Here is a 115,343-nt window from a genome sequence, read left to right as displayed (position 1 = left end):
AGTTTGAATTAAACAATGAACTTCCTTGGAAACTTTGGAAGCTAAATAAGTTTCGGTGTTCAAAGAGAGCCCTAGGGCTCTCTTTTTTTTGTGAAGAAAATGAATGCCTGAGTTCTAAGTTTGTCCATTCCCTGATAAGTATGAGAATATGCTGTGCTGATCAGGAGGAGGAGAGTTTATGTTTTTGTGGCGAAATACACGGAACTCAATAGAGAAACACAACAGAATGTTGAAGGAGCTTGAGGAGGATCAGATCTATGCAGATGTTCAGATGGCTAAGCAGGAGTGGGAACGGGCTATGAGACAGTTTGAAGATGCGCAGGGGCAGGATGAGATTGATTATGCCATTTATGTATTGGAGGCAGCTGAGCGAAAGTACCAGATTCATTTGAGAAGAGCAAAGCGAGCCAGAGCTAATGATGATGTTGCATCACAGCGAGGATTGAGTATGTAGAGCTGAGATTACATTAAACATGGAGGTGTACTATATGAAGAGTATTATACTGGGGAGCGTACTAGTTGTATCTTTACTGGGACTTATTGTGGTTTTATTCAGAAAGCGGATAGGGTTGTCGGTATTTACGTCATTTGGAATCCATTTGGTGCTTGCTGCAGTAGGGATATACATCGTGAATTATTCCGGCTGGATTATAGGAACCTACATCCCGTTGAACCCTGCAACGATAGGGACAGTGACTGTTTTGGGATTGCCAGGTGTGGGCCTAATATTGGGGTTGAAATTTTCTTTGTTTGGATAGTTGACTCCCAGGATATTTATATGGTACATTATATCTCGTTGCTTTGCTTGCTTGGTTACATGCTTTCGATGAAATGAAGAAGTTCATTATGAGCTTCGAAAAAGAATTTCAAAAAAACACTTGACCAAAACAAACGAAGTATGATATATTATAAAAGTCGCCGCTGAGAGAAAATGGTGACAAAAAAACAAGTTTGATCTTTGAAAACTGAACAACGAGTGAGTAAACATTCTGCTTGCAGAATGAATGTGAAAGTTTGAAACAAGCCTTGGCTTGAATCGACTGGAGCACAAATGAGATTTTTAATCTCGTCAGATTCAAAATGAGCTTATCGCTCTTTTCAATACTTTATTGGAGAGTTTGATCCTGGCTCAGGACGAACGCTGGCGGCATGCCTAATACATGCAAGTCGAGCGGAGTTGATAAGAAGCTTGCTTCTTTGAGACTTAGCGGCGGACGGGTGAGTAACACGTAGGCAACCTGCCCTCAAGTTTGGGACAACTACCGGAAACGGTAGCTAATACCGAATAGTTGTTTTCTTCGCCTGAAGGAAACTGGAAAGACGGAGCAATCTGTCACTTGGGGATGGGCCTGCGGCGCATTAGCTAGTTGGTGGGGTAACGGCTCACCAAGGCGACGATGCGTAGCCGACCTGAGAGGGTGATCGGCCACACTGGGACTGAGACACGGCCCAGACTCCTACGGGAGGCAGCAGTAGGGAATCTTCCGCAATGGGCGAAAGCCTGACGGAGCAATGCCGCGTGAGTGATGAAGGTTTTCGGATCGTAAAGCTCTGTTGCCAGGGAAGAACGCTTGGGAGAGTAACTGCTCTCAAGGTGACGGTACCTGAGAAGAAAGCCCCGGCTAACTACGTGCCAGCAGCCGCGGTAATACGTAGGGGGCAAGCGTTGTCCGGAATTATTGGGCGTAAAGCGCGCGCAGGCGGTCATTTAAGTCTGGTGTTTAATCCCGGGGCTCAACCCCGGATCGCACTGGAAACTGGGTGACTTGAGTGCAGAAGAGGAGAGTGGAATTCCACGTGTAGCGGTGAAATGCGTAGATATGTGGAGGAACACCAGTGGCGAAGGCGACTCTCTGGGCTGTAACTGACGCTGAGGCGCGAAAGCGTGGGGAGCAAACAGGATTAGATACCCTGGTAGTCCACGCCGTAAACGATGAGTGCTAGGTGTTAGGGGTTTCGATACCCTTGGTGCCGAAGTTAACACATTAAGCACTCCGCCTGGGGAGTACGGTCGCAAGACTGAAACTCAAAGGAATTGACGGGGACCCGCACAAGCAGTGGAGTATGTGGTTTAATTCGAAGCAACGCGAAGAACCTTACCAGGTCTTGACATCCCTCTGACCGGTACAGAGATGTACCTTTCCTTCGGGACAGAGGAGACAGGTGGTGCATGGTTGTCGTCAGCTCGTGTCGTGAGATGTTGGGTTAAGTCCCGCAACGAGCGCAACCCTTGATCTTAGTTGCCAGCATTTCGGATGGGCACTCTAAGGTGACTGCCGGTGACAAACCGGAGGAAGGTGGGGATGACGTCAAATCATCATGCCCCTTATGACCTGGGCTACACACGTACTACAATGGCCGGTACAACGGGCTGTGAAGCCGCGAGGTGGAACGAATCCTAAAAAGCCGGTCTCAGTTCGGATTGCAGGCTGCAACTCGCCTGCATGAAGTCGGAATTGCTAGTAATCGCGGATCAGCATGCCGCGGTGAATACGTTCCCGGGTCTTGTACACACCGCCCGTCACACCACGAGAGTTTATAACACCCGAAGTCGGTGGGGTAACCGCAAGGAGCCAGCCGCCGAAGGTGGGATAGATGATTGGGGTGAAGTCGTAACAAGGTAGCCGTATCGGAAGGTGCGGCTGGATCACCTCCTTTCTATGGAGAATCGTTTCCCGCGTGGAAACATTCAAATATGCAGCTTAGCTGCAAACGACTCACTCGTTGCTCAGTTTTGAGAGCTCAAACTCTCAAACGTTTGGTGGCGATAGCGAAGGGGTTCCACACGTTCCCATCCCGAACACGACCGTTAAGCCCTTCAGCGTCAATGGTACTTGGACCGCAGGGTCCTGGGAGAGTAGAACGCCGCCAAGCGTAACCCATTTTGGGTTCAAACAGTATATGTAATGTGGGCCCTTAGCTCAGTTGGTTAGAGCGCACCTCTGATAAGGGTGAGGCCGGTGGTTCGAGTCCACCAGGGCCCACCATCTATACCTTTAAAACTTTATATGGGGCCATAGCTCAGCTGGGAGAGCGCCTGCCTTGCAAGCAGGAGGTCAGCGGTTCGATCCCGCTTGGCTCCACCAAAAATGTTTTACAAGTTTGTTCTTTGAAAACTAGATATCGAAACGAAAGTAAATGCGAATTAGAACATTCCTTTTTAGCTGAACTTGTGTATAACAAGTTTCAATAAAAACGGTAGATTGCTGGAGCGAGTGATCGAAATGGAGCGACTTTTGGATTTGCGCAAGCAAACCAAGCGGAGCGACAGCTCGAACACGAGCGCAATGGTTAAGCTACTAAGAGCACACGGAGGATGCCTAGGCGCTAGGAGCCGATGAAGGACGTGGCGAACAACGAAACTGCCTCGGGGAGCTGTAAGCAAGCTTTGATCCGGGGGTGTCCGAATGGGGAAACCCAGCTGGGGTAATTTCCAGTTACTCACAACTGAATACATAGGTTGTGTAGAGGCATACCAGGGGAACTGAAACATCTAAGTACCCTGAGGAAGAGAAAACAATAGTGATTCCGTCAGTAGCGGCGAGCGAACGCGGAGAAGCCCAAACCAGAGAGCTTGCTCTTTGGGGTTGTGGGACGTCTCACATGGAGTTACAAAGGAACCGGTTAAGCGAAGAGGTCTGGAAAGGCCCGCCAAAGAAGGTAAAAGCCCTGTAATTGAAAGTCTGTTCCCTCCGAGACGGATCCCGAGTAGTGCGGGGCACGTGAAACCCCGTATGAATCCGGCAGGACCATCTGCCAAGGCTAAATACTTCCTAGCGACCGATAGTGAAGCAGTACCGTGAGGGAAAGGTGAAAAGCACCCCGGAAGGGGAGTGAAATAGAACCTGAAACCGTGTGCTTACAAAAAGTCAGAGCCCGTTTTAGGGGTGATGGCGTGCCTTTTGTAGAATGAACCGGCGAGTTACGTTCCCGTGCAAGGTTAAGGTGAAGAGCCGGAGCCGCAGCGAAAGCGAGTCTGAATAGGGCGACATAGTACGTGGACGTAGACCCGAAACCGGGTGATCTACCCCTGTCCAGGGTGAAGGTGCGGTAACACGCACTGGAGGCCCGAACCCACGCACGTTGAAAAGTGCGGGGATGAGGTGGGGGTAGCGGAGAAATTCCAATCGAACTCGGAGATAGCTGGTTCTCCCCGAAATAGCTTTAGGGCTAGCCTCGGAAAACAGAGTCGTGGAGGTAGAGCACTGATTGGGTGCGGGGCCCGCAAGGGTTACCAAGCTCAGTCAAACTCCGAATGCCATAGACTTACTTCCGGGAGTCAGACAGTGAGTGCTAAGATCCATTGTCAAAAGGGAAACAGCCCAGACCATCAGCTAAGGTCCCCAAGTGTGTGTTAAGTGGGAAAGGATGTGGAGTTGCACAGACAACCAGGATGTTGGCTTAGAAGCAGCCACCATTGAAAGAGTGCGTAATAGCTCACTGGTCGAGTGACTCTGCGCCGAAAATGTAACGGGGCTAAACACACCACCGAAGCTATGGCTTGATGCTTGCATCAGGGGTAGGGGAGCGTTGTATAAGGGTTGAAGGTGTACCGTAAGGAGCGCTGGACATTATACAAGTGAGAATGCCGGTATGAGTAACGAAAAGATCAGTGAGAATCTGATCCGCCGAAAGCCTAAGGGTTCCTGAGGAAGGCTCGTCCGCTCAGGGTAAGTCGGGACCTAAGGCGAGGCCGAAAGGCGTAGTCGAAGGACAACAGGTCGAAATTCCTGTACCACCGTAAGCCGTTATGAGCAATGGGGGGACGCAGTAGGGTAGTGACGCGGACTGATGGATGTCCGTCTAAGCAGTAAGGCTGATGTGTAGGCAAATCCGCACATCGTAAGGCTGAGCTGTGATGGGGAGCGAAAATTATAGTAGCGAAGGTCATGATCTCACACTGCCAAGAAAAGCCTCTAGCCAGGTGAAGGTGCCCGTACCGCAAACCGACACAGGTAGGCGAGAAGAGTATTCTAAGGCGCGCGGAAGAACTCTCGTTAAGGAACTCGGCAAAATGACCCCGTAACTTCGGGAGAAGGGGTGCCCCGGTAGTGTGAATAGCACGAGGGGGCCGCAGTGAAAAGGCCCAAGCGACTGTTTAGCAAAAACACAGGTCTGTGCGAAGCCGTAAGGCGAAGTATACGGGCTGACGCCTGCCCGGTGCTGGAAGGTTAAGGGGAGTGGTTAGGGAGCAATCCCGAAGCTGTGAACCGAAGCCCCAGTAAACGGCGGCCGTAACTATAACGGTCCTAAGGTAGCGAAATTCCTTGTCAGGTAAATTCTGACCCGCACGAATGGCGTAACGACTTGGGCGCTGTCTCAACGAGAGATCCGGTGAAATTTTAATACCTGTGAAGATGCAGGTTACCCGCGACAAGACGGAAAGACCCCATGGAGCTTTACTGCAGCTTGATATTGAATTTGGGTACGATCTGTACAGGATAGGTGGGAGCCTTTGAAGCGTGAGCGCCAGCTTGCGTGGAGGCAACGTTGGGATACCACCCTGATCGTATCTAGGTTCTAACCTGGTACCGTAATCCGGTGCGGGGACAGTGTCAGGTGGGCAGTTTGACTGGGGCGGTCGCCTCCTAAAGAGTAACGGAGGCGCCCAAAGGTTCCCTCAGAATGGTTGGAAATCATTCGAAGAGTGCAAAGGCATAAGGGAGCTTGACTGCGAGACCTACAAGTCGAGCAGGGACGAAAGTCGGGCTTAGTGATCCGGTGGTACCGCATGGAAGGGCCATCGCTCAACGGATAAAAGCTACCCTGGGGATAACAGGCTTATCTCCCCCAAGAGTCCACATCGACGGGGAGGTTTGGCACCTCGATGTCGGCTCATCGCATCCTGGGGCTGAAGTAGGTCCCAAGGGTTGGGCTGTTCGCCCATTAAAGCGGTACGCGAGCTGGGTTCAGAACGTCGTGAGACAGTTCGGTCCCTATCTGTCGTGGGCGTAGGAAATTTGAGAGGAGCTGTCCTTAGTACGAGAGGACCGGGATGGACGTACCGCTGGTGTACCAGTTGTTCCGCCAGGAGCACCGCTGGGTAGCTATGTACGGACGGGATAAACGCTGAAAGCATCTAAGCGTGAAGCCCCCCTCAAGATGAGATTTCCCAGTATGTAAGACCCCTTGAAGACGACGAGGTAGATAGGCTGGGGGTGGAAGTGCAGCAATGCATGGAGCTGACCAGTACTAATCGGTCGAGGGCTTATCCAATAGCAAGTGATAATTCACATCTTTCGTTTCGAATCTAGTTTTCAGGGAGCAATCCTTGAATGATGTTGAAGATTGTTATTTGGAGAGATACCCAAGTGGCTATAAGGGGACCCTCTGCTAAGGGGTTAGACTGCGTAAGCGGTGCGAGGGTTCGAATCCCTCTCTCTCCGCCATCTTTACCTAAAGATGGACAAGCAATCAAGACACAATTAATATGGCGGTGTAGCTCAGCTGGCTAGAGCGTACGGTTCATACCCGTAAGGTCGGGGGTTCGATCCCCTCCGCCGCTACCATATTACCCAGGAGGCTTAGCTCAGCTGGGAGAGCATCTGCCTTACAAGCAGAGGGTCGGGGGTTCGATCCCCTCAGCCTCCACCATATACGCCGGTGTAGCTCAACTGGTAGAGCAACTGACTTGTAATCAGTAGGTTGGGGGTTCAAGTCCTCTCGCCGGCACCATTAATGCCTGGAACCGTGGTGTAGTTGGCCTAACATGCCTGCCTGTCACGCAGGAGATCGCGGGTTCGAATCCCGTCGGTTCCGCCATTAATCCTAAAAATTAAATATGGCTCGGTAGCTCAGTCGGTAGAGCAGAGGACTGAAAATCCTCGTGTCGGCGGTTCGATTCCGTCCCGAGCCACCTTTAATCCTTGGAGGATTAGCGAAGTGGCCAAACGCATCAGACTGTAAATCTGCTCCCGTACGGGTTCGGTGGTTCGAATCCATCATCCTCCACCAGTTTTATGAGTCATTAGCTCAGTTGGTAGAGCACCTGACTTTTAATCAGGGTGTCGAAGGTTCGAGCCCTTCATGACTCATCTTTAAGAAAAGAGTGATTAATCATTAATTTGATTATTCGCTCTTTTTTGTTATGTACTTTTAACGGATTATGGATATTTATTAATGCTGTGCAAGATATGATAAACTAATAGAAAACATGCAGAGTGGTGACGTTCATTATATGAAGTTCATACCTGATCTAAAACAGCAAATTGAAGTCATTATAGGCACAACTTTGGACGAATATGAGATTACAATAGAGGAATGGACGCAATCTGTTACGAATCTGGTGGGTCTTCATGAAAATTCAGAGACCTATGGTGATGAAGGTGAGAGTCTGGAGCTATCTGAACAAACTACATCTCCAAGCTCATCCGATGTAATCAGTCTGAATACGGGAGAGCGCATATTTTTTAAGGTTCGGATGAATGAGAAAGAAGAGACCGTGGTATGTTGGGGATGCACTGCAAGATCTATCACTGTGGAGAGACGGAGATTTATTGAGCTTTTGATCCGTTCCAACACAGAATTACCCGAGGAGACACAGCCTGTTGTATATGAGAATGATAGGGAGCAGTATCTAACCGAATTGGGTCTCTGGCTTAGAGAGCAGATCGAAGAACCAACCAAGCAGGAATCTGAAACGGTACCTGATCGCTTTGTGGTGGCTGCAGATTTGAATACTGAGAAAATTCTGTTCTTGCTGCAAGGAGATACGCCGGATGCACATCGTTTACGATCCAAGGAACTCAACAAGTTGCTTGAGAGTTATTTTGGCGAGGAGATTGTATTGATTCCCTTGGGGGATCAAGAGTGGGTTTTCATGGGTGATAAAGAAATTGTTACAGAAGAAGCTGAGGAAGATACAACGGAAGCCAAAAAGGATTCACTGAACGCTTTTTGCCTTGGGTTACATGAACTGGTTGCCAGTGAGTGGGCTGGGGTGTTCCATCTGTCTGCATCCCTGCCGTGCATACCCGCAGAACAATTAGTATCAGTTACAGCGCTTCTTAAAGAAAGTGTGCAATTGGGGAGAGCATTCCATGTTACGCAGCATATTCATCTTCCATGGGATCTGCATCTGGAACGATTGGTAGCGAGTATTCCAGATGAACAACGGATACGATTTATACAGGAAACAGGCAAGGACACGTTAATCTTAAATGATAGTGAGACTCTTGCTACGTTAGAAACCTTTTTTAGCCTGGACTGTAATGTGAGCGAGACAGCCAAACGGCTTTTTATTCATCGTAATACGTTGGTTTATCGTCTGGACAAGATCAAACAAGAGATTGGATACGATGTAAGGCACTTCGAAAGTGCTGTTCTAGTGCAGTTTTTGCTGCTTATGTACAAAGTGACGAAAAAGCATTGATATTTTTGTGCAGTTTGCGAATAGTCAAACCTCATGCAGATAGGGTAATATAAAAATACAAATTGTATTCGATTACAAAATGATCTCTGAGGAGGCAACAATCATGGCTGGAGTACGTTTAGAGCATATTTTCAAAAAATACCCGGGTTCTGATAAAGCAACTGTAGTTGACATTAACCTGGACATTAAAGATAAAGAATTTCTGGTATTGGTAGGTCCGTCCGGTTGTGGTAAATCAACAACACTGCGTATGATCGCAGGCCTTGAGGAAATTTCTGAAGGTAAACTCTATATCGGTGACCGTGTCGTTAATGATGTTGCACCTAAAGACCGCGATATCGCGATGGTATTCCAATCCTATGCCTTGTATCCGCATATGAGCGTATATCAAAACATGGCGTTTGGTTTGAAATTGCGTAAGGTTAAAAAAGACGAGATCGACAAACGTGTACGTGAAGCAGCTAAAATCCTGGATATTGAGCATTTGCTTGAGCGTAAACCTAAGGCATTGTCCGGTGGTCAACGTCAGCGTGTCGCTCTAGGACGTGCGATTGTCCGTGATCCACAAGTCTTCTTGATGGATGAGCCTCTCTCCAACTTGGATGCTAAACTTCGTGGTCAGATGCGTGCGGAAATCACTAAACTGGCTAAACGTTTGGAAACAACAGTTATCTACGTAACGCATGACCAGATCGAAGCAATGACGATGGGTGATCGGATCGTAGTTATGAAGGATGGTATCATCCAACAAGCAGCTTCTCCGGAAGAGTTGTATAACCTGCCGGCTAACCTGTTCGTGGCTGGTTTCATCGGTTCCCCGACAATGAACTTTATCTCGGGTAAATTGGCTGAGCAAGGTGCAAATCTTCACTTCGTAGCTCCAGGCGTGGACGTTGAAATCCCGCAAGGTAAAGCACAAGTGTTGAAATCTAGAGGATACATTGGCAAAGAAGTCATTCTGGGTGTTCGTCCAGAAGACATTCACGAAGAGCCAGTATTCCTGGAAGCATCCCCGAACTCTGTATTCTCTACTCACGTAGATGTAACAGAGAACCTGGGTCACGAAATGCTCCTCTACTTGAGCGGTGTAGGTAACGATACTACAATTGCACGTGTAGATGGACGTTCTAACACTCGTGATGGTTCCACAGTTAAAATGGCTATCGACATGAACAAAGTTCATATCTTTGACAAAGAGACTGAAGTGAACGTACTTCTTCAAGACTAATATTACTGGGATTCATCGGTGACGATGGAATCTGACAGTTAACGCAATTATACATTGTAATGAGAGCCCCTTCCGTTATTGCTGGAAGGGGCTTTTTTTAAAATTAATGAATTCTTTAATATTCAGCGGAGCAAGGATTAACAATCACCTGATAAACAACCGCTAAACCATCCATGTAGTATTCCCAATGGGTGCTCGATCAGAAGCTTTTTTCTTACTAATGGTTGTCGGAGGCTACGATTGCATTCATCCCGGAATTCATTTAAGATTATTTGAAGGTCTGTCTTCATATATCTGAGAGAACCGACTGTTGGAAGGGTATGCATTCTGTACCCCATGTTGTGAATGCGCTAATAATGGAAAGAACTGATACACGAACTGAATTACATAGAGGTACAGCGAATGCTGAAAGGAAGAGACAAATGGCGAAAAAAGTGAAAGTATCCGAATTGGTACAGCAGTTTCAGTTGGAGGTTGTTTCTGGATCTCACGGATTGAAAAGAGTCATTACGGTAGATGACCTGAACCGTCCTGGTCTGGAAATGGCCGGTTATTTTGAATACCATCCTCAAGAACGGGTACAGCTACTTGGAAGAACGGAGTTAGCTTTCTTTGCAATGTTACCCGAGCAAGAGCGGCGTGATCGTATGCAACGTCTTTGTACGGAAGAGACGCCTTGTATCGTTGTAACGCGCGGACTTGAAGTCCCACAAGAGCTGATTGATATCAGTGAAGAACGGGATCTGGCTGTATTGCGCAGTAATATGGCAACAACAATTCTGTCCAGCCGGATTACCGGATTTTTGGAAGGCAAATTAGCACCTACTGCCACGATTCATGGTGTACTTTGTGATGTATACGGGGTTGGTATGTTGATTACAGGTAGTAGCGGTATTGGTAAGAGTGAAACAGCACTTGAACTGGTTAAACGTGGACACCGACTGATTGCCGATGATGCGGTAGAGATCCGCCAAACGTCAGATTTTCAGCTTCATGGTACTGCACCTGAATTGATCCGCCACTTGCTCGAAATTCGAGGTGTCGGTATTATCAACGTCATGACATTATTCGGAGCCGGTGCAGTTCGGAATAACAAACGGATTACCCTGGTTGTACGTCTGGAAGCATGGCAGCAGGATAAACAATACGATCGTCTGGGTCTGGACGAAGAGACTACACGTATCATTGATACCGATGTGCCTCTCGTTACGATTCCTGTTCGTCCGGGGCGGAACTTGGCGGTTATTATTGAAGTAGCCGGAATGAACTATCGTCTGAAACAGATGGGTCTTAATGCTGCACTGCAATTCACGAACAAGCTGACAGCAACCATCTCGGAAGATATGGAAGACATGGATTAAGAAACATTTTATACAAGGAAATGAAGATAAATGGTTGACGTGTACTGCTTCTCTGGAGGCGCAGGGCATGCCAACCATTCGTCATGCGTGTGATTGATCGAATAAATAGGAGTGTGAATGAATGGATACATTATTACTGTTGAACCCGATTGCGTTCTCTATTGGAGCGTTAAAGGTTCACTGGTACGGGCTTATTCTTGGTGCCGCGGCACTTATAGGACTGCTGCTCGTGATCCGGGAGGGCAAACGCTACAATATCCCACAGGAAGTGTTCATGGACATGGTTCTGCTGGGTGTGCCTTCTGCCATCATTGGTGCCCGCATCTACTATGTCGCATTTAAGTGGGAAGATTACAAGGATAATTTCTGGGATGTCTTTAAAATATGGAATGGCGGTATCGCCATCTATGGTGCCCTTATTGGTGCAATCATCTGTGCAGTTATTTTCTTCCGTCGTAAAGGCTATAACTTCTGGCGTATGGCCGATATCTGTGCGCCTGGACTGATTGTTGGACAGATGATCGGACGTTGGGGGAACTTTGTGAATCAGGAAGCCTACGGCGGTCCTGTGGAAGAATCATTTTTGAGAGACAAGCTTCATCTGCCAGACTTTATTGTGAATCAAATGAACGTAGAGGGCGTATTCCATCATCCTGCGTTTTTGTATGAATCAGTATGGAGTCTCGCTGGTCTAATCTTGCTGCTGATTCTGCGTCGTCAGAAATTCCTGCGTTCAGGTGAACTGTTCATGTCCTATTTCATCTGGTACTCTATCGGTCGTTTCTTCATTGAAGCTTTGCGTACGGACAGTCTGGGCTTCCAGGCTCCGCAATGGGTCGCTTCATTAGTGAACGGGCTGTGGTCTCCAATGACTGTGATGGGCTTCGAACAAGGCTATCTTGATCCTGCTTATGGCAACGTAAGAATCTCTCAACTGCTCGCTATTGGTATCATTATTGTTGCTGTTGTATTCATAGTGGTGAGAAGAGTGACAGGTAAAGCCGATGTTCGTTACAGTGATCCGATTGTATCATCCAAAGTAACCTCTGATGATATGGAACATACGGGAACAGATGCAGGCAAAGAGAGCAAAGTAACACCTCCAGCCAAAGATGATCCGAAGCCAGTTGATGATAAAAAGGAGTAATGCAACATGATTGACACGGTATTGTTCGATCTGGACGGAACCATTATTGATACCAATGAGCTGATTATCAGCTCATTCCAGCATGTCATGGGGGGATGGGAGCATTCAGCTCCATGGACACGTGAACAGATCATTCCGCATATGGGTGGCACACTGGAGCAGCAAATGCGTACCTTTTCTGGACAAGAGGAAGTCTCTGAGTACGTGAAAGGTTATCGTGCCTATAATGATATCCATCATGAAGCGATGGTTAGACCTTTTCCACATGTCATTGAGGTAGTAGAGGCGTTGCATCAGGCTGGCATTGTGATGGGTGTGGTCACAACCAAAATTCGTCCATCTACATTAAAGGTGCTGGAACGTTTTGACCTACTGAAATATATGAAGACGATTGTGACCGTGACTGATGTGACGAATCCGAAGCCACATGCTGAGCCTGTGTTGAAAGCAATGACGGAACTGGGTGCAGATCCTGCTAAAACGTTGATGGTTGGTGATAGTCCGGTGGATATCCAATCGGCTCAAAATGCGGGTGCACTCTCGGCGGGGGTTGCATGGTCTCTTAAAGGAGAAACAATCCTGAACGGATATGGCCCCGATCACATGTTGCACGACATGAGAGACTTGTTAGAACTCATCCGTATTGAAACGGGTCGTTCATGAGAAAAGTAACCCGCTATCCGGTAGAGGACCAGAATGCACTTTGGCATATCTACAAGACAGTGAGTCCGTGGAAGGGCATTCGTAATTTTATCTGGATCCAGTTGTCACGGTACTGTCCCATCCTATCAGTGAAGAACTGGATTTATCGCCGAATGCTCGGGATGAAGGTGGGAAAACATACGGCCTTTGGCCTGATGGTGATGGTGGACGTGTTTTTTCCGGAGAAAATAACGGTTGGCGAAAACTCGGTCATCGGTTACAACACAACGATTCTCGCTCATGAGTATCTCATTAAGGAGTACAGGCTCGGTGAGGTGATTATCGGGGAAAATGTACTGATTGGTGCCAATACAACGATTCTGCCTGGGGTAACCATAGGGGATGGAGCGGTTGTAGCTGCTGGAGCAGTCGTACATAAGGATGTTGCTCCGGGTGCTTTTGTTGGTGGCAATCCACTGCGTGACTTATCCCGTGCGGCAGCTTCTACGGAAGAGACTGTCTTTAACACGGATGATTCTTCTCAGGGTAGTGTGCATTAAGTCCACAACGTGATGAAAGAAGATGGGTTGAAGTAAAAAGCTGCTTATGGCAGCTTTTTTCGTATATAAATACCGATGGGGGAGGGTAACGGTGCGAATATAAAACGAGATGCCGATCCAAGGGCAATCAAGCTTCGGTATTGTTGACGGTAGTGCGCATTTCATGTTATCATATCCCATATCCTTTAGTTTATTAGCACTTTACCATGTGAAAGTATTATTGAAGAAATTAAACGTGATAAAGGTTGAACTAAACAATAGTTAAAAGCTTTTGCAGCAATACGTTGATTCAGGGTTACAAGATAGAATGGGGATTTACACTACATAAATCCTGTTGAAATAGCATGAGCACCACTCTTAAATTACTGACTCGGGGTGAATAATACCAATGTCCAAACCAAAAGGATTTGAAAAACCGACCGGATTTCGCGACTATACACCACATGTAGTATCCAAGCTGCGTACGATTGAGCGGAATGTACTGGAATGTATGGAACGCTGGGGTTACCGTCAGATCATCACACCAACGATTGAATATTACGACACGGTAGGTGTAGCCAGCTCTACATCGGATCGCAAATTGTTTAAATTATTGAACAGTCGGGGAACTACGCTGGTGCTCCGATCGGATCTAACGGCTCCGATTGCACGTGTCGTTTCGTCCATGCTCAAAGATGAGCAATTGCCACTGCGTCTGTCCTATCATGCGAACGTATTTCGTTCGATTGAAGAGGAAGCTGGACGCGAGGCGGAGTTCTTCCAGACAGGGGTGGAGCTGGTTGGAGATGACTCACCTGAGGCGGATGCAGAAGTTGTTGCGCTTGCGATTGCCTCTTTGCAGGCAGCGGGCGTGTCTTCTTTTAAAATAGCGATGGGTCATATGGGATTCCTGAACGGATTACTGGAGGAAGTAATCCCAGGTCAAACTGCGGAGCAGGAGCAATTGAAGGAAGGGTTGCTCGGACGTGATTATGTCGGCTATCGCCAGTCCATCGAAGCATTGAACCTGGAACCCAAGTTGAAAGAACAGCTTGAAGCGATCCTGCGTCTGCGCGGTGGCAAGGAAGTCTGCACACATGCGGTAGAGCTAAGTTCAAGCGCTGAAGCAGCACAGTCGATTGCGCATCTGTGTGCAGTATTCGAAGTGTTGGAAGCGTACGGTGTATCCGAACATGTACTGATTGATCTGACGATGATCGGGGATTTCTCCTATTATACGGGCATGACGTTTGAAGGATATGCAGCAGAACTGGGTTCTCCGGTATGCAGCGGCGGGCGGTATGACAATCTGTTACAACAATTCGGGCGTTCGTTGCCAGCAACAGGGTTTGCACTGAAAACCAACCGGATTATTGATGGCGTTCACGGTATTACCATTGAAGAGAAAAAACCGATACTTATCCAATATAGCCCGAAACGTCGGGCCGAGGCACTGACCGAAGCGGCAAGATTACGCAGTCTGGGACAAAATGTAGTGACACTCCTTCTTCCTGAAGACGGGGCTGGAGCAAGTGCTGTATCTACTGGAGCAACAACTGTTCAGGCTGAGCAGGTTATTACTTACGGATCTGAAGAAGGAGGACGCTGAGATGTCGGATATTCTGAAGGTGGCCATGCCGAAGGGCCGAATCTATAAAAAAGCCTCCAAATTGTTCCGTGAAGCGGGGCTGGATATTCCAGAAGACGTGGATGATACACGCAGATTGGTCATTGAAGTACCGGAAGCGGGAATGGAATTCATCATGGCGAAGCCAGTAGATGTTCCAACGTACGTGGAGTACGGTGTTGCTGATATCGGAATTGTTGGTAAAGACGTGTTGCTGGAGGAAAATCGGGATGTGTACGAACTGTTGAATCTGGGAATCGCCCAGTGCCGTATGTCTGTGATTGGACTTCCCGACTGGAAGCCAGGTATTCAGCAACGTGTTGCAACGAAGTACCCGAGGATCGCTTCACAGTATTTCCGGGAGCAGGGGCAGCAGGTTGAGGTGATCAAGCTGAATGGTTCCATTGAGCTTGCGCCCTTAATTGGTCTGGCAGACCGGATCGTCGATCTGGTGGAGACAGGTCAAACGCTACGCGAGAATGGACTCGTGGAGATGACAGAAATTCTGGATATCACCAGTCGTCTTATCGCCAATCGGGTAAGCTATCGGATGAAAAATGCACGGATTCAGGCTTTGTGTGATGCACTTCAGCAGGTTATACCGGCATCCAATGAGATATCGGCAGGAAGCCTTCGGGGATAAATTACTGTAAGCAAGGAATGGGAAATATACAAATGGAATAACCAAAGAATGAAACGATAGAAGTAAGGAACGAGAAAAATGAGAAACAAATCGGCCATATAAGGTAGGCACTACAGGCGATAAGGAGGTTGTACGTATGAAAATTGTACCTGCACGGGAGTTTGATCTGAAGCGTGAAGTGGAGTATGGCACGCCAGAGCAAAATGAAACGGTACGGCGTATTGTCAGCGACATTCGCCGTGAGGGTGATGCGGCACTGCTGCGTTACACGGAGCAGCTGGACCGCACGAAGCTGACGGCCGCGGAATTGCGTGTGCCGCAGGAAGAGCTGCAGGCGGCTTATGCAGCCGTGGAGCCATCCTTTGTGACGGCGATTCGGCAAGCCGCCGCCAACATTCGTGCGTTTCACGAGAAACAGAAACGCAACTCGTGGATGGATTGGCAGCCGGACGGCAGCCTGCTGGGCCAGGTCATCCGACCGCTGAAGCGGGTCGGGGTCTATGTACCTGGCGGTAAAGCAGCGTATCCATCGTCTGTGCTGATGAACGTGATTCCGGCACAGGTGGCAGGCGTGCCGGAGATTGTTCTCGTGACGCCGCCGTCTACCAACGGTGGTGAAGGCATTAACCCGTACATTCTCGTGGCTGCTGCGGAAGCAGGCGTAAGCGAGATGTACCGGGTTGGCGGCGCTCAAGCCATCGCCGCCCTGGCTTACGGCACGGAGAGCATTGCCCCGGTCGACAAGATCTGTGGACCGGGCAATATTTACGTGGCGCTCGCGAAGCGCGAGGTGTACGGTGCGGTCGATATCGACAGCATCGCCGGGCCGAGTGAGATTGTGGTGCTCGCCGATGATACGGCGAATCCGGTGTATGTCGCCGCCGACCTGTTGTCGCAGGCGGAACATGACGAGATGGCATCGGCCATTCTTGTCACGAATTCGGCCGCGCTGGCGGAAGCCGTGCAGGGCGAAGTGCAACGGCAGCTTGAAGTGCTGCCGCGGCGTGATATCGCTACTGCTTCGGTGGAGCAGTATGGCGCGATTATTGTGGTCGATTCCATCGATGAGGGAATCGATGTGGTGAACCGGCTCGCACCGGAGCATCTGGAGATCATGGTGCAGGAGCCGATGGCTTACGCTGGCCGGATTGAGAATGCCGGTGCGATCTTCCTCGGCACGTACAGCTCGGAGCCGGTAGGGGATTATTTTGCCGGACCGAATCATATTATTCCGACCAATGGAACGGCGCGATTCAGTTCGCCAGTGGACGTGGACGATTTTATCAAGAAATCGAGTCTGATCTATTATAGTAAAGAAGCGCTGCTGCAGAATGGAGCGGCTATTATAGAGTTGGCCCGCCATGAGGGTCTTGAAGGTCATGCCCGTGCAATCGCTGTACGGTTAGAACAGGAAGGAAAGGCGGAATCGGACAATGGATAAGCAAAATAATGGTGTGGAATTTGAAAACAAAGGTGCAGTGCGCCAAGCAGAGGTTGACCGCAAAACGAACGAGACCAATATTCAATTGGCCTTTAATGTAGATGGAACAGGACAATCCACGATTGAAACGGATGTACCTTTCCTGAACCATATGTTGGATCTGTTCACGAAGCACGGACAATTCGACCTGAACGTACAGGCCCGTGGAGATATTGACATTGACGATCATCACACGGTTGAAGACATCGGAATTTGTCTGGGACAGACGTTGCGAGAAGCGTTGGGTGACAAACGCGGTATTAAGCGTTACGCCAGTGTTTTTGTACCGATGGACGAGGCACTCGCTCAGGTTATTATTGATGTGAGCAACCGACCTCACTTTGAATACCGTGCAGAATACCCTTCCCAACAGGTAGGCAGTTTCTCCACGGAGCTGGTACATGAATTCCTGTGGAAATTAGCGCTGGAAGCTCGGATTACGTTGCATGTCATTGTGCACTATGGTCAGAATACCCACCACATGATTGAAGCGATCTTTAAGGCATTGGGACGTGCACTGGATGAAGCAACGATGATTGATCCGCGTGTAACGGGTGTGCCTTCCACGAAGGGAGTGCTGTAGACGATGGCGATTGCAATTGTCGATTACGGTATGGGTAACCTGCACAGCGTCGGCAAAGCGGTCGAACGTCTTGGCTACGAAGCGCTGGTCACGGGTGACCGGGAAGAGATTCTTGGCGCAGATGGTGTCATTCTGCCAGGCGTAGGTGCTTTTGGTGATGCGATGGTTCATTTGCGGGAGAGTGGACTGGATACGGTTGTGAAAGAAGCCGCTGCAGGGTCCAAGTCACTGCTCGGTATCTGTCTGGGGATGCAGTTGTTGTTTAGCTCAAGTGAGGAGCATGGCGAACATGAGGGACTGGATATATTGCCAGGTAAAGTGGTGCGTTTTGCACCCGGAGAACTGAAGGTTCCTCATATGGGATGGAACCGTCTGGAATTCCTGCATGCGGAAAACCCGCTGTTTGCGGGACTTGAGGGAGGACACGTCTATTTTGTGCATTCCTATCATGCGCTTACGGACAACAGGGATGATCTGCTGGCGGTAACGGATTACGGACATCCGGTGACAGCCATTGTAGGCAGAGGATCCAACTTCGGCATGCAATTTCACCCGGAGAAAAGCGGAGAGCTTGGCATGAAGCTGCTCGGTAACTTTTTGGCTCTGACAGGAGCGCCTGTACAACGGTAAAACAATTATCTCTTCTTAACTATAGAAAGCGTACAAATCTAATTCATATTCAGGAGGCCTTGTATGTCATCTTTTATCCTATATCCGGCGATTGATATCCGGGACGGCAAATGTGTAAGACTGGTGCAGGGAGATTATAATCAGGAGACCGTGTATAACGATGACCCGGTTCAAGTGGCTCTATCCTGGGAGAAACAAGGCGGTACATATGTGCATCTGGTGGATCTGGATGGTGCCAAAGCAGGTCATCCTGTTAACGATGAACTGATCGGTCGCATTGCCTCAGCTGTGAACGTACCTGTTCAGGTAGGCGGCGGACTTCGTACAGTAGCGGATGTAGAGCGATTGCTGGGTCTGGGTGTTAGCCGGCTGATCATTGGAACAGCGGCTATTGAGGATCGTGCTTTTACAGAGGAAGTACTGGGACGTTACGGCGACAAAGTGGCAATTGGCATCGACGCTCGTAATGGTTACGTGGCAACCCGCGGATGGCTTGAAACATCGGAAGTACAGGCAGAGGTACTCGCGAAGGAATTGGCGGCGTATGGGGCAGAGACGTTTATCTTTACGGATATTTCCCGTGATGGCATGATGCAGGGTCCTAATGTGGAAGCGATTGTGTCTCTAGCCAAGGCAAGCGGACGGACCGTTATTGCTTCCGGTGGTGTGAGTGTAATGGATGATCTGCTTCGTCTGAGTCGTCACGCCGATGATGGTGTTGGTGGAGCGATCGTGGGTAAAGCACTGTATACAGGAAGCATCGATCTGTCTGAAGCTGTACGTGCAGTAAATAAGTAAGGGATACTCGGATAGAGAGGAAGAGGTAGCATGCTGGCAAAAAGAATCATCCCCTGTCTGGACGTGAAGGACGGCCGGGTCGTCAAAGGCGTCAACTTCGTCAATCTCCGCGATGCGGGTGATCCGGTAGAGCTGGCGGCGCTATATGACCGCGAAGGCGCGGATGAATTGGTATTTCTCGATATCTCCGCTTCGGTAGAAGGTCGCGAAACGATGGAAGAAGTCGTGCGGCAGACGGCTGGCGAGATCGCCATTCCCTTTACGGTAGGTGGAGGCATCTCCAAGGTGGAGGACATGAAGCGGATTCTCCGGGCAGGAGCGGACAAAATTGCAGTGAATACAGCCGCGGTGCTTAATCCGCAGTTGATTGCCGATGGTGCACGTCGCTTTGGCTCACAGTGCATCGTGGTAGCGATCGATGCCAAGTATAACGAAGCTTGGGGCGAGTGGGAAGTCTATACACATGGTGGACGGAAACCTTCCGGCATCAAGGCATTGGAATGGGTTAAACAGGCTGAGAGCTTGGGCGCGGGAGAGATTCTGCTGACCAGTATGGACGCGGACGGAACAAAAGACGGTTTCGATCTGAAGCTGACGGCAGCGGTATCGGAATCTGTGCGTATACCAGTCATCGCATCGGGCGGTGCGGGCAAGGAATCTCATTTCTATGATGTATTTACCATAGGCAAAGCGGATGCAGGTCTGGCCGCAACGATTTTCCATTACAAAGAAATCGCCGTACCGGCGTTAAAACAACATTTGAGAGAACAAGGGGTGGAGATCCGTGACTAAAGTGAGCGATGAAATCAAGGAACAGTTGTCCTTGGAACAGGTTGTGGAACACATTCGTTGGAGTGACGGTTTGGTCCCTGCCATCGTGCAGGATGTGGATACTCGGGAAGTTTTGATGATGGCTTATATGAATCGCGAATCTCTGAAGTTGTCGCTGGAATCCGGTGAAACCTGGTTCTGGTCACGCTCGCGTCAAGAGCTGTGGCATAAAGGGGCAACATCTGGTAACGTGCAAACCATTACTTCTCTGAAATATGATTGTGATGGTGATACCTTGTTGGTTGAGGTCAAACCGAACGGTCCTGCTTGCCACACAGGTGCGGTAACTTGTTTCCATAATGAGATCATTGGTTTGCCAGAAAAATCGGCAGACAAGGCTTCGGATGAAGCGAGTGCGGCATCTGCTCCGGCAAGTTCAGGTTCCGAAAGCCGTTTCGAGGTATTGGCCGAACTGGAATCCGTTATTGCAGAGCGTGAACGTGAACGCCCTGAGGGTGCATATACAACCTATTTGTTTGATAAAGGTGTAGACAAAATTTTGAAAAAAATCGGTGAAGAAGCGTCCGAGACGATTATCGCCGCCAAAAATAAAGATAATGACGAGCTTCGCCTGGAAGTCAGTGACCTTATGTATCACCTGCTCGTCCTGTTACAAGAGCGCAAGCTGCCACTGGACGACATTATGTCAGAGCTGAGCCGCCGTCATGAACGGCCTCGCCGCGATTAGGAGGCGAGTTTCGTGCGTATAGACTACCATACACATCATGAGCGGTGTGGACATGCCGTTGGCAAACTGGAAGAGTATGTACAGCGTGGTGTGGAGATCGGACTATCCCAGATTGGATTGTCCGATCACATGCCATTGTTGCATGTCGATCCGGCTCAATATTATCCGGAAATGGCGATGCCTATGGATGAACTGCCGCGTTATGTAGAGGAGTGTTTCTCCCTGAAAGAACGTTACCGTGGGCAGATTGACGTACGTGTTGGTCTGGAAGGTGACTATATTGAAGGCTGGGAAACAGAGATCCGTGCGATCATTGAGCGTTATCCTTGGGATTATGTGATTGGCTCCGTTCATTTCCTCGGGGAATGGGACATTACGGATTTTCGCCAGACCCATCACTGGGAGGGCAAAGACATCCTTGAAGTATATCGTCAGTACTATGATGCCGTGAGTAAAGCAGCTGCGACGGGTCTGTACGACATTATGGGCCATACGGATGTCATTAAACGGTTCGGCTATGTTCCTTCAGAGGAGCAAATAGAAGAACGTATCTCACTGGAGAACGCAGCGCTGCAGGCTATTGCAACAAGTGGCTGCGCCATGGAGCTGAATGCTTCCGGGTTATCGAAGCCTTGCGCCGAGATGTTCCCTAGTCGCAGAATGCTGACGGAGGCCATTCGATTGGGCATTCCATTAACGATGGGTTCTGATGCGCATGATCCACTGAAGCTGGGGGATTATTTGCCTGAAGCTGAAGCACTTTTACATGAGTTGGGCTGTACGGAAGTCGCTGTTTTTGAAGGCCGTCATCGCTCGTTCATTCCTTTAAATGTAGAAGCCAGTGGAGTATAATGAGGGTAGGAAATAACCTTTTAAAGGTAGTTCAAAAAGTCCGCTTTTGATTACGCAGGATGCCTAAAGGCATCATCAGCATCGAATATGGAATTCAGCCGAAATGGGTGGATGCTTACGAAGTATGTTTCCTCTGGAAACATTGTGGTTGCTCACGTAGTTTTCTCCTACGCTCCGCTACTCCATTTCTAGCTTTATCCCATCTTCTCGGTACTGAAAACCGGTCTTTTTGAACAGTTACTTTTAGATAAGGGATTATATAGGGGCTTCAACCCTCGGGAGGGCATTATGCAGCATTCGTTACGTATTTTTTCCGGTTCATCGAACCCTAAGCTGGCAGAACAGGTATGTGACAAGCTGGGTGTACAACTGGGCAAGATCAAGCTGTCCAGGTTCAAGAGCGGAGAAATATACGTTCATTATGAAGAAACGATCCGTAATTGTGATGTGTTTCTGGTACAGTCGTTGTCTCATCCGATCAATGAGCTGTTTGTCGAGCTGTTGGTGATGATTGATGCCGCAAAGAGGGCTTCAGCACGCACTGTGAACATCATTGTTCCGTATTATGGTTATGCGCGTCAAGAGCGCAAATCTGCTCCACGAGAGCCGATCTCGGCCAAGATGGTAGCCGATGTATTAACTACGGCTGGCGCCAATCGCGTGGTAACGATCGACCTGCACGCAGCGGCCATTCAGGGATTCTTCAACATTCCAGTTGATCACATGACATCGCTGGATCTGATTAGTGATTATCTGTTGAGCAAAGGTATTGAGAACCCTGTCGTTGTGTCCCCTGATGCGGGACGAGCATCAATGGCAGAGAAGCTGGCCAATCGTCTGGATTCTCCGTTTGCCATTATGATCAAGAAACGTCCAAGCCATAATGAATCCGTGATTACCCATGTCATTGGTGATGTAGAAGGACGGACACCGATTATTATTGAGGATCTGATCGACACCGGAACGACCATTCTGAATGTTGTGGAAGGGTTGAAGGAACGCGGGTCCAAAAACGTATATGTATGTGCAACTCACGGATTGTTCTCCGATGGAGCAGTAAGTAAGTTGAATCACCCGTCAATTGAAGAGGTGGTCGTTACGGATTCGATCGCACTGCCAGATGACCACCCTGAATGTTTCAAAGTGTTACCTGTTGCACCAATGCTGGCCCGCGCCGTGCGCATTATTGTGGATGGTGGCTCCATGGCCACATTGTTTAAGGATTCTGGCATTTAGTGCATCGAGGATATAACGGTGTGCTGCCAGGTGAGTTGTTCCGTGTCTGAGTTGTTGTCTGCTCAGCACGGTTTTTTTGTTTTGGCTCTACGAATTCAATTCTTGCTTTGCTGCTCCGAGGCTTGTGCTATAATAACATAAAATCAGTTATGATAGCGTTATCATGTAGTGTTCAGTCCTTAAGGCGGGACGGATACTGAACAGTAGAACCACGGCTGAGAACATTGGCATCGTGGAGTGAGGAGTGGGGTCTATTGTCTCGTAATTGGTACTACCGGTTATTGTTCTCATACTTCCCGATTTTTTTTCTTACAGTGACCATACTTATCTTCATCGCGTTTGTTTTCATCAATGATATTTCTAAAGAGGAAACAAAAAAAGCTGACCGGATCTCCTCCAGCTATATGATAGATACGGTGGATCGCACAATCAGGGATATTGAACTGTCCATCCTGGAAACGGTACAGAGTCAGCAGGCATACAGACTCTATTTCAATAACACAACCCAGACCAGCTCGGACACCGTGTATGCAATCGCACAGAGTTTACGGGAGCTTACCAATTCGTCCTCATGGATTCAATCCATCTATCTATACGACAAGCGAAATAAACATGTTGTGACCGTAAGTGGTTCCAGAGAAGCGGAAAGTTTCTTGGATAAGGCATGGATTGACAAGATGGGTACCGGTTCTATTGGTTCAGGCTGGCAGCCGGTCCGGGAATTCGATACGGAGTCTGTTCAACGTACTCCTATTCGCGTATTAACCGTGAACAAGGACATGCCTTTGCCTTTTGGTTCTCAGGGCACACTGGTTATTAATATCAAGATGAGCAGCATTGAACAGAGTGTGGATAGTATGGTTAATGGTCAGCTCTCATTCCTGACGATTACGGATCGGGACGGTAAGGTTGTGTACAATGCACACTCGGACCAGGAGGGCTCGATAGACGGTCAGGAACTGAATAGGCTGTCGCTAGAAAGACTGGGCTGGACCATATCCAGTGGAATTAAGGCCGGCAACTTATTTGGCTGGGTATCTGTCGTGTCTTATGTATGGGTAATCATTGCTATTGTGACTGTCATCTGTGCGATTGTGTATATCGTGTATATTACTCGGCGTAACTATAAACCCATTCAGATCATCATGAACCGGATTGAGTCTCATCAGATTCGGGCGTTTGAATCCTCAGGTGCTCGGACGGATGAGATGAAGATGATTGACGGTGTGCTTGAGAATCTGATTAATCACATGATGGATTATGACAAGAAAAGCAGGGAAAATATACTCATGCAGCGCAGTAAGTTGTTCAATGCCCTATTGCACGGTGAACACATCGAAAATGCAGAAGAGCAATTAACAGAGCTCTCTCCACTGAATGACGTGCATGAATCGTCACGCTTTATCGTTGTTGTTGGAGAGATTAATCGTTATGAGAAGGGGTTCCAGGAGAGGTATACGAGAGGTGAACAAAATACGTTGAAGTTTGCCTTGATGAATGTTTTGCAAGAACTGTCACGTAATACCGGAGTACAATGCTGGACGGAATGGATTAGTGTAGATCAAATTGCAATCCTTTTTGTGTTCAAAGAACAGAGTAATAACAACTTGGACATGTCTGGTCAGATTCGGGTTGTAGCTGAGGAATGCAAATCTTGGGTGGAACAAAATCTACGCATTTCCTTAAGCTTTGGCATTGGACCTATTGCTCAGGGAATCGGTGCGATACGAAGTTCTTATGCGGCAGCAGAAGCGGTAATGCAACGCAAACTATTGATGAACGGAGATGTCGGTCAAGCCGACTGCGGTGAACCACAGCATCCTTTGCTGGATACCTATACTTATCTGCAGATGATTGCTGACTTTGTTAAGCGGTTCCGGATGTCGAGTGGACAGTGGCGGGAACAGTTGGAGGAGATCTTTACCGCATTTGAACAGAACAAATTGCCGGATGACGAGATTCGTTCTCTGATTCAAGCCATGCTACAGATGCTTAGCCGAGAGGTGGCTATGATGTCGGAAGGGCTTCAGGAGGAGCTGTCTGAAGAAAACATCAACAGATGGTTAAGCGCTGTGGAAGAGGCAGAGACGCTTACGGATGTGAAAAGTCTTTTGTTCGATGGTCTGACGGACTTGTTCCGAACGTATGTAGCGGTAACGGAAACCAAGAGTTACAAAGCCATGGTCAACGAAATGAAAAATTATATTGAAGAACAGTTTGCGAATCCTGATCTTTCCTTGAAACATCTGAGCGACCGATTCCAGATTACGGGCAAACATGCGAGTTATTTGTTCAAGACAGAATTCAACATGAAGTTTGTTGATTTTGTTACAGAGCTTCGCATGAAGGAGACGGAGCAGCTTCTGCTCAATACCGATTACTCTTTGCAGGATATTGCCCTGAAAGTTGGGTATGCGAATGGAATTACATTAGGACGTGTATTTAAACGGGTAACGGGCATTACACCAGGAGATTATCGTCGTTTGAAACGAGAACATCAAGAACCCGAAAAGTAACGCAATGATGATCTTATTCTGAGATCTATAGATCAGGATAACACAGGGTGAATTTCATGCAGTCACTTTCCATTAGGAGAGCAGGCTTGCAGAAGTTCGCCCTGTTTTTGTTGAACAGCTCTCTGTTGGGAGAAATTGATGCAACTGTTTTCGCAGGATAACAAGCTAATATTCCTGATTTTCCTTGTTTACGAATATAGGCAGTGTGTGAAAATAGTTTATCCGAATGGAGACAGGCGGTTCCGAGTTATGAGGACTTGAGAGCCATCAAAGCTTAGAGTAGCACCGTTTTGGGAATATAATCAGTCTGCGAAAATAGGCGTAGCATATAAACCATAATCCGTTTGTAAGCGCTTCCGAAAGTGGTTTATTGCAGGGGAGTGGAAAAATGTGAAATACTCTGGGCAAGCTTTAAACATTCACGCAAAGCCAAAGGGGATGACAAAATGACAAGAAAAGCAACCAAAGGGAGTCTGAAGAAATGGATGGGTTTGGCGCTTACGATGGTAATGGGCGTTTCTTTACTTGCGGGATGCTCATCAGCATCAGAAGAATCAGCTGAAGGTGGAACATCAGGCAATGGCGAGCGCGTTACCTTAAAGGTGGAGATTTTCGACCGTGGTAACAGCCCTTCACCGTACACAATTACGAACAACTATCTATCTAAAATGATTCAGGAAAAGTTCGGTGATCCCAACAATATTGATGTACAGTTTGTACCCGTTCAGCGTTCTGAGGAAGTTACCAAGCTGAACGTCCTGATGGCTAGTAATACAGATGTCCCTGATATTGTCTTTGTTTATGACTCAAGCGTGTTTTATCGATATGCCCAACAAGGTGGATTAACTGATGTTGGAGAGTTGATCGATCAGTACGGTCCGAACTTGAAGAAGTTCCTGGGCGAAGATACTTTGAAGTTCGGGCAAGTGGAAGGGCAACAGTTTGCTGTTCCGGGTAAACGTGCTATCACAGGCCGATACAGCTCTTACATTCGTCAGGATTGGCTCGATAAGCTGGGATTGCCAGCACCGAAGACCACAGATGAATTATATACAACTTTGAAAGCGTTCAAGGATAAAGATCCTGGCGGTCTTGGAAGCAAAAACATCCCAATGGGTATGGCGCTTGCACCGGCTCAATTCGAAACGCTCATCTACTCATTCATCAAGCCGGTTAGTGGCGACCTGACTTATGGTCAACGCTATGAATTACCGCTGCATGAAGGATTCAAAGAATCAATGCAGTTCCTGAACAAACTGTACAACGAAGGTTTGATCAGCAAAGATTTCAGTTTAGATGAAGACAAAACACAATTAGGTAAAGACATTCAAAACGGTAATGTAGGTTACTGGTCTGAAGATGTGGATGCCATGTTCTATGGAGATGGCACGCTCGATAATTTGCGTAAAAATGTGAGTGGCAGCGAAGTATTGCCGGTGGATGTATACACTAATCCGAATGCAGACAACAAACATATCAAGTCACGCTACGGAACAAATGGTATGTACATTATGATTCCGAAGAGCAGCAAACGTTCTGTCGAAGCGATCAAATATCTCGACTGGATGGCATCTGACAACAATCTGATTGATATCTACAGTGGTGTGGAAGGCGAGAACTATGATCTGGTAGACGGCATTCCAGTTGTGAAGGAAGATGCATCCCAAGAAGCACAGGATCGTCTGTTCAATGCAGGGGATACAGCAATTATCTCCAACGGTAAAAACATTGGTGATCAAGCAACGAATGAAAAAGCATGGATTCTGGGCTTCCCGCAGAATAATCAGGAGCTCCTGAAACAATCCATTGATATTGCCAACACCGATACAGTGGGACCGATTATTTTCGATAAACCGATTGAAGCAGAGATGAAGTACAGCACAGCGCTCAAAGATAAATTGAACGTCATTATCGTAAAAACAGCGATGGCTAAGCCAGCAGAATTTGATGCGGTGTATGAGAAAGAAATGGCTGATTTCATGTCACTTGGTGGTACAGAACTGAAAAAAGAACTTGAAGAAGCAGTTCAGGCACTTCCTGCAAACTAAGTAGTTCTACACTTCAAGATCAAAGACAGATATGCATGTTACCGTATAACTTTGGAAGGGACGTGTGCCGCCGGCTTGGCGGCACAGCCGTTTCTTAGTTGATAGGAGGAAACCGACTTGACCACCACATACTTGAAGAGATATTGGCAATTGTATGCGCTAATTTCACTGCCCATTATCTACTTTTTAATCTTTCGTTATGGACCGATGTACGGTGTACAGATCGCCTTTAAGGACTTTAACCTGTTCCAGGGAATCAGTGGCAGTGAGTGGATCGGTTTTGATGCGTTTCGTGAAGTGTTTGGAATGCGGGACTTCTACACCACATTGCGCAACACCTTTATGCTGAATTTTCTGGATTTGGTCGTTTCATTTCCAGCTCCTATTATTCTGGCGATCATGCTCTATGAAGTTCGATTCAAATGGTTTAAAAAAATATCTCAGACGATTCTGTACATTCCTCACTTTATCTCATGGGTAATCATCGGGGGAATTGTATACCAATTGTTCGGTAATCAATCCGGTATGGTTAACGGTGTACTGGAGAGCATGGGCTTAAACTCAATACCATTTTTGACAGAAAAGAATCCTTGGCTTGTAACGTATCTGTTCACAGGTGTCTGGCAAAGTGCAGGATGGGGAACCATTCTATATCTGGCCGCATTAACCGGCGTCAACAAGGAATTATTTGAAGCAGCTGAGATCGATGGAGCATCGCGGCTGAAGAGAATCTGGCATATTACGTTGCCGAGTATTAAACCAACCATTGTCACCCTGCTTATTCTTAATCTTGGACATATGGTCAGCATCGGTTTTGATCGGCCTTATATCATTGGTAATACGGCTGTACGTGAATATTCCGATGTACTCAGTACCTTTGTATACAGAGTCGGTCTTGAATCAGGACAATACACGCTGGCAACTGTCGTTGGACTGTTCCAGGCCGTAGTAGGACTTGTATTCGTACTAGGCTCCAACTATATTTCGAAGAAAACAACCGGGGAAGGTATTTTGTAGGTTGTGGTAAACGGAAGAGACGCCAATCGGCTTGTTTGTATAGACCATCAGTAAAGGAGCTGTGCGCATATGAGTGAACGCACCTCAAACCGGATTTTTGATATCGTTAATATCTCCTTTATCACCTTGTTTGTTATATTCTGTCTGGCTCCATTTCTGCACACGATTGCGATATCATTCAGCTCTAACCGTGCGATTACTTCAGGTGAAGTAACCATATTCCCTAAAGAATTCAATTGGGATGCGTATATTCAGGTGTTCTCTGATCAGTCGATGATCTATTCCCTGGGTTACACGACTGTTCTGACCATTGCTACGACTGTCCTGTGTATGATGTTCACACTGGCAGCTGCATACCCGCTAACGAAGAAAAAATTGAAAGGGCGCAAGCTCTTCATGTATGTCATCATCATTACGATGTTCTTCAGTGGCGGAATCATTCCCGAGTATTTGCTCATTCGTGACCTGAACTTGCTTAATTCTGTGTGGGCACTGATTCTGCCTGGACTGGTCAGTCCGTTTAACCTGATTATCCTGATCTCTTTCTTCCGAGGTATTCCTGAAAGCTTGGAAGAATCTGCAGAAATTGACGGTAGCTCACATGTACACACGCTATTCAAAATCATACTGCCATTATCCATGCCAGTACTGGCTACATTAGCTCTTTTCTATGCGGTTGGACGCTGGAATGGGTTCCAGGATTCCCTGATGTATATTAATGATCCGAAGCTGTACCCGCTTCAACTGAAGTTATTCCAAATGGTACAGAACAATATGGTCAGCGAGCTTACTCAGATGGAGGGTGCTAACCGTACGCCATTGACTCCCGAGAGTCTCAAGGCCGCGACCGTTATTTTCGCAACCGTTCCGATTCTGCTCGTCTATCCTTGGCTGCAAAAGTATTTTGTCAGCGGTGCGATGCTTGGTGCGGTAAAAGGTTGAGTCTAAGGCTGGTGTAAAAAGTTTAGCCAGAGGGAGGAGAAGGAAAACAGATGCAGCACATAGATAAGGGAATATATTCGTTCTCCACATGCTGGAATATCCGAAAACATGATGTCGGAGAAAATATGATTCGGGAGATTGCAGATCTCGGCTTTCGCCGGGTGGAGCTAAATTATAATGTAACGAAAGAGATGCTCACGACGATTGAGCCCATGATTGAGCGTGGAGAGATCGGAATTTCTAGTGTCCATAATACCTTTCCACATGACCCTGATCCCGATTATGGTACGGATTCCATCCTGCTCGGCTTCGAAGATGAAGTGAAACGCAAGCGGGCGATCGAATTGCTGGTAGAGTCGGCTGAATATGCCCAGCGTTATGGAGGAGAAGCTGTTGTTGTACACCCCGGAGAGGTACCTTTCCCTGAGGATATCAGCAAAGATCTTGGAAAGATCTATAACGAGGAAGGTCCGGATTCACCGAAGTATCGCAGCAAGTGGGCTGAATTGATGGAGCGGCGGGAAGCCCTCAGTTCGAGGTATGTGGAGAAAATTATCGCCAGTCTGGATGAAGTCTGCAATCGGGCGGCAGCCAAAGGTCTGGATGTCCGTTTTGGCATCGAGACGAGATCCAGACCACAACAGATTCCTACCCTTGCTGAAGCCAAAACCATCATTACGGCCCTCAAAGGGGCCCCGGTTGGCATCTGGTACGATACAGGTCATGCCATCATGATGGATCGAATGGGCCTATATGACAGTGTGGGAGAAATGCAGGGGCTGATGGATGATATCGTAGGGGTGCATATTCATGAGACTCTCGGTCTCTCTGATCACTGGTGCCCGTATGTACACAGTAAGGATATGAATTTCTATGATGCCTATCTGCCGATGATCCGTCGTGCACAAGTGAAGGTGTATGAGTTGAAGTCTGCCTGTACGGCAGAAGAGATTCACGAGAGTCATGACTTGCTTATGAAGAAGCTTGGGGTGACAGAGTAAGCGTGGTAATGTGGGAAACAGTTGGCGTGTTCACAGCGTGTGTTCAACGACTTTTTCCTCAGTGACAAAGACCCGTAAATATGAAGTAAAACAAGCACGTATTTTCTAGCGACTTTAATCGGTATATGGTATATACTGACGAGAAAAAATGAACTCACCTACGGGCGGTGTGAGTATGCTTCCGTTCTGAATTGAAGGCGCTGAAGCAACATACTCCGCACATCGGGAGAATGCATTGGTATGGAGGGACTGCACATGTACAAACAGCTGGTGGAGAGTAATGACAGAGCGGTAGAAAGAGGCATATCCCGGCAGATGCTTGACCCTGAAAGCCGTTATTATGGAGGTACCATCGATCCCTATACAGGTGTTGCCTGGGTCAACCACACAACGGGAACGCCGACGGATATGTGTTACTGGGGGGCTGCGATCTCCAATCCGGACTCCATCTATTATCGGGATGAGGCGTTGTTAGATCGACTGCTGATAGCTACGGAATATGTACTCCGCTTCCAGCATGAAGATGGTTCAATATCTCCGGGTTGGACTAATTACCACTCCCCTCCAGACACTGCATTTGTCGTTGTGGGATATTCACAGTTGTATCAGTTACTTCAGCAACAGGAATGGGAGCCATTGCAACCTGTACTGACCAACATGAGGCTGTTTCTGGAACGCACGATTCCAACGATGCTTACAGGTGGTTGTCATACGCCGAATCATCGCTGGGTGCTATGCGCGGCGCTCGGTTTCTTGCATCAAATCTTTGGTCTGGAGGAAGCTGTGCAGCGCGCAGAGCAGTGGCTGGCAGAAGGCATGGATATTACACCCGATGGGGAGTGGACCGAACGAAGCAACGGAATATACAGCGCAGTTAGCGACATCATGTTAATTCATGCCGCGCGCCTGCTCAATCGTCCTGAACTGCTGGAACCGGTGAGACTTAATCTCCGCATGATGGTGTACCTGGTGCATCCTACAGGTGAGATTGTTACAGATTATTCAGGGCGACAGGATCTGGGCAGTGTTCATGATCTGTCACCCTATTACCTACCGTATGCCATTCTGGCGCGGCTGGATGGTGATCCACTCTTTGCGGGGATGGCAGCCTGGGCGGGAGATACATTGACTGATCCGGGAGTGTGCTCGGTGAATACACTCATTCGGTTAATGCTTGAGCCTGAGCTTCAGCATCCGGATGAGGAACGTGATGCATTACCGAAGCAATACGAAGTTATGCTGAATGAACATTTTGTACGGGGAGACTATCTGGGACAGATGGATTCAGCAGGGCATCACGGACGGATCTCTCACAGTCGGATGCATACGGATTTTGGTGCTCCGGTAGCCCGAATTCGGGATGGTGCTACTAGCGTGACCGTGATGACAGAAGTTCCTTCCTTCTTCGCGCTTCGTCATGGTGAGGTGCGTCTGCTGGCTGTGCAACTGGCTTCATACTTTAATCCGGGTTATGTCCCTATGCAGCACATGACCAGATTATCCGAAGGGTACCGTTTGACTGGTGAGCAGAAGAAAGGCTACTACGGTCCAGTTCCTGCGAATCTGTTACCGGAATCTGCTGCATCAGATATAAGTCCATGGTATTTGCTACCTCATCAGAATCGTCAGCTTACTCATGAGCAGACATTCCGTGTAGGCGCAGAAGTGCAACCAACTGAAAATGGATGGACCATGCATCTATCTGGACAAGAACCGAAGGACATTATGATGCAGCTGTCCTTTGTATTCGGAAGCGAAGGTGAGTTGACCTGTGAGGACGCGGTGGAAACGAGTGAGGGTCACTATTTGTGGAAAGGCGGTACGTTACGCTATACCTGCGGAGAAGACTGGCTGGAGATTACAGGGGGCGAACTTGGGCATCTGGCGGCAACGGTTCGTGAGGCAAAACTGCCGGACAAGTGCAAGGTTGTGCTGGTCAATTTCATGACACCGTTTGATAAAACCATTCATATTTCACTCTCGCCTTCGATGGCGTTGAGTATGGAGTCATAACTTTAGAAGACCGAGCCTGCGGGCTTGGTCTTCTTTTTTTACGAATGATTACGGCGAACCGTTCGTTACATCCCCAATGATGTGCTCAATCCATGGAACTTCATGGATTTTGATATTTCAGGATATGTCTCATACTGTACACTTGAACTATCATTGCAGTTGCTCCAACGCAGTGTCGATGGATTTGGTGAACAGAGGATTATCTTTGGTATTGCTCCAGTAGACGATAAGGGCATTTCCTTTCTCATATAGAAAGGGGAATGTTGTGAAATGGGCATTTTCCATGTGATTATTGAATTCTTTGGTCCCGTTAATGCGATCCTTCTCTGAATTGAAAATATAGAAATGTAAAAATTCAGGGCTATAAGGCTCTTCTTCCACTGGCACTTCAACGGAGTACACCTCAGGCACAACATCATTTAACTTCAAAGGATACCCGGTTATACCAAAGGACACCAAATTCAAGTTTTGAGACTCAAGCGCTGTTACTACTTCATCAAGTGTAAAATGATTTTCATCATTTTTTATATCTGCTGAACATCCATTTAAAGTAAACAAGCAGATTAAGATGAATATAAGTGGTTTAATTTTCGAGATCATCAATATAACAACTCCTTAAAACAATAAATGATGTGCCTATATTTTTATAATTACACACGACATCCCGTGACCGACGAGATTGGACTAATACAATACTGCAAAGAGATCTTGTGGCAAGTGAGTGAGGGAGTCTCTAGGCAAAAAAGGTATCCTTTTAATAAACAACGCTCCAAGGTGATATGTTTCCTGCAAAATGGAATATCACTTTTCTTTTGCATTTTTTTCATAAACGACATGAAACTACATATTGAGAAGTGGGCCTTAAGATGTGGTATACTGAAGAGTATGAATGAAATGCAAAGAGGAGGTGCCTTGGAAGATGAAGGGCAAGCTAGTGCGGGCTGAGGGACACCTTGCCAATATTATACCGATTCACTTGGATGCTTCTTTCTTCTTTGAAAGAGCTGTCCGCTCGCTGGACCGTAATCATGTCGACAAGGCATTAAAATATTTTCGCAAAGCTGTTGAATACGAACCGGAAAATCCGGTAAATCATTGTAATATGGCGGGTATATTATCGGAGAAGGGGGATTACGAAGCCTCCAATGCCATTCTGGCTAACGTGCTGGAAGTGGTAGATCCGTCGATGACGGAATGTTATTTCTATATGGCGAACAATTATGCAAATATGGATCGGTTTGAGGAAGCCGAGCAAGCACTTGTTACCTATCTGGAGGAGGACACCCAGGGTCAGTTCATGACGGAGGCCGAAGAGATGATGGAGCTTCTGTACTATGAGCTGGATCGTCCGACCAAACTGAATCGAATCAAATCACGCAAAGGTGTAGTGGAGCACGATCAGGCACGGGAACTGCTGGAAGAAGGGAAATTTGCACAGGCTGCTGAATTGCTCGAAGGCATGTCATCTGATTATCCTGATTACTTGGCTGCCCGTAACAATCTGGCACTCGCCTACTATTATATGGGTCTGTTTGCCAAAGCAAAAGAGACCATTGCCGAAGTGCTTGAACAGGAACCAGGTAATCTGCATGCACTCTGTAATCTGGCCATTTTCCATCAAAACGAGAACCGGGCCGATCAAGTGCTGCTTCTGATCAAAAAATTGCGGGTCATCGTGCCATTCCAGCACGAACAAGTCTACAAACTCGCGACAACGATGGGAATTCTGGGCCAACATGATACGGCTTATGTTCACTTCCGGCGTTTGCTCAAGGATGAAGAGACAGCTGCTGATCCGGCACTTGCTCATTATGCAGCAGTGGCGGCTTATAATACAGAACGTTATGATGCTGCTGAGCGTCTATGGCATCATGTGTCCAAGCTTGATCCGGGTTCCGAGGTATCCAGGTACTATCTGTCAGGTCTTGAAGCTGTAAAACAAGGCGAGCAAGAACCAGAGAAGCTAAGTTATCACTACCATCTGCCATTCGATGAGCAGTTCAGACAGTGGGAGAACTATGGTAACGGCATACCTGAAGAAATGAAGAATGATCCACTGATTCGTTCATCGTTCTTCTGGGCATTGCGTCATGGTGATCGGGCAACGAAGTTGCAGGTTATTCATGCGCTCGGAATGATCGGTGATTATGAGGTGCAGCAGGCTCTGCAATCCTTCATTGAAGAGCCGGGAGAAGAACAGGATCTGCTTGAGGCAGCACAAACTGTACTGAACGGATTGAAATCGGCTGAACATGAGGATGGGAATACTCAGGTGGTTCGTCCCTTTTCTCCTGTTGCCTTGAAGTCCATTGGGAAGGTTCAATCCACATCAGAACAATCGGACACTGGCTCCACCTCCCATTGGCAGGCTGTTGTTGATCGTGCATTACAGATGTCTGAAGCAAAGGCTGAGTTGCAGCAAGAGATGGAGCGGCTCTGGACGGATTATGTATCCCGTGTACATCCAGAGGTTCCGGGCACGAAGCAGATTGAGGGTTGGGCTGCTGGACTTGAATATTTGGCAGCGAAGAATCATAGTCGTCCCGTTACCTATCAAAGCATTGCTGAGCGGTATGGGATCTCGGCATCAACAGTTAGCAAGTATGCTAAACAGATTCATTCGGTGTGTAACAGCAATCCACCACTTGTATAGAAAGTTGGCCCTCACTCGTTTTCAGAAAGACATCATGAGGTGAAGGATACAACAACCGGGAAAACGGGTAAACTTAACGAATGGGCCTCGTAAATGCCTGTAGGATATCATCTTGGCAAGTTCATCGCTAGTACAACACATTCTCACCTTAATTAAGGAGGCTGTATCTATATGTCTAAATACAGAACGATTGTGATCGGAACGGGACCTGCGGGTCTGACAGCAGCGATATATCTGGCTCGTGCTAATCTGAAACCACTGGTTATCGAAGGTCTTCAGCCGGGTGGTCAATTGACGACGACAACGGAAGTTGAGAATTTCCCCGGTTTCCCGCAAGGTATCATGGGTCCGGAACTGATGGACAACATGCGTAAGCAAGCTGAGCGTTTTGGAGCCGAATTCAAAAATGGTTGGGTGGAAGAAGTGGATTTCAGCAAACCGCCTTTCAAGGTCAAAGTTGGAGGAATCGGTGAACTGGAAGCGGAATCGATCATTATCTCCACAGGTGCATCCGCTCGTTATCTCGGTATTCCAGGTGAGCAGGAAAATGTGGGACGTGGTGTGAGTACATGCGCGACATGTGACGGTTTCTTCTTCCGGGGCAAAAAAATCGTGGTTGTGGGCGGCGGAGACTCTGCGATGGAGGAAGCGAGTTTCCTGACTCGTTTTGCAACAGATGTCACTTTGGTTCACCGTCGGGATGAGTTGCGTGCATCCAAGATTATGCAGGATCGGGCTCGCAGTAATGAGAAGGTGAAGTGGGCGCTGAACCGTACTCCACTCGAAGTCGTACCGGAAGCTATGGGTGTCAAAGGACTGAAGGTGCGCAACAACGAGACGGGGCAGGAAGAGTTGCTCGAAGCAGATGGCGTATTCGTTGCCATTGGTCACACGCCAAATACCGGATTTCTGGGTAATGCGATCACACTGGACGAACATGGCTATGTTGTGGTTAAACCAGGAACGACGGAGACCAATATACCGGGTGTATTTGCCTGTGGTGATGTTCAGGATACGAAGTATCGCCAAGCTATTACGGCTGCAGGATCCGGATGTATGGCTGCGATGGATTGTGAGAAGTTCCTTGAAGGAAGCATTATCCATGATTGGAGCGAAACGTTGGATAAATAAGCATGACATGCGTGAGGTTGGGCATATGCTAGGAATAAGAGACAACGGGAAGTCTCATGTAATGAGAGAAGCCGGAAGGCTTCTCTTTTTTTGAAACTACAGTGGGCATGAGTTCGTATACATATGGGGCATATTAGCTGTGAGGTGAAGATTTTGGGGGAAATGATAAAAGATTGGCTACAGAATGCGACAGTGAGACGATTTTTGATCCTGCTCTTGTTCTGTTTGGTTTTGTTCAGTATGGGGAGTATGCTGCACATGATTCTGCTGTTGTTCCTGGTGACGTATGTCATGAACAGGTTACAGCATTTCATTACAGGTGGTTTGAATCGGTTGTTTCCGATCAATTATAAAGTTGTGGTCATTCTGCTCTATATGATTGTTATCGCAGTAATTGTGCTCGGTATCTCCAGATATTCACCACGGATCGTGGATCAGGTCGTTCAGTTAACGAACGAAATTATGAAATTTTTGGATAGTGCAGACGGAGATAATTTTGCTTCCAAGATTGCGGGTTACCTTCAGTCCTTCGATATCAAAAATTACACCAATGATGCATTGAAATATATTTTCGCTTTGAGCAAATGGTTGGAGTTTATTCTGCTCGTTATCATTCTGAGTCTGTTCTTCTTGTTGCAGAAGCAGGAGATATCCAAGTTCACGTCCAAGTTCAAAACAAGTAAAATTGGATGGTTCTATAATGAAGTAGCTTATCTGGGAGACAAGTTCGTATCTTCTTTTGGTAAAGTCATTGAGGCACAGCTTCTGATTGCGGTGTTCAATACAGTGCTGACCATTCTGGGCTTATGGATTCTGGGTTTCCCATATCTGTTCGCGCTGACCATTCTGGTGTTCCTGCTCAGTCTGGTGCCCGTTGCGGGGGTTATCATCTCACTGGTACCGCTCTGTCTGATTGGGTATCAGATGGGTGGACTGAAATTAAGCATTATTGTGATCATCATGATTATTGTAATTCATGCTTTGGAGACGTACTTCCTGAATCCAAAATTGATGGCGCACAAGACCAAATTGCCAATGTTCTACACCTTTATCGTACTGATTCTGTCACAGCACTTCCTGGGGATCTGGGGACTGATCATTGGTATCCCGATCTTTGTCTTCCTGCTCGATATTCTGGATGTGAACAAGATGGAGAAGACAGAAGAGCCGGTACGTGTGGAGTCGAAGTTGTGACGTATAGCTGAAGAACGGCTGAGTGCAATCCAATTGAACAACTTCGGATACTCTTGAAAAGTAGTGCGCCTTCCATCTGTGGAAGGCGCTTTTGTGTTGGCTGTACCGTCATTCAATGGTTCTCTACGTGAGAATGACTGGGGATTGGTGGAGTGAGATAGGACACCACGTTGAGGGGACGAAGATGATCTTTTATGAATGTAACGAGGGGAGATGCAATATCATGAGTTGAGGCTTCCTCTGCTATGGAGGAAGGAACAAAGCGTGCGTTCATAAATGAAGGTGATGAGATTGTATACGTATTCATAAATGCTATGTGACGTAGTTCACAACCCAGGTGAAGCATGATGTATCTAAGGTCTTATCGTCTTGACCCAGGCGTATCCTTCAATTATAGTTGGTACGTAGGACTTAAACTATTTTAGATAGATAAAGGTGGCTTGCAGCATGTCTGAGAAAATCTACGTTGGGGTCGATCTCGGCGGAACAGCAATCAAGGTCGGTATATGCGATGAACAAGGTCAGCTAATGCATACGTATGAAGGACCGACTGAAGTGGATAAGGGCGTAGACACGGTCATCGCCAACATCGAGAAGTATGTCCGACATATCGTAGCCGAATCACCATACAGTTGGGAACAGCTTGAGGGTGTGGGTGCTGGAGTGGCCGGTTTCACGAATGTACGCGAGGGAATTATCGTTCATGCCCCTAACATCGGATTTCGGAATGTGGCCATTCGTTCGATTCTGGAAGAACGTCTGGGCAAGCCAATCAAAATAGATAACGATGCGAACGTGGCTGCACTGGGTGAAGTATGGGCAGGTGCCGGCAAAGGCGTAGACAATTGTGTATGTTATACGCTCGGTACTGGCGTTGGCGGAGGATTGATCTTGAATGGGAACATCTATCAAGGATTCTCCGGTATGGCGGGAGAGCTCGGTCATATCAGTGTTGTTCCTGATCTGGAGGCCATCAAGTGCGGCTGTGGTAAAATGGGATGTGTAGAAACGGTATCGTCTGCAACGGGTATTATCCGTATGGCTAAGGATGCCGTAGAACGTGGTGATCATACGTCACTGGCACTCGTCGACAAGATTGCAGCCAAGGAAGTATTCGATGCTGCTAAGGCAGGCGATGAAGTAGCACAGCGTATTGTAAACCGTGCAGCATTCTACTTGGGCAAGTCCATGGCGACTGTAGCGGCTGTCATTAACCCGGAGATGTTCATCATTGGTGGCGGTGTGTCCAAAGCGGGCAATTTCTTGTTCGATGAAATACGTACTGTATTTGCTAAGCTGACACCGGAACCGTTGCAAGATGGGGTTCAGATTCTGGAAGCTACACTTGGGAATAATGCAGGTATTGTGGGTGCGGCAGGTCTTCTCTTGCGTTCCTAGTAACCTCGTAACAATATATGAAGACAGCAATATGATAAGGAGGGGACATTTATGCTTGAAGGTGAAGGCTCACCAGGCACAGGCGCCACGCTCATTATCATTACGGGCATGTCCGGGGCAGGCAAAACCATTGCAGTACAAAGCCTGGAGGATCTGGGTTTCTTCTGTGTGGATAATCTGCCACCGGTATTGATTCCGAAATTTGCGGAACTAATTGAACAGTCTAACGGCAAGATTGGTAAGGTTGCATTGGTTATCGATCTGCGCGGGCGTGAATTCTTTACGGCTCTGTCCGAGTCTTTGAACTATATTAAAGATCATTTTACCATTCATTGCGAAATTTTATTCCTGGATGCTACAGATTCTGTACTTGTTCAGCGTTACAAAGAAAGCAGGCGCAGACATCCTCTGGCTCCTGAAGGTATGCCGCTGGACGGCATCCGACTGGAACGCAAGATGTTGGAGGAACTCAAAAACTCCGCTACTCAGGTACTGAATACAAGTACAATGAAGCCTGCCCAACTGAAAGAACGCATCATATCCCGCTTTTCTCATCTGGAAAGCCAAATGCTGTCAGTGAATATAACGTCGTTCGGATTCAAATATGGCATTCCAATTGATGCTGATCTGGTATTTGATGTACGTTTTTTACCGAATCCTCATTATATTGATCATTTACGACCGAATACGGGGCAGAATAGTGATGTGTACGAATATGTTATGAAGTGGCCAGAGACACAGGCGTTTCTGACCAAGCTGCTGGATATGCTGCATTTCCTGATTCCGCAATACCGGAAGGAAGGCAAAAGCCAGGTTATTATTGGAATCGGCTGTACCGGAGGCAAGCATCGTTCGGTAGCGATATCGGAATATTTGGGCAAGATGTTGGGAAGCAGCGAGACAGAAGCTGTCACCGTAAGCCATCGCGACGCTGACCGGGACCGTCATTGAAGAGGGTGAAGGGATGAAAGAGGCCGGACCACGAAGAGAACGTCCGAGAATAGTTGTAATGGGCGGCGGAACCGGATTATCCGTGATGTTACGCGGTTTGAAAGAGAAGCCGCTGGATATCACGGCCATCGTCACGGTAGCAGATGACGGTGGAAGTTCAGGCATCCTGCGCAATGAGCTACAGATGCCGCCTCCGGGCGACATTCGCAACGTGCTTACGGCACTGGCTGATGTAGAACCATTGCTTTCAGATATGTTGAAGTACCGTTTCAATACAGGCGCGGGGCTTGCAGGCCACAGCTTGGGAAATTTGATTTTGGCTGCAATGACGGATATTTCGGGCGACTTTGTGACCGCAGTGCGGGAGCTTAGCCGCGTGTTTGCCGTTCGAGGTGAGGTATTGCCAGCAGCCGGGCAGGCCGTTGTGTTGCATGCCGAGATGGAAGATGGCACAATTATTACAGGTGAGTCCAAAATCCCTGAGGCAGGCGGACGCATCAAACGTGTTTTCCTTGAACCGGATCACGTGGAGCCGTTGCCAGAGGCAGTAGAGGCTATTCGTCAAGCTGACGCCATTCTGATCGGGCCAGGCAGCCTATATACAAGCATTCTTCCCAATCTGCTTGTGCCTAAGCTTGCAGAAGCTGTGGTAGAGGCTGATGCGGTGAAGATGTTTATCTGTAATGTTATGACACAGCCGGGAGAAACGGATAACTATACGGTGAGTGACCACCTTAAGGCGGTACATGAGCATATAGGTCATCAGCTCTTCGACTATGTTATCGTAAATAATGGTGATATTCCGCTGCAAGTGCAGAATAAGTATGCGGAAAAAGGAGCAAAACCGGTTGTACTGGATATGAATGTACTCGAAAGTGCCGGCTATCAGGTGGTTGCAGATACCCTTGTTCTGTTCAAGACTTATCTGCGTCATGATGCCGACAAGTTAAGTCATCATATCTACCAGCTGGTACAAAATTGGATGTTACGGAAGAGGTGAAGTCCCATGTCGTTTGCAGCACAGACCAAAAAAGAGTTAACCATGATCGAGAGCGAACCGTGCTGCGAAAAGGCGGAACTTTCAGCCCTCATCCGTATGCTTGGTGCAGTGCAGTTATCGAATAAAAAAGTGATCTTGGATATTTCGACGGAGAATGCCGCCATTGCAAGACGGGCATACTCTCTGCTTAAAAAGCATTTTCAAGTGCATACGGAATTACTGGTCCGCAAAAAAATGCGGCTGAAAAAGAACAATGTGTATATTGTTCGTATTCCAACTATGGTGCAGGAGATTCTCAAGAGTCTTCATATTGTATCGGAAGGTTTTCTGTTTACACCAGGCATTAATACGGAGTTGTTTCAGCAGAACTGTTGTAAACGGGCCTATCTTCGCGGTGCATTTCTGGCCGGTGGATCGGTTAATAATCCGGAAGGCTCCTCGTACCACCTGGAGATTGCGTCCATGTATGAGGAGCACTGTCAGGCACTCGTTGATCTCGCCAATGAATTTCATCTGAATGCCCGGTGTATAGAACGGAAAAAAGGATTCATCCTATACATTAAGGAAGGCGAGAAAATCATTGAGCTGCTCAGCATCATTGGTGCTCATCAGGCCTTGTTCAAGTTTGAAGATGTACGGATTATGCGAGACATGCGTAACTCCGTTAACCGGATTGTCAATTGTGAGACTGCCAACCTGAATAAAACCATTGGAGCGGCTGTAAGACAGATCGATAATATCCGTTTGTTGCAAAAAGAAGTTGGTCTGGAGTCACTGCCTGAGAAACTTCGCGAGGTGGCGGAGGTTCGACTGGCTCATCCAGATATCAATCTGAAGGAAGTGGGCGAACTCCTTAAAGGTACTGTTAGCAAGTCTGGAGTAAACCATCGGCTTCGTAAAATTGATGAGCTGGCTGAGAAAGTGCGCACAGAACGTTATGGTTAAGACGTCGCAGGGTAAGTAACAAGGTCGGCTGTTTCTACTGAACAGAAACAGTCGGGAAGGTCAGCCGTTAAGGATCTGGGAGAACTTACTTAGGTCATTGGATGCGCTCTGCAAAAGATGAAATAGGGCAAGATAATGTCCTACAAAAGACCCTGAGTTTTTTCTTCTAGTGTCCTGCACGGGTTAATGGTATAATGTTGTATAAATATAATTGTGTATTTAATGTCCAGATTTCATAATAGGGGGTAAGTTTCCATGACAAAGCACCCGGTAGTTGTCCGTTTGAAAACGGGTCTCCATGCCAGACCTGCGGCACTGTTCGTTCAAGAAGCGAATAAGTACTCGTCTGAAGTGTTCGTCGAGAAGGACGACAAAAAAGTTAATGCAAAAAGTATTATGGGGATCATGAGCCTTGCGATTAGCACAGGTACGGAAATCCAGATTAGTGCAGAAGGCGCGGATGCCGAACAGGCTGTAAACGCTTTAGTTAGTCTGGTAAGCAAGGAAGAGCTCGAAAACCAATAAGATATGATCAATCCAATGAAGAAGTCCCGAAAGGGGCTTTTTTGCGTTATTGAGGTATTTGCTATCGTCAAGTGCAACATTATGGAATTTGTCCCGTCTGTTAAGGTATCAAATCGATTAAAGTTTGAGATGTTAACACATAAGGAGGCTATCGTGATGGGTAAACAATGGATGAAACCGTTTGGTGCAGTGCTGGTGGCAAGTACGTTGCTTGTAGGAGGAACCGCTTGGGTTGCGCCAGGGAACTATGCTTATGCTGCAGAGGTTCAAGGCGTACAACAGAATGTGATTAATGTCGTGGGTAAAGGTGAGATTCAGGTGAAGCCTGATATTGCTTATCTGTCCATTGGTGTGAACAGTACTGCAGAGACAGCTGCATCTGCTCAAAAAGCGAATGCTGCCAAAGTTCAAAAAGTATCCAACTTGCTGAAGAATACGTGGAAAATCAGTGCAGACGACATTCAAACCAGTCAGTTCTCTGTACAACCCAACTATACGTATAGCGAAAAAGACGGACAACAAATTAAAGGATACACAGCCCATCATACACTGACAGTCACGTATCGTCAGATGGACAAGATCGGCGAGTTGCTCGATGCTGCTTCAGGGGCAGGTGCCAACAATATTGAGAACGTGCGCTTTACTGTAGAAAATCCGGAAACTTATGAATCTCAAGTGATTGAGAAAGCTGTTGCCAATGCAGATGTAAAAGCTGGCGCCATCGCAAAAGCAGTTAAACGTCAACTGGGTGCTGTTCTTTCCGTAAGCCAAGGCGATGCAAATGTACCTGTGTTCTATGCAAGTGAGTCTTTGATGTCCAAAGCACAAGATACAGCAGGTGGTACGGAGATTGAAACAGGCCAGGTTAAAGTAAGTACAATCCTGAATATTACGTATGAAATGAAATAAACAAGATTGCACCGGGCTATAAGCTCAAGTAACCTTTACAAGTTTCACTTGATGGGTACAACGAAATGATGACAAAGACTTTGTCCTGAGGACAGAGTCTTTTTTTGTTGGAAAAGCATACTTTGATGAAGTTAGATAGAAGTGTACCTTTCTCAAGCAACGTGAAATGTTGTTTGTTGGTATCTTTTTTGTATAGTTGTTCGTGACAAAAAGGTCATATCCCCTTATATTTTCCGCCTGATATTCATCAACATTGTAACTCGAGCTGTAAACCTTTCCGAAATTGGGTTAATTATAATAGAGAGGTGAGCGTATGAGATATGCGATCAGGTCAGGATTACATACGCAATGATACCTAATTGTGAATTCAGAGAGGAGTCTTATATATGACATCATGGAAAAAATGGACAAGTGCGTTGCTTGCAGCAGGAATTATTGTAGGTAGTGGTTCGGTATGGCAGGAGAGTTCGGTACAGGCGGCTTCTGTATCCTCGAAAGTGACAACCCCGGCTGAGGTAACGCTGAAATCGGGAGGGAAAACACTGACTCAAAAAGGACTTCTTCAAGGTGGATCGACTTGGGTCTCGCTGACAGCAGTCAAAGATGTAGCGGGTGGAACGTTGAAATATGATGCTAAAACGAAGTCATATACGGTAACAGCAGCCAACAATGCGATGACCGTTAGCCTGATGGATGAACAACCAAACGTCTATATTAACGGGTATTACCCTCAGGTGGAAGCAAAATTGATTCAGGGTCGATTATATATTCCATTCTCGGCAATGCGAGATTATCTGGGTGTACAGGGGAATTGGGATGGCAAAACCAAAACGTTGACACTCAGCAAGGTGAAACAAAATAGTGTGAAAGTTAAGGCGGCTACAGTTAATGTTACTGTGAAAAATGCTGAAGTAGATGTACAATATCCGCAGGTGAGTGGACTTGCCAGCAAAGAAGCTGAAACGGCAATCAACAAAGTGCTCAAAGATGAAGTGGACACGGCTGTTGCTGCTTTCAAAAAACAAACCACTGAATTTGGCGGGGCAACCGCAAAACGTCCATATGCTTTTGAAACTTCGTATGTCGTGACTTACAATGAGAACGGTGTGCTAGGTTTGATCACTCAACGTTATGAGGACTATGCAGGAGCACATGGCATGACGACTCGTACCGGCCACACCTTTGCACTGGACACAGGCAAGGAACTTACGTTAGATGATGTGCTGCAAAATAACAAAACCATGCGCGAGACGTTGGGTAAAAAAGTGGGCGAGCAACTGAAAGCCCGCGGTGGATACCTGGAAGGTTACAAAGGGTTAAATAAAGACCAGGATTTCTATGTGACACCAACAGGTGCAGTTGTGTTCTTCCAGTTGTATGAATATACAGCTTACGCGGAAGGCTTCCCTGAAATGAAGTTCACTTACAAGGAAATTCTGCCTAAGGGCACGGAACCGTTTAGCAACGTAACATCAGACAAATAAGTTCGCGTAGGGTAACTTTTAAGCAAGAGCACTTATATCACATTCTTCTCATGAAAAATAATAACAAGAATCCCCCGTCATCCTGCTTTGACGGGGGATTCTTGTTTATCCAGGCAACGCACTCCACTAACGGGTGTGATATTTGCCTGTTTAGTTGGAAATAGCACAGGGCGGGCTCACCTATATATCGGTGAAGCCTGCCCTGTGAAGTTACCGCTAGTCTCCAGGCAGCATATTAGATGCCTTGGGAACCCACGTTTTCAATAACTTTATCAATGATACCGTAATCGGCAGCTTCAGCAGCACTCATGAAGTAGTCACGATCTGTATCTTTCTCGATCCGCTCCAGAGGTTGACCTGAACGCTCAGAGATGATGCGGTTCAAGGTATCACGCATTTTCAGGATGCGGCGAGCACGGATTTCGATGTCCGAAGCTTGACCTTGAGCACCACCAAGCGGTTGGTGAATCATGATTTCACTGTTAGGCAACGCAAAACGTTTCCCTTTTGCACCAGCATTCAGCAAGAATGCACCCATGGAAGCCGCCATACCTACACAGATGGTAGATACATCCGGTTTGATGAATTGCATTGTATCGTAAATGGCCATACCGGCTGTAATCGATCCGCCTGGGCTGTTGATGTATAAGTGAATGTCTTTCTCCGGATCTTCCGCAGCCAGGAACAACATCTGTGCCATAATGGCATTAGCCACTACATCATTAACATCGCTACCAAGGAAAATAATACGATCCTTCAGCAATCTGGAGTAGATGTCATAGGCGCGCTCACCCCGGTTGCTCTGTTCAACGACCATTGGAATAAAACTCACGTGAAAAACCTCCTCGGAATGTAAATGTTATTGGTGCTTATATTTAAACTGTTACCGTATTACCCACATAATAAACAATTCCAAACAAAAAGTCAAAGAAAGTCAAACTAACTTGCAAAAAAAAGAAACCTTTCCGGTTTCATTGGTTAAAAGGGTTATGAGCTGTTAAATAAAAGTGGCGCGCCCGCCAAGAATCGAACTTGGATCTCAGGCTTCGGAGGCCTACGTCATATCCATTGGACCACGGGCGCACATTATGTGACAGCAATAATGATTATAGCTCATGAAATATTTAATTGCAAGCAATTCGTGATGTGTATTGGTTTGGATTAACCTAAAAATGATCATGATGAAGAAGAGTGGATAAAGAGTGCATTTAAGTAAATGCTATTAGAGGTTTTGGACATGCCTGATGAAATGTATTCTGAGCGATATGTAGATGGAATTCATTTGTTTCTTCTATATATGGTATGAGTGAGCTAGTCCTTGATCATGGAAGTCTAGGATTGTGAAAATAGGCGCGTACAAACGCTGAATGTGTGTCGAAATAACACGTTGAAACACTTGCATGTCACGTCAGTTTTAGGTAGAATAGACGTGGGACTTAAAAAGTTAACCCGGGACGTTTTAGGGCCACGAAAGAGAGCTTGGAACGAGAACTTGCGGGAGTGGAAAGCATGCGAACGATTTTAGAAGTACAAAAGCAGCTTCTGCCTGATCTCATGGATGTCTTGAAAAAGAGGTATACGATTCTCCAGCAGATCATGTTATCGGATGTGATCGGACGGAGAACGTTAGCTAATTCCATGCAGATGACCGAGCGGGTTCTGAGGGCTGAGACCGATCTGTTAAAGGCTCAGGGACTTATTGAAATTGACAGTGCAGGAATGAAGATCAGCGAGGCAGGGTATGATTTGCTGCAGCAGTTAGAGCCCGTAGCCAAAGAGTTGTTCGGATTATCCGAGCTGGAAGAGCGCATCAAGCAAGCCTACGGTCTGCAAAAGGTAGTTGTGGTTCCTGGTGATTCGGACGTATCTCCATTTGCCAAAAGGGAACTGGGCAGAGCCGGAGCGAAGGCTCTCGGCAATATCATGAGTGACAACGACGTTGTCGCCGTTACTGGCGGATCAACAACGGCCGAAGTCGCAGAGCAACTGACTCCGCCAACATCGCTCAAAGGTGTCTGGTTCGTACCGGCACGCGGTGGACTTGGAGAAAGCCTTGAAATTCAGGCAAATACGATTGCATCCACGATGGCAAAACGGGTAGGTGCGCAATATAAACTCCTGCATGTACCGGATTTGCTTAGTGATCATGCCTATGAATCATTAATCCAGGACCCCAGTGTTCAGGAGATTCTGCAGCTGATTCGAAAATCGCGGATTGTTATTCATGGAATTGGTGATGCCGTGGAGATGGCGACAAGACGTAAACTTGCGACAGAGATCATAGATGAACTTCAGGAGCAAGGAGCCGTTTCTGAATCTTTCGGTTATTACTTTAACGATCAGGGTAAGGTGGTACATACCATGCTTACACTGGGGATGCGACTACAGGATATTGAACGAACCGATGTTGTGATTGGAATCGCAGGTGGCAAAAGCAAAGCTGCTGCTATACATTCCGTGTTGCGATTTGGTCAGGAAGATATTCTGATTATTGATGAGGCTGCTGCCGAAGTCATCGTTGCTGAAATGGAATAAGGTTATACTCTGCAACACAACGAATGTTGTCTTGACGGACTTCACCGTCTGTCTTGAATATATAAGTTTCATAAAAAATTAATCAAAACTTGGGAGGAACTTACTCATGATTAAAGTAGGTATTAACGGTTTTGGACGTATTGGACGCTTGGCATTCCGCCGTATTCAAAATGTAGAGGGCATTGAAGTAGTAGCAATCAACGACTTGACTGACGCTAAAATGCTGGCTCATTTGCTCAAATATGATACAACACAAGGTCGCTTCGATGGCGATGTTGAAGTACACGATGGCTTCTTCAAAGTGAACGGCAAAGAAGTTAAAGTATTGGCTAACCGTAACCCGGAAGAACTTCCTTGGGGCGACCTGGGCGTAGATATCGTTCTGGAATGTACTGGTTTCTTCACAACTAAAGAAGCAGCTGAGAAACACTTGAAAGGTGGAGCTAAGAAAGTTGTTATCTCCGCACCAGCTACTGGCGACATGAAAACCATCGTTTACAATGTAAACCATGAAATCCTCGACGGTACTGAAACTGTAATCTCCGGCGCATCTTGCACAACGAACTGCCTGGCACCTATGGCAAAAACACTGCAAGACAAATTCGGAATCGTTCAAGGTTTGATGACTACAATTCACGCTTACACTGGCGACCAAAACACATTGGATGCTCCACACCCTAAAGGTGACTTCCGTCGTGCTCGCGCAGCAGCTGAAAACATCATCCCTAACACAACGGGTGCTGCTAAAGCAATCGGTCTGGTAATTCCAGAACTGCAAGGCAAATTGGATGGTGCAGCTCAACGTGTACCAGTAGCTACTGGTTCCCTGACTGAGCTCGTAACTGTTCTGGGTAAAAAAGTTACTGCTGAAGAAGTTAACGCAGTAATGAAAGAAGCTTCCGACCCACAAACTTTCGGATACACTGAAGACGAAATCGTATCTTCCGACATCCAAGGTATCACTTTCGGTTCCCTGTTTGATGCAACTCAAACTAAAGTTCTGACTGTTGGCGACCAACAATTGGTTAAAACTGTAGCTTGGTATGACAATGAAATGTCCTACACTGCACAATTGGTTCGCACTTTGGAGCACTTTGCAAAAATGATTAAGTAATATCTGCAATAACATAGAGCGGAAACAGATGCTATATTGTTTCCGCTCTTTATATATCAATATTTTGCAAATTTCTCAAAAACACCAGGATTGACAAGGGGTTTCAGCCCTTGATCGGTCCACCAAATACATGGGTGCGGAGGAAATACAGATGAACAAAAAAAGTGTACGCGATATCGAATTGACAGGAAAACGGGCTTTTGTCCGTGTAGATTTCAATGTGCCGCTCGAAGATGGTAAAATTACAGATGACAAACGTATTCGTGCAACGCTTCCTACAATCAACTTCTTGATTGAAAAAGGCGCTAAAGTCATTTTGGCAAGCCACATGGGTCGTCCTAAAGGCGAAGTGGTTGAGTCTTTGCGTTTGACTCCAGCAGCTGAGCGTTTGTCCGAATTGTTAGGTAAAACAGTTGTTAAAGCTGACGATTCTGTTGGTGACGCTGTTAAAGCTCAAATCGCTGAACTGAACAATGGCGACGTATTGTTGCTTGAAAACGTTCGTTTCCACGCAGGCGAAGAGAAAAATGATCCGGAACTGGCAAAACAATTTGCTGAACTGGCTGACGTTTTCGTTAACGATGCGTTTGGCGCGGCTCACAGAGCACACGCTTCGACTGAAGGAATCGCTCACTTGCTTCCAGCAGTGTCCGGTTTGTTGATGGAAAAAGAACTTGAAGTGTTGGGTAAAGCCATTTCCAACCCTGAGCGTCCTTTCACAGCCATCATTGGCGGATCCAAAGTTAAAGACAAAATCGATGTAATCGACAACCTGCTGAACATTGCAGACAACGTGATCATCGGTGGCGGTCTGACTTACACGTTCCTCAAAGCACAAGGACATGAAATTGGACAGTCCTTGCTGGATGACTCCAAACTTGATGTTGCGCTCGGTTTCATCGAAAAAGCGAAAAAATTGGGCAAAAACTTCTACCTGCCGGTAGATATCGTAGTGTCTGACGATTTCAGCGCAAAAGCAAACACACAAATCGTTGATATCGATGGCATCCCAGCAGATTGGGAAGGAATCGACATCGGTCCTAAAACACGTGAGATCTATGCTGACGTAATCAAAAACTCCAAATTGGTTGTATGGAACGGACCAATGGGCGTATTTGAAATCGAGCCATTCTCCCACGGTACTCGTGCAGTAGCAGAAGCTTGCGCTGAGACAGAAGCTTACACTGTAATTGGTGGCGGTGACTCCGCAGCAGCAGCTGAGAAATTCAAATTGGCTGACAAGATGAACCACATCTCTACAGGTGGCGGTGCATCGCTCGAGTTCATGGAAGGTAAAGTACTTCCAGGCGTAGTGGCATTGAACGACAAGTAAGTTTTAGTAGTCTATAGCATGAAGGAGTTGAAACCCATGAGAACACCGATTATCGCAGGTAACTGGAAAATGTTCAAAACGGTTTCCGAATCCAATGACTTTATTCAGGAAGTTAAAGGAAAAGCGGAAGTTGAAGGCGTGGAAACTGTAATCTGCGCACCGTTTACGAATCTGCCATCCCTGGTAGAAGCCGTTAAAGGCACAAACATCAAAATTGGTGCACAAAATCTTCATTTTGAAGACAATGGTGCATTCACAGGTGAAATCAGCGGTGTAATGCTGAAAGACCTGGGTGTGGATTATGTCATCGTTGGTCACTCGGAGCGCCGTCAATATTTTGCGGAAACCGATGAGACTGTCAATAAAAAGTTACATGCAGCATTCCGTCACGGATTGACTCCAATCTTCTGCCTTGGTGAAACGCTTGAAGAGCGTGAAGCGAACCAAACAAAAGACGTATGCAAAGTGCAAACAGAAGCTGCTTTGGCAGGTCTGTCTGCAGAGCAAGCGGCACAGGTTGTTATCGCTTATGAGCCAATCTGGGCGATTGGTACAGGCAAATCCTCCACTTCCCAAGATGCGAATGAAGTTATTGCTTACATCCGTACATTGGTGAAGGATCTGTACAACGAGACGGTTGCGAATGCAGTTCGTATTCAATACGGCGGCAGTGTTAAACCGGAGAACGTAACAGAATACCTCGGACAAAGCGACATCGACGGCGCTCTTGTTGGCGGTGCCAGCTTGCAGCCGGCTTCGTTCATCGCGCTTGTTGAGGGGGCGAAGTAAGATGACAGCTCCAAAACCTGTAGCACTGATCATCATGGATGGCTTTGGTCTGCGTAACACGGTGGAAGGCAATGCGGTAGCGCAAGCCAAGAAACCGAACTATGACCGTCTCATGAGCCAATTCCCACATACAACCCTGACTGCTTGCGGTGAAGCTGTAGGTTTGCCAGAAGGTCAAATGGGAAATTCCGAGGTAGGTCACCTGAACATTGGTGCCGGCCGGATCGTATACCAGGATTTGACCCGTATCTCCAAATCGATTCGTGACGGCGAGTTCTATGACAATGAAACACTTGTCAAAGCGGTTCGCGAAGCGAAACAAAGCGGTAAAAAGCTTCATCTCTACGGTTTGTTGTCCGATGGCGGCGTACATAGTCACATCGACCACCTGTTTGCCATGCTGGATCTGGCCAAAAAAGAAGGAATGAACGATGTATATATTCATGCCTTCATGGATGGCCGTGATGTTATGCCTGACAGTGGTAAGGACTTCATGCAGAAGCTGATCGCCAAGATTGAAGAAGTTGGTGTGGGACAAATCGCTACGGTACAAGGTCGCTATTACGCGATGGACCGTGACAAACGTTGGGAACGGGTTGAGAAATCATACCGCGCCATCGTTTATGGAGATGGACCGAAATACACTGACCCACTCAAAGCGGTTGAAGAATCGTATGAGAAATCCGTATTTGACGAATTCGTTGAACCAACGGTTATCGTTAAAGCGGATGGTGAGCCGGTAGGTCTGGTTGAGAGCGGTGATTCCGTAATCTTCCTTAACTTCCGTCCTGACCGTGCAATCCAGTTGTCGCAAGTATTCACGAACTCCGATTTCCGCGGTTTTGATCGTGGTCCGAAGTTCCCTGTGGGCTTGCACTTTGTATGCCTGACGTTGTTCAGCGAGACGGTTGAGGGTTATGTGGCTTATGAGCCGAAGAACCTTGACAATACGCTGGGTGAAGTACTGGTACAGAATAATAAAAAACAACTGCGTATTGCAGAAACTGAGAAATACCCGCACGTTACCTTCTTCTTCAGCGGCGGTCGTGATGTGGAGCTTCCGGGCGAAACTCGCGTGCTGATCAACTCACCAAAAGTTGCGACGTATGACCTGCAACCAGAGATGAGCGCATACGAAGTAGCAGATGCAGCAGTCCGTGAGATTGAAGCAGATAAGCACGATGCGATTATCCTGAATTTCGCTAACCCTGACATGGTTGGACACTCCGGTATGCTGGAGCCTACCATCAAAGCGGTTGAGGTAACGGATGAGTGCATGGGTCGCGTTGTAGACGCGGTACTTGCCAAAGGCGGCGTAGTGCTGATTACAGCGGATCACGGTAACGCGGATATGGTGTTCGATGAGCAAGGACGTCCGTTCACAGCTCATACAACGAACCCGGTTCCATTCATCGTTACGGATGCCAATGTAACATTGCGTGAAGGCGGAATTCTGGCGGATATCGCGCCAACGATTCTTGACCTGATGCAGTTGCCTAAACCGGAAGAAATGACAGGTACATCTGTCATCGCTACCCGTAAATAAGTTGCACAGCCACTATATATGAAATTGGGAAGTTTGGCGTTTACCTCTGAACGGAGACAGCAGAAATCGTACGAAGAAGCGTTAGCGTTCGCCTTTATCACAGGATTCCAACTTATGAGAATAAGTTTAAAGGAATCCGGGGATAACAGCGATCGGAAGACGATTCTGCTGACGAAGTGGATAAGGGGAAACACAAGTAGTCCTAATTTTTAATAAATTCAAATTTAAAGGAGATTATCACAAATGACTATTATTTCTGACGTGTACGCTCGCGAAGTCCTCGACTCCCGCGGTAACCCTACAGTAGAAGTTGAAGTATACCTGGAGTCCGGCGCAATCGGACGCGCAATCGTTCCATCCGGTGCATCCACTGGTGCCCACGAAGCAGTTGAGCTTCGCGATGGCGACAAATCCCGTTACCTCGGTAAAGGCGTTCTGCAAGCTGTTAAAAACGTAAACGAAACAATCGCTCCAGAAGTTATCGGTATGGATGCATTGGATCAACTGGGTATCGACAAATTGATGATCACTTTGGATGGTACGCCAAACAAAGGTAAACTGGGTGCTAACGCAATCCTGGCTGTATCCATGGCAGTAGCTCGCGCAGCTGCTGACGCTCTGGACCTGCCATTGTATGTATACCTGGGCGGATTCAACGCTAAAGCATTGCCAGTTCCAATGATGAACATCATCAACGGTGGTGAGCATGCGGACAACAACATCGACGTTCAAGAGTTCATGGTTCTTCCAGTTGGAGCACCAAGCTTCAAAGAAGCTCTTCGCGTAGGCGCAGAAATCTTCCACAACCTGAAATCCGTATTGAGCTCCAAAGGCTTGAACACAGCTGTAGGTGACGAAGGTGGTTTCGCACCGAACCTTGGTTCAAACGAAGAAGCAATCACTACAATCATCGAAGCAATTGAAAAAGCGGGTTACAAACCAGGTGTTGACGTATTCCTGGGTATGGACGTAGCTTCCACTGAGTTCTACAAAGATGGTAAATACACATTGGCTGGTGAAGGTAAATCTTACACTTCCGCTGAGTATGTTGACCTCTTGGCTTCATGGGTTGAGAAATACCCAATCATCACAATCGAAGACGGTATGTCCGAAGATGACTGGGATGGTTGGAAATTGCTCACTGAGAAATTGGGAGACAAAGTACAACTCGTTGGTGATGATCTGTTCGTAACAAACACTGAGCGTCTGGGCAGAGGTATCGAAGAAGGTATCGGTAACTCCATCCTGATCAAAGTTAACCAAATCGGTACATTGACTGAAACATTTGATGCAATCGAAATGGCTAAACGTGCAGGATACACAGCTGTAATCTCCCACCGTTCCGGTGAGTCCGAAGACAGCACAATCGCTGATATCGCTGTTGCAACAAACGCTGGTCAAATCAAAACGGGTGCTCCTTCCCGTACAGACCGTATCGCGAAGTACAACCAATTGCTCCGCATTGAGGATCAACTGGGTGAACTGGCTCAATACAATGGTCTTAAAGGATTCTACAACCTTAAAAAATAAGCTGGATATCCAGCTTTTACGGGCAAGCCGGGTAACCGGCTTGTCTTTTTTATTGAAACGGAGTATTGGTACAACGCACAAATTCACGTAGATGGTGAAATTTAGGGCATGGTATGAACTGTACTACTTGTAGTACAACCATAGCTATGTTACAATTAAAGTAACTGTTTTTATGGTGAGATGTTATGCCCACATGGGTAGGAGGTGGAAAGAATGGATATTGCTTTGAAATTGCTGCTCGTTGTCTTCTCGATCGGTCTAATCACTGTAGTATTGCTGCAGCACGGGAAAAGCGCTGGTTTGGCGGGTGCCATCTCCGGTGGTGCGGAACATCTTTTCGGTAAAACGAAAGCGCGCGGATTGGATCTCTTCCTGCAACGTGCAACGGTGGTACTGGGTGCAGGATTTATGATTTTGTCTATTATTGTTACGGTGGTTTCCAAGTAAGAAGTGGAACTGCTTTACAATGAATAGCTTAAGCTAATGGCTTAATTGATGAACCTTCGTTTCGTGGAGAAACGGGGGTTTTTTAATAAATTTTTACGCGTCCAAACTTTCCCAATGATCTGATCTATAGACTCCATGATTTTCGGTCTTCTTCTCACTTCTGTTCGGTTTTCCTTCCTTAATATGCAACAAAACCCCTATCATGTATGGAAATGTCCCTCGCTTATACGTTACGCGCGAAGCCACTCCCTATAAATGAATGTCATGTGTACAGAAAATTTTCGGATGTGGTCCTTTTCCAGATGCGTACAGCATGGGTATCGCATAAAATGTCTGTAGAGATACGTGAAAGCGTGATTTTAGAGGAGCGCCCGGCAACTGTGGTTTTTTTACGAGGTACGGATGGGCTGGATTGAATTCGTGTATACTAGGGTATGAGATAGTATGGGTGCGCGACTATACTCTTCCCGACAGTGATTGCATGAAAATGGTAAGAATTCCGATACATAAACAGATGAGATCCGATTACACTTTTATGTTTCCCGAGGTGAATATATTAATGATAACAGAACAACAATTGCTCGACTTCATGCGGGAGACCGCTTATAAACCGATGACTTATCAGGAGTTGGAACAGCACTTCGAGATCGAAGACGCAGCTGATTTCAAAGCCTTTTTGATTATGCTGAATACGCTGGAGGAATCCGGAAAAGTTCTGCTGACCCGCAACAATCGTTATGGCATGCCAGAGCGCATGGATTTGGTTCGCGGACGTCTACAGGCTCATGCCAAAGGATTTGCTTTCCTTATTCCTGAGGATCGAGAGCACCCGGATGTGTACATTCACGCCAATGACATGAAGAGTGCGATGAATGGTGACACGGTATTGGTTAAAGTCACGTCCCAAGGCCCTTCTGGCGGTCGCCTGGAGGGTGAGATCGTCCGTATTGTTACTCGTGCGGTGACACAAGTTGTAGGGGTGTTCCAAAGCCATGAGGTGTACGGCTTCGTAATTCCGGATGACAAACGGATCAATCGCGATATTTTCATTCCGCGTACCAACTTTGCAGGGGCGGTGGATGGACAGAAGGTCGTCGCAAAGATCGTCAGCTATCCAGAAGGCCGTGCGGCAGCCGAGGGTGAAGTGATCGAGATTCTCGGTCATAAGGATGAGCCGGGTATTGATATTTTGTCTGTCATTCGCAAGCATCAGCTGCCTGAAGCTTTCCCCGATGAAGTGGTAGAAGAGGCGGAGAAAGCACCCGACTCCATCACGGATGAAGAGATTGTACAACAGGGTCGTCGTGATCTGCGCGGACTGAACATTGTCACGATTGATGGTGAAGATGCCAAGGATCTGGACGATGCTGTAAATGTAGAGAAACTGCCTAATGGTAATTACCGTCTGGGTGTTCACATTGCCGACGTCGGCTACTATGTACAGGAGAATTCCAAGCTCGATCAGGAAGCCTACAACCGCGGATGCAGTGTATATCTGGTGGACCGGGTTATTCCGATGTTGCCTCAGCGCCTATCCAACGGAATCTGTAGTTTGAACCCGCAGGTAGATCGCTTGACTCTGTCTTGTGAGATGGAGTTCAACGACCAGATGAAAGTTGTGAAACATGACATTTTCACGAGTGTAATCAAAACCAAAGAGCGGATGACGTATTCCAACGTTCGTAAAATCCTTGAAGGTGAAGAGCCGGAATTGCTCGAGCGTTATAAGGATCTGGTGGATGATTTTCATCTAATGAAAGAGATCGCCTTGAAACTGCGTGCGATGCGTATGCGCCGTGGGGCGGTTGACTTTGATTTTGAAGAATCCAAAATCATTGTGGATGCAGAATGCAAACCGATCGATATCGTAAAACGGGAGCGTTCGATTGCAGAGCAAATCATTGAAGAATTCATGCTTGCAGCCAACGAAACTGTGGCAGAGCATTTCCACTGGTTAAAGGTTCCGTTCATTTATCGTGTGCACGAAGACCCGGATCAGGAAAAACTGCAAAATTTCCTCGCCTTTGCGGCGAATTTTGGACACCAGGTCAAAGGACGTGGCAATGCGATTCATCCTCGGGCGCTTCAATCGTTGCTTGAGGATATCAAGGAAACGAAAGAACAAACCGTGATCAGTACGATGATGCTTCGTTCCATGAAACAGGCGAAGTATGATTCTGAAATGTCAGGTCACTTTGGCCTCGCGGCAGAATTCTATAGTCATTTTACGTCTCCAATTCGTCGTTATCCCGATCTCGTCATTCACCGGGTGATTCGCGAAGTCATTGAAAATAATGGCGCTTTGCCGGAGAATCGTCAGGAGTATTTGGCAGCACGCATGGCGGATATTGCGCAGCAGTCTTCGGAACGTGAACGTGTGGCGGTAGAAGCTGAACGGGATACAGAGAAAATGAAAAAAGCCGAGTACATGCTGGATAAAGTCGGCGAAGAGTTCGAAGGCATGATCAGCAGTGTGACCAGCTTCGGTATGTTCATTGAATTGGAGAACACGGTTGAAGGTCTGATTCGTCTGAGCGCGCTCACGGACGACTATTACCATTTTGATGATCAGCATATGGCTCTGATTGGTGAACGTACCTCGAAAGTCTTCCGCATCGGTGATGAAGTGAAGATTCGTGTGGCACGTGTAAGCATGGAAGAGTATACGATTGACTTTGAAATGGTGGATATGAAACCTCGCGCTGAACGTCCTGGCGGCTTCGGTGGCGGACGTGGCGGTAAAGGTGGACGTCCTAGTAGCGGCGGCGGACGCGGTGGAGCCAAGGGTGGACCAGGTGGATTCAGCGGTTCACGTGGTGGCAAAGGCGGCTCTGCTAGCGCTGGAGGCAACCGTGGTGGCAGATCACCGGAAGAGAGCAGCAAAGGCAAAGGTGGACGTGGCGGTCGCGGCGGAGCAGCGAGTGCAGGTGCGGGCGCAGGTTCATCCGGTGGCTACGCAGGTAAAGGCGGCGGTAAACCAAAAGGTGAGCGTCGTGCGGGTGATCCTGGCGGATCGACTGGTCGGGGCAAAGGCGCGGTGAGCTTTGGTTTTGGCTCAGGTAAAGGCGGTTATAGCTCTACATCGGGTGGTTCGGATAGTAATTCAACTGGTGGACAAGGAAGTGGCCAAAGCGGCGGCAGCGGTCGCGGTGAAGGAAGCTTTAAGTCCGGCAAGGGCGGCGGTAAAGGTGGCAAGGGCGGAAGTGGACGTAAAAACACTTCGCCGAGCGGCGTATTTATCGGAGAAAACGCAACTCCTGGGGGTGCTCAGGAAGGCGGAGCACCACGTCGCAAGCGGAAGAAGAGCAAAGGCGCAGCGGGTAACGGCACGGCAGCTTTTGTACGGAAAAAGAAAAAATAATAACGCTACAGTTACTTGGAGAACTGGACTGCAATTAGCTCCTCCAAGTTAAGCGTTAGTGAGATAGTCACTTCAGGTGTATGTTGTTTCGCACAGTCTGAAAGTGGTGTAATGAGAAGGGGCGGCAGAGGTCGCCTCTTTCTTGATTTTAACAGCCGTACTTGCTACAATTAAGGTCTGGCACGTGGTACCTTGGTGCAACAATGGGTGCGCTGCTACAGAGCATGGTACCGGCTTATTTTACGGAGAAGGAGTGAGGACATGGGCAAGAATGATGGACAGAGTAAAGTGCTCGCACAGAATAAAAAGGCTTCCCATGACTACTTCATTGAAGATACGTATGAAGCGGGCATGGTGCTCACCGGAACGGAGATCAAATCTCTTCGTAACGGCCGTGCGAATATTGGTGATGCATTTGCCACGATTCGGAACGGTGAGATTCATATTCATAATATGCATATTAGTCCTTTTGAACAAGGGAACCGAAATAATCCGCTCGATCCGACACGTACGCGCAAGTTGTTGATGCATAAAGTGCAGATTCACAAGCTGCTCGGGCTGTCGAAACAGGATGGGTACAGCATTGTGCCACTGAAAATCTATATCCGTAACGGTTATGCGAAGCTGTTGCTCGGACTGGGTAAAGGTAAGAAGCAGTTTGATAAACGTGAGACTGCAGCCAAGCGGGATGCACAACGTGATATTCAACGGGCAATGCGCGAGAAGCAGAAGGTTGCACGTTAAAGTGGAGCGCTGGGTGTGAAAGTTTTACTTTAGGTGCATGAGTTAGGTTTTCGTGATTGAGTTAGGAAGGTTGCTGTTCGAGTTAAGGGGTCTCAGTTTTGTTCCTGTAATGGGCAAGATTGAGGCTTTTTATTTGTATTAGCGAAGGTAATAGATGAGGTTGTTGAAATGTGCTATGAACTGAATTTTTGTGATATGTGTAAAAGAAGTAAGTAGGAGCATGGAATATGGCGTAGTGATGAATCAAAATGATTAGATTTTGCGTAGTTTGCCCGAATCGTGGGTAAAATACTTAGGTGCCGTTGTTCGTGATCCGATCTGGGTTAACTTTACTTCCGATTGGTGACGCGGTATAATATGTAGACGATTGAGCCTGTTGTATTGGATAACTTTGTACACGTGCTCAGCCTGCTGGAATGTCTTCCAGCAATCTGTACTATTTCGGTGATGTGTCCTATGTTATGGTTACTCATGTAGCAGACAGGAATGCCGAGTTTGAAAGAAGCATCTTTTTACCTTGGAGGAAAAAGATGTGCAGCACCTTTGCTCCGTATTCACGGATTAATCCTGGAGCCCTTCTTAATTGAGGGGGCGTTTATGGATTCGACGGGGATAGTTCGAGCATGGGTAGCGGGTAGTGGGGACGCGTCCGCTTCATCAACGCTAAAGCCTATTAAACGGCAAACAACAAACAAACTACGCTTTCGCAGCCTAAGAAACTGTGTGCGTGCTTCTAACCTGCATCGCCCATGTGACAGGATTAGGGGCTAACAAGTAGTGGGATACGCTGTCACATCTCCGCCTGGGGTGTGCTGAAGAAGACAATCAGGCTGACCCAACGTATAGCCGGTTACGGGGCGATACTCGGGTGACATCAAAACTGTGACTACACCCGTAGAAGCTTATGTGTCGTTATCTTCGGACAGGGGTTCGACTCCCCTCGCCTCCATTAGAGTCATGAAACCACCAACCAGCGTTCTGGTTGGTGGTTTTTCTGTTTATGATATAATAAGCATAAATTTAGATTGGGGGACTCAGGATGTTGGAAAATCGAGAACAGCTCCAAGAAATTTTGAACAAAGCAAGTCAACATGCACGGAAACAAGCTAAAGAATCAGGTGCATCAATTTATTATATAAAAAACAACAAACGCGTTCGTGAGGATGCTGAGGGTAATAAATTCGAGATTATATTTGATGCCACTGGGAAACGCCAGGAGTTTGAGTATCATGAGTGAAATCAGACCAGTCATGACTGTGTTTGCTGGAACCAATGGCCGTCATCTTCGGGTCAAAGGTTCGATACCCCCCAACTCCATTAAAGTTAGCAAATCCACCAACCATTGTTCTGGTTGGTGGATTTTTATTTTATGATATAATAACCTAAATTATATAAATAGAGGAAATTGAGGTATATGTAGGTCGGGAGTAACTCCCGGAAAGTATATCAGGTACATTTAGGCTCTGAAACGTATATAGGTATCTATAGCCTGCTTTAGCTAGACCAAATTATGATAATAGAAAATACATACGGATCATCCATTGTTGTTATGGGGATTTTAATAGCTTGTGGATCCCACTTGTGTGGAGACTATGCTGACTTGGTACGCGAATTTAGATCTAAGAGAGTAGAGTGGATACATCCAAACGGAGACTACTCCCCGCAGAACTTTGGAAGAGGTCCGACTCTCAGGGTCTTTTATATGAAAAACTAATTTTTAACATTAAATATCATATTTTTTGATGCTAACAGAGTAAAGGAGTAGTTATTTTGGATCCATACTTATATTTGTTTTTTCATGTTCTATCACATGCTCTTCTTGGGGCAGTAATTGCATACTGCTTTTTGCCAAGGGATACATGGAAAAATCTTATGATATGTCTATGTTCGGGTGCACTGTGTGGAATAATTCCTGATATTTTTGGGGATAGAAGTGTAGCTCCTTGGTCCCATTCTATATTGTTTACACCCCTTTTAGCTTTTGGAATAGCATATTTGACAAAACTGTTCTATAAAAAAACAAGTTTCAAATTAATCTGGGGATCTTCTATTTTGTCTGTCTTGTTTGGACACTTATTTTTAGACTATATGGGACATGATTTACCAGCATTCTATCCCTTGAGTGATAAATCATATATTATGGGTGCCATTACATTGGGAGATTTATGGATATGGTTTCCGTTAATTATTGGTCTTGGATTGAGTGTTTTTTTGAGGAACAAGCCTAAATTACCTGTAATTACTTCGATACTATTCATATTGGTATATTTAGTTTTTCGAATAATATCAAAAGAAATAATTGAGCACAAAGTTCAAGTTCAACACCCAGTTCCTGAAAAGTCATATATTATAGTGGAGCCCGATAGTCATTATGAATTTCCTTTAGATCCCAGAAAATGGTTAGAGTTCAGGTTTCGAGTCATCAGTCCTCATTTCTCTAAAGGTGGTGATGCGGGTATATTGGGAGAGAAGTCAGACAAACTATTTTGGTACGATTTTTATCCAGTAGCCTTTGAGATTAATTTATCAAGAGGGAAATACGTTTTAATAAATTCACAAAATTCTAAAGTTGTTCTAACTGTTACTAAGGAATGGAAAGAAGCCGGTTCTAACTTTATTGAGGGAAAGTATAATGGAAACCCTCTTACCTACAAAGAAACCACCAATGGTCAGTGGGAAGAAGTTATACCGCAATAGTTTTCTACAGTTACAGTTTCTATCCACCATCAACCAGCGGTCTGGTTGGTGTTTTTTCTGTTTATGATATAATCTTTGTGAAATAAGCTGATGCAGGCCCGATATACTCTGTAATCTCCCAAAGGAGGCAAAAAACATGAGCCAAACGCAGCAACAGATCCGTGAGTTTGTTGCAGGGATACAAGCATATGTCTCGCCCGTAAATGTGATTAATCCTTGGAGAGATTATGTGAAGGGCTATGATATCGGCCCAGAAGCGGTAAAGATTCGGTCGGAACATTTGGTCAGGTATTTTGAACCAAGAATGTGCAAGGCTCGGTACATTTTTATTGCGGAAGCGGTGGGATATCAAGGGGCTAGGTTCTCCGGCGTACCCTTGACGTCTGAGCGAATGGTTACCGGGAATCACTCGCTGGTGGATCACCAGATGATTTTTGCAGGCAAGCCGGGTGTCAGAACAAGCCTGCCCAATATTGCCAAATCTAACCGGAGTCAGGCATTGTATGGATTCGCAGAACCGACAGCATCCATCATATGGGGCGAAGTATTATCCAGTTCAAGGTGGAGACCAACGGACTTTATATTTTGGAACATCTATCCCTTTCACCCTTATCAATCTCCTGAAAAAAGAATGACGAATCGAACGCCGACTTTGGCAGAGTTGGAGGATGGTGTGTTATTCGCGAGACAGCTTATGCAACTGAATCCTGATGCTCAGATTGTAGCGATTGGCAGAAAGTCAGCAGACACGTTAAGCGCCCATCTCATTAAACATCATCATGTTCCCCATCCTGCAAACGGAAGAGCAGTACAATTCCGAAAAGCGGTAAGGTCAATAATCTAGCCCATTTGGAACTGGAGAAATAAAGGCTGACATATGCACCTTATCGTTCAAGTGACCACACATAACGTAATGCCCCTATCCTATATAAATTGGTTGGTGAAGCTAAATGAGTGAAAAATACTGGCTTGTGGTGCAATATCCGCTGAAGAGTGCGCAGGGCAGCAAACGAGATCATTGGTTGAAGGAAAAGGTGATGGAATATCTGGAAACCGTTCTGACCCAGGCGGAGTTGGGAGAGGTGGATGGGTGTGATCTGGGTAGCCGTGTGGCTGATCCAAAGGAATATGTAATGAACATTTTCTGTGTGGTAACGGACGAGGATCGGAGCATAGCGCTAATTAAAAAAGTGCTGAGAGAGAGTCGGCTGGATTACACCCGAATTCAAATCGCTACGATGCCATATGGGACAGAAGGAAGCTACACGCTGAAATATGCCTCCAAAAAAGGCGTGACCGAATTCTCGCTTTGATCACGATTCGCTCTTTCTTACCATAACGAACGGTACTTCTCCTGTCCGAGGGCAGTTTGCCCGGCACTTTCCATACTTAGATCCATCATACGAGAAACGATGATGAATTTTCCAAACTTAACTACTCGATCAACAGGCTGCAAGTAGTAGAATTATGCTCTTACATATCGTAATCTTGCTCAAAACAATGCGCATATCGGTAGATATTTATCTGCGTCTCTTGATATTAAGATCTTCCGCTTCCCCCGCAGCACTCTCCATCCAGCACAACTTACAACTTACTAGCTGTATCCTCCAAATTTTATATAAAACAGTACTCCTTGTGGTTCCAATTCAGGGAGCCTCTACCCGTTGCATTCACAACAATCAGGCCCTCAAATCTCATTCTACTTCACTCAATCTAGCCATCCTCAAGCAATAAAAAAGAGTTGAGCCTGCTCCATACACCGTCCTATAATATACAATTGTATAAAATCCGAGAGAGTGGGTGGACATCCCAATTGGTCATCCGATCCCAACCGTTAAACCCATCACACTTCGGAACCAAAGGAGGGTCAGAGTGAAAAACAGAGCAAAGGATGCAACAATTGAAGCGAAAGTAACAGCAACAGCATCAGATGTCGAGACCAATGCAGAAGCAAACGAAAATACGAAAGCAAACACAAGAGCAAACCCCAGTGCAATGAAGAAGAAGTGGGCTCCCCGTTTCAAAGAGTTTATTCGACGCAAGCCCAAGACGCTGGCTTTTAAAATCCCGTTTGCCTACTTTGTCATTATTCTGCTAACGGTGGCATTCAGTGCGTTAGTGCTAAATCGGATCTCGGAAAATGACGCGCAGCGAAAGATTAATGAAGCATCACTGCAGACAATCACATCCATTGAGACCAATGTTAATCTGATGATCGGGAACGTGAACAATTATTCGAAGATGATTTTCTCCGATCCCAACTTGCAGAACCTGCTGCGGCAGGGCAATGTGTACTCCAATTTACAGACACAGTCCAAGGTTAGCGCGTATTTGACCAATCTTATGCAAGCGGTTCCAATTATTGATTCAGTTTATATTTACGATAATTCGGGTCACCGATTCTCGGTCGGTACACAGGAATGGCCCACGTTTATGGAAGCGAATGTGAAGGAAGCGCCGTGGTACGAACAGGCTTTGAAGCACAACGGACGATATCTGCTCAGGCTGAATGGTGGCAACAACGACAGCGGAGTCTCAGCGACGGGGGAGAAAGATGGGCAAGAGGTGGTCTCGTTTATACGACTCATTCGCGATCTGGATGATACATCTCCGCTTGGATTTCTGGTCATGAACATCAAGGGGGCATCCATCGCTCAAGCCTACGCCAACCTGTCTGCACCGGATTCATTTCAGGTGGCCATTCTGGATGAGCATCAGCGGGTGATCGCAACCAACGCAACCGATGGGAAGAAGGGCGTGCCTACGGTATCCGACGCATCCATGTCTGCGGCTGCTGGACAGGAAGGCATGCACGAGATGTTAGAGGCCAATCAGGCCAAGTTAAAACAAACATTTCAAGAGCAGCCCTCCGGCTTCATCACCTTGCAATCGGGTGGTCAGGAGTATGCGGTGACCTATCGTTCGGCTGGTGATGATCAGTGGAAATTCATCAGCATGAGTCCATACCGGGCTACCGATACCCGTAATAAATCCATGGTTCTGCTCGCGTTGATCCTGCTGGCGGTGAACGGGACTGTCTTTTTTGTAAGTTCATTCATCATCTCGCGCAGTGTCATCAAGCCGATTCACAAGCTGCTTCGCGCCATGCAGAAAGCGCCCAGTGGCAACTTCCGCAAAGTGACGGTTGAGCTGAACAGCTACGAGTTCGAGCAGTTATATGGAGGATATAACCAGATGATTGAGCAGATTGACCAGATGCTGAAACGAATCATTCAGGAGCAGCAGACGATCCGCCGTGCAGAGCTGAATACACTTCAGGCGCAGATCAAGCCGCATTTTTTATATAACACACTGGATTCCATCACCTCCCTGGCCATGTCGGGCATGAACGATAAGGTATGTGAGCTGTTAGAAGCGCTCGGAAGTTACTATCGACTGAGTGTCAGCAAAGGCCGTGAACTGATTACACTGCACGAGGAGGTTGAGATTGTACGCAATTATCTGACGATCCAGCAGGTGCGCTACCCCGGTGTGTTTGAGGTGCAGTACGATATCGATTCAGACTGTGAGCGGGTGATGATTCCCAAGCTCGTGCTCCAGCCGCTGGTGGAAAATTCACTGTATCATGGCATTCGCCCCAAAGGCAGCCCAGGCAAGATAAGCATTCAAGCACGTCGATTCAAGGAAGGGGTACTTCTAACAATTACTGACGACGGAGTTGGCATGTCCGAGGAAGAGATACAGCAGGTTCAACGCAAAGAAATAAACCGTTCTAACCGTTTTGACTCAACGAACTCATCTAATTCAACTAATCTTTCCAATCCTTCCGATCTTTCTAATCTTTCTAAGATTACCTATAACTCTAAACACAATCCAAGCTTTGGCTTATGGGGAACGATGGAGCGACTTCGTATTTTCTACGAAAGAGAGGATGGACTCAAGCTGGAGAGCGAGGTTGGAAAAGGAACCACCATTATGATAACGATCCCGAAGGGAGCCAATGAATCATGGAATTAACTGTGGAACCATTAAAGGTATTGATTGTGGACGACGAATATCTCATCCGAAATCTGCTGCGTATGCGTATCGATTGGGAACAGCAAGGTATGACCATTATTGGCGAGGCCTCTGATGCCGAAGAGGCTTTGGGTCAGGTGGAGCTGTTGCGTCCAGACATCGTATTCACGGACATATACATGCCAAAGATGGACGGCATTGAACTGAGCCGTATCCTCATGGATCGTTACCCAAGCCTAAAAATCGTGGTTGTGACGGGACATGATGAATTTGAGTATGCTCGTCAGAGTGTGAAGCTGGGCATATCCGATTTTATTTTGAAACCCATCCGTGCTTCTGAGTTATTACAGGTTACGGCGAAGCTGCGAGCGGCGATCGAACAGGAGGTCGGACGTGAGTACGAGCTGAGGAAGCTGCGGGAGGAGATGGAGCAGAGCTTGCCTTATCTCAGGGAGCGGTTTGTGAATCAATGGTTAAGTCATGTGGTGCCTGAGGATGAACTACAGGAGAAGGCGCGATTCTTCGGCATTCCTATCTCGTCTGGTGAACCGGGATTACGCATCGCATTAATAGAGGTGGAGGTTGCTGTACCGAAAGTGAAGATAGCTGCACCAGAGGTATATCCACATCTACCCGACATATCTCATCAAGTTCATGAAGCTCATCAAGCCCGTCAACCGCACCAACTCAGCCAAGTTCAAGGAGAGCCTCAACATGATCAAACCCATTTAAGCCACCATCAGACAGAAGCCCATCCACAACTCGCTGAGGAAATACATATTCTGCTGCGAATGGTAGGCATGAAGCAGGTGCAGGCTTTTTATCCGCAGGATTCGCACACTCTGATCGTTATGGACCCGCATAACCGAATCGTTGTACTCTCGCTTGGTGCGGATACGGAATTTGCCAATCAGGTACAGCAGCTTCAGGAAGAACTTCAACATACGCTTAAATTCGAAGGGTGTGAAGTGGATGTGACCGTAGGGATTGGACAATGGCAATCAAGACGGGAAAAGGCCTGTGTGGGATACCGGGAAGCCTGTCGTGCACTCGACTATCAGGCGTTTGTGGGGAAAAATCAGGTCATTTGCTTCGAGGATCTGATCATCGAAGGCGGGAAAAGGCCCTATCACTCGGATGCTCAGCTGCTCCAACAACTACAATTTAACGTCAGTGTTGGTGCGGGAGAAGAAGCAGTATTATTGCTGGAGCGTATACTGTCTGTGCCGTTCTCGGACGTTCCACAGTTTCGGATGGCAGCCATGGATGTGGTTACGGAGTGCCAACGTGCTGCCATAGAGCAGCAGATTGAGATAGAGCACGCATTGAACAAAGAGGGCGTTGCGGCCATTTTTACAGCAAATCATCTGCCTGAACTAAAAAGTATGCTGAAGCAGCATGTCCGCACCATATCGGATGTCATACAAGCCAAGCGGCAGGCCAAGGAGGGCAATCTGATCGAACGGGTGAAGGTTTATCTTGAAGAGAACATGGGCAATGCGGAAGTGGGGCTTTCCAGCACGGCGGCTGTTTTTTACGTAAGTTCGGGCCATCTGGGGCGGCTGATGAAAAAAGAAACCGGGCAGACATTTGTGGAATATCTCACCCAACTCCGCATGAAGAAGGCTGAACTGCTGCTGAAACAGACGGATCTGAAAGGTTATGAGATTGGGGAGCTGGTTGGCATCCCGGACCCACACTATTTCAGCGTCTTGTTCAAAAAACATATCGGCCGATCCATGAATGAATATCGAAATGTAAAAACCTGAAAAACGAGAATGTAGTCGGGCGTGATGGGGGAGTACGGCGAAGGTCTGAGCATAAACCCGCTTTCGGTTCCAATTCCACATATGTTCGAAAATTACAAATCGATGCCTGTTTTCTAAATGGAGAACAAAGCACAGTTTGCCTAAAATATGGGCTAGAACCAACTAAAACATATAGGGAGGTCTGTAGATATGAAAGCGCTATTAAAAAAATCAGCAAGTCTAATTCTGACGTTGGGCATTGTAAGCAGTCTGGCGGCATGTTCATCTGGCTCATCCGGCGGTGCACAGGGGGAAAGTAATGGCAAGATCAAGCTGACGCTATGGGATCAATCGGTCGGCAATACCGATCCTTCGGCCAAGCTGCTGCCCGAGATTGTGGAGAAATGGAACAGCGAGCACCCAGACATTCAGGTTGAACGTACGGGCACGACAGGAGAACAGTACAAAACCAAAGTCAAAACATCGATTGCAGCTGGTGAAGCGCCGGACCTGTTCTATGGCATGGGAGGCGGCAGCTTCATGCAGCCGTACATCAAATCCGGTAATGTGCTGGAAATCTCAAGTTACCTGACGGACGATATCAAAGAACGGATGGGCCCGGGTATGGCTGAGGCAATCAATATGGACGGCAAAATCTACACGTTGCCCGTGTACACCCATATCGCCAACCTTTACGTGAACACGGAATTGTTCGAGCAGGCGGGTGCCAAGATTCCGACCACCTATAATGAACTGCTGGATGCAATCGAGAAGCTGAAAGCGGCAGGAATCACCCCGGCTGTGATTGGGGAAAAAGACCGTTGGCCGGGCATGTACTGGTACGACATTATTGCGATGCGCCAAGCAGGTAATGCTGCGGTGATGGAAGCATTTAAAGATCCGTCAAAGTGGGATTCACCCGACTTTGTTGCCGCCGCGACCAAGATGCAGCAGCTTGCGCAAGCAGGAGCTTTCAACAGCAGCATGTTCAGCATGAGCTATGACGAGATGCTTGGGGCATTCAATGCAGGTAACGGGGCGATGATGTTCCAGGCCAACTGGGTGAATGCAGGAATTGAGGATCCGTCCTCCGCAGTCAAAGGCAAAGTGAAAGTGATTCCGTTCCCGGTGTTTGAGGATGGAAAAGGCACAAATACCGAAATCTTCGGCGGAGCTGTCGATGGTTTCTACATCAATCAGAATACCAAACATCCGAAGGAAGCCGTGGAATTCCTCATGTATCTGAGCGAACAGCTCGGTACGCAAGGTTTTCTGGCCGGAGCCGGTCTGCCAAGCTGGAAAACAGATGCACTCGACACGTCCAGTCTGTCCTCCCTGGATCTGTCTGCGGCAGACATTATGAAAACGGCGACCTCATTCATCGCGTGGTGGGATAACATTCTGCCGGCTGAGTCTGCCGAAGCGCACAAAAACCTGATTGCCCAGCTGCTTGCCGGCGATATAACACCTGAGGAGTTCTGCAAACAAATGGCACAGCTCAAACCAACAGAACTAAGTCTGTAGGTTAAACAGCTAAAACCCAAACAAGGCGTGGTCCGGCATATCCCGGTCACGCCTTTGAGAGGAGAACAACGATGAACTCTGTATTTTCCAATAAAGGCACGATAGCCGTCTTTGTACTGCCCACGCTGATTCTGTTCTGCGGCATTGTGCTTATTCCGATTTTTGTCTCCAGTTATTACAGTCTGCTGGACTGGAACGGCGTAGGCAGGGGGACATTTATCGGTCTGGACAACTATGTGGAGATGTTTAAGGATACGCGTGTACTGAATTCGATCAAAAACTCCCTGTTATTCGCGGGAGCTTCGGTGTTCATTCAACTGCCGATCTCGCTGGTGCTTGCACTGATTCTGGCGTCCAACGTCAAGGGGGAAGGGTTCTACCGGACGGTGTATTTCATCCCGGTATTGATCTCAACGGTGGTTATTGCCCAGTTGTGGTCAAAAATCTACAATGCCGATTACGGTCTGCTGAACGTGCTGCTGCAAAATATCGGCTTAGCCCATTGGGCGCAAGATTGGCTGGGTCAGAAGCACACGGCACTTGCGGCTTCTTTTATCCCAACCCTATGGCAGTACGTGGGGTATCACATGCTGTTGATGTACGCAGGAGCGAAATCCGTCTCGCAGGATGTGCTTGAAGCTGCAAGAATGGATGGTGCTTCACGTCTTCGCACGGCTTGGTCCATTATGATTCCTTTAATGAAGCCGATCCTGAAGGTAAGCCTTGTATTTTCGGTTATTGGCGCATTCAAGGTGTTTGACCTGATCTATGTACTGACGGGCGGCGGGCCGTTCTATACCACTGAAGTGCCGAGCACGCTGATGTACGCCACCATTTTTGATACGTTCCGGTACGGATATGGCAGTGCAATCTCGGTATTTATCATTGTGGAGTGTCTGGTATGTACGATCCTCATTAATTCATTGTTCAAAACGGAATAGAAGGAGGCATGAGGCATGAGTACCGTAGAAGTCATGTTGCAAAAAAAGCCCAAGCCAAGGTCCATCTCCGGACCAATCGGGAAAGTGTTCCTGCAAGCGTTTCTGATCCTCGTTGCAATTGTGCAGATCTACCCGCTCATCTGGCTGGCGCTGTTTTCCTTGAAGGATAACAGTGAAATCTTCAGCGGCGATGTTGCCGGATTGCCGAAGGCGTTTCTGTGGAGCAACTACACCAAAGCCATGTCCGACGGCCATGTACTGACCTATTTTATGAATAGTGTACTCGTTACTGCGGCTTCAATTGTTTTGGTATTAATCCTGTCCTCCATGACGGGATACGCAATTACAAGAATGAACTGGAAGCTCAGTGGGCTCACGATGACGATTATTTTGCTGGGCATGATGGTGCCGATCCATGCGGCGCTGCTGCCATTGTTTATTATTTTGAAGAATCTGAGCCTGCTCAACAGTTATTGGTCACTGATCATTCCCTATGTGGCGTTTGGCATTCCGATGGCGGTATTCATTCTGGGCAGCTTTTTCAAAGGTATCCCGCGAGAGATGGAGGAGTCGGCTGTGATCGACGGCTGCGGTATCTACCGGACGTTTTTCTCTATTATTCTGCCTCTGGTAACCCCGGCTATATCAACTGTAGCCATCTTCACATTTCTGTCCTGCTGGAATGAGCTGATGTTTGCGGTCACGTTTATCAATAACACGGCTTACCAGACGTTGACGGTGGGCATGATGTCGATGGTGGGGACGTACATAACGCAATGGGGTATCATTGGTGCGGGACTGATGATTACGACGGTGCCAACGGTGATCATCTATCTGCTGTTGAATAAACAGGTGCAGAAGAGCATGATCGCAGGTGCGATCAAAGGTTAGTTGGAGGCTGGACTAGACCAGATCCTGTGGGCATGGAATAATAAGGGAGTATGTAACAGGTGGTTGCAGAGAGGAGTCATTAAGTATGGTCAATATCGCAATGGTAGTGCAGGAGTCTGTTCAGGAAAAGGTTGTGGCATTTACGTTTGATGACGGGCCGCATCCGGTATATACACCTCAAGTACTTGAGATTTTCCGCGGTGCCGGTGGGCGGGCGACATTTTTCATGATAGGCCAAGAGATGGAGACTCACCCGGAGATTGCGGCGGAGGTGCACCGGGAAGGGCATGAAATCGCCAACCATACGTATACGCATCCGGACCTGACCAAGCTGACGCTGGAGGACGCCGGGGAGGAGCTGCAACGCGCAGAACGTCTTGTTCAAGAAGTTACGGGACAACCTGCCCGCTGCTTCCGACCGCCGTATTTTGGCATAAACGATGATATACTGTCTCTGGCGGCGGAGCGCGGATATCGCACGATTGGTGCAGTCAACGGTGATGCGAGAGATTGGGATAATCCCGGCGTTGGGCATATTCTGGAGCATACCCGATCTGCGGTGAAACCTGGCAGCGTGCTCATATTCCATGACGGGTACGGGGATCGTTCCCAGTCGGTGGAGGCAGTTCGTGTGCTGGTAGAGGAACTGGTCGCGGATGGGTATCGATTGGTCACGGTAAGCGAGTTATTGGAACTTAGTTCATATAACCTGCTGGCATAATAAAAGGAAAAAAGCTCCCCACGAACAGAGCAGGTCATCTTAGGAGGACAGTTCTGTTCATGGGGAGCATATTTATGTCATACCTGGTTAGCCGAATGCTTCTTACTCTATTTAAGAGTCAATGAGTGTGAGCAGCTCCGATACGGCTGTTCGTGGTCGTGGACGACGAACCTTCGAATTGTCAAAATAGCCCATATGAAGCGTGCCAACGATCTTTTGCCCGGGCTTCACACCCACACTTTCCCGAAAAACAGGGCTCCAGTTGTAATCATTGGTCTTCCAGACTACCCCGATATCTCGTTCCCAGGCTAACAGCTGAAGATTCTGAATCAGAGCACTTGCCGCCGAAAAGGCTTCCTCCCACTCCTTCCACCTCGGCTCTTCGTCAATCAACACAATGAGGTGGACTGGAACCTCGGAGCAATAGGCTTGCTCGACTCGCTCACCATATTGTTCACGCTTGTCCGCTGGATAAGTAGCCAGAACTGCGTCCGAGAAACGCTTGCGTCCCTCTCCAACAAACATCAGGAATTGCCACGGCTCCTTGCGGGAGTGAAATGGTGCCCATACAGCGGCATCCAGAAGCTCCATGATCAGCGGTACAGGTATATTTTCTCCCGTGAATTGATTAACGGTACGTCTTTCACGAATGGTTTGCTCAATCGTTTGATAGGTTTCCATGCTCTGTTCCCTCCTGAGTAGACATATCTCTAGCACATACTATTGCGATTTGACCAGTGCTTGCAGCACGTCATCAACCTTTTGGTTATAGGCAAGCGGCCCGAAAGTCATCCAATGATCCATACTTACCTCATAGACACGATTATTCTTCACTGCCGGGAGGGATTTCCAGACGCTGCTATTAAGCAACTCCTGAGCAAGGTCCTTACCTCCTTCATCATAAGTAATGAACAGGTGATCTGCCTGAATCTCTGGAATGACCTCCAAAGAGATGACAGCCATGCTGGAATCTTCGCCCCAAGCCAAGTCTTTGGTGATCTGCGGCGGATTTAATCCCAGATCGGTATAGAGGACATTGCCTACATATCCTCCAGGTCCGCCATACAATCGGATCTCCTTGTTACTGCGCACACGCACAAATCCTACCGTTTCCTCCCCGATAGCTGCTTTGAGTGTGGCTTGGGCGTCTTTTACCTTGTCCGCGTAGTCATTCAGGATGTTCTCCGCTTCAGTCTCCTTACCAGTCAGCTTACCAATCGTTCGCAGGGCTTCTCTCCACTGATCTGGAGCATCGGGTCCGAAAACGTAAGTAGGTGCGATACTGGAAAACTTGTCGTAATTTCCATCATTCGCATAGTTAGGGAAAGCCAGCAGGATAAGATCCGGTCTCGCGGAGAGCATGGCTTCAAAATCAATTGCGCTAGTATCCACTTTAGGCAGATCCCCGATATATGTCTGCAGATATTGCAGTGAGAATGAGCCGATGACCGTCTGTGTTACCGGTTTGATTCCCAGGGCTGCAAGGTAGTCTTCAAGATATAAACCGGCAATTCGCTCGGGATGAGCAGGGACTTCAATGCCTCCGAAATCATGTGTGAACGAGTTCACCTGGACTTCATTTTGTTGGCTGGCTGTGGCCGACGAAGAGCTTCCATCAGACGAAGCCGCAACGGTTTTGGTTTCATCTGAAGGGCTATCCTGAGCTGGGCTAGCTGAATTCGTGTTACCACAGGCCGTAAGCACCACCATAAATACTGCAAAGCACAGCATCAGCTGGTTGCGTATGTTCCTCATGTTGTATCCTCCTATATGATAAAGATTATCATTATCATATAGATAGTATCATGAGTATGGGAACTGTCACCATACAGGAATGTTTGATTTTATTTATGAGATTGTCCGTTTATGCTTTTAGGTTTTGGTTACCGTAAGAATGACCCCTGTGGCTGCGGAGGGACTCTAGCACATGCTGGATCTTTCGTTCATGAGCAATCATTCCGAATGTCATCCATATATCCGTTGTTCCCATATACACCTGATGGTTTCGAACTGCATCCAGCTCATTCCATAACGAGCTCTGGCGCAACGTTCGTGCCTGCTCAATCTGGGCATCATCCACAATGACAAACAAATGATCGGCTTCCAGCTGGCGTAGAGTCTCCGGCTTGATCGGGATGACCACTCTTGCACCACTATGGGCCCATTCCTGAAGAAGCGAAGGCATCTTCAAGCCCAAGTCATCATAAAGGACAGAGCTGGAATAACCTCCCGAACCACCATAGAGACATAGTCCTTCCCTGAAATGAAAGCGGAGCAGTGCCACGGTCTCACCTTGAAGCATTTCCGCCAATTCCTGGCGTGCCAGTCTTGTCTGTTCGTCGTAGCGCTTTATGGCTTGCCGGGCTTCCTCTTCCCGTTGAAGAAGGCTGGCAATACTCGTAAGAGTTGATCTCCAGTCACTTCCCGCTCTCTGAAATACATAGGTAGGAGCGATCTCGGCGAACTGCTCATATCGCCCGTCGGCGGCAAAATCGGCAAACCCGAGTAAAATCATATCCGGACGCATTCGCCGCAAAAGACCAAAATCCATATGGCTAACATCCAGCTTCTGCACTCCATCCAGATAGCTTGACAAGTATCTCTGGTAATAACCGGAACGCGCATACTGTACAATCGGTTTAATGCCCAGTACGGTTAAATGATCTTCCAAAAAGAGACTGACAAATCGCTGTGGCTCTTCTGCCTCACGTTCCCTTAACGAAAATGAGGAGCGAAGATAAGAGGTGTATTGTAGTGAGTTGGCAATGCCTTGTTCATGATTGCGCTGCACATATGCTGTAGGAGATAGGCCGACCGCCTGTTTAAAGCGTGTACTGAAATAGTACTGATTGCTGAATCCGACCAATTGGGCAATATCACGGATAGAGCTGCCTGAGGTGACCAGCATTTGCTTTGCGTGCCTAATCCGAATTTCGGCCAGCATGTCCATCGGGCTTTTGCTCGTTTCCTTACGAAACATGGATGAATAATACCCCGGGCTCATATCGGCTACCTGGGCAAGTTGTTCTCTAGTCAGCTCCTGATCGTATTGTTGCTCCATGTAGTGAATGGATCGCTGAATAGCCGGGTTTATGCTGGGGGCCGCCTTCTCCGTATTTCCAAGCTGCTCCCAGATATGATCCAGAAGATCAAGGAACAGCCGCTGCCGCCGCAACTCCTGACGCTCATCGGTCTGACCACGTCCCGCATGCAACCGATTTAACATTTCCCTGATTTGGGGCCGCTCAAACCAGAAGATTTCTCCTTCATACGGAAAGCTTGCTGGTACACGTCGGAGCTGCCCTTTAGCATGACGAGTCTCCAGCATACGTATCCCGTCAAACATGACTTCATATCCTTGTACTGCTTGACCATCTTCCAGTGAGAAACGGTATGGAGTTCCAGGAGCAAGCAGGAAGCAGCTTCCTGAACGCACGGAGCAGGGTGGACTCTCATTCCAATCAAGCTTCGCCTGTCCCGAAGTAATGTAGATTAGTGTATGGCTATCCGAGTGTTGCTTGTTGCCTTCCTGTCCATCTATATGTCTTATATTTAAGAGCACAAAGGTTAGAGATGATGTGATGCTTGGCCCGTATAATTTCATACTAATATCACTCCTTTCCATGGGGGATGACAAAGCGATCTTACCTCGTCCTTTCAATGGTGTAAAGTGATTACGCCCATAGTCTGCTGAAAATGACAGGAATACTGAACGTGATCTGCACATGCACTGATTGGCGAGGAAGTGTCCTTTTTCTGACGGATGGTGTGACGTGATCGTACAGATGGGATAAGGGATTATGTTATTTTTTGGAGACCTGTGAAATTTTACTTCAACATGGAATCTGCTCTATAATGATAAGTTCATACTTTGCGTTGGGAGGTAACCATGGACTTTATCCGAAATCAACTAGAAGAAATTGGCATGAGTGAACCCGCTATTGGATATCTGGCGAATGTTATCATGATTGTTTTTATCGCACTAATCTCGATATTGGCGAATGTGATTGCCAAGCGAGTGGTACTGAAGACGGTGCATCGTATTGTAAGTAATAACCGTTTCAAGTGGGGCCACATCGTGGTTCAGAAAAATTTATTTCAGAAGCTGTCGCATCTTGTGCCGGCTATTATTATCTATTATTCGGCTTATATTTTCCCGTCTTATCAGGGCTTAATTGAGAAAGCAGCAATGACCTACATGATTGTCATCATGATCACGGTAATGAATGCTTTGCTTAATGTATTTGATGATATCTATCGTACCTATGAGGTGTCGAAGATTCGCCCAATCAAGAGCTACATTCAGGTAGCCAAGATCGTTCTGTTCATTATCGGGGGCATTATCGTCATCTCCAGCCTGATTGGACAAAATCCGCTCATTATCCTCAGTGGACTTGGTGCATTATCGGCGGTATTAATGCTCGTATTCAAAGACTCGATCCTTGGCCTCGTGGCTGGTGTACAGCTATCGTCGAACGATATGGTGCGTGTTGGTGACTGGATCGAGATGCCAAAGTATAATGCAGACGGGGACGTTATCGACATTACATTGAACACCGTGAAAGTGATGAATTTTGATAAAACGATTACGATGATTCCAAGCTATGCCCTCATATCGGACTCGTTCCGTAACTGGAGAGGCATGCAGGTGTCCGGTGGCAGAAGAATTAAGCGGAGCATCTATATCGACATCAGCAGTATTCGTTTTTGTACGGAAGAGATGGTGGCTGAATTTGAGAAGATTCATTACCTGACAGATTATGTCACTTCCAAACTTAAAGAAATTCAAGCGTACAACATGGAGCACCAGGTGAATACTGAAAGCAACGTGAACGGCAGACAGCTGACCAACGTTGGTGTGTTCCGGGAATATATCCATCAATATTTGAGGAATCATCCGAAGATCAATAAAGATATGACGATGATTGTGCGACAATTAGCACCGGAAGATCGCGGGCTGCCTCTGGAAATCTATGCATTCAGCAATGATATCAACTGGGGTGTATATGAGAACGTTCAGGCGGATATCTTTGACCATATCTTCGCGGTGGCGTCAACTTTTGGACTGCGGGCCTTCCAGAATCCAACCGGACATGACATTGTGCAACTGAAAGAGGATAAACAATTTGCGCGAGAATACTAGGACTTTCATCGAAAAGTGATGCGGTAAAACTATTTCATAATCATTAATCATGATAGATATGAACTCATACTAGCTCTACCTTTTCAAAAATACTATTCATGCATAAGCCATTAACTCATCTGGGTTGATGGCTTTTTGTCTGTGATATAATAGGCATATTTTAAGAACGAAGAAGTAGGGGGAACGTGTATGGATTGGGAAGCTCATATCGAACAGTGGAGCCGAACGGCCGTTAGACTACTGGATATTCGGTATTATCGTGCGGAGCATGGAACTGTTCCTGATCACGATGTAGCGCATAACAGCTTCTTCTTAATCACTACTCATGGAGAGGCTAGGATAAGGATATCAGGCGAGGTCTACCAGACTCATTCAGCATACATATTGCACGGGGGAGCAGATGCTGGGCTAAGTATTATACCGTTGGGACAGGACTTTGCCTGTTATCTGATTTTATATACAGAGTGTGCATCGCCGGAAGATCGAAAGGGTTTCCAGATGACGTATGGGTTTGCACCGTATGCATTACTCCCTGTTCAGGAAAAGTGTGAAGCCATGAACCGTCTGTGGCAAGAACCCGCCTCCATAGACAAGCTACAGGCACAGTCGGTTTTTCTTCCGTTGGTGTACGAGATCATGCGGCAACAGATTCAGACATTGGCTAAAAAGGAAAGCAGCAAACCCAATATCGTCACTGACGCAATCCACTATATTCACGATCACTATAGTAAACCAATTACAGCCGAAGAATTAGCACAGAGATACCATTGCAGCACCAGTTACCTGTCCCGTTTGTTCAAGAACCAGATTGGATTGGGGCCCATCGAATATCTCATTCATGTGCGCGTTCACAGATCGAAGCAGTACCTTCTCAGGTCCGATGCCCGGATCCAGGAAATCGCAAGCAACGTGGGGTATGCGGATATGTATTATTTCAGTCGTTTGTTCAAAAAGCATACCGGTTTATCGCCGCTTCAATTTCGTAAGCAATATCGGCAACCGGTGCAGGTTCAGTATAATCCATTACGCTGGTTAGAATCGTCTATTGTAACCCCTAACTCCGGTTCTCATAATGAGAATGAGACTTATTATCAACGGATTGGGGAAGGGGACACATCCATGTTTAGATTTTCAAGACCAGCCTTTGGGGCGATGATGTTATTATGCACATCCTTGCTTCTAAGCGCTTGCCAGACCAGCAGTACTCCAGGAGCAACGGCTTCCCAGCCAGCTTCATCAGATACGAATACTGCTGTAGCTACAGACAGCGCAGCTGTGGAAACGCGGATATATAAACATCTGAAGGGCGCAACCGATATTCCTGTGAACCCACAGCGAGTCGTCAGCTTCTATCACTTGGGCGAATTGATGGCGCTGGGGGTGAAGCCGGTTGGCACAACGACATATATTTTGGATAACCCACTTATAGATGATACTTCCGGTATTTCAGATGTGGGCGTTCCGCCAGATGCCGAGAAAATCCTGTCACTGGAGCCAGATCTGATTGTGACAACGGAAGCATTCGCAGAAGCTGTGGAAGGCGGGTATGATGCACTGAGTCAGATCGCTCCAACCATTGTTGTCGAGCAGTATAATGACCCGATTAAAGATGTGGAGATGTTTGGGGATATTCTCGGGAAACAAGAGGAAGCACGGTTATGGAATGAGCAATTCAAAGCCAAAATCGCAGCGTACAAAACGAAAATTAGCCCTTATGTTCGTGCGGATGAAACGTATTCTATATTAAACGTGCGTCCAGATGCTCTTTTTGTATACGGAGATACCAATATGGGGGGCAACATTATTTATAAATATCTTGGGTTGAAGCCAGCGGCCAAGGTAGAGTCGGACGTCATTCATGGAGAAACGTGGGAGATTTCCACCGAGGTCATTCCCGAATTTATCGGTGACCGTCTGTTCCTGGCCGTCAATGAGGGAGCTGAGGACAAGCTCAAGGATGTGCAAAAGTTGATTGATGCCTCACCAGCCGGGAAAGCAGGTCACGTATACTCCATTAACTTTGATCAGTTCCTTCCGAGTGACCCTATTGCGGTAGAGAAACAGTTAGACATCATCACAGATTTAATTATTGGAGATGGCAAATAGATGTATATGTCTATGATAGGTCTACCGAGTTGAAGTGTTATTGGATGGTTTAGATGTAAAGGAGTTCGCATTGATTCAAGCCAGCGTGAAGGGGTAGAATAACGAGAGGACGTTTATTTTCTAACAATCTAATCTCGGAACGAAAATCTAACCTTTTGGCAAAGGAGAGTTCTCACATGAACCATCAGATTCCGGAATATACATTGAACGATGGCTTGAAAGTACCTGCAATTGGATTTGGTACCTATAGTCTGAAAGGTGAAGAAGGCGTTAAATCGATCGCATCTGCCATGGATGCGGGTTATCGATTAATTGATACGGCGTATAACTATGAGAATGAGGCAACCGTGGGCAGAGCAATTAAACAAAGCTCCATTGCCAGAGAAGAACTGCTGATTTCCTCGAAGCTGCCGGGGCGTTATCACGCTCAGGATAAAGCACTCGTGGCGATTCAGGAATCATTGTACAGAGCGGATCTGGACTATTATGACCTGTATCTGATCCACTGGCCCAATCCGAAGAAGGACATGTATGTCGAGGCATGGCAAGCACTGATCGAAGCCAAAAAGCGTGGATATATCCGATCCATCGGCGTCAGCAACTTCCTGCCTGAGCACAATGAACGCCTGATTAAGGAGACGGGGGTAGCACCGAGTCTGAATCAGATTGAGCTGCATCCGTTCTTTGACCAAGCTGGTCAGCGGGAACAGGATGCGAAGCATGGCATCGTGAACGAATCCTGGAGTCCGATCGGACGTGGCAATGATGCCGTACAGGATATTCTGAAGGATGAGAACATTCTTCGGATCGCGGAAACGCATGGCAAAACGCCAACCCAGATCATTTTGCGCTGGCATGTTCAGCTGGGCTCTATTCCAATTCCGAAAGCGGGCTCCTTGCAACATCAGCAGGAAAATATCAATATATTTGATTTTGGGTTGAGCACAGAAGAGATGCAGGTCATTTCTGCATTTAATCGTCCGGATGGACGCTTGTGGGATCAGGACCCAAGTGAGTACGAAGAATTTTAAAGAAGGACAAGCAATATCTGCCCAACTTTACAAAGCAATATGAAAAACTTTTCGTGTCACTTGCTGCCAAGTATGGATCAATATGAAATTAAATGTGTTCCAGACTGTAAGTACGATGTGATTAAACGCCATTATAACCTGCGCACCTTTTGGAATAATTATTGGCCCCTCTGGGTTACCAGTGAAATTCCAAAGGGTGTTTTTGATTGAATTGCATCTAGTCATAGCCTGCCTTATCGGGCTATATTAATAACGATAAGAGCATACATCTGTGGAATTCTGGATGGCAAGCAGCATAGCAATGGGGTCATGAGCAGGTTGTTCAGGGGAGGGCGATGTTTAGTGGTGGCTAACTGGTGGTTCGCGCTGATTATTATGGTTGTGGTGAATGGAATTGTAGCCTGGAGTTTATGGACGGGGGAACAAACAAGTAGAAGGGCGAAAAAGTGGTTTTTTATTGTGGCTAATCTTATCGGGCTAGGGATTGCCATCTCTCAATTTTACTGGATGGACTTCAACTAGAATGCAGTGGTGGTATGAGAATATAACGTGTAATACATAGAAAATAAGGAAGGGCTGCTCCCATGTCAGATATGACAGGAGGCAGCCTTTCATTATTGGAGCAATTTAAGGGTTGTTGCAGTTTTCCGGGTTGCGTAAGTTCTGCTATTGTCTCGCAGGAATGCGGAAAGTTAGAATCTCATACGGTTTGATATCAAAAGAAACCCGACCATTTTCCACGGCGCATTCTGCTTCGTTATTCTCAAGTAAATCACACGCGTACGCCGTAGCACTTGCTCCTTCAGGCAATTGCAGGGAAGCACGGCTGCGGCGACCATGTGCTTCATAGAGACGGATGATCATATCATCGTTGTTCTCGGCTTTTTTGATAACCTCCAGCACGACATTATCCTGATCAACCGATGCGAGTGACCACAACCCAGGTAACGTGCCGGTTTGCGATGCAATCTCACGAGCAACCAGCGGACGGTTGAGATCATAAGCAGCTTGGATGACACGTCCTTCACGGAAGTCGCCCTGATGCGGATAGAGCGCGTAGGTGAATACGTGCTGCTCTTTGTCGGCATTTTCATTCGGGTACGTTGCGCTCTTGATCAGTGACAGTCGCATCACCGAGTTATGAATATCATATCCGTATTTGCAGTCATTCAGCAGCGCAGCCCCGTACCCGTTCTCCGCCAGATCGGCCCACTTCTGTCCGCATACTTCAAACCGGGCTTGATCCCAGCTCGTATTACGGTGCGTAGCACGCTCCACATTGCCGTACTGGATTTCGTAGACCGCTTTCTCACTCCAGATATCCAGCGGGAAGGCGGCTTTCAGCAGCAAATGCTCCTGCTTCCAATCCACTAACGTACGGAAATCAATTCGGCGTGTATGCGCGTAGAAGATAATCGTTTGTTCAACGACAGAGTCCAGGAACTGTCGCTTCACTTGCAACACGGAACGCACCGGCCCGCTTTCAACCCACTCCAGTGACTGCAGGTCGTTAATCTCCCACATATGCTGTTCATAATAGTCGTCAATGTTCCATGCCTCATATTCCGCAGGTCGATCCTCGAACACTTGCAGCACATTACCACGCTTGCCAGACTGAAGCAGCTCACGCCCCTCTAGCTTGTCCCATACGGATATGAACTCGGCACGTTCATTCAGTTGAATATCATACCAAGGTGTATGGATGTGGCGCTGATTGGCTTCCCACTGTGCAACTGATACGCCAGCAACAAGTTCGTCTGTCAGATCCGGTATGATTCGGAAGGATTTATACCCGGATGCCGGCACGTTCTCTGCAAGGAACACAAGTCCGCCTTCGGGAGTACGCTGGCTTGGTACAGGACGATCTCCATCATGGACGGTCACTTTTCTCGCAAAAGCAGGCAGTTCAACCACATCTGTTCGTACGAATCCAGTGGTGTTGAATACGACAATGGCTTCGCCATCAGATGTAATTCGGCTTGCAATGCCGTTCAGTGCGCTGTCTTTCAGCTCATCCGTGACACGCAGCACTTCTTCATATTGCTCTTTGGAATCCACATATACCTGCTCAATGGAGCTGCCCGGCAGAATATCATGGAACTGATTCAGCATCGTCAGCTTCCATGCATGCTCCAGTGCATCGGTTGGATAGGCTGCCTGTGCATCCGCCTGACGATGAATCATGGCATACAGCTCGGCATCGGCCAACGCAAATTCGCTATGACGGTTGTACCGTTTGTTGCGGGCCATGGAAGTGTAGGTACCGCGGTGATACTCCAGATACAGCTCACCCGACCAGCGGGGAACGGAAGGCACATCCACCAGATTTTGCTCCAGCTTCTCGAAAAACTCACGTACAAAGGTACGTTTCACCGCAGGCACACCTGGCAATCCAACATCAAGTCGTCTGCCATGCTCCAGCATCTCTTCGGTTGGTCCACCGCCGCCATCTCCGAACCCGAAACATTGCAGAACATCTGCATTAATGTTTTTGTTCTGGTATCGCTGCCACGTGCCTTTGACTTGGGAGGCGTTGAATCGTCCATTATAAGTCGTTTCGAATCGACGTTGTCTGAAATCGGGATGCTTGTCATAGTCTGTCGCTGTGATGAAATGGGTTAGAACTTCAGAGCCGTCAATACCTCTCCAGTACATCGTATCATTCGGAATCTGGTTCGTATCATTCCAGGCAATTTTGGTGGTCATAAAATAATCAATGCCACTCTTGCGCATAATCTGCGGCATCGCTGCACTATAACCAAATACATCCGGCAGCCAGAGCACACGGTTCTCTACGCCGAACTCTTCCTTGAAGAAACGTTTCCCGTATATAATCTGACGGATCATGGATTCGCCGGAGATCAAGTTACAATCGGCTTCCAGCCACATCGAACCTTCGGCTTCCCAGCGGCCTTCGGCTACCTTTTCCTTGATTTTTTCATAGAGAGACGGGTAGTCTGCTTTCAAGTACGCATATAACTGCGGTTGCGAGGACATGAACGTGTATTCTGGGAACTTGTCCATGAGATATAGTACACTCGCGAAGCTGCGAATGACCTTCTCCCGGGTCTGATCCAATGTCCATAGCCATGCCACATCGATATGCGTGTGTCCAATACAGTGAACAGTTGGGATGTGATCACCCGCAGGACGGACATCACCATAGACATGATCTTGCAGATATTGGCGCGCTTCCGGTACTGACGCATGGAATTCTGCGCTGTTCTCCTGACGCAAATCCAGCAGATTCACGGCGTTATTCAGATGTTCGACCAAATTCAGCCGCTCCAGATCATCTTCACGCAGCAGATCCGCCGCATCGAGCGCAGCCTTAAGATCGTAATATAGATCGGTGACAGGCTGATGATGCTCAGCTACATAGACATTGAGAAAGACATCGGCTGCCGAAGTACTACAGTACGCATATAAAGCCAGTTCGAATTCTTCGCCTTTTGCCGCAGCAGGTGTCAGGTCAATTTCCGTATGGTTCACATCCAGACCACAGATCAGTTCCCCATTCAGGAATGCCAGAAATTGCGGATTATCATAGTTCCAGATATCATCCGCACCGGTGACGATGGTACATACGACTTTTTTTCCTTCCATATGATCCGGGATGCGAATCCGGGCTTTGAAGCAGCTGTGTACATCTTTGCCGCCCCAGCCATCACCTTTACGAAATACGTTCCAGGAGGAAGGGTCTTCATGCACCAGTTCCCAGGAGTGGTAACCACTTTCTTTATGATAAAGCTCCGGTATATATGTCTTTGAGGTCAGTCGTGCACGTTCCAAGTGTTTAACTATGGTATGGATCCGAGTATACAAGGAATTCATTTTCATGTTGGTTTCCCACCTTGGTTTGTAGTAAGTACAGGCTGTAGTCGTCGTTGGAGCAAGAATAATGCAAGCGCTAACATATCAACTCTATCATAACAAAGGGGAAAGGGAGCAAACTACGTAATGTATGCTGAAAAAGACGTATTTTTATTGCATTTCATGCTAAAATAAAATCATTAGTATCGGGATAGGAGGCATGTCCATGACAACATCCGTTTTGACATACGAGCAGGGATATGTAATCCATGTCAATCAGCCTGGAGACGAACTCTTTTATCATCTGGATTATGACGAGCGTTCTCATGATCTGAATATGGAGTTTCAGCACTTTCATGATTTCTATGAAGTCTGTATTCTTCTGGATCGTACGGCTGCGCATATTATTGAAGGCAGTTTATATGAGATTCAGCCATTGGATATCGTGCTGCTGCGACCTTCTTTGCTGCATAAGACGCAGTATCCGAAAGGTACACCGCCAAAACGGTTGATGATTAATTTTGCGATGCCTCGCCATATGCCAGGACTTGAGAACGGTTACAATGAACTATTCTCCATTTTTGATGAAGAGGTTCCGATTTTTCGCTTTCCGGAAGAAAGGCGCAAAGAAATCCTCGCGCCCATCAATGACATTTTTGCCATATCCCAGCAGCGCTCTACGCTTCAACCGGTTGTGATCCATCATAAATTTGTAGAGTTTCTGTGTGCCATTCATCATTACGCGGCAGAGAACGGGTATGTGCGAGAAGAGACAGGATCATCGATGTCCCGGCGCATGTATGCCATTGCATCCTATATTCACAGCCATTATCAGCAGGATTTATCTTTGGACGAGGTATCCAGGCGGTTTTATGTAAGTGCCCACCACTTGTCCCGCCAATTCAACAGGGTCACTGGTTTTACCTTCACGGAGTATGTGCAGATGACCCGAATTCGTAATGCCCAGCAATTGCTGCTGAATTCGAGTGAAAAAATTACGGACATTGCTGCACAGTGTGGTTTCGCCAGCTTTTCCCAGTTCAATCGCATCTTCAACAAACAGAGCGGTATGTCACCAAGTGCCTATCGACGGAGCAGACCATCGCAGAGCAAACATGAAATGATGCTTGTGGGTGAACGACAAGCGGAGTGATGGACAGGCTTAAATTGCTAGTTAACGGGCTATTTTTCTGGACAGAAGATTTATAAGAAAATAATAGTTAACGACACGGATAGGATTCAGTCCATATATTTATGATTTGGCTAGGGACAGACCGCCATCATACATCCGATAGACCTTGTCACAATATTCAAGCATACGCTCATCATGGGTAACCATAATGGCCGCTTTTTGGCGTGATTTCACTTCTTGCGCGATTAGACTAACCACTTCATGGGCTCGTTTGGTGTCCAAACTGGCGGTTGGTTCATCGGCCAAGATGATGTTGGGATTATTCATTAATGAACGCGCAATGGCTGTCCGTTGTTTCTCACCACCGGATAACTCTTCGGGAAAACTTTTTAACTTCAAACCCAGCCCCAGTTCTTCCAGCAGTTTGGTGGCAAATGCCTTATCCTCTTTTTTTACCGTTCCCGCCATTCTTTTTACAACTAACAGTTGATCGAGAACATTTAGATAGGGAACTAGATTGGAAGATTGCATAATAAATCCAACTTCTTGCAGCCGTATATTAGATAGCTCTTTCTCCGTAAGCTTCGAAATATGATTTCCGTTTAGTTGAATATCTCCTTCGGAGGCTTTCAGCATGGCCCCAGCAATAGACAAGAATGTACTTTTACCAGAACCAGAAGGTCCAACGACAGCAACAAATTCCCCCGGTTCCACGGATATGGATACATGATCGAGCGCGGTGATCCGATTGTTTCCTTCAGCATAATACATGGTGACTTCCCGCATGTGCAATCCCTTACTCATTATTCAACCCTCCCGAGCGCCTTAAGCGGATCAATCTTCGTAATTTTGCGAACAGATACCAGTGAACTTAACATAGCGATAACCAGCAGGATAATAGAATAATTGAAGACAAGACTGGTCTCCAGCTTAAATGGCATTCCTTTTGGCATAATTGCTGCTGTCCCATAAGTCAGCAAGATTCCAACAACAATGCTAGTCAGCGAAAGGACAAATACTTGCGAGATAATGGCTTTTCCCAAGAAACGGTTACTGGCACCGATCGCTTTCATAATGCCAAACTGGTTGGTCTTTTGCATCGTAATGACATAGAAGAATACCCCGAGTACAAATGCAGAGATCGCGAGCAGAAAGGCAAGCATCATCAGAATCGTTCCGTTCTCTTCTTTGTATCCTGGCATGCCTTGCACAGCTTCCGACCGGGTAACGGTATCCGTACTGGATAACTCTTTATTTATAGCTTCTGGATCAATATTCTCGCCTTGTAACATGATCGCATTAACCGGTCCGGCAATTCCTTTATCTGAACCTGGAGCCGCAAAGGCAATCTTCCGCCATTCAGCCATTGGCGTAAATACGGATGCAACGTGGTTATAGGTCTGATTCTCCACAAATCCGATAATCGTCAATGATTCTGTCGTGCCATCCAGTTGAAAGGTGTCCCCGATATTATAGCCCTCATCTTTTAAGGTCGAATTCACAATTACCCCGGTGGGATTCTCGGAAGACAGGCTTTCACCTTCTACAATAGCTGGCTCCAGGAAGCTTCCTGGGTTAATTCCTATAATCGCTATATCGACTTTATCTTCATTCTTGGTACTCGTTTCTTTCATTGCTGTTGCCATTGAACTACCCATAGGTGATGCAGCATCCACATTAGGAAGTTGTTCCGCCTTCGCCACCAGTTGATCTGACAACAGTGACTTGCTCATGGAAGACTGAGCCCCTTCTTCAAAGATGACATAATCAGCCTTCATGGTCTTGAATGTTGATGCGGCTAGTGTAGACAATCCATTTCCCAGACCGGATAAAATAAATACCAACCATGCCATGAGTACGAAGATAATGATAATCATCAAAAACTTCATTTTACTATGCATTAGCTCCTTCATCGCTAAAAACATGATCTGTTCAACTCCTTCTCTTTTTTTGACACTTGTGTCAAATTAGATGCGCGGCCACGCGGTCTTCATCATTAAACGACATAAATGACACTTGTGTCAAATTAAATCCAAGAACAAAGTTAGCTCTTGGCTCCTCCGATCCACATTTGGAACAGTAGCTTTCCCCAATCAGGCGTAGGGATATTCATCATGTTAGGCGTATTAATCAAGTTGAAGAATACACCAACAAGTACAGGTAGAGGGATATCTTGCCGGAGGGCCTGATCCTGCTGTGCGCGTTCAAATAAGCGTAATAATTGATTTTTGAGGGTCTGATGTGCTTCCTCAATGAATTCAAGATCTCTCGCTGCTGCAGCAGAATTAGTCGTATTAATTTTGCTGGCATCTCCCAGGAGTTGATGGAGCGTCGATTCTTCTGCGTAGATCAGAAGCAGTTGCTCTAGAGCATCCATGGGATCAGTCTCATCAACGGCCAATGAATTCTCCAACACGGTTGCTATTACGCGCTTCATACAAGCAGCAACAATCTCTTCTTTATTAGCGTAATATTGATATATCGTGCTTCGGGCTCCGGAGAGATGCTGTGAGAGCAGCTTGAGATGAAAACCGTCATAGCCGTGCTCCAGAATTAATTTCTTGGTCGTATCCAGTAGCTCTGTTTCGGTAAAAGATTGTTTTCTTCCCATTGAATCTCTTCCTTTTTCTCATCTATAAAATCTGTATTGTATTCATAATACCTTATATGTGTGATGCTTTGGATTTCGCCGATATATATTCAGTTTAACATAACATAAGCTCCTATGTGAGCTGTTATAGATTCACCCCTGTCCCTGTCAGGGTAAAAATAATTACTTCCCATAATGCTTATAACATGTAACAAAGGAGTGAAGATAAATCGTTTATAAAGCAGCACCTTATCTACTTATGTTAGGTATTTTTATCGTCATTTTGGATGGGTTGTGGATCGTGGATGTAGCTGACTCCTATGATCTCTACCCTGGATCAGCATGGGCCCTTTTGGCAATCGGATTATGCATGATGATATTCGCTTATATCATGATTCAGCATAAACGGAAGCAAGAGGCTCCAATGAAGAATGAAATTCAAGAAATACATGCTGAGAGGGTGCCTGCACAGCAATTCGTGAATCGAATGTGGAAAGACCGAGAGGCTGTAGGTGGCAGACTGATTTTGTCTCTCCTAATCATCCATGCAGTTATCGCTGTCTTTCATCTCGGTGTGGCTTTACGTATGCTGCAGATCAGCATATTTGTCGGCATGATTACCTTCTCATTCTTCTACATTCTGAATGATGACAGGGGAGATCTAAAGGAGCAAGAGGAGGATTTGAAGCCTCAAAGTCAATTCATGCAGACCTTTATGCGTCTGATCGATTACAGGCAACACCCTTTCAGCTTAGGGCTTCTTGTGTTTCTAATTATTGTGCTGACGTTTCTGATTACAAAATGGTTCGGGTGGGAGCTCAGTTTTGAAACTGGGGGTAATCCGCGCTATGTCATGAGTCTACCGACTTCTGCCGTTATATTATCAGGTCTAGCCTTTGCTTGCGGACTGATCTATATCAATCAGCATTGTGATTTCTTCGGGCTTCGCCAAACAGATCAGGGTGCATACAGGCTGTTTCAGATTCATTTCTATGAAATTATTGCTTGCGGTGCTTCCTTTTTCATCTGGCTGGGAATTATTATTCTAAGTTGGTTTTTTGCCTAGATGGTTGGGGTTGGATACGGTGGGTGATAAAAATAAGCGTATGTTCCCTTGAGATAGGTTGGCGTGGATGACACATACAAAAAGGCAAACCCTTGAAATTACAAAGGGTTTGCCTTTTTCTTTCTATTTATCGAATACCGACCGATATACCGATACATCTGCAATTGATCTTACGATCAGACTCACGCATGTACCGGATGAATCTTGGTGTTATCCCTGATCCTTCGGTGCCAGCTCAATGGCGGAGCGGATGGCAGCCAGCATGCTTTTGTCATCGGCGATGTTCTTGCCTGCGATGTCGAAGGCTGTACCGTGGTCAACCGACGTACGAATGATTCCGCCCTTCAGACCAACGGTGATGTTCACGCCTTCCTCGATGCCCATTACCTTAATTGGCGCATGGCCTTGGTCGTGATAGCAAGCTACAACGATATCGAAGTCGCCGCGGCCAGCGCGGAAGAAGAGTGTGTCCGCCGGGAGTGGACCAACAACGTTAATGCCTTCCTGCTGCGCACGCTCAATGCCGGGCTGCAGTTTCTCTTCTTCCTCCCCGTTGCCGAACAGTCCGTTCTCTCCGGCATGAGGATTGATTCCGCATACGGCTACGCGCGGATTCTCAAAGCCTGCTTTTTTCAGCGTATCATGGGCAAGCTTCACAACGGTGTAGGTTCTTTCCGGGTTGATACTCGCGATGGCATCAATCAGACCCATGTGTGTCGTCAGGTGAATGACTCTCAGATTGGGCGTGGTCAGCATCATCGAGAAGTCCTGTGTATCCGTCAGATCCGCCAGAATTTCGGTATGTCCTGGATACAGGTGCCCTCCTTGATGCAGGGCTTCTTTGTTCAAAGGTGCTGTGCAGATGGAGTGAATCTGGTGTTTTTTGGCCAGATCAATGGCTTTGGCGAGAAACTGGAATGCTGCATCCCCAGCCACGGCAGATACTTTGCCGTATTCCAAGTCCGCAGGGACAAGGTTCAAATCAATCACATCTACAGTACCGAATTCATACTTGGCTTCGGAAGGCTCTTGAATCGCGTTAACGTTCAGACTTGAGCCGATGATCGGCAGTACGCGCTCCAGAATCTTCGCATCACCAATCACGAGTGGGTTGCACTGATCATACATCTCTTGATGACCCAGTGCTTTCATAATAATCTCCGGTCCAATACCTGCTGCGTCGCCCATCGTAATTCCTATTGTAGGTTTCATACAAGAATACCTCCTTTTAATTTTTGAATCGCATGGATAAAGACATCGGGTTTGCCGAATCCGCCTGCTTTGGTAATCACATGCAGATCATCAATGCCTATAAACTTGGAGATCGGCACGCCGATTTCAAGCTCATCCAGCAGCTCGAAGCCGCTAATATTCCATTTCAGACAGATTTGTTTTGCCGTATCGCCGCCCGTCATGGATACCCCTTTGAAAAGTCCCTCTTCCAATAGTCTGGCACAGATCTCACCCATCGCGAGTACAATTTCATTGCTGACTTCGGTGTGATTAAGTCCCCGAACTTCGCCCGTGGCACGAGCCAATTCAATATCAATCTGTTCAGCGGTGGAATAAAGGACGACATCTTGTCCTTCCAGCGCTTTGTCGCGGACCTCGTTATAGACACGTTCCATCTCTTCCGCGCGGTCTGCGGCTGCGGATACCGCTTTGAAGGAATGGAAGGAGACAGAAGCTACGCGCGATTTGCGCAGCAAGCGACTCAACTGCTCGCGCGAATTTTTGTTTACACTGCCCACCACCGTCAGGATTGGACCCGGATTCTCGGGTATGGTTAGCGCGGTAGACTTGGATTCAAGTGCAAAGTGAGCAGGGAGGTAGTTGGCAATACCGGCTGAGCCTGCCCAGGCAAAGGTATAATCCAACTCGCGAGTCATCTGTAGAACGAGCTCCAGATGGCTTTCCTCGGTGGAGTCCACCAGGACGTATGGAGTATTGTTTTCCTTCAACTGTTTCAGCTTGGCACAAAGATGATGCTGGCCGGCTTCCAGATCGGCGACGGTGATCTCGCCAACTTCGTACTTGGTTTGAAGTTTCAATAAGTCCGGAAGGTAGGAAATCGTTACAGGTGTCTTCGGATCATGGGCAATTTCAGTATCTGCCAGTGGAACGCCGTTCAGGTAATGAATTCCCTCCAGAATAGTCCGGTTATTTTTCGGATATCCTGGAGCAATCATCATAAAATCAGGCTTAACTACATCATACACAGCATCAATCTCGATACCGATATTGCCGCGCATGGTGGAGTCCATCTTTTTGAAAATCGTCTCAAATCCATTGTTCGTTAGCAATTCAGCAGCCCGATATACACGTTCATACGCTTCCTGCGGGGATATGGAACGACTATCTGTATCAAAGACGACAGCATCGTATTGTGTAAGAGGTTCTTCATTCATATTAAAAAGAACACTGGTCTTCAAGCCATGGCGGGCAAGCTGCACCCCGCTGTCATTGGCACCGGTCAAATCATCTGCAATAATGGCTAATTTCATGCAGTCATCCCTCCTTGTGAGCACAATTTTATAAAAAGTCCGTTCGGATTAGAGTGTCAATTAAATTCATCAGATCAGATCAAAACCATTTATGTGGTTGGTCGTTCATTATATTTGGCGACTCCGCCTGATTTCTCCAGTCGTTTGGAGAGGAACCCGATGAAGATCGGTAACAGGATGGCTGTCGTTACAACGCTCGCCGCAATCTGTACCGTAGCAATCTCGGCAATCGGGCCAAATGAAGCATTAGCAGCCACGATGGCAGCAGGTGTACCTACCGCATTCCCGGCAGTTGAACCTTCGGAAGCACCAACAATCGGGTTCCAGCCAATGGCTCTGAACAACAGGAATCCAATTCCGCCGGTAAGGAGCACGGTTAGAACACCAAGCAGAATTCCGCCAAGTCCACCTTGGATGATCGAAGAGAAGTTGATCCCCATACCCAGTGAGAAGGCGAAGAATGGAACAAGTTTGTCACTGCCTTTGTGCAGCCACTCCGCCAGATTGCGGTCCAGATTACCAATAATGACACCAACGATGAGCGGAAGCAATACTGCGACAAAGGACATTGGGGAGAACATGCCGTTCGCAAAGCCCATTGCACCAAAGATCGAGAGCGCTACCATCGTCAGGAACGGACCATCACTTAGTGCGAGGAACGGGTAAGCTGCCTTGTCATCTTCTTTACCGTATTGACCAGCGAGTGCGATGTAAAGACCACCGTTAGAGTTGGTCATCGCAGCGATAATGGCAAGTGGAGCGAGTCCCAGGAATAAGCCGCTTGAATCCGCAAACAAAATTGCGATAAAACCGAGGGCTGCACCAATCCCCCATTTGAACGTAAGCAAGGTCAAACCTTTACCGACAGAGGAGCCTGCCGTTTTGAACGTAATCTGTGTACCGGCAATTAACAGGAACAGCGCAATCAGCGTACTGGCACTGTTAACGAAGAGAGCTTCCGTGAATCCGCCAATGCGCAGAGCATTCGGGAAGAATGTATTGATCGTTGCACCAAGCAGCAGGGGGACAACCATCATACCGCCAGGGATGCGATCTAAAGTTGCTTTAATGTTCATAGTAGTTAGCTCCTTATGAAGTAATCGTTTTTATGAAGCGCTTGCAGGGATTATATTATCCCATATTGTTTAATATAGCAACAATAAATTATTGTAAATTTTAAATAATTATCACGGTGTTTAAAAATGCAACACAACAAGGCGATAAAAAAGACGCAAACTTAAAGTTAATCTTTAAGTTTACGCCATAATGTGGCCCGGTTAATCCCCAGACGCTCCGCTGCCTTCGATTGATTGTTGTTTTCCTCCTGAAGCACAATCTGAATCACTTCTTTTTCGATCTCCTTCAGCGTGCCGTTCAACTTCATTGCGCTAGAAGAAGGTTGCTGATCCAGCAAGCGGGATAAGGTAGCGGTGGAGATGACATACTCCTGCTCATTGAGTGCAGCCTGCTTGATCAGATGTTTCAGTTGGTTGACATTCATATGTGTGATCTGTTCTTGGATCAGCTGCAGTGCATCTTCTTTTATTCTAACCGCAGTAGTTCCGTACTTCTGGTAATATCCCGTAAGAAAATGCTGCATCAGTGGGGCCAGATCTTCTGGTCTATCCGCAAGATTTGGCATCATGATTGTATTAAGCTCCAGATCAAGTGACCAATGTGGGTTCAATGCCTGCTCCCCAAGTATAAACACCCCAATCCGGTTATGAAGGCAGCTCTGGATAAAGGAGAGCAACTCCGGATCTTCCATACGTGTCTCCATGTGGTTAATCTCTACATTTCGAACCTTGGCGAGTGGTATCTTGTGCAAATGACCGGAAGGCACTTGTGAGAGATCGATCTGTAATAACAGTCCGCCGGCAGAGTACATCTGATGAATATGTTTGACTAGAAAAGATTTACCGGAATCCGCTTCACCTAGCAGATAGATCGGTTCATGGTTCTCATAAAGTGCCCGAATGTTCTTTAATACCGCCTGCATGGCAGGGGATTCGGCAACGATAGGCTCCATCGATGCGTCCGTGAACGTTGTTATGCCGAATTGTGCAAAGGCATAGGGTTGTCCTTTTTCCAGCATGTATACCTTGAAGTTCTTGTTGTCCAGGGTCGTTTCATAGGCGTTAACCGTGAGCTGGTAATCGTCCACCATGAACACATTTTGGACCTGGGATTGGTGGAATTCCAGACTCGTGTTGGTCAGATACATGTGATTTTCGGTCAGCGGATTGTTCTCAAAGTCGGTCAGGTTCTCGAATACGACTTCATTCCGTTCATTTAAAATAAGCAAATTCGGATGTTCCCGTGTAACCAGGTCATTCAGTATGATCGATATCGCATGATTTTTGCTCAAATAACGGTAGACCAACTGCGCATCTGCCATCGCTCTAAGGATGGATTCTTGACCGGACTGGATTAACAATCCCTCCAGACCATAAGTCTTCGCGGTGTTGACGGTGATCACATCCCCGACAATCTGGCGGTACCCGGAAGCTTTCAACTCAAGGAGCAATCGTGCCACATCTTCCGAGCTATGTATGGTATAGACCTTGAGAGGCAGATCCATCAGATCAATAATCGATTGTGCACCAGAGGTGATGTTGGAGAAACCAACGATGGCCGTCTGACCGTTAAACTGGCTTGCAAGGGTAAGTGAACGAATCATATCATAACCCGATAACTGCACATCAATGACGGGAATGGTGACTGCTTTTTTAATCAATTGGGCGGTACCACCGCGGCTGATGATAATCTCTGCACCGTTTTTTTCAGCTTGGGTTGCTAGCTCCACACCTTTCGCCAAGTCGCCCACGTCTGTCTGAATGGTTAACTGGGGAAAACGGGGAATGCACTCTTGTATAATAGGAATCATCGATTCGTAGGGAGCAATAAAGTGAACTCGTGTACGCATAATTTTCCTGCCTTTATCGAAAACTTTGATCCCCTTATTATAGCCAACTTGCGAAGGAATGGCACCTATGGGGGGAATCAACACTGTAATGTCTGCAAAATGGCTATGGATATGGCTTAACTCACCAAGTGAAATGTGATGAAGTGCACTGAATCGAATCCTTAACTATTTCAAAATTAATGGATCATTGCACACGCTAAGTATAGAGAAATGAGGAGTTTTATATGGGAGACATTCATAAAGTAGCTGAGCCAGATCACATCATTAAGGATGTTGTCGCAAAGTTCCCGTGCAGAGTCCTGTGGAGTGAGGGCCGTCCATGTCTGGAATATCAACGGGAAGAGGATTTAGCCCAGATCGAAGAATACATCCGTACAGTGTACAATGTTGAGCTGTTGGATGTGTTTTTCACCGCGGTGGAGTGCCTTCCGGTTGAGCTATAGATCGGTCAAGTATGATGATTTAGGCAAAGGGTTAAAGCGCCATACACCTTCCAAAATACATGGTAAAATAAATAGAAATGTTTATTATTTTGGAGGGAGCTCATGAGAATTGTGTTGAAGAGATTTGGGTATGGCGCCTTGGCAACATTAGGTATCATATTATTGTTCATTATAATTAGTTACACGAATCATACGATTAAACTCAGGAGTGAGTTGGCTATTCTGTCGCCACCAGGTGTAAAAGTTAACGTAAATAATCACCAGATGCACGTCTATACCGAAGGCGCTGGATCACAAACGTTGGTCTTTCTGTCGGGTGGTGGCACATCCGCACCTGTATTGGATTTTAAAGCGCTCTACTCCAGATTGTCGGAACAATACAAAATTGCTGTGATTGAGAAGGCAGGCTACGGCTTCAGTGAAACGGCGAAGGTGTCCCGTGATATAGATACGATATTGGAAGAAACCAGAACAGCTCTGACTTTGGCGGGTCAGAATCCACCGTATGTTTTGTTCCCACATTCCATGTCAGGCATTGAAGCCCTATATTGGGCACAACGGTATCCAAACGAAGTGAAGGCGATCATTGGGTTGGATCCTACCATTCCAGAAGTATATGAAGCATATCCTTTGCCCTCGAGCGGTATGATGAGCCTTACAAGTTTGGGAGCACGAATGGGGATTACGCGCTTTTTCCCTGGGATTGTGGATTCATCCGCTGCAATTAAGGAGAATCATCTGTCTACTCAGGAAGAGGTAATGTATCGGGCATTGTTCTACAAGAACACCCAGACATCGAACATGAATGAAGAAGTTAGAATGATTAAACAGAATGCAGCAAAGGTTGCAAAGCTAGGAATTCCGGAGGTGCCGATGTATTTTTTCATATCTAATGGAGAAGAGTTACCCGTTGAGAATTGGCAAACGTATCTAATAAGTTATATCGAGTCTGTGAAGATGGGACAATATCAGATTTTAGATGGCGGTCATTACATACATAATACAGATCCAGATCGGATCGCAGAGGAGAGCATGAAATTCATTAACGAACTGTGAATGGGGAAGAAGAGAGTTAGGAGAGGGTTTTCGGATCATGAGACGACACTACAGGTGCTCGTCTTTTCTTATTTTGCGCTATGATCGTGTGAATTTGGATCGTATGGACTCCACTTGCCATCGTGAAATGTGAAACGTATGTGGGCGTATTCATGTATTATAGTATACATATGAACTTTTCGGAGGAGGAACACGTAATGGGAATCTTATCGAGGTTTAGAGACGTAATGAAAGCGAATGTGAACCACATGCTGTCTCGGGCAGAATACCCGGAGAAGAGCGTGAATGAGTATATGCGCAACCTGAGCAGTGATCTGGGGCAGGTGAAGGCCGAGACGACGGCGGTGTTGTCAGATGAGAGCCGGGCGAAGCGGGCACTGGATGAGTGCAGCGCCGAGGTTAAGAAGTTACAGCGGTACGCGGAGAAATCGGCGGAGTCGGGAGACGAAGATAAGGCACGTGGTTTTCTGGAGAAGAAAGTGAAGCTGGTTGACAAATTGAACGAATTACAGGCTGCCTATGAACGGGCTTCTGCCAAAGCCAAGATGATGAAGCATATGAACGATAAGCTGGTTGCCGATCTGGGGCAACTGGAAGCGCGGCATGCCGAACTGAAGGGTCACATGGCAGATGCGAGGGCGCAGCAACAGACCAATGAACGGAATGCATCTGCGGGCAAGGCTGATGCCGCATTGAAGGCCATGGAAGACAAGGCCAACCAGGCATTGAACGAAGCAGAAGCATTGGCAGAACTGCGTGCTGGAGCACAGGAAGATGATCTGGACGAATTAATCGCCCAGCTTGAGAGGGACATGAACGCAGATGCGGGTAATAATGAACATGCTTCCCCAAGTGCGGATGAAGAACTCGCAGCGATTCAGGAGAAGCTGAAGAAGTGAGTGTAACGTGTACATTACAATGTAGAGGACAGAAAATAATCATATTTCGTTAACATTGAGGTGAGCAGATGCCGGTTATTGAATATAAATGTCCAAACTGCGGCAGTGGTATGATCTTTGACAGTGTGTCAGGTGCACTATCCTGTCCCAGCTGCGGCCGCCAGGACAACATAGAGCAGATCCCCGATCCATTGAAGAGACAAGTATTCACGGAAAATGAGGTCAAGGAATACCACTGTAACAGCTGCGGAGCTGACATTGTGACAGAGCCGGAGACGAGTGCGACGACATGCAGTTTCTGCGGTGCAGCGGTTGTACTCAGTGATCGGCTGACGGGCAATCTTGCCCCCGCGATGGTGATTCCCTTTTCGATCAACAAGGATCAAGCCAAACAGGCTTTCAAAAAGTGGTGCAAAAACGGCTTGTTAACGCCAAGTGGCTTCATGTCCGCCGATCGAATTCAGAGCATTACCGGCATGTACGTACCGTTCTGGTTGTATGAGTTACATAACAAGATCGAAGTGCATGGCCGTGGCACCAAGGTCAGATCCTACACCCAGGGTGACTACCATTACACGGAAACACAGCATTTCGATATATATCGCAGAATTCGGCTGAATTACGTGAATCTGCCCATTGATGCATCGGAGAAAATGAAAGATGAACTGATGGATAAGCTGGAGCCTTTTCCATATAATCAGCTGAAATCGTTCAAGACCCCGTATCTGGCGGGGTACATTGCGGAAAAATATAGCTATACGGACGAGGAACTTTTTCCACGGGCCAAGGATAAGACGAGATCTTACATTGATTCTTATATTGCCTCAACCGTATCTGGTTATAGCAGCGTGAGCTATACAGATAAACAGATTGATACCACGCTCAAACATGCGGACTATGTGCTGCTCCCGGTGTGGATGGTCAACTATGACTACAATCGGGCACAGTATACCTTTGCCATGAATGGACAGACAGGTAAAGTGGTCGGTAAACCGCCAATCAGCAAAGCCAAAGTGGCCGGATGGTTCGCAGGAGTATCTGCGGTCTCGTTGCTGTCATTGAAGTTGGTTTCCTGGATGATGGGAGGTGGATTCTTATGAGAAAAAGAACCCCTCTTGTCATCGTGATGGCTACGCTCATTTTACTTATGATAACGCTTGTCGCTCCGTTGATTCCCATGTCATCGGCATCCGCAGCGGAGAGCAAAAATCTCATCTACGATGAGGCCAACCTGCTAAGTGAACAGGATAAGGTTGAGCTGAATGCACTTGCGAATCAGTATGGCGCTGAACGGCAGACGGACTTTGTTATTTTGACAACAAATAATATAGAGAATCAGGATGTTGTGCTTTTAACAGAAGATTTTTATGATAAGCAGGGGCTAGGGTACGATAAGAAATTTGGTAATGCTGTCATATTGACGATGGATATGAATAATCGCGAAGTGTACCTGGCTGGATTTTATAAGGCAAAAGAATATCTGAGTGATCAGCGGCTGGATTCTATCCGTAACCGGATTACCTCTGAATTGTCCAGTGGGGATTATAAACGTGCATTTGAGAAATATATTGAGCTCTCATACAAATATATGGGGTATGAACCTGGTGTTAATCCGAACAATATTTTGTTTAACGGATGGTTTCAGTTAGGAGTCTCGGTCGTTCTTGGGGGAATTGTTGTTGGTATTATGACCTATCGTTCCGGCGGACGTGTCACAGTCAATCGTGCGACATATGAGGATTCAAGCAATTCTAGTGTAATAGATCGTCAGGATCGTTATATCCGTACAACTGTAACCAAGCGCAAAATCGAGAAGAACAATAACAACGGTGGCGGAGGAGGCGGCGGAGGTACATCGCGAGGTGGCCACTCACATAGTGGAAGTAGAGGATCATTTTAATAACTACTTAGTATACGGATGTTCTAATAGAAGGGATGGGAACAAGTATGGGATTTTTCAGAAATCAGTTTTCGAATGTGGTGGAATGGGAAGAGTTCAGAGATGACATGATATTTTGGAAGTGGAGCAACCGGGAGATCAAGAAGGGCAGTAAACTTATCATCCGTTCGGGTCAGGACGCGATCTTCCTGAATAACGGTAAAGTGGAAGGGATTTTTGAGGACGAAGGATCGTTTAATATCGATTCCGAGATCATTCCGTTTCTTTCTACCTTAAAAGGGTTCAAGTTCGGATTCAACAGCGGCATGCGAGTCGAAGTATTGTTTGTAAATACCAAAGAGTTTACCGTGCGCTGGGGCACGCAAAGTCCGGTATTAATTCCGACACCACAACTCCCGGGTGGAATGCCGATTCGGGCCAACGGTACGTTTAACTTCAAAGTGAGTGACTACGTGACCCTGATCGATAAGATTGCAGGCATCAAGCAGAGTTATCTGGTGGAGGATGTCAAAATCCGAATTACTTCCGTGCTGGATCAGCTTCTAATGAAGTGGATTAGCCGTGAAGGGAAAGACATGTTCAACCTTCAGGCCAATGCATCGGATATTGCCAAAGGGATTCAGGAAGACCTGGATATGCAGATGATGGACATTGGCATTGGGATTACCGGTTTCCAGGTAATGAGCTTCAATTATCCGAAAGAGATTCAGGATATGATTACGAAGACCGCTTCGCATGAGATGATTGGTAATCTGCAAAAGTATCAGCAGGTCAGCATGACAGACGGCATCTCATCCGGTAAAGTACAGGGCGGCGGCGCGGCCTCGGATATGGCAGGCATGATGATGGGTATGAACATGGCCAATGAAATGATGAAGAACATGAACCAGAACCAAAATCAGAACAACAACAATGCCAATTCGTCTCAGAATCAGAATGCCGACCAGAAGTCAGCAGGGAATAGCAACGGTGATGCAGGTAACTCTCCATCTACAGAGGGCAACAAGAAGCCTAACTTCTGTCCGAACTGTGGAGCCAAGAATGAAGGAGCCAACTTCTGTCCAAACTGTGGTCAAAAGCTGGGCTAATAAAATAAACACAGGTAGGGGTTAGGTTCGCAGGAAGTGAAATTACTGCGGAGCTAGCCCTTTTTTTGTTAGGATGCAGAGTTATAACAACAGGGTGATGAGCGGCAAGTCAATTCATTTATTTTAGTTTAGATAAAACAGTTGACAATCAATCACAAATCATTTATCTTTAAATTAAGATATTTAATTTGAATATAAAAACCAACACAAACAAATATCTTTAATCCATTACATGAGGAGCGATCAAGATGATGATCCCAACATTGACCAGAATTAATGAACTTGCAAGAAAAGCCAAAGAGGGCGGATTGACGGAGATGGAGAAAGAGGAACAGGTTAATCTTCGCCAGGAATATCTGCAAACTTTTCGCGGTTCGGTCAACGACATTCTCTTGAATGCAACCATCTATGATCCGAACGGCGATGACGTGACTCCTGATAAATTGAAACAAGAACAAGCCAATCAAAGTAACAACTAGAATATCATTCACCAGACCATATATCTTAATTTAAAGATAATACAAACTTACTATAAACAAGCTTACCAAACCAAGGAGGAATTAATCATGACTATTCAAACAGCAGGTATCCACCATATTACAGCTTTCGCAGGGGATCCACAGGCCAACGTTGACTTTTATGCCGGAGTTCTGGGACTTCGTCTCGTGAAAAAAACAATCAATTTCGATGCACCTGATGTATACCACCTGTATTTTGGAGACGAACACGGAAGCCCAGGTACCATCATTACCTTCTTCCCATCCGCTGGATCACCACGGGGCAAAATTGGCGGAGGCCAGGTCGGCATCACTTCCTATGTCATTCCTCCTGGGTCGATTGACTTCTGGCAGAATCGGCTGGAACAGTATAACATTGAGGTAACTCAGACAACTCGCTTCAATGAAGAGCTGCTTCAATTCGAAGATAGTGAAGGCCTGCGGCTTGAGCTTGTTGAACGGGAAGAGGGAGCAAACAGCACTTGGGCACACGAAGGAATTCCAACAGATCAAGCGATCAAAGGTTTCGGTGGTGCTGTCTTGTTCAGTGTTAATCCGCAAAGAACGATGGATGCTCTTGAGAAAATTTTAGGATTCGTCAGAATCAGTGAAAATGAAGAGTATGTGCGTTTCCGGTCCAGCGGGGATATCGGTAATGTTGTAGATGTTCCAGTGACCCGCATGGCTTTGGGGATGGGCGGCGCAGGAACTGTGCACCATATTGCATGGCGCGCCACAGATGACGTGGAGCATGCACAGTGGAGTGAAGCTGTACGTGATTACGGGTATCAACCGACTCCAGTTCGGGATCGTCAGTACTTTAATGCGATCTACTTCAGAGAAGCTGGCGGTATTCTGTTCGAGATTGCTACTGATCCTCCGGGCTTTGCCAAAGATGAACCTGCGGATTCGCTCGGACAAAAATTGATGCTGCCAGAGTGGTTCGAGAAATACCGTCCTCAAATCGAGGACAATCTGCAACCGATCGCGGTAAGAACGCTCGTACCTGCTACAACTGCAAAATAATAAGAGTGCTATTACTATAAAATCAAAGGAGCAACGAAGGATGATGGAGAAAAAGGTTACATGGCTGGAGCTGTTTTACGATCTGCTCTTCGTAGCTGCGGTCTCCAAGGCGGGTCATGTCTTGTTACATGCCGAACACGGAGTAATTACGTTTGAATACTTAATGAAGTTTGTGCTTATTTTCATCCCTGTTTGGTGGGCATGGGTTGGTCAGACCTTGTTTATTAACCGCTATGGCCAAGATATCCTGATCCATAGAATATTTCTCATCCTTCAGCTCCTGTCCGTGATGGTCATGACGGCGAGCCTGTCTACCCATTTTGACCAATACTACCTGTCCTTCTTCGTGGGTTATATCGGTTCACGGGCGTTTACGGCGATACAGTATCTGACGGTTCACAAGTCGAAAAGTGAGCATCAACAGCAAGCGGCCCGTTACTTGGGCATCTGTTTCCTCATTGGTATATTGATCTCATCAGGTTCACTATTCTTCGATTCCTGGCTGCGCTACTTGATTTTGTATGCAGGAATTGCAGTGGACATTGTGCTTCCGTTGATCGGACGTAAAAATCTGGTTAAAGTACCGGTTCAGACTCATCATTTGTTGGAACGTTTTGCGTTATTTACACTCATCCTGCTGGGTGAATCGGTGGTAAGCATTATCGCTGTGCTGCAAGCCGACCATTGGGATATGAAATCTATCCTGTTTGCCGCATTTACGTCCATCTTTGTCATTGCGATGTGGTGGCAGTACTTCGACAACGTGGAGAAAAAGGTTAGCAAAGAGATTCAGACTGCCGGTCAAGCGATCATATACGGACATCTGTTCATCTACATCTCGATGAGTATGATCGCTGCTTCAATTCAGCTGTTATATCAGAATCAGTTAAACTATGTGTTTATGATAGGATTTATGTTTGGATCCGTGTTGCTGTACTTCCTGTCGACCTCCCTTGTGTTCCATCGGTACAGACTTGCACATCTACGACTCCGGCCACGTCATCTGGCGGTGATGGTAGGGTTGCTTGTGGCATTTGTCCTCGTGGATCTGGTCTACCGGGTTCCGGGTTATGTCATCATGGGCGAAGACATGTTATTCTTCCTGGTGTATGCGAAACTTACGACTTGATATAGTGTTCCAAAATGAAGAAAAGTCACGGACAGCAGGTGTCCGTGGCTTTTTGTTATGCCGTTCATCGTGGACAAGCCTTAATAATATAAATTAGGCACAAATCTAGTTTAATTTCTGCGATAGAATCTGTTAATATGAGACTAGGTACAAGTGAATCTACCAGATCATAGAATATCTTTTATATAAAATGAGTGTAAGAAACAAACATGAAAACGGAGAGGACAGAAATAACCTGAAGAAGCATAAGCGTTCGCCTTTATCAACGGATTTCTCCCTTAGGAAAAGGGAATCAAGAAATCGGGGGATAAGAGTGATCGAAGGGTTGTTCTGTCATAGTAGTGGCCTAGTGTATGTTTTGTGAGTTCATTTTATATATAGCGATTCGTAGATATGGGGATGACAATCAGGAGGGAAATCATTGAGCACACATCAAATCGGAGTTCCATTGGAAGGGTTTGCAGAGTTTAGTCGTACGGTTGCTGCTGAAGGAGCCGTTTTACTCAAAAATGAAGGGCAAGTGCTTCCACTTCGTGAAAACGAAAACGTTTCAGTTTTTGGACGGATTCAAGTGAATTATTATCGCAGCGGCACGGGTTCAGGCGGTAGTGTCCATGTGGCTTACACAACGAATCTGCTCGATGGTCTGCGCAGCAAAAAGAATATAACGGTGAACGAAGAACTGGCAGCTGTCTATGAGAAGTGGATTGAAGAGAATCCATTTGATGATGGCGGAAAAGTATGGGCGGCCGAGCCATGGAATCAGAAAGAAATGCCTTTGACGGATGAACTGGTTGCACAGGCCAGAAGCAAATCCAGCAAAGCCATTATCGTGATTGGACGTACAGCAGGAGAAGATCAGGATAATGCGGATGCGCCAGGAAGTTACCAACTGACAGAAGATGAAAAAGCGATGCTGAAGCAAGTCACTGCGCAGTTTGAACACACAATCGTAGTGCTGAATGTCTCGAATATCATCGACATGAGCTGGTTAAACGAAACGTATCTACATCCAATCCAAGGCGTAATTTACTCCTGGCATGGCGGTATGGAGGGTGGCAACGCGATTGCTGATGTGCTGGCGGGAGACGTTACACCAAGCGGCAAACTGACAGATACGATTGCATATTCCATCGAGGATTATCCTTCGACAAGCAACTACGGCAATGAGTTCAAGAACCTGTATCAGGAAGATATTTATGTAGGTTATCGATATTTCGAAACGTTTCGACCTGAGCGTGTTCAGTTTGAATTCGGTTACGGCCTGTCTTATACGACGTTTTTGGCTCAGTATGAAGAAGCGAAATCTGTGTCCAAAGACGGCGAAACCTACATTGAAGTTCGTGTCAATGTGACCAACTCGGGTACAACATATGCGGGCAAAGAGGTCGTACAAGTCTATTATGAAGCCCCGCAAGGCAAACTGGGACAACCGGTGAAGGCTTTGGTTGCTTTTGGCAAGACGGGATTGTTGCAGCCGGGCGAGTCAGAAATTCTGACGATCAGCTTCCCGATCCATGACATGGCATCCTACGATGATGCGGGTGTTACAGGTCATGCTTCCGCATACGTTCTGGAAGAAGGCACATATCGACTGCATGTAGGAACCAGTGTGAAACAAGTGCAGCACGTTAGCATCGATGGTCAGGATGGATATGTGATTGAATCCCTTCAATTGGTGGAGCAACTGCAAGAAGCGATGGCCCCAACGGAAGATTTTACACGGATGAAACCAGGTGCGCGCAAGGAAGATGGATCATATGAACTGACGTATGCAGAAGTACCGAAACGTAAGATATCCATGGCGAACCGGATTGAGCAGAATCTTCCGCAAACGCTGGAGCAGACGGGGAACCAGGGCCACAAGCTGAGTGACGTTAAAGCTGGCAAAGTGAGTCTGGAAGCCTTCATCGCTCAATTGAGTGATCAGGATCTGGCAGCGATTGTCCGCGGCGAAGGCATGAGCAGTCCACTCGTCACTTCGGGAACGGCATCTGCATTTGGGGGTGTCAGCGACAGCCTGTTCAACTACGGTATTCCGGTAGCATGTACGGCAGATGGCCCGTCCGGTATTCGTATGGACAGTGGAGAGAAAGCAACCCAGGTATCCATTGGTACGTTACTTGCGGCGACATGGAACAAGGAGCTTGTTGAAGAGTTGTATGTGATGGAAGGACAGGAACTGCTCAGAAATCAGGTGGATACCCTGCTCGGACCTGGCCTGAATATCCGCCGGAGCCCGCTTAATGGCCGGAACTTTGAGTACTTCTCTGAAGATCCTCTGATCTCGGGTGTATTTGCCGCAGCATGTACGAAAGGCATTATGAAGGGTGGTTCCAATGCCACACTGAAACACTTTGCCTGCAACAACCAGGAGAAACACCGCAGTAAAGTGGATGCTGTTGTCTCCGAACGTGCACTGCGTGAAATTTACCTGAAAGGGTTCGAAATCGCTGTAAAAGAAGGCGGAGCGAACTCCATCATGACCTCCTACAACCCGATTAACGGACACTGGGCGGCATCGAACTACGACCTGAATACCACAATTTTGCGCGGCGAGTGGAATTTTGAGGGTATCGTCATGACCGACTGGTGGGCCATTATGAACGATGTGACCGAAGGTGGAGAGGCGGATCGCAAATACACGAACTGGATGATTCGTGCGCAGAATGATCTCTACATGGTTGTACCGAACTACGGTGCAGAGATCAATGGCTGGGACGATAACACGATTGAATCCTTGGAAAATGGAACATTGACTCGCGGAGAACTGCAACGCTCGGCAATCAACATCTGCAAATTCATCATGAATGCACCGGTGTCCGATCGAAAACACGAGATCGTGGAGAACGTAGCTTCGTTCCAAGCGAATGCTTCCCTATCGGCTGAACAGGCCCAGGTTCTGGTTGAGAACGCACAGGTGAAACCTGCGGTAGCTGAACCGGTCTACATGAAAGTGGATGAGGCTGGCCATTATCGAATTATTGTACAGATCATGTCCCCTGAGCCGGAACTGGCTCAAAGTGCATGTAACCTGCTCCTGAATGACCAGTTGGTAACCACAATTCAAACGAATGGTACGGAAGGCAAATGGATCAGACAGAAGCTTGTCAAAGTAGACCTTGAAGCAGGTCTGTATGAATTGAAACTGGACTTCACCAAACCAGGTCTCCAGATTGATTGGATCGAATTCAAGCAGGTATAGAGGTAATCAGAAATATCTTGTGATAGCAGCAATCATAAGGTTGTTTTTCATCAAAAGCAGAATACGTGGGTACATGACAAAGGACACTGTTTGCGGGTGTCCTTTGTTGTAACACGGAATAGCTGCTGTTATGATAGTGTTATGGGATTTTGGAGTTCTGAACAATGGGGTCAGGGGTGTTGCGAAGAATGAGAAATTATAATTTTATGAGTCCGATCCTGCTAGTTGTGGTGGCGCTGATTGTAAGAGGTCTGGTGACTAACCTGGGCGTTCTTTTTGGCTTAACACAAGAAGTGGCAAGTAATATTGCCATGATTGCCATGATCATTGCGGCACTGATTATGTTTAATCGAATGACGAAGGCTCGGCGTAAAAAATAGAAAAGCTCGGATAATCTTAAGTTTATCCGAGACATGAAGACACCCTAAGGGTGTCTTTTTTTGTATTGACGTTCTGAACCTAACGTTTTAGACTATTGCTAATTGATAATAACATTGTAAATAACAAAAATAACAAAATGATTCAACAAAGCACATAAAATACATTGCACTCTCTATTTGCTAACCCATTCCGGTCCCCCAAAGGAGAATCCATTCATGAAGATCATTGCCGACAAACAATTTATCTTTCAGGAAGGTCAGCCTTTTCAGAGCAGTCATGCGTCCACGGTTGCTGTGTTACCAGATGGTGATCTGCTGGTTGCTTGGTTTGCAGGTCAGCATGAGAAGGCGAGTGATGTAGCGATTTGGCTCGCAAGGCAGAGTGATAACGGAGCGTGGTCTGTTCCATGCAAAGTTGCAGATGAGGAAGGTATAGCTCACTGGAACCCGGTGCTATATGCACAGAATGATTCACTGATACTCTTTTATAAAGTAGGGCATGAAATTACGGACTGGCATACCCGCTTCATTCAATCAGTAGACGGTGGGTACACGTGGACGGCTTCTCGGGAGCTGGTGCCCGGAGATATTGGTGGCCGTGGGCCGGTTCGGAACAAACCTATTCAGTTGACGGATGGAACAATACTGGCTCCTGCATCGATCGAACGATTGGACCCTGAGGTATCAGGCAAGCAGATCTGGGAGTCATTTGTCGATATCTCTACAGATCACGGGGGAACATGGACGAAGAGTGCGCATGTGCCGATGGATCTGTCCACCTATGTTGGGTCTGAGCATTGGTTTGCCAAGGGGCTGATCCAGCCTGCATTATGGTCTTCTGGTGGAGAGCGTGTTCACATGCTTCTGCGCAGTACGGAAGGGTTTATTTATCGCAGTGATTCGCTAGATGGTGGACGCACATGGTGCGAAGCTTACGCTACAGAACTACCCAATAACAATAGTGGGATTGATGCCATACGCATGGAGTATGGCTTGCTTGCGCTTGTCTACAATCCAATCCGTGGATACACAACGGAGAGTCCTCGAACCCCGCTTGTGATTACTTTTTCGAGGGACAATGGTCAGACCTGGAGTGATGAATATGTGCTGGAGAATGAACCGGGGGAATACTCGTATCCGGCAATCGTATCCCAGGGGAAGGTTCTATATGTCACCTATACGTGGAAAAGGGATCGGATTGCATGTTGGAAGCTGACCGTCACTCATAACGATGAAGAAGGGCCGCAGGAGCGCTGATGATGCACTTTGTCGGTCCTATATGTCATGGAGTGATGCAATGTACCCGTACAATAATGTTCATGAATGGTGGAACGGTCAGATGAGAAAGAGGGCTAACCATTTCCAATGTGCACATGTCCTACGAATACGTATCAACCCTACATTTTATATGAAATAAGGGAGTGAACTTTATGAACAGACAGCCTGTATTGGAAGTCATTGCTGTGGATGTGGAAGATGCCAAAGCAGCTGAGGAGGGAGGAGCCGATCGGATTGAGCTGGTGTCTGCGATGTCTGAAGGAGGGCTTACCTCCAGTTATGGTGTCATGGAGCAAGTGCTGTCCCAAGTCTCCATCCCAGTGTATGTCATGATCCGTCCCCATAGCCGCTCGTTCTGTTATAGCACAGATGACATCCACGCCATGACCCGTGATGTACGCGTGGCGAGGGAACTTGGAGCCGCTGGCATCGTAATCGGCGCCCTCACGGGAGAGGGTGAAGTAGATCTCATCTGCTTGCAATCATGTATGGCTGAAGCTGAGGGTTTGGGTGTTACGTTTCATCGTGCAATTGATGAAAGTGCAAGTCTGACTGAGGCGCTCAAGGCCATTAACACATTGGGCAATGTGGAGCGTGTGCTTACATCGGGAGGGAAACGGACAGCACCTGAAGCCATATTGGAATTAAAGCAGCTTCAGGAACTGGGGCAAACCTTAAACATCGCTGTCATGGCAGGGGCGGGGGTCACCATAGAGGGGATTCAAAAGCTAGTGAGTCAAACGGGGATCACGGAGATCCATATGGGATCAGGCGTACGCCGTGAAGGAAGCTTCGACCACCCCTCAGATTCGCAGCTTATCGCTCAAGCCAAGCAGCAGTTATTACAGGCATCCCTGCCATTCATGGACAGTAATGCGTAATGCAATCCGTAACGGTCCAAAAAGCAAGGGTGGTCCAGTGACATAGAAATGCACGAAATAAAAGGAGGGATAACACCATGCACCAGGACATGCAAGCAGCCGAATGGATCAAGTTCGCAGCAGAGGTCAGCCCATCCGAACGCCAGTTGAGATGGCAGGAGTTGGAGTTTTACGCGTTTATTCATTTTACGGTAAATACATTCACGGATCGGGAATGGGGCACTGGGGAGGAAGAACCGTTGATCTTCAATCCTTCTGAACTAAACGCAGCGCAATGGGTGCAGGCGTGCAAGGCTGCCGGGATGAAGGGGCTGATTTTGACGTGTAAGCATCATGATGGATTTTGTTTGTGGCCGAGCCAGTATACAGCGCATACGGTCGCGGCCAGTGCATGGAGGAACGGTGCGGGGGATTTGGTTCAGGAAGTCGCCGATGCCTGCCGTGAGGGCGGATTGAAGTTCGGCGTGTACCTGTCTCCTTGGGATCGGCATGAAGCCACTTATGGAGATTCCGGGAGGTATAACGAGTTTTTCCTCCATCAGTTACGCGAGCTGCTTACGAATTATGGCGACATCTTCTGTGTATGGTTTGACGGTGCGTGTGGTGAGGGTCCGAATGGCAAAAGACAGATCTACGACTGGGATGCATATTATGCGCTTATTCGTGAACTACAGCCCGAAGCTGTCATCTCGGTATGTGGACCGGATGTTCGTTGGTGCGGCAATGAGGCGGGGCATACGCGGGAATCGGAATGGAGCGTTGTGCCCGCGCATATGCAGGATAATGAGAAGATTCAGGAGCAATCGCAGCAGGTGGATGATGGCGAGTTTGCCACAAGGATCAATACACAGGACCGTGACTTGGGAAGCCGAGAGGTCATTCGTCCCCAAGGTGACCAACTGATCTGGTACCCTGCCGAGGTGAATACTTCGATTCGCCCAGGATGGTTCTATCATGCCAGTGAGGATAATCAGGTCAAAACATTGGAAGAACTGCTCGCCGTCTATTACGGCGCAGTGGGGGGCAACGCCACCTTTTTGCTCAATCTGCCACCGGATACGCGTGGTCTCATCCATGAACGGGATGTAGAACGACTACAGGAATTGGGAGATTCGCTACGTGCCATTTTCAAGGGAAATTTGGCCTTGCAGGCGCTGGTAAAAGCATCGGAGACGATGGATGAACAACATGTCGTATCGGAGGTGCTGACGGAACGACGGGATACGTATTGGTGCCCTCATGAAGGAACGGAGCAGGCCTGGATTGAGCTGGACTTGCAGGAGGAACAATCATTTGACCGGGTGGTGCTGATGGAACATATTCAGACTGGCCAACGGATTGAGCGTTTTACACTGGAGTCACAAAGGGCAGATGGGGGTTGGGAAGAGTTCTACACGGGGACGGTGGTGGGGTATAAGCGGATTTGCTGTTTCCCACAGGTCACATCGAGAAGGATGCGATTAACCATTCATGAATCCAGATGGTATCCTACGTTGTCCCGGTTAGGCATATATCTGAGCGAGCGGGGAGGGTTGTAAAATGGCGGTGCTGACGTATAAAGGTTCACAATTCATGTATGATGGCGAGCCCATTGCGATTTTGTCGGGTGCCATCCATTATTTCAGAGTGGTCCCCGAGTATTGGGAGGATCGGCTACTCAAGCTGAAAGCCTGTGGTTTCAATACAGTGGAAACGTATGTGCCGTGGAATGTTCATGAGCCACAGCCGGGGCAGTACTTTTTTGAAGGCATGGCTGATCTGGAACGTTTTATTCGCATTGCGGGAGATGTGGGTCTGCATGTGATTGTTCGTCCAAGTCCATATATATGTGCGGAGTGGGAGTTTGGCGGATTGCCTTCCTGGCTGCTTGCAGCTGATGATGTCCGTCTGCGGTGTAATGATGTGAAATTTCTGGCGAATGTGGATCGATATTATGATGTGCTTTTGCCCAAATTAAAACCCCTTCTTAGCACCCATGGTGGGCCGATTATTGCAATGCAGATTGAAAATGAGTACGGCAGTTTCGGCAATGACGCGAGTTATCTGCAATATTTACGGGATGGCATGGTAGAGCGGGAGATGGATGTGTTGTTATTTACCTCCGACGGACCGACAGACCCTATGTTGCAAGCAGGATCGGTGTCAGGGCATCTGGCTACAGTCAACTTTGGATCAGGGACGCAAGGAGCGTTCGCCAAGCTGCGTGAATATCAGGCAGAAGAACCTTTGATGTGCATGGAGTATTGGAACGGCTGGTTCGATCATTGGGGTGAGTCGCATCATACCCGGGAAGCCGCAGATGTAGCAGATGTATTTGAAGAGATGCTACGGGCAGGTGCTTCGGTTAATTTTTATATGTTCCACGGGGGAACGAACTTTGGATTTTATAACGGAGCGAACTGTCAGCAGAAAGATCAATATGAACCCACCATTACAAGTTACGATTACGATTCACTGCTCAGTGAATCCGGGGAGCCAACAGCAAAATTCCATGCCGTACGTGATCTTATTGCTCGGTATAGCGATGAAGATCTGGGTGAGCTCGTGTTGCCAGAATCGAAGGGGACATTCGCCTATGGGCGCGTGGAGTTGAACCAGCAGGCGTCATTACTGGCGCAGTTGGACTGGATATCCGTCCCGTTACAGCGTACGAATCCGGAACCAATGGAGAAATTGGGTCAGGATTATGGCTTTATTTGTTATCAGACCCGAATATCCGGGCCCAGGGAGCGACAGGAACTGGTGGTTCAGGAGGTACGTGATCGTGCGCTTGTGTTTGTTGATGGGCAATTTCAGGGCGTGCTGGAACGGGGGAACACAGCAGTATCGATTTCGTTTGAAGTGCCGCCAGAGGGCGCAGATCTATTGATCCTTGTTGAAAATATGGGGCGAATCAACTATGGCCCGTATTTGAGAGATCCAAAGGGGATTACGGAGGGAGTGCGGCATGGCTTTCAATTTTTATTCGATTGGACAATTCATTGTCTGCCATTAACCGACCTGTCGGGTTTGCAGTTTAGCGAGAAATTTTCGGCAGGGGATGAAGAAGGAGAGAGAGTGGGGGGAGGGCCAGCCTTTTACCGGGGAAGTTTTCAAGTAACGGTTGTAAGTGATACTTTTCTGCGTCTGGATCACTGGACCAAAGGTGTTGTATTTGTAAACGGATTCAATCTGGGTCGATACTGGAATAAAGGACCGCAAAAAACATGGTACGTACCTGCCCCACTCCTTCGCGAAGGTGAGAATGAAATTACTGTATTTGAACTCCACGAGACGGCTGATCTGGCCGTTACATTCGTGGATACACCGGATTTGGGCTAGGAAAAGGAAAATAGGTGAGCCATACGATTATTGGCAATTGTCGTGTCTGCCGGAAAAAGGTATACGTTGGGTATGGACAGCAACTACAGGAGAGGATGAGGAAAAATGAAAGTTGGACTCAGCACCTACAGTCTGCAACAAGCACTGGATCGTAAAGAATTAACCGTACCGGATGCCATTCGCTGGATCGCTGATCAGGGCGGGGAACATGTGGAGATTGTTCCGATGGGATTCAGCTTGATCGAACATCCGGAGTTGACTGATGAGATCAAAGCTGTGGCAAAAGAGGTCGGAATCGATATTTCCAATTATGCCATCGGCGCTAACTTTGCTGTGCAGGAGGACGCTGAAGCGTTGGAGCAAGAGATCCAGAATGTGATGCGACATGTGGATGTGGCTGCAGCGCTCGGAGTAAAGCTGATGCGTCATGACGTGGCATTCCTCCCTGCACCAGAGGGAACCGTAGCACAGTTCGAGATCGACCTGCCGGTACTGGTGAAGGCTTGTCAGCGGATAGCCGATTATGCAGCGGATTTTGGGATTACAACAAGTGTGGAGAACCATGGGTACTATGTGCAGTCGAGTGAGCGAATTCAGCGTTTGCTCCACGAAACGGCGCGGAATAACTTCAAAACCACGCTGGATGTCGGGAATTTCTTATGTGTGGATGAAGATCCGGTGAGTGCGGTGAAAAATAATATTCCGTACGCGTCGATTGTGCATGCCAAAGACTTCTATTGGAGACCTTCCCACCGGAACCCTGGTGAAGGCTGGTTCCAAACTTCGCATGGCAATTACCTGCGCGGTGCCATTGTGGGCCATGGCGACATTAACATGCCTGAAGTTATACGTGTGTTAAAACAATCCGGGTATGACGGATATATCTCGGTTGAATTTGAAGGCATGGAGGATTGCAAAACTGCCTCACGCATTGCCATGGATAACGTCCGCCGCCTATGGGAAGAGGCATAGGGCTGAGTGCTTGTTTTAAATGAAATATGACTTGTTATGTATGGTTCAAACAGAAAGTTAGTTCAGTCAGAAAAAGTAGTGTAGGGGGCGAAATCGATTTTCGCCTTATCACCGGATTTCCCCCTTGCAGAAAAGGGGATTGAAGAAATCTGGGGATAAGAGCGATCGGAAGAACGATTCGCAACCGGAACGTCTGTCTGCTGGGCGTCAATTATTTTATTTATGGAGGGAATCAGCTCTATGTCCAAATTGAAAGTCGCCGTCATCGGTGCCGGATCCATATCCGATTGCCACTTGCAAGCCTATGCCAGTAACCCTGACGTTGAAATATATGCCATCTGCGACCTGAATGCTGAACGTGCCGCAGAAGTGGCGAAGCAATATGACGCACCTCATGTGTTTACCGATTATAAGGAACTGCTCGCACTGTCCGAGATTCATTCCGTCAGCATCTGTACATGGAATGACTCGCATGCGGAGATCAGCATTGCTGCGCTGGATGCAGGCAAAAACGTGTTATGTGAAAAACCACTCTGCCAGACAGTGGAGGATGCCCACGAGGTAGAGAAGGCCGTTCATCGCAGCGGCAAGCTGCTGCAAGTTGGTTTTGTTCGCCGCTATAGTGACAATGCACAGATTCTGAAGAGGTTCATCGATGAAGGTGAACTGGGTGAGATCTATTATGCCAAGGCCTCCAGTCTGCGCCGTCTGGGTAATCCGGGTGGCTGGTTCTCCGATATCAACCGCTCCGGCGGTGGACCTCTGATCGATATCGGGGTGCATGTGATCGATATTTGCTGGTATCTGATGGGCAGACCGAAGGTGAAATCCGTCTCCGCTAACGTATCCAACCGATTAGGGAACCGCTCGAACATTAACAATCTGTCGTTCTACAAAGCGGCGGACTATGACGCGCAGCAGAATACTGTTGAGGATATGGCGAATGCCCTGATTCGTTTCGAGAACGGTGCGAGCCTGCTCGTGGATGTCAGCTTCACGCTCCATGCCAAAGCAGATGAGACTTCGGTCAAGCTATATGGTGACAAAGGCGGTGCCGAACTGGAGCCGGAAATTTCGATTATTGGCGAGAAATTCAACACCATTTTAAACATGACCCCACAGGTGGATTTCAAATCATTCGACTTTATGGGCTCGTTCCGCAATGAAATCAACCATTTTATCGATAGTACACAGGGCCGCAAAGAAACACTTAGTCCCGTCGAAGACGGTGTAGAGGTGATGAAAATGCTCTGTGCCATCTACGAATCAGCCCGTCAGGGACGCGAAATCACACTGTAGGTATGGGCATTGTATGGCGTGGGTGTGGTTGCTCCACATGTCTACTTCACGTTGATACTTAACTATTCCCGCGGCATTAAAGGTTATGAGCATTTCGCTCCCTTCTCAATGAAGCCCCACTCCGGGCTAGGTTCGGAGTCTTCCTATCCGCTTGCATTTGGAGCAGAGAGCAGGGTAGGGAGCGAGTGCTAACGAATCTGATCCGTCTTATTTAAGGATATGGAGCGCGAGCAGAAACCTAAAGAACCTGAGACACGCTATATGAGAATAAACAGCAGTTTACAGCATTATTATCAGCTAATTTCGGGAAATAACGTGTCTGAAGTTCCTTACGATTTAAAAATAGGATCAAAAGGCTGAATAAGGCGCCCTGAGTTCCTTAGAAAGTTTCCTGCCGATTCGCGAAGGTCAGCCAATCGAAATAACAAAGTTACTACGCCCCATAATAGTTAAACATACCGTTTACGCCAAAACGGAGAGTGCAGAACCAATCTGAAGAAGCGAAAACAAAAGCTTCGGAAGATCCTACCACACTAAAAATGACAGGATTTAATATGTCCTTTTTAGTTGAACTAAACGTTTACACGATAACGGAGAGGGCAGAAAAAATCTGAAGAAGCGAAGCGTGCGCGTTTATCCCCGGATTTCCCCTCTAGGGAAATTAATCAAAGAAATCTGGGGATAACAGCGATCGGAAGATTATTCTGTCCGCGTAGTGGCCGAGTGTAAAGCTATGTGTTCAGCGTAAGACATCGAATCCAAAGGAGATGAATCAGGATGAGCGAAACCAAAGAAACCGTACTGGAGCAGGAAGAGCAGATTGTCGAAGCCGGGGTGCACAATTTTAGCAAAGAGGAAGAGTGGATCAGACCGGAGGACCCGCTGCTGAATGAACGGCTGGAGTGGTTCAAGGACCAGAAGCTGGGGCTGATGATGCATTGGGGACCGTATTCCCAGCTTGGTCTCGTCGAGTCCTGGGCGCTGAGTGACGAGGATGGCGATTGGTCGCGTGATGACATCGACTGGACGGATGACATGGAAGACTTCAAACGGGAGTATTTCGATCTAAACAAAACCTTCAATCCGATTCGTTTCCAGCCTGAGGAATGGGCACAGATGGCGGCAGATAACGGGTTCAAATACTTCCTGTTCACCACCAAGCACCATGACGGATTTTGCATGTGGGATACCAAGACGACGGATTACCGCATTACAGGCAAGGATACGCCGTTCCACACCCATAAGTATGCGGACATCTGTCGATCACTATTTGACGCTTTTCGGGCTAAAGGACTCGGCATCTCAGCGTATTTCTCCAAAGCGGACTGGCATACCCCGTATTACTGGGCACCGGGCATGGAACGTGGGCGCCATATGTGGCGCGGTCCCTCGTATGATCCCCATAAGTATCCATGGCTGTGGGAGCAATTCGTAGAGTTCACACATGAGCAGATCATGGAACTGCTGACGAATTACGGTCGGATCGAATGTCTGTGGCTGGATGCCGGCTGGGTGCGTGAAGGCCGCCATGGTCAGGATATCAGGCTTGGAGAAGTTGTGGAGCGGGCACGTCAGACCACACAACCGTGGCTCCTGTCCGCAGATCGCACCGTGGGTGGGCCGTATGAGAATATCGTTACCCCTGAGCAGACCATACCGGAACATCCGATGAACATTCCATGGGAGAGCTGTATTACCGTGGGAAACTCCTTTGCCTTCGGATTCGATGATCAGTACAAAACGGGAAGACAGCTGGCACATATTTTACTCGAAGTGGTGTCCAAGGGTGGTAACCTGGCGCTGAATGTAGGACCACAACCCGATGGGCGTCTGCCCAAAGGGGCAATTCGAGGCATCAAGGGCCTCGGTGAATGGCTGGGTACTCATGGAGAAGGGGTCTACGGAACCCGGATCTGCGGGCCCTATTTTACGAAAGATTGGGCCTTCACGCAGAAGGAAGAGATCAACACCGTTTATGCCTTCCGTTTATACCGAAACGAACATGAGACCGTACAACCACAGTTGGTCATTCCTTATCTGGAAAAGATAGAGCGGGTCGAACTCATCGGTAGCGATGACGTACTTACGTATCAGCATACGGAAGACGGACTTCTCGTGGAACTTCCACAATCGGTTACAACCAGTGCATTACCCATCACACATACGTTCAGATTGATCACAAGCGCATAGAGATTGTTCCCGTGTGTTCCCCTTCTCGGTGCTGAATCGGTAATTTTTTGAACATGCATGCACAGAACGCCATGTCAATTCCGGGGGAGGTCTAACCACCTCCGGGATTTTTTTATTCATACATAAGGAACATAATTTCCACCCAAAACAGGTCGTAATCGCTTGCTATACAAGGGTTTATGGAATAAAGAGAAGTCGGAGAAAATTGCAAATTGATAAAAGTTTACCGTGCGATGTACTATCAAATCAAGAAAGCGCTACCTGATATGAATGTTTACATCGATTATGTTTCACAAGGAAATAAGATCAGGAAAAAGGATGTTTAAGGGATGTAAATGTAATGTATTATTACACTTGAGGTGTAGAAGGAGTGACGCAAATGAGTCGAGTTACGGAAAGCATACCCGCTAAGTTGGAACTCCAGCAGAGGAAACATGTGGAGCCCAAGCGGCAGCATCCATTCATCAGAAGCCTCAAGAAGCACTGGGAGCTCTACCTGCTCGTGCTGCCTCCCGTGTTGTATCTGTTGATCTTCAAGTACATCCCTATGGTGGGTGTCCAGATCGCCTTCAAGGACTTCAGTGTAGTCAAAGGAATCTGGGGAAGCCCTTGGGTTGGCTTCAAACACTTCGAAGCCTTCTTCCAGTCTCCAAACTTCTGGCTGTTGATCAAGAACACGATAGGCATCAGTTTCTATTCCTTAATCGCGGGTTTCCCCATTCCAATCCTGCTGGCGCTGGCGCTGAATGAGATTCGTACGGGTTACTTCAAGAAGACCGTGCAGATGGTCACTTACGCTCCGCATTTTATCTCCACCGTTGTTATGGTATCCATTATCATTCTGATGCTCTCCCCACATGTGGGCGTGGTAGACAAGCTGTTCACGCTGCTCGGCTTCCCAATGACCAACTTCATGGGCATTCCGGAATACTTCAAATCAATCTACGTCTGGTCAGGTGTGTGGCAGGGCATGGGGTATTCATCCATTATATATATCGCAGCTCTTGCTGGTGTTGATCCATCGCTCTATGAAGCAGCGAAGATGGACGGCGCATCAAGACTTCGGAAAATCTGGCACATTGACCTTCCAACACTCGTTCCAGTCACCGTTATCATGCTGATTCTGAGTCTGGGCAGCATTATGGGCGTGGGCTTCGAGAAAATATACCTGATGCAGAATCCGCTC

General features: G+C 47.1%; 92 protein-coding genes, 11 tRNA genes, 3 rRNA genes and 1 other RNA gene (1 of these 107 running past the window's edge). 93 read left to right on the top strand and 14 right to left on the bottom strand.

The window, feature by feature from the left end; all coding sequences use genetic code 11:
* Positions 1–178 precede the first annotated feature (178 nt).
* The 37 genes from MKY73_RS29065 (at position 179) to MKY73_RS28885 (ending at position 32,193) form a co-directional block, all read left to right on the top strand.
* Positions 179–454, top strand: coding sequence for a DUF2508 family protein (locus MKY73_RS29065; protein ID WP_339304891.1), 276 nt, complete (start codon positions 179–181; stop codon positions 452–454).
* 34 nt (positions 455–488) lie between these two features.
* On the top strand, positions 489–758 hold the full coding sequence (locus MKY73_RS29060) for a pro-sigmaK processing inhibitor BofA family protein (RefSeq protein ID WP_339304889.1): 270 nt from the start codon (positions 489–491) through the stop codon (positions 756–758).
* A gap of 348 nt (positions 759–1,106) precedes the next feature.
* Positions 1,107–2,658: ribosomal RNA gene (locus tag MKY73_RS29055) — 16S ribosomal RNA — on the top strand.
* Positions 2,659–2,757: 99 nt separating this feature from the next.
* Positions 2,758–2,874 (top strand): 5S ribosomal RNA (rrf, locus tag MKY73_RS29050).
* Between the two features lie 36 nt (positions 2,875–2,910).
* Positions 2,911–2,987, top strand: a tRNA-Ile gene (locus tag MKY73_RS29045).
* A 23-nt stretch (positions 2,988–3,010) separates the two neighbouring features.
* A tRNA-Ala gene (locus MKY73_RS29040) sits at positions 3,011–3,086 on the top strand.
* 203 nt (positions 3,087–3,289) lie between these two features.
* Positions 3,290–6,216 (top strand): 23S ribosomal RNA (locus MKY73_RS29035).
* The 16S, 23S and 5S rRNA genes sit together here with 10 tRNA genes alongside, the layout of an rRNA operon.
* Positions 6,217–6,297: 81 nt before the next feature.
* A tRNA-Ser gene (locus MKY73_RS29030) sits at positions 6,298–6,389 on the top strand.
* Positions 6,390–6,432: 43 nt separating this feature from the next.
* Positions 6,433–6,509, top strand: a tRNA-Met gene (locus MKY73_RS29025).
* Positions 6,510–6,518: 9 nt separating this feature from the next.
* Positions 6,519–6,594: transfer RNA gene (locus tag MKY73_RS29020), tRNA-Val, on the top strand.
* A 5-nt stretch (positions 6,595–6,599) separates the two neighbouring features.
* A tRNA-Thr gene (locus MKY73_RS29015) sits at positions 6,600–6,675 on the top strand.
* Between the two features lie 9 nt (positions 6,676–6,684).
* Positions 6,685–6,762, top strand: a tRNA-Asp gene (locus MKY73_RS29010).
* 21 nt (positions 6,763–6,783) lie between these two features.
* A tRNA-Phe gene (locus tag MKY73_RS29005) sits at positions 6,784–6,856 on the top strand.
* Between the two features lie 12 nt (positions 6,857–6,868).
* Positions 6,869–6,954: transfer RNA gene (locus MKY73_RS29000), tRNA-Tyr, on the top strand.
* 7 nt (positions 6,955–6,961) lie between these two features.
* A tRNA-Lys gene (locus MKY73_RS28995) sits at positions 6,962–7,034 on the top strand.
* Between the two features lie 143 nt (positions 7,035–7,177).
* Entirely contained in the window at positions 7,178–8,371 is a 1,194-nt protein-coding gene (locus tag MKY73_RS28990) for a helix-turn-helix domain-containing protein (RefSeq protein ID WP_339304887.1), read from the top strand.
* A 103-nt stretch (positions 8,372–8,474) separates the two neighbouring features.
* Positions 8,475–9,599, top strand: coding sequence for a sn-glycerol-3-phosphate ABC transporter ATP-binding protein UgpC (gene ugpC / locus MKY73_RS28985; protein ID WP_062837775.1), 1,125 nt, complete (start codon positions 8,475–8,477; stop codon positions 9,597–9,599).
* 422 nt (positions 9,600–10,021) lie between these two features.
* A complete protein-coding gene (hprK, locus tag MKY73_RS28980) occupies positions 10,022–10,960 on the top strand; it encodes an HPr(Ser) kinase/phosphatase (RefSeq protein ID WP_091011999.1) in 939 nt (312 codons plus the stop codon).
* 121 nt (positions 10,961–11,081) lie between these two features.
* Positions 11,082–12,107, top strand: a complete 1,026-nt coding sequence (gene lgt, locus MKY73_RS28975; RefSeq protein WP_339304885.1) for a prolipoprotein diacylglyceryl transferase — start codon at positions 11,082–11,084, stop codon at positions 12,105–12,107.
* A gap of 6 nt (positions 12,108–12,113) precedes the next feature.
* Positions 12,114–12,770, top strand: coding sequence for a pyrophosphatase PpaX (gene ppaX / locus MKY73_RS28970; protein WP_339238995.1), 657 nt, complete (start codon positions 12,114–12,116; stop codon positions 12,768–12,770).
* Positions 12,767–13,309, top strand: coding sequence for a DapH/DapD/GlmU-related protein (locus tag MKY73_RS28965; RefSeq protein ID WP_339258225.1), 543 nt, complete (start codon positions 12,767–12,769; stop codon positions 13,307–13,309). Before ppaX ends, MKY73_RS28965 begins: the two co-directional genes overlap by 4 nt.
* A gap of 388 nt (positions 13,310–13,697) precedes the next feature.
* The gene (locus MKY73_RS28960) at positions 13,698–14,897 is read left to right on the top strand and encodes an ATP phosphoribosyltransferase regulatory subunit (protein WP_339304883.1); all 1,200 of its coding nucleotides are present in this window, start codon (positions 13,698–13,700) and stop codon (positions 14,895–14,897) included.
* Position 14,898: 1 nt separating this feature from the next.
* On the top strand, positions 14,899–15,558 hold the full coding sequence (gene hisG / locus MKY73_RS28955) for an ATP phosphoribosyltransferase (protein ID WP_339304881.1): 660 nt from the start codon (positions 14,899–14,901) through the stop codon (positions 15,556–15,558).
* 136 nt (positions 15,559–15,694) lie between these two features.
* The gene (gene hisD / locus MKY73_RS28950) at positions 15,695–16,999 is read left to right on the top strand and encodes a histidinol dehydrogenase (RefSeq protein ID WP_339304880.1); all 1,305 of its coding nucleotides are present in this window, start codon (positions 15,695–15,697) and stop codon (positions 16,997–16,999) included.
* On the top strand, positions 16,992–17,621 hold the full coding sequence (gene hisB, locus MKY73_RS28945; protein WP_339304878.1) for an imidazoleglycerol-phosphate dehydratase HisB: 630 nt from the start codon (positions 16,992–16,994) through the stop codon (positions 17,619–17,621). Before hisD ends, hisB begins: the two co-directional genes overlap by 8 nt.
* A gap of 3 nt (positions 17,622–17,624) precedes the next feature.
* Positions 17,625–18,251 (top strand): imidazole glycerol phosphate synthase subunit HisH, encoded by a 627-nt coding sequence (hisH, locus tag MKY73_RS28940; protein ID WP_339304877.1) that lies wholly within the window; start codon positions 17,625–17,627, stop codon positions 18,249–18,251.
* Between the two features lie 63 nt (positions 18,252–18,314).
* Positions 18,315–19,049 carry a 1-(5-phosphoribosyl)-5-[(5-phosphoribosylamino)methylideneamino]imidazole-4-carboxamide isomerase gene (hisA, locus tag MKY73_RS28935; protein ID WP_047841450.1) on the top strand — a complete coding sequence of 245 codons (735 nt, stop codon included), beginning with the start codon at positions 18,315–18,317 and terminating at the stop codon, positions 19,047–19,049.
* Between the two features lie 30 nt (positions 19,050–19,079).
* Positions 19,080–19,841, top strand: coding sequence for an imidazole glycerol phosphate synthase subunit HisF (gene hisF / locus MKY73_RS28930; RefSeq protein ID WP_339304875.1), 762 nt, complete (start codon positions 19,080–19,082; stop codon positions 19,839–19,841).
* 1 nt (position 19,842) lies between these two features.
* Entirely contained in the window at positions 19,843–20,568 is a 726-nt protein-coding gene (hisIE, locus tag MKY73_RS28925) for a bifunctional phosphoribosyl-AMP cyclohydrolase/phosphoribosyl-ATP diphosphatase HisIE (RefSeq protein ID WP_339308791.1), read from the top strand.
* A gap of 12 nt (positions 20,569–20,580) precedes the next feature.
* The gene (gene hisJ / locus MKY73_RS28920) at positions 20,581–21,420 is read left to right on the top strand and encodes a histidinol-phosphatase HisJ (RefSeq protein ID WP_339304874.1); all 840 of its coding nucleotides are present in this window, start codon (positions 20,581–20,583) and stop codon (positions 21,418–21,420) included.
* 288 nt (positions 21,421–21,708) lie between these two features.
* Positions 21,709–22,656 carry a ribose-phosphate pyrophosphokinase gene (locus MKY73_RS28915; protein WP_036616184.1) on the top strand — a complete coding sequence of 316 codons (948 nt, stop codon included), beginning with the start codon at positions 21,709–21,711 and terminating at the stop codon, positions 22,654–22,656.
* 254 nt (positions 22,657–22,910) lie between these two features.
* Entirely contained in the window at positions 22,911–25,172 is a 2,262-nt protein-coding gene (locus tag MKY73_RS28910; protein ID WP_339304872.1) for a helix-turn-helix domain-containing protein, read from the top strand.
* A gap of 446 nt (positions 25,173–25,618) precedes the next feature.
* Positions 25,619–27,220, top strand: coding sequence for an extracellular solute-binding protein (locus MKY73_RS28905; RefSeq protein WP_339304871.1), 1,602 nt, complete (start codon positions 25,619–25,621; stop codon positions 27,218–27,220).
* Positions 27,221–27,337: 117 nt separating this feature from the next.
* Entirely contained in the window at positions 27,338–28,237 is a 900-nt protein-coding gene (locus tag MKY73_RS28900; RefSeq protein ID WP_215078265.1) for an ABC transporter permease subunit, read from the top strand.
* Positions 28,238–28,306: 69 nt separating this feature from the next.
* On the top strand, positions 28,307–29,179 hold the full coding sequence (locus MKY73_RS28895; protein WP_091038632.1) for a carbohydrate ABC transporter permease: 873 nt from the start codon (positions 28,307–28,309) through the stop codon (positions 29,177–29,179).
* A 50-nt stretch (positions 29,180–29,229) separates the two neighbouring features.
* Positions 29,230–30,180, top strand: coding sequence for a TIM barrel protein (locus MKY73_RS28890; RefSeq protein ID WP_339258233.1), 951 nt, complete (start codon positions 29,230–29,232; stop codon positions 30,178–30,180).
* Positions 30,181–30,435: 255 nt separating this feature from the next.
* A complete protein-coding gene (locus MKY73_RS28885; protein ID WP_339304869.1) occupies positions 30,436–32,193 on the top strand; it encodes a hypothetical protein in 1,758 nt (585 codons plus the stop codon).
* 150 nt (positions 32,194–32,343) lie between these two features.
* Here MKY73_RS28885 and MKY73_RS28880 read toward each other — a convergent pair whose 3' ends face one another.
* Positions 32,344–32,793, bottom strand: a complete 450-nt coding sequence (locus tag MKY73_RS28880) for a hypothetical protein (protein WP_339304868.1) — start codon at positions 32,791–32,793, stop codon at positions 32,344–32,346.
* A gap of 319 nt (positions 32,794–33,112) precedes the next feature.
* Here MKY73_RS28880 and MKY73_RS28875 point away from each other — a divergent pair, with 319 nt between their 5' ends.
* From MKY73_RS28875 to MKY73_RS28830, 10 genes are all read left to right on the top strand, one after another.
* On the top strand, positions 33,113–34,846 hold the full coding sequence (locus MKY73_RS28875; protein ID WP_339304867.1) for a tetratricopeptide repeat protein: 1,734 nt from the start codon (positions 33,113–33,115) through the stop codon (positions 34,844–34,846).
* A gap of 171 nt (positions 34,847–35,017) precedes the next feature.
* On the top strand, positions 35,018–35,977 hold the full coding sequence (gene trxB, locus MKY73_RS28870) for a thioredoxin-disulfide reductase (protein ID WP_339239014.1): 960 nt from the start codon (positions 35,018–35,020) through the stop codon (positions 35,975–35,977).
* A gap of 123 nt (positions 35,978–36,100) precedes the next feature.
* The gene (locus tag MKY73_RS28865; protein ID WP_339304865.1) at positions 36,101–37,171 is read left to right on the top strand and encodes an AI-2E family transporter; all 1,071 of its coding nucleotides are present in this window, start codon (positions 36,101–36,103) and stop codon (positions 37,169–37,171) included.
* Positions 37,172–37,618: 447 nt separating this feature from the next.
* Entirely contained in the window at positions 37,619–38,569 is a 951-nt protein-coding gene (locus MKY73_RS28860) for an ROK family glucokinase (RefSeq protein WP_017691252.1), read from the top strand.
* A 51-nt stretch (positions 38,570–38,620) separates the two neighbouring features.
* Positions 38,621–39,520 carry an RNase adapter RapZ gene (gene rapZ / locus MKY73_RS28855; protein WP_017691251.1) on the top strand — a complete coding sequence of 300 codons (900 nt, stop codon included), beginning with the start codon at positions 38,621–38,623 and terminating at the stop codon, positions 39,518–39,520.
* A gap of 13 nt (positions 39,521–39,533) precedes the next feature.
* The gene (locus MKY73_RS28850) at positions 39,534–40,520 is read left to right on the top strand and encodes a YvcK family protein (protein ID WP_017691250.1); all 987 of its coding nucleotides are present in this window, start codon (positions 39,534–39,536) and stop codon (positions 40,518–40,520) included.
* Positions 40,521–40,526: 6 nt separating this feature from the next.
* A complete protein-coding gene (gene whiA, locus MKY73_RS28845; protein ID WP_253429043.1) occupies positions 40,527–41,465 on the top strand; it encodes a DNA-binding protein WhiA in 939 nt (312 codons plus the stop codon).
* A gap of 255 nt (positions 41,466–41,720) precedes the next feature.
* On the top strand, positions 41,721–41,990 hold the full coding sequence (locus tag MKY73_RS28840) for an HPr family phosphocarrier protein (RefSeq protein ID WP_017691248.1): 270 nt from the start codon (positions 41,721–41,723) through the stop codon (positions 41,988–41,990).
* Between the two features lie 156 nt (positions 41,991–42,146).
* The gene (locus MKY73_RS28835) at positions 42,147–42,899 is read left to right on the top strand and encodes an SIMPL domain-containing protein (protein WP_339304864.1); all 753 of its coding nucleotides are present in this window, start codon (positions 42,147–42,149) and stop codon (positions 42,897–42,899) included.
* Positions 42,900–43,285: 386 nt separating this feature from the next.
* The gene (locus MKY73_RS28830; RefSeq protein WP_339304862.1) at positions 43,286–44,383 is read left to right on the top strand and encodes a DUF4163 domain-containing protein; all 1,098 of its coding nucleotides are present in this window, start codon (positions 43,286–43,288) and stop codon (positions 44,381–44,383) included.
* A gap of 235 nt (positions 44,384–44,618) precedes the next feature.
* On the opposite strand, the gene clpP is transcribed toward MKY73_RS28830, so the two are convergent.
* Entirely contained in the window at positions 44,619–45,215 is a 597-nt protein-coding gene (gene clpP / locus MKY73_RS28825) for an ATP-dependent Clp endopeptidase proteolytic subunit ClpP (RefSeq protein ID WP_017691245.1), read from the bottom strand.
* Between the two features lie 176 nt (positions 45,216–45,391).
* A tRNA-Arg gene (locus MKY73_RS28820) sits at positions 45,392–45,466 on the bottom strand.
* Between the two features lie 426 nt (positions 45,467–45,892).
* On the opposite strand from MKY73_RS28820, the gene MKY73_RS28815 reads away from it, so the two are divergent.
* The 21 genes from MKY73_RS28815 (at position 45,893) to MKY73_RS28715 (ending at position 70,282) form a co-directional block, all read left to right on the top strand.
* Positions 45,893–46,918, top strand: a complete 1,026-nt coding sequence (locus tag MKY73_RS28815; RefSeq protein ID WP_124118313.1) for a sugar-binding domain-containing protein — start codon at positions 45,893–45,895, stop codon at positions 46,916–46,918.
* 106 nt (positions 46,919–47,024) lie between these two features.
* The gene (gene gap / locus MKY73_RS28810; RefSeq protein ID WP_056695277.1) at positions 47,025–48,032 is read left to right on the top strand and encodes a type I glyceraldehyde-3-phosphate dehydrogenase; all 1,008 of its coding nucleotides are present in this window, start codon (positions 47,025–47,027) and stop codon (positions 48,030–48,032) included.
* A 151-nt stretch (positions 48,033–48,183) separates the two neighbouring features.
* Positions 48,184–49,365, top strand: coding sequence for a phosphoglycerate kinase (locus MKY73_RS28805; protein WP_124118312.1), 1,182 nt, complete (start codon positions 48,184–48,186; stop codon positions 49,363–49,365).
* Positions 49,366–49,401: 36 nt separating this feature from the next.
* On the top strand, positions 49,402–50,154 hold the full coding sequence (tpiA, locus tag MKY73_RS28800) for a triose-phosphate isomerase (RefSeq protein WP_339304860.1): 753 nt from the start codon (positions 49,402–49,404) through the stop codon (positions 50,152–50,154).
* A gap of 1 nt (position 50,155) precedes the next feature.
* Positions 50,156–51,700, top strand: coding sequence for a 2,3-bisphosphoglycerate-independent phosphoglycerate mutase (gpmI, locus tag MKY73_RS28795; RefSeq protein ID WP_278297387.1), 1,545 nt, complete (start codon positions 50,156–50,158; stop codon positions 51,698–51,700).
* 243 nt (positions 51,701–51,943) lie between these two features.
* Positions 51,944–53,230: a phosphopyruvate hydratase gene (eno, locus tag MKY73_RS28790; RefSeq protein ID WP_076291983.1), complete on the top strand. Its 1,287-nt coding sequence runs from the start codon at positions 51,944–51,946 to the stop codon at positions 53,228–53,230.
* A 213-nt stretch (positions 53,231–53,443) separates the two neighbouring features.
* Positions 53,444–53,677 carry a preprotein translocase subunit SecG gene (gene secG, locus MKY73_RS28785; protein WP_062837740.1) on the top strand — a complete coding sequence of 78 codons (234 nt, stop codon included), beginning with the start codon at positions 53,444–53,446 and terminating at the stop codon, positions 53,675–53,677.
* 559 nt (positions 53,678–54,236) lie between these two features.
* Positions 54,237–57,038: a ribonuclease R gene (gene rnr, locus MKY73_RS28780; RefSeq protein ID WP_339304858.1), complete on the top strand. Its 2,802-nt coding sequence runs from the start codon at positions 54,237–54,239 to the stop codon at positions 57,036–57,038.
* 261 nt (positions 57,039–57,299) lie between these two features.
* Positions 57,300–57,782, top strand: a complete 483-nt coding sequence (smpB, locus tag MKY73_RS28775; RefSeq protein WP_062837738.1) for an SsrA-binding protein SmpB — start codon at positions 57,300–57,302, stop codon at positions 57,780–57,782.
* 587 nt (positions 57,783–58,369) lie between these two features.
* Positions 58,370–58,734: a transfer-messenger RNA gene (gene ssrA / locus MKY73_RS28770) on the top strand.
* Positions 58,735–58,821: 87 nt separating this feature from the next.
* Complete coding sequence (locus MKY73_RS28765) at positions 58,822–59,019, top strand: hypothetical protein (protein ID WP_339304856.1); 198 nt, start codon at positions 58,822–58,824, stop codon at positions 59,017–59,019.
* The gene (locus MKY73_RS28760; protein WP_339304854.1) at positions 59,012–59,155 is read left to right on the top strand and encodes a hypothetical protein; all 144 of its coding nucleotides are present in this window, start codon (positions 59,012–59,014) and stop codon (positions 59,153–59,155) included. The genes MKY73_RS28765 and MKY73_RS28760 overlap by 8 nt, the downstream gene beginning before the upstream one ends.
* A gap of 397 nt (positions 59,156–59,552) precedes the next feature.
* Positions 59,553–60,479: a metal-dependent hydrolase gene (locus MKY73_RS28755; protein ID WP_339304852.1), complete on the top strand. Its 927-nt coding sequence runs from the start codon at positions 59,553–59,555 to the stop codon at positions 60,477–60,479.
* Between the two features lie 136 nt (positions 60,480–60,615).
* Positions 60,616–61,323 (top strand): uracil-DNA glycosylase, encoded by a 708-nt coding sequence (locus MKY73_RS28750; protein ID WP_339304850.1) that lies wholly within the window; start codon positions 60,616–60,618, stop codon positions 61,321–61,323.
* Between the two features lie 106 nt (positions 61,324–61,429).
* On the top strand, positions 61,430–61,792 hold the full coding sequence (locus MKY73_RS28745) for a hypothetical protein (RefSeq protein ID WP_210110274.1): 363 nt from the start codon (positions 61,430–61,432) through the stop codon (positions 61,790–61,792).
* Between the two features lie 559 nt (positions 61,793–62,351).
* Positions 62,352–64,457, top strand: a complete 2,106-nt coding sequence (locus tag MKY73_RS28740; protein ID WP_339304847.1) for a sensor histidine kinase — start codon at positions 62,352–62,354, stop codon at positions 64,455–64,457.
* Positions 64,448–66,226 carry a response regulator gene (locus tag MKY73_RS28735; protein WP_339304845.1) on the top strand — a complete coding sequence of 593 codons (1,779 nt, stop codon included), beginning with the start codon at positions 64,448–64,450 and terminating at the stop codon, positions 66,224–66,226. The genes MKY73_RS28740 and MKY73_RS28735 overlap by 10 nt, the downstream gene beginning before the upstream one ends.
* A 189-nt stretch (positions 66,227–66,415) precedes the next feature.
* Positions 66,416–67,729 (top strand): extracellular solute-binding protein, encoded by a 1,314-nt coding sequence (locus MKY73_RS28730; protein ID WP_339258262.1) that lies wholly within the window; start codon positions 66,416–66,418, stop codon positions 67,727–67,729.
* Between the two features lie 71 nt (positions 67,730–67,800).
* Positions 67,801–68,670, top strand: a complete 870-nt coding sequence (locus MKY73_RS28725; RefSeq protein ID WP_339304843.1) for a sugar ABC transporter permease — start codon at positions 67,801–67,803, stop codon at positions 68,668–68,670.
* 15 nt (positions 68,671–68,685) lie between these two features.
* The gene (locus tag MKY73_RS28720; RefSeq protein ID WP_192136213.1) at positions 68,686–69,561 is read left to right on the top strand and encodes a carbohydrate ABC transporter permease; all 876 of its coding nucleotides are present in this window, start codon (positions 68,686–68,688) and stop codon (positions 69,559–69,561) included.
* 85 nt (positions 69,562–69,646) lie between these two features.
* The gene (locus MKY73_RS28715; RefSeq protein WP_339304841.1) at positions 69,647–70,282 is read left to right on the top strand and encodes a polysaccharide deacetylase family protein; all 636 of its coding nucleotides are present in this window, start codon (positions 69,647–69,649) and stop codon (positions 70,280–70,282) included.
* Positions 70,283–70,393: 111 nt separating this feature from the next.
* On the opposite strand, the gene MKY73_RS28710 is transcribed toward MKY73_RS28715, so the two are convergent.
* The 3 genes from MKY73_RS28710 to MKY73_RS28700 form a co-directional block, all read right to left on the bottom strand.
* A complete protein-coding gene (locus MKY73_RS28710) occupies positions 70,394–70,963 on the bottom strand; it encodes a nitroreductase (protein WP_339304839.1) in 570 nt (189 codons plus the stop codon).
* Between the two features lie 39 nt (positions 70,964–71,002).
* Positions 71,003–72,037: an ABC transporter substrate-binding protein gene (locus tag MKY73_RS28705; protein ID WP_339304838.1), complete on the bottom strand. Its 1,035-nt coding sequence runs from the start codon at positions 72,035–72,037 to the stop codon at positions 71,003–71,005.
* Between the two features lie 109 nt (positions 72,038–72,146).
* A complete protein-coding gene (locus MKY73_RS28700; protein WP_339304836.1) occupies positions 72,147–73,886 on the bottom strand; it encodes a helix-turn-helix domain-containing protein in 1,740 nt (579 codons plus the stop codon).
* Positions 73,887–74,171: 285 nt separating this feature from the next.
* On the opposite strand from MKY73_RS28700, the gene MKY73_RS28695 reads away from it, so the two are divergent.
* The 4 genes from MKY73_RS28695 (at position 74,172) to MKY73_RS28680 (ending at position 79,084) form a co-directional block, all read left to right on the top strand.
* On the top strand, positions 74,172–75,425 hold the full coding sequence (locus tag MKY73_RS28695; RefSeq protein ID WP_339304834.1) for a mechanosensitive ion channel domain-containing protein: 1,254 nt from the start codon (positions 74,172–74,174) through the stop codon (positions 75,423–75,425).
* A 189-nt stretch (positions 75,426–75,614) separates the two neighbouring features.
* Complete coding sequence (locus tag MKY73_RS28690) at positions 75,615–77,531, top strand: AraC family transcriptional regulator (protein ID WP_339304833.1); 1,917 nt, start codon at positions 75,615–75,617, stop codon at positions 77,529–77,531.
* 176 nt (positions 77,532–77,707) lie between these two features.
* Positions 77,708–78,562: an aldo/keto reductase gene (locus MKY73_RS28685; RefSeq protein WP_339304831.1), complete on the top strand. Its 855-nt coding sequence runs from the start codon at positions 77,708–77,710 to the stop codon at positions 78,560–78,562.
* Between the two features lie 342 nt (positions 78,563–78,904).
* A complete protein-coding gene (locus tag MKY73_RS28680; RefSeq protein WP_339304830.1) occupies positions 78,905–79,084 on the top strand; it encodes a hypothetical protein in 180 nt (59 codons plus the stop codon).
* A gap of 144 nt (positions 79,085–79,228) precedes the next feature.
* Here MKY73_RS28680 and MKY73_RS28675 read toward each other — a convergent pair whose 3' ends face one another.
* Positions 79,229–82,402, bottom strand: a complete 3,174-nt coding sequence (locus MKY73_RS28675) for an alpha-mannosidase (protein ID WP_339304828.1) — start codon at positions 82,400–82,402, stop codon at positions 79,229–79,231.
* 199 nt (positions 82,403–82,601) lie between these two features.
* Between MKY73_RS28675 and MKY73_RS28670 the strand changes: the two genes are divergently transcribed.
* Positions 82,602–83,528, top strand: a complete 927-nt coding sequence (locus tag MKY73_RS28670) for an AraC family transcriptional regulator (protein ID WP_339304826.1) — start codon at positions 82,602–82,604, stop codon at positions 83,526–83,528.
* Positions 83,529–83,627: 99 nt separating this feature from the next.
* Here the strand turns inward: MKY73_RS28670 and MKY73_RS28665 are convergent, their stop codons facing one another.
* From MKY73_RS28665 to MKY73_RS28655, 3 genes are all read right to left on the bottom strand, one after another.
* On the bottom strand, positions 83,628–84,311 hold the full coding sequence (locus tag MKY73_RS28665; RefSeq protein WP_124118298.1) for an ABC transporter ATP-binding protein: 684 nt from the start codon (positions 84,309–84,311) through the stop codon (positions 83,628–83,630).
* The gene (locus tag MKY73_RS28660; protein WP_339304824.1) at positions 84,311–85,432 is read right to left on the bottom strand and encodes an FtsX-like permease family protein; all 1,122 of its coding nucleotides are present in this window, start codon (positions 85,430–85,432) and stop codon (positions 84,311–84,313) included. The genes MKY73_RS28665 and MKY73_RS28660 overlap by 1 nt, the downstream gene beginning before the upstream one ends.
* A 119-nt stretch (positions 85,433–85,551) precedes the next feature.
* Positions 85,552–86,118: a TetR/AcrR family transcriptional regulator gene (locus tag MKY73_RS28655; RefSeq protein WP_339304822.1), complete on the bottom strand. Its 567-nt coding sequence runs from the start codon at positions 86,116–86,118 to the stop codon at positions 85,552–85,554.
* Positions 86,119–86,356: 238 nt separating this feature from the next.
* Here MKY73_RS28655 and MKY73_RS28650 point away from each other — a divergent pair, with 238 nt between their 5' ends.
* Positions 86,357–87,163, top strand: a complete 807-nt coding sequence (locus MKY73_RS28650) for a hypothetical protein (RefSeq protein ID WP_339304820.1) — start codon at positions 86,357–86,359, stop codon at positions 87,161–87,163.
* Between the two features lie 210 nt (positions 87,164–87,373).
* On the opposite strand, the gene pdxA is transcribed toward MKY73_RS28650, so the two are convergent.
* The 4 genes from pdxA to MKY73_RS28630 all read right to left on the bottom strand — a co-directional run bounded on the left by pdxA (position 87,374) and on the right by MKY73_RS28630 (position 92,593).
* Positions 87,374–88,375 (bottom strand): 4-hydroxythreonine-4-phosphate dehydrogenase PdxA, encoded by a 1,002-nt coding sequence (gene pdxA / locus MKY73_RS28645; protein ID WP_192136204.1) that lies wholly within the window; start codon positions 88,373–88,375, stop codon positions 87,374–87,376.
* Positions 88,372–89,667 carry a four-carbon acid sugar kinase family protein gene (locus MKY73_RS28640; protein ID WP_339304818.1) on the bottom strand — a complete coding sequence of 432 codons (1,296 nt, stop codon included), beginning with the start codon at positions 89,665–89,667 and terminating at the stop codon, positions 88,372–88,374. The genes pdxA and MKY73_RS28640 overlap by 4 nt, the downstream gene beginning before the upstream one ends.
* Positions 89,668–89,756: 89 nt before the next feature.
* Positions 89,757–90,743 carry a 2-keto-3-deoxygluconate permease gene (locus MKY73_RS28635; RefSeq protein WP_339304816.1) on the bottom strand — a complete coding sequence of 329 codons (987 nt, stop codon included), beginning with the start codon at positions 90,741–90,743 and terminating at the stop codon, positions 89,757–89,759.
* A gap of 167 nt (positions 90,744–90,910) precedes the next feature.
* Positions 90,911–92,593 (bottom strand): PrpR N-terminal domain-containing protein, encoded by a 1,683-nt coding sequence (locus tag MKY73_RS28630; protein ID WP_339304815.1) that lies wholly within the window; start codon positions 92,591–92,593, stop codon positions 90,911–90,913.
* Positions 92,594–92,817: 224 nt separating this feature from the next.
* On the opposite strand from MKY73_RS28630, the gene MKY73_RS28625 reads away from it, so the two are divergent.
* The 19 genes from MKY73_RS28625 to MKY73_RS28535 all read left to right on the top strand — a co-directional run.
* Complete coding sequence (locus MKY73_RS28625; protein ID WP_339304813.1) at positions 92,818–93,036, top strand: hypothetical protein; 219 nt, start codon at positions 92,818–92,820, stop codon at positions 93,034–93,036.
* A gap of 102 nt (positions 93,037–93,138) precedes the next feature.
* Positions 93,139–94,092, top strand: coding sequence for an alpha/beta hydrolase (locus tag MKY73_RS28620; RefSeq protein WP_339304812.1), 954 nt, complete (start codon positions 93,139–93,141; stop codon positions 94,090–94,092).
* 197 nt (positions 94,093–94,289) lie between these two features.
* The gene (locus tag MKY73_RS28615; RefSeq protein WP_339304811.1) at positions 94,290–94,991 is read left to right on the top strand and encodes a PspA/IM30 family protein; all 702 of its coding nucleotides are present in this window, start codon (positions 94,290–94,292) and stop codon (positions 94,989–94,991) included.
* Between the two features lie 68 nt (positions 94,992–95,059).
* Positions 95,060–96,091 carry a TFIIB-type zinc ribbon-containing protein gene (locus tag MKY73_RS28610; RefSeq protein ID WP_339304810.1) on the top strand — a complete coding sequence of 344 codons (1,032 nt, stop codon included), beginning with the start codon at positions 95,060–95,062 and terminating at the stop codon, positions 96,089–96,091.
* On the top strand, positions 96,088–96,891 hold the full coding sequence (locus tag MKY73_RS28605; protein ID WP_339304809.1) for a TPM domain-containing protein: 804 nt from the start codon (positions 96,088–96,090) through the stop codon (positions 96,889–96,891). The genes MKY73_RS28610 and MKY73_RS28605 overlap by 4 nt, the downstream gene beginning before the upstream one ends.
* Positions 96,892–96,938: 47 nt before the next feature.
* Positions 96,939–97,979, top strand: coding sequence for an SPFH domain-containing protein (locus MKY73_RS28600; protein ID WP_339304808.1), 1,041 nt, complete (start codon positions 96,939–96,941; stop codon positions 97,977–97,979).
* A 251-nt stretch (positions 97,980–98,230) separates the two neighbouring features.
* Positions 98,231–98,458, top strand: a complete 228-nt coding sequence (locus MKY73_RS28595) for a DUF896 domain-containing protein (RefSeq protein WP_339308790.1) — start codon at positions 98,231–98,233, stop codon at positions 98,456–98,458.
* Positions 98,459–98,545: 87 nt separating this feature from the next.
* Positions 98,546–99,502 (top strand): ring-cleaving dioxygenase, encoded by a 957-nt coding sequence (locus MKY73_RS28590; RefSeq protein ID WP_339304807.1) that lies wholly within the window; start codon positions 98,546–98,548, stop codon positions 99,500–99,502.
* A gap of 40 nt (positions 99,503–99,542) precedes the next feature.
* Positions 99,543–100,631: a low temperature requirement protein A gene (locus MKY73_RS28585; RefSeq protein ID WP_339304806.1), complete on the top strand. Its 1,089-nt coding sequence runs from the start codon at positions 99,543–99,545 to the stop codon at positions 100,629–100,631.
* Between the two features lie 421 nt (positions 100,632–101,052).
* On the top strand, positions 101,053–103,836 hold the full coding sequence (locus MKY73_RS28580; RefSeq protein ID WP_339304805.1) for a glycoside hydrolase family 3 C-terminal domain-containing protein: 2,784 nt from the start codon (positions 101,053–101,055) through the stop codon (positions 103,834–103,836).
* Positions 103,837–104,024: 188 nt separating this feature from the next.
* Positions 104,025–104,216, top strand: a complete 192-nt coding sequence (locus tag MKY73_RS28575) for a hypothetical protein (RefSeq protein ID WP_339304804.1) — start codon at positions 104,025–104,027, stop codon at positions 104,214–104,216.
* A 216-nt stretch (positions 104,217–104,432) separates the two neighbouring features.
* Positions 104,433–105,473, top strand: a complete 1,041-nt coding sequence (locus tag MKY73_RS28570; RefSeq protein WP_339304803.1) for a sialidase family protein — start codon at positions 104,433–104,435, stop codon at positions 105,471–105,473.
* 173 nt (positions 105,474–105,646) lie between these two features.
* Complete coding sequence (locus tag MKY73_RS28565; RefSeq protein ID WP_339304802.1) at positions 105,647–106,375, top strand: copper homeostasis protein CutC; 729 nt, start codon at positions 105,647–105,649, stop codon at positions 106,373–106,375.
* A 77-nt stretch (positions 106,376–106,452) separates the two neighbouring features.
* Positions 106,453–107,913 (top strand): alpha-L-fucosidase, encoded by a 1,461-nt coding sequence (locus tag MKY73_RS28560; protein WP_339304801.1) that lies wholly within the window; start codon positions 106,453–106,455, stop codon positions 107,911–107,913.
* Position 107,914: 1 nt separating this feature from the next.
* A complete protein-coding gene (locus MKY73_RS28555) occupies positions 107,915–109,696 on the top strand; it encodes a glycoside hydrolase family 35 protein (RefSeq protein WP_339304800.1) in 1,782 nt (593 codons plus the stop codon).
* Between the two features lie 105 nt (positions 109,697–109,801).
* Positions 109,802–110,668, top strand: a complete 867-nt coding sequence (locus MKY73_RS28550) for a sugar phosphate isomerase/epimerase (protein ID WP_339304798.1) — start codon at positions 109,802–109,804, stop codon at positions 110,666–110,668.
* A 240-nt stretch (positions 110,669–110,908) separates the two neighbouring features.
* Entirely contained in the window at positions 110,909–111,967 is a 1,059-nt protein-coding gene (locus tag MKY73_RS28545; protein WP_339304797.1) for a Gfo/Idh/MocA family oxidoreductase, read from the top strand.
* Positions 111,968–112,744: 777 nt separating this feature from the next.
* A complete protein-coding gene (locus MKY73_RS28540; RefSeq protein ID WP_339304796.1) occupies positions 112,745–114,157 on the top strand; it encodes an alpha-L-fucosidase in 1,413 nt (470 codons plus the stop codon).
* Between the two features lie 379 nt (positions 114,158–114,536).
* A protein-coding gene (locus MKY73_RS28535; RefSeq protein WP_339304795.1) for an ABC transporter permease subunit crosses the window boundary here: on the top strand, positions 114,537–115,343 show its 5' portion. It continues 171 nt past the right edge of the window; 807 of the gene's 978 nt are visible here — the first part of the coding sequence; its start codon is at positions 114,537–114,539; the stop codon falls past the right edge of the window.

The organism is Paenibacillus sp. FSL R5-0519 (assembly GCF_037974275.1).
Lineage (GTDB): Bacteria > Bacillota > Bacilli > Paenibacillales > Paenibacillaceae > Paenibacillus.
The sequence above is the reverse complement of the archived record's forward strand: the minus strand, read 5'-3'. Positions and strand labels throughout refer to the sequence as shown.

Bases quoted from the DNA above. Each gene is read 5' to 3' on its own strand.
- MKY73_RS28715 (WP_339304841.1), top strand. From the start codon at position 69,647: ATGGTCAATATCGCAATGGTAGTGCAGGAGTCTGTTCAGGAAAAGGTT.
- MKY73_RS28815 (WP_124118313.1), top strand. From the start codon at position 45,893: ATGCGAACGATTTTAGAAGTACAAAAGCAGCTTCTGCCTGATCTCATG.
- MKY73_RS28890 (WP_339258233.1), top strand. From the start codon at position 29,230: ATGCAGCACATAGATAAGGGAATATATTCGTTCTCCACATGCTGGAAT.
- MKY73_RS28990 (WP_339304887.1), top strand. From the start codon at position 7,178: ATGAAGTTCATACCTGATCTAAAACAGCAAATTGAAGTCATTATAGGC.
- pdxA (WP_192136204.1), bottom strand. From the start codon at position 88,375: ATGAAACCTACAATAGGAATTACGATGGGCGACGCAGCAGGTATTGGA.
- MKY73_RS28835 (WP_339304864.1), top strand. From the start codon at position 42,147: ATGGGTAAACAATGGATGAAACCGTTTGGTGCAGTGCTGGTGGCAAGT.
- MKY73_RS28720 (WP_192136213.1), top strand. From the start codon at position 68,686: ATGAGTACCGTAGAAGTCATGTTGCAAAAAAAGCCCAAGCCAAGGTCC.
- tpiA (WP_339304860.1), top strand. From the start codon at position 49,402: ATGAGAACACCGATTATCGCAGGTAACTGGAAAATGTTCAAAACGGTT.
- lgt (WP_339304885.1), top strand. From the start codon at position 11,082: ATGGATACATTATTACTGTTGAACCCGATTGCGTTCTCTATTGGAGCG.
- trxB (WP_339239014.1), top strand. From the start codon at position 35,018: ATGTCTAAATACAGAACGATTGTGATCGGAACGGGACCTGCGGGTCTG.
- MKY73_RS28860 (WP_017691252.1), top strand. From the start codon at position 37,619: ATGTCTGAGAAAATCTACGTTGGGGTCGATCTCGGCGGAACAGCAATC.
- hisF (WP_339304875.1), top strand. From the start codon at position 19,080: ATGCTGGCAAAAAGAATCATCCCCTGTCTGGACGTGAAGGACGGCCGG.
- MKY73_RS28655 (WP_339304822.1), bottom strand. From the start codon at position 86,118: ATGGGAAGAAAACAATCTTTTACCGAAACAGAGCTACTGGATACGACC.
- MKY73_RS28735 (WP_339304845.1), top strand. From the start codon at position 64,448: ATGGAATTAACTGTGGAACCATTAAAGGTATTGATTGTGGACGACGAA.
- MKY73_RS28865 (WP_339304865.1), top strand. From the start codon at position 36,101: ATGGGGCATATTAGCTGTGAGGTGAAGATTTTGGGGGAAATGATAAAA.
- MKY73_RS28605 (WP_339304809.1), top strand. From the start codon at position 96,088: ATGAGAAAAAGAACCCCTCTTGTCATCGTGATGGCTACGCTCATTTTA.
- MKY73_RS28595 (WP_339308790.1), top strand. From the start codon at position 98,231: ATGATCCCAACATTGACCAGAATTAATGAACTTGCAAGAAAAGCCAAA.
- MKY73_RS28895 (WP_091038632.1), top strand. From the start codon at position 28,307: ATGAGTGAACGCACCTCAAACCGGATTTTTGATATCGTTAATATCTCC.
- MKY73_RS28960 (WP_339304883.1), top strand. From the start codon at position 13,698: ATGTCCAAACCAAAAGGATTTGAAAAACCGACCGGATTTCGCGACTAT.
- MKY73_RS28670 (WP_339304826.1), top strand. From the start codon at position 82,602: ATGACAACATCCGTTTTGACATACGAGCAGGGATATGTAATCCATGTC.
- hisD (WP_339304880.1), top strand. From the start codon at position 15,695: ATGAAAATTGTACCTGCACGGGAGTTTGATCTGAAGCGTGAAGTGGAG.
- MKY73_RS28600 (WP_339304808.1), top strand. From the start codon at position 96,939: ATGGGATTTTTCAGAAATCAGTTTTCGAATGTGGTGGAATGGGAAGAG.
- MKY73_RS28585 (WP_339304806.1), top strand. From the start codon at position 99,543: ATGATGGAGAAAAAGGTTACATGGCTGGAGCTGTTTTACGATCTGCTC.
- MKY73_RS28905 (WP_339304871.1), top strand. From the start codon at position 25,619: ATGACAAGAAAAGCAACCAAAGGGAGTCTGAAGAAATGGATGGGTTTG.
- secG (WP_062837740.1), top strand. From the start codon at position 53,444: ATGGATATTGCTTTGAAATTGCTGCTCGTTGTCTTCTCGATCGGTCTA.
- MKY73_RS28675 (WP_339304828.1), bottom strand. From the start codon at position 82,402: ATGAAAATGAATTCCTTGTATACTCGGATCCATACCATAGTTAAACAC.
- MKY73_RS28650 (WP_339304820.1), top strand. From the start codon at position 86,357: ATGTTAGGTATTTTTATCGTCATTTTGGATGGGTTGTGGATCGTGGAT.
- MKY73_RS28575 (WP_339304804.1), top strand. From the start codon at position 104,025: ATGAGAAATTATAATTTTATGAGTCCGATCCTGCTAGTTGTGGTGGCG.
- whiA (WP_253429043.1), top strand. From the start codon at position 40,527: ATGTCGTTTGCAGCACAGACCAAAAAAGAGTTAACCATGATCGAGAGC.
- MKY73_RS28840 (WP_017691248.1), top strand. From the start codon at position 41,721: ATGACAAAGCACCCGGTAGTTGTCCGTTTGAAAACGGGTCTCCATGCC.
- MKY73_RS28725 (WP_339304843.1), top strand. From the start codon at position 67,801: ATGAACTCTGTATTTTCCAATAAAGGCACGATAGCCGTCTTTGTACTG.
- MKY73_RS28915 (WP_036616184.1), top strand. From the start codon at position 21,709: ATGCAGCATTCGTTACGTATTTTTTCCGGTTCATCGAACCCTAAGCTG.
- hisG (WP_339304881.1), top strand. From the start codon at position 14,899: ATGTCGGATATTCTGAAGGTGGCCATGCCGAAGGGCCGAATCTATAAA.
- MKY73_RS28635 (WP_339304816.1), bottom strand. From the start codon at position 90,743: ATGAACATTAAAGCAACTTTAGATCGCATCCCTGGCGGTATGATGGTT.
- MKY73_RS28560 (WP_339304801.1), top strand. From the start codon at position 106,453: ATGCACCAGGACATGCAAGCAGCCGAATGGATCAAGTTCGCAGCAGAG.
- MKY73_RS28965 (WP_339258225.1), top strand. From the start codon at position 12,767: ATGAGAAAAGTAACCCGCTATCCGGTAGAGGACCAGAATGCACTTTGG.
- MKY73_RS28700 (WP_339304836.1), bottom strand. From the start codon at position 73,886: ATGAAATTATACGGGCCAAGCATCACATCATCTCTAACCTTTGTGCTC.
- MKY73_RS28625 (WP_339304813.1), top strand. From the start codon at position 92,818: ATGGGAGACATTCATAAAGTAGCTGAGCCAGATCACATCATTAAGGAT.
- MKY73_RS28540 (WP_339304796.1), top strand. From the start codon at position 112,745: ATGAGCGAAACCAAAGAAACCGTACTGGAGCAGGAAGAGCAGATTGTC.
- MKY73_RS28750 (WP_339304850.1), top strand. From the start codon at position 60,616: ATGAGCCAAACGCAGCAACAGATCCGTGAGTTTGTTGCAGGGATACAA.
- MKY73_RS28610 (WP_339304810.1), top strand. From the start codon at position 95,060: ATGCCGGTTATTGAATATAAATGTCCAAACTGCGGCAGTGGTATGATC.
- ppaX (WP_339238995.1), top strand. From the start codon at position 12,114: ATGATTGACACGGTATTGTTCGATCTGGACGGAACCATTATTGATACC.
- MKY73_RS29065 (WP_339304891.1), top strand. From the start codon at position 179: ATGTTTTTGTGGCGAAATACACGGAACTCAATAGAGAAACACAACAGA.
- MKY73_RS28760 (WP_339304854.1), top strand. From the start codon at position 59,012: ATGAGTGAAATCAGACCAGTCATGACTGTGTTTGCTGGAACCAATGGC.
- MKY73_RS28730 (WP_339258262.1), top strand. From the start codon at position 66,416: ATGAAAGCGCTATTAAAAAAATCAGCAAGTCTAATTCTGACGTTGGGC.
- eno (WP_076291983.1), top strand. From the start codon at position 51,944: ATGACTATTATTTCTGACGTGTACGCTCGCGAAGTCCTCGACTCCCGC.
- MKY73_RS28765 (WP_339304856.1), top strand. From the start codon at position 58,822: ATGTTGGAAAATCGAGAACAGCTCCAAGAAATTTTGAACAAAGCAAGT.
- MKY73_RS28640 (WP_339304818.1), bottom strand. From the start codon at position 89,667: ATGAAATTAGCCATTATTGCAGATGATTTGACCGGTGCCAATGACAGC.
- MKY73_RS28690 (WP_339304833.1), top strand. From the start codon at position 75,615: ATGGATTGGGAAGCTCATATCGAACAGTGGAGCCGAACGGCCGTTAGA.
- MKY73_RS28665 (WP_124118298.1), bottom strand. From the start codon at position 84,311: ATGAGTAAGGGATTGCACATGCGGGAAGTCACCATGTATTATGCTGAA.
- MKY73_RS28875 (WP_339304867.1), top strand. From the start codon at position 33,113: ATGAAGGGCAAGCTAGTGCGGGCTGAGGGACACCTTGCCAATATTATA.
- rnr (WP_339304858.1), top strand. From the start codon at position 54,237: ATGATAACAGAACAACAATTGCTCGACTTCATGCGGGAGACCGCTTAT.
- smpB (WP_062837738.1), top strand. From the start codon at position 57,300: ATGGGCAAGAATGATGGACAGAGTAAAGTGCTCGCACAGAATAAAAAG.
- MKY73_RS28685 (WP_339304831.1), top strand. From the start codon at position 77,708: ATGAACCATCAGATTCCGGAATATACATTGAACGATGGCTTGAAAGTA.
- MKY73_RS28570 (WP_339304803.1), top strand. From the start codon at position 104,433: ATGAAGATCATTGCCGACAAACAATTTATCTTTCAGGAAGGTCAGCCT.
- MKY73_RS28615 (WP_339304811.1), top strand. From the start codon at position 94,290: ATGGGAATCTTATCGAGGTTTAGAGACGTAATGAAAGCGAATGTGAAC.
- MKY73_RS28710 (WP_339304839.1), bottom strand. From the start codon at position 70,963: ATGGAAACCTATCAAACGATTGAGCAAACCATTCGTGAAAGACGTACC.
- MKY73_RS28630 (WP_339304815.1), bottom strand. From the start codon at position 92,593: ATGCGTACACGAGTTCACTTTATTGCTCCCTACGAATCGATGATTCCT.
- MKY73_RS28885 (WP_339304869.1), top strand. From the start codon at position 30,436: ATGTACAAACAGCTGGTGGAGAGTAATGACAGAGCGGTAGAAAGAGGC.
- hprK (WP_091011999.1), top strand. From the start codon at position 10,022: ATGGCGAAAAAAGTGAAAGTATCCGAATTGGTACAGCAGTTTCAGTTG.
- MKY73_RS28695 (WP_339304834.1), top strand. From the start codon at position 74,172: ATGGACTTTATCCGAAATCAACTAGAAGAAATTGGCATGAGTGAACCC.
- ugpC (WP_062837775.1), top strand. From the start codon at position 8,475: ATGGCTGGAGTACGTTTAGAGCATATTTTCAAAAAATACCCGGGTTCT.
- MKY73_RS28830 (WP_339304862.1), top strand. From the start codon at position 43,286: ATGACATCATGGAAAAAATGGACAAGTGCGTTGCTTGCAGCAGGAATT.
- MKY73_RS28850 (WP_017691250.1), top strand. From the start codon at position 39,534: ATGAAAGAGGCCGGACCACGAAGAGAACGTCCGAGAATAGTTGTAATG.
- MKY73_RS28805 (WP_124118312.1), top strand. From the start codon at position 48,184: ATGAACAAAAAAAGTGTACGCGATATCGAATTGACAGGAAAACGGGCT.
- MKY73_RS28555 (WP_339304800.1), top strand. From the start codon at position 107,915: ATGGCGGTGCTGACGTATAAAGGTTCACAATTCATGTATGATGGCGAG.
- gpmI (WP_278297387.1), top strand. From the start codon at position 50,156: ATGACAGCTCCAAAACCTGTAGCACTGATCATCATGGATGGCTTTGGT.
- rapZ (WP_017691251.1), top strand. From the start codon at position 38,621: ATGCTTGAAGGTGAAGGCTCACCAGGCACAGGCGCCACGCTCATTATC.
- MKY73_RS28620 (WP_339304812.1), top strand. From the start codon at position 93,139: ATGAGAATTGTGTTGAAGAGATTTGGGTATGGCGCCTTGGCAACATTA.
- hisB (WP_339304878.1), top strand. From the start codon at position 16,992: ATGGATAAGCAAAATAATGGTGTGGAATTTGAAAACAAAGGTGCAGTG.
- MKY73_RS28550 (WP_339304798.1), top strand. From the start codon at position 109,802: ATGAAAGTTGGACTCAGCACCTACAGTCTGCAACAAGCACTGGATCGT.
- MKY73_RS28660 (WP_339304824.1), bottom strand. From the start codon at position 85,432: ATGTTTTTAGCGATGAAGGAGCTAATGCATAGTAAAATGAAGTTTTTG.
- hisH (WP_339304877.1), top strand. From the start codon at position 17,625: ATGGCGATTGCAATTGTCGATTACGGTATGGGTAACCTGCACAGCGTC.
- hisA (WP_047841450.1), top strand. From the start codon at position 18,315: ATGTCATCTTTTATCCTATATCCGGCGATTGATATCCGGGACGGCAAA.
- MKY73_RS28545 (WP_339304797.1), top strand. From the start codon at position 110,909: ATGTCCAAATTGAAAGTCGCCGTCATCGGTGCCGGATCCATATCCGAT.
- gap (WP_056695277.1), top strand. From the start codon at position 47,025: ATGATTAAAGTAGGTATTAACGGTTTTGGACGTATTGGACGCTTGGCA.
- MKY73_RS28745 (WP_210110274.1), top strand. From the start codon at position 61,430: ATGAGTGAAAAATACTGGCTTGTGGTGCAATATCCGCTGAAGAGTGCG.
- MKY73_RS29060 (WP_339304889.1), top strand. From the start codon at position 489: ATGAAGAGTATTATACTGGGGAGCGTACTAGTTGTATCTTTACTGGGA.
- MKY73_RS28705 (WP_339304838.1), bottom strand. From the start codon at position 72,037: ATGAGGAACATACGCAACCAGCTGATGCTGTGCTTTGCAGTATTTATG.
- MKY73_RS28880 (WP_339304868.1), bottom strand. From the start codon at position 32,793: ATGATCTCGAAAATTAAACCACTTATATTCATCTTAATCTGCTTGTTT.
- MKY73_RS28565 (WP_339304802.1), top strand. From the start codon at position 105,647: ATGAACAGACAGCCTGTATTGGAAGTCATTGCTGTGGATGTGGAAGAT.
- MKY73_RS28590 (WP_339304807.1), top strand. From the start codon at position 98,546: ATGACTATTCAAACAGCAGGTATCCACCATATTACAGCTTTCGCAGGG.